This is a genomic window from Kitasatospora sp. NPDC059577, assembly GCF_042735475.1.
GTDB lineage: Bacteria > Actinomycetota > Actinomycetes > Streptomycetales > Streptomycetaceae > Kitasatospora.
Genome location: NZ_JBHWBZ010000015.1, coordinates 11,671 through 96,247 on the forward strand (window position 1 = coordinate 11,671; position 84,577 = coordinate 96,247).

Genomic DNA, 84,577 nt, shown 5'->3' on the forward strand with positions numbered 1-84,577 from the left:
TCTCGCCGCCGGTGGGGGCCCCCCCCCCCGGCCCCCCCGGGCCCGCGGGCGCCCACAACACCCCGCGCCCCCCCCCCGGCCCCGGGCGGGGGCGCTCGTTGCGCGCAGGGGTGATCAGGCCTGGGCGGCGATGATCTCGCGGGCCAGGCGGGCGGTCTCGGACGGCGTCTTGCCGACCTTGACACCGGCGGCCTCCAGGGCCTCCTTCTTCGCCTGGGCGGTGCCCGAGGAGCCGGAGACGATGGCGCCGGCGTGGCCCATGGTCTTGCCCTCGGGGGCGGTGAAGCCCGCGACGTAGCCGACGACCGGCTTGGTCACGTTCGCCTTGATGAAGTCCGCGGCACGCTCCTCGGCGTCGCCACCGATCTCACCGATCATGACGATGATCTCGGTCTCCGGGTCCTCCTGGAAGGCCTTGAGAGCGTCGATGTGGGTGGTGCCGATGACCGGGTCGCCACCGATGCCGACGGCCGAGGTGAAGCCGATGTCCCGCAGCTCGTACATGAGCTGGTAGGTCAGGGTGCCGGACTTCGAGACCAGGCCGATCTTGCCGGCGGTGGTGATGTCGGCCGGGATGATGCCGGCGTTCGACTGTCCGGGGCTGATCAGGCCGGGGCAGTTCGGGCCGATGATGCGGGTCTTGTTGCCCTTGGCACCGGCGTGCGCCCAGAAGGCGGCGGTGTCGTGCACCGGAACGCCCTCGGTGATGACGACGGCCAGGCCGATCTCGGCGTCGATGGCCTCGACGACGGCGGCCTTGGTGAAGGCCGGCGGCACGAAGAGGACCGAGACGTCGGCGCCGGTCTTCTCCATCGCCTCGGCGACGGAGCCGAAGACCGGGATCTCGGTGCCGTCGACGTCGACCGTGGTGCCGGCCTTGCGCGGGTTGACACCGCCGACGATCTGGGTGCCGGAGGCGAGCATGCGGCGGGTGTGCTTCATGCCCTCCGCGCCGGTCATGCCCTGGACGATGACCTTGCTGTCCTTGGTAAGGAAGATAGCCATGGTGTGAAAGTCCCCTTCCTTACTTGTTGGCCAGCTCGGCGGCGCGGTCAGCGGCGCCGTCCATGGTGTCCACGCGCTGGACCAGCGGGTGGTTGGCGTCGTCGAGGATCTTGCGACCCAGCTCCGCGTTGTTGCCGTCCAGGCGGACGACCAGCGGCTTGGTGACGTTCTCGCCCTTGCTCTCCAGGAGCGCGAGGGCCTGGACGATGCCGTTGGCGACCGCGTCGCACGCGGTGATGCCGCCGAAGACGTTGACGAAGACCGACTTGACGTCGGGGTCGCCCAGGATGATCTCCAGGCCGTTCGCCATCACCTCGGCGGACGCGCCGCCACCGATGTCGAGGAAGTTGGCGGGCTTGACGCCGCCGTGGTTCTCACCGGCGTAGGCGACCACGTCGAGGGTGCTCATGACGAGGCCCGCGCCGTTGCCGATGATGCCGACCTGGCCGTCGAGCTTGACGTAGTTCAGGCCCTTGGCCTTGGCGGCGGCCTCCAGCGGGTTGGCCGCGGCCTTGTCCTCCAGGGCCTCGTGCTCGGGCTGGCGGAACTCGGCGTTCTCGTCCAGGGAGACCTTGCCGTCGAGCGCGATGATCTTGCCGTCACCGGACTTGATCAGCGGGTTGACCTCGACGAGGAGGGCGTCCTCCTTGATGAAGACGGTCCACAGCTTCTGCAGGACCTCGGCGACCTGGTCGGCGACCTCGGCCGGGAACTTCGCCGCGGCGACGATCTCGGCGGCCTTCTCCGGGGTGCAGCCCTCGTTGGCGTCGACCGGGATCTTGGCGAGCGCCTCGGGGTTCTGCTCGGCGACGACCTCGATCTCCACGCCGCCCTCGACGCTGGCCATGGCCAGGAAGGTGCGGTTGGTGCGGTCCAGCAGGAACGAGACGTAGTACTCGTCCTTGATGTCCGCGGTCTGGGCCAGCATCACCTTGTGAACGGTGTGGCCCTTGATGTCCATACCGAGGATCGCCTCGGCCTTGGCGACGGCGTCGGCCGGGTCGGCGGCGAGCTTGACGCCACCGGCCTTGCCACGGCCGCCGACCTTCACCTGAGCCTTGACGACGGCGCGTCCGCCGAAGCGCTCGGCGATGGCGCGAGCGGCTTCGGGGGTCTCGATGACATCACCGTCAAGCACGGGTACGCCGTGCTTGGCGAAGAGGTCCCTCGCCTGGTACTCGAACAGGTCCACGTGTGTTCGTCCTTGTTCGTGGTCGCGGATTGTGTCTCTACGAGCGTGCCACGGCAGGATCTTCGCTGCGGGTCGTCGGGGCGGTGCGGGTACGCAGAGGTACGGCCTTGCGGCCCACACAGCCACGGGCGCACACGTCAATCAACACGCGCGTCACGTCCGTCTGGCAGGTTATCCCCGTGGGACGGGACTGTTCCGCCCGGGGCCTGTCCGTCTTGGGTGAGAACCGTCACAGACAGCCTAGAGCGTCCGGGTGACCGACCCGTCCACCGATCGGACGGATTCGCGCGTCCGGGTGAATCCGTCACACCCCCTGGTCAGGCACCGGGATCGGGCGCTTCTCGACGGCCGCCGCCATGATCCCGGGGAAGGCGTCCGGGGTGCAGGCGAAGGCCGGCACGCCGAGCGCGGCCAGGGCCGCGGCGTGCGCGTGGTCGTAGGCGGGCGCGCCCTCGTCGGAGAGCGCGAGCAGGGCGACGAACCCGACGCCGGCCGCCTTCATCGCGGCGACCCGCCTGAGCATGCCGTCCCGGACGCCGCCCTCGTACAGGTCGCTGACCAGGACGACGACGGTCTCGGAGGGGCGGGTGATCTTCGACTGGCAGTAGGCGAGCGCGCGGTTGATGTCGGTGCCGCCGCCGAGCCGGGTGGCGAACAGGACGTCCACCGGGTCGCTGAGCTGATCGGTCAGGTCGACCACCGAGGTGTCGAAGACGACCAGCCGGGTGTCCAGGGTGCGCATCGAGGCGAGCACCGCCCCGAACACCGCCGAGTGCACGACCGAGGACGCCATCGAACCGGACTGGTCGACGCAGAGGATGACGTCCTTCCTCACGGCGCGCCGGGCCCGGGCGTGGCCGACCAGCCGCTCGGGGACGACGGTGCCGTGCTCGGGCAGGTGGTTCTTCAGGTTCGCCCGGATCGTCCGGTCCCAGTCGATGTCGCGGTGCCGGGGGCGGTCGACCCTGGCGCTCCGGTCGAGGGCGCCGCCCAGGGCGGCCCGGGTGCGGTCGGCGAGCCGGCGCTCCAGGTCGGCGACCACCTTGCCGACCACGGCCCGGGCGGTCTCCCGGGTGGTCTCGGGCAGCGCCTGCCTGAGCGAGAGCAGGGTGCCGACCAGGTGGACGTCCGGTTCGACGGCCTCCAGCATCTCCGGCTCCAGCAGCAGCCGGTCCAGGCCGAGCCGGGTGATCGCGTCCTGCTGCATCAGCTGGACGACGGTGGACGGGAAATACGTGCGGATGTCGCCCAGCCAGCGGGCCACCTGCGGGGCCGAGCCGCCCAGCCCGGCACTGCGGCGGCCGCCGCCGCGGCCCGCCCGGCCGCCCTCCTCGGGCGCGCCGCGGTAGAGCGCGGTGAGGGTGCCGTCCATCGCGGCGTCCCGGCCGCGCAGCGTGCGACCGGTGCCGTCGGCCTCGCCGCCGAGCACCAGCCGCCAGCGGCGCAGCCGTTCGTCGGTCGTGGGCGCTGCCATCTCGTCCTCCTCCTTCAGCGGGGCCTGCGGGACGTGCGGGTCCTGCGGTGACGGGGGCGCCGCGGGCGCGGCGGGCGTCAGGTGTTGCGGCCGGCGGCCTGCCGGGGGATCCGCGGGCGGACGCCGAGCAGCACGGCCACCACCGGGACGGCGGCGTCGGCGCGGGACCGGTCCAGCTCACCCGCCGGGGCCCGGTCCGTCGGGGCCCCGTCGAGCGGGCCCGCCGCGACCCGGCTGCCGATGGTCGTCCGCACGCCCGCCTCCAGCGCGGCGAAGGTGCGACGCAGCAGTGGCAGGACGTCGGTGAAGACCTCTGCGCTCACCCCGGTCAGCCACTCGTCCAGCAGGGCAAGCAGCCTCGGATCGTGCAGCAGCAGGGCGCCGCCGCCGGTGAGGAAGCCCTCGACCCACCCGGCCGCGTCCGCCGCGGAGTTGGCGGCCGACAGGACCAGCCGCAGCCGGCGGCCCACGTCCTCCGAGTCGAGCCGGCCGTCGTCCGACAGCAGCCGGACGGCCCGGCCGCGGAGCAGCCCCGGGGCGCCGGTGGCCGGGCCGCCGGACGGCTCGCGGGCGGCCAGCGAGCGCAGCGCGGCGGCCCAGCGGTCGGCCAGGCCGGCCAGGCCGTCGGGGCCGCCGTGGTCCGTTCCGGAGGCGGCGCCGTTGTCGGCGGGGGCGGCGTCGGCGGCGGAGGCGGCGTCGGCGGCGGAGGCGGCGTCGGCGTCGGAGGCGGCGTCGGAGGCGGAGGCGGAGGCGGGGGCGGGGGCGAACCGCGGCCCGACCGAGGTCAGCAGGCCGATCGCGCCGTGCACCTCGTCGAGGAGGCCGCGCATAGCCGCCGCGCTCCCGGCGTCCAGCCCGACGCAGGCGGACGGCAGCCCGACGCAGACCCGCTCGGCCAGTCCGGCTGCCGCCCCGGCGAGCGCGCCGTGGTCGGTGCCGCGCACGTCGCCGTAGCGCAGCGCGCGGACCAGGGCGGGCAGCGCGCCCGCGAGGTGCGCGACATCGGTGTCCAGGGCCGCGCGGTCGGCGAGCACCCGCATCACGGCGGGCAGCGCACCGGACAGCCCGGCCAGCAGGCAGGTCTCCACCAGGCCGGTCAGTTCGGCGAGGTCGACGGCGGCACGGGCGGTGCCGACCGCCTTGGCGCCGGCCGCCTCCTCGACCGTGGTGCCCCACTGCGCGGCCTCGGCGATCCGGACCGCCAGTTCCGGCTGCCAGCACAGCCGCCAGCTCTCGCGGAACGTCCCGGTCGAGTTGACCGGGGAGCGGACCGGCACCCCCCAGTCCACGCCCAGCAGCCGCAGCCGGTGCAGCAGCCGGGAGCGGGCCGCGTCGGTCTCCTTGCGCAGGTCGAGGTCGACGTCCTTCGACGCGGCCTCGGGCTTGAGCCGCAGCGAGCGCTGCAGCCGGGAGAGGTCGCGCTGCAGCGGCACCGCCGGTGCGGCGGCCGGGACCTCGCCGAGCCGGTCACCGACCACCAGGCGGTCCCGGACCAGTTCCAGGGCGACGTCCGACCCCTCGCAGAGCACCGCGCGCGCGGCGTCCAGGGTCTCGGTCAGCCCGGCGAGCGGGCGGCCGCGCAGGACGGCCAGGGTCTCGGCGAGCCGGACCGCCTCGATGACGTGGGCGGAGGAGACCGGGTGGTCCTCGGCGCGCAGGAGTTCGGCGGCCCGGGCGAGCCAGCGCGGCACCGGGTCGCCGTCGGTGCTGAACAGGTGGTGGTACCAGCCGGGTGACTGCACGCCCGCGCCGTAGCCGGTGGACCGGGAGAGCCGACGGTGCGTCCACGGCACCCAGGTGATGTCCGTGCGCACCTTCTTGGGCAGCCCGGCGAGCAGCGCCCGGTCGTGCGCGACGGTCGGCATCGTCTCCAGCGCGGGGACGTGGAAGGCGCCGCAGACCACCGCGATCCGCCGGTGCCCGGCGCGGCGGGCGGCGCGGATCCGCCCGCGCATGTACGCCTCGCGCAGCAGGTCCCGGCGGGACTCGCCGAGCCCCTCGGCGCGCAGTGCGCCCATGGCCGCGGCGACGGCGGCGAACGGGGCGAGCGCGTCGGCGCCGGGCGCGCGGTGCTCGACCACGTCCTCCCACCAGCGCTCCGGGTCGTCGTGCCCGGCCGCCGCGGCGAGCAGCGCCACCGGGTCGGCGGGCGGTTCGCCGGCGTCGTCGGAATCGAGGGCCGTCCCGGGGGCGGGCGCGAAGCCGTACCCGGCGGGCAGGTCGATGAAGCGGACCGGCAGGCCGTGGTCCAGGGCGTGCCGGATCGCCACCCACTCCGGGGAGAACTCGGCGTACGGCCAGAAGGCGGCCTTCGCCGGGTCGTCCACCGCGTGGGCGAGCAGCGCGACCGGCGGCACCAGGTCCTTCCCGGCGGCCAGGTGGACGATGTCATCGGCCTCCGGCGGGCCCTCGATCAGCACCGCGTCCGGCTCCCACCGGGCGAGCGCGGCGGCCACCGCCCGGGCCGAGCCGGGGCCGTGGTGGCGGATGCCGAGCAGGGCGACCTCGGACGTCATGCCCCCACCCCGCGCCGCCCGTCCCGCCCACCAGGCCCGCTGTGCCCGCCCGACCCGCTGCGCCCGCTCACGCGGTCACCTCGCGGGCGGCGCGGTAGAAGTCCTTCCAGCCGTCGCGCTCGCGCACCACGCCTTCGACGTACTCGCGCCAGACCGCCCGGTCCGCCACCGGGTCGCGGACGACGGCGCCGAGGATGCCGGTGGTCAGGTCGCCGGCGCGCAGCACGCCGTCGCCGAAGTGGGCGGCCAGGGCGAGGCCGTTGGTCACCACCGAGATCGCCTCGGCGGTGGAGAGGGTGCCGCTCGGGGTCTTGACCTTCGTCCGGCCGTCCACCGTGATCCCGGCCCGCAGCTCGCGGAAGACGGTGACCACGCGTCTGATCTCCTCGGCGCCGCCGGGCAGTTCGGGCAGGTCCAGGGAGCGGCCGAGCTGGTTGACCCGGCGGGTGACGATGTCGACCTCCTCCTCCAGCGAGCCCGGCAGCGGCAGCACGACGGTGTTGAAGCGGCGGCGCAGCGCGCTGGAGAGCTCGTTGACCCCGCGGTCGCGGTCGTTGGCGGTAGCGATCACGTTGAACCCGCGCACCGCCTGCGTCTCGGTGCCCAACTCCGGTACCGGGAGCGTCTTCTCGGACAGGATGGTGATCAGACTGTCCTGGACGTCGACCGGGATGCGGGTCAGCTCCTCGACCCGGGCGATCCGGCCCCCGGCCATCGCCCGCATCAGCGGGGAGGGCACCAGGGCGTCCCGGCTGGGGCCGTGGGTCAGCAGCCGGGCGTAGTTCCAGCCGTACCTGACGGCCTCCTCGGGAGTGCCGGCCGTGCCCTGCACCAGCATCGTGGAGTCGCCGCTGATCGCGGCGGCCAAGTGCTCCGACACCCAGGTCTTCGCGGTGCCGGGCACCCCGAGGAGCAGCAGCGCACGGTCCGTCGCCAGGGTCGTCACGGCGACCTCGACGATCCGGCGCGGGCCGACGTACTTGGGGGTGATCGCGGTGCCGTCGGGCAGTTCGCCACCGAGCAGGTACGTCGCCACGGCCCAGGGAGACAGCTTCCAGCGCTCGGGGCGCGGACGGTCGTCCTGCGCGGCCAGGGCGGCCAGTTCGCCGGCGAAGGCGTCCTCGGCGTGCTGTCGCAGAACATCGGTCACGAGGGGCTCCTTCGGGTCGGCCGCCGGAGGCACGGGTGCCCCGGCGGCTGGATGATCGGGGGGAGCCAGGCCGGCGTCCCGACCTGTGGGAACCACCCTGCACCGGACCACTGACATCGTCCGCCGGGCCGGCCGGACGGCTCCGGACGGACAGTCAGCGGATGTCAGTGCCGCCGCCTACGGTCGGACGCATGGAGGAACGCTGGAGCACCCAACACGTCCTGTCCCTGGCCCCTGACGCCACGTCGCGGAAGACGGCGGGCAGGCTCTCCTCGCCCGCGGCGTGGTCCGGCACGGGCACCGACGGCGTCGCGGTCTGGGGCGAGTGCGGGGGCAGTGGCCGCACCCCGTACCGCACCGCGGTCGAACTCGCCACGCCCGCCTACCGGTGCAGCTGCCCGAGCCGGAAACTCCCGTGCAGTCACGCGCTCGGACTCCTCCTGCTGTGGAGCGGCTCCCCGGAGGCCGTCCCCGCCGCCGAGCCCGCCGACTGGGTCCGCGCATGGCTCCGGGACCGCCGGGAGCACGTCGGGAAGCGCCCCACGGCCCCGGCCGACCCGGAGGCCGCCCGCCGCCGGGCCGAGAGGCGCGGCGCCCGGGTCACGGCCGGCGCGGCCGAGCTGCGGCTGCGCCTGGCGGACCGCATCCGGCACGGACTGGCCGACCCGTCCGGCGCCGGCCCCTGGGAGGAGGTCGCCGCCCGGATGGTCGACGCGCAGGCCCCCGGCCTGGCCACCCGGGTCCGCGAACTCGACGCCCTGCCGCCGGAGCGGCTGCTGGAGGAGTACGCGATGCTCCACCTCCTCGCCACGGCCGCCACCCGGGTCGACGAGCTGCCCGCGGACCTGGCCGCGACGGTCCGCGCCCGGGTCGGGTACACCCTGGACGCCGCCGAGGTGCTGGCCGGCCCCACCGTCCGCGACCGCTGGCTGGTGCTCGGCAGCCGCACGATGCCGATGGAGGGGGGCTCCGACGACCGGCTGACCACCCGCCGGGTCTGGCTGCGCGGCGCCAAGACCGGCCGCCCCGCCCTCCTGCTGGCCTTCGGCCGCCCCGGCCAGGCCCCCGACCTCGCCCTGCCCACCGGCCACCTCCTGGAGGCCGAACTCGCCTACCACCCCGCCGCCCGCCCGCTGCGCGCCGCCCTCGGCACCCGTCACGGCGCCCCCGGGGCGGGCCCGGCCGAGCCGCCCGCCGGGCTCTCCGTGGCCGAGGCGGTGGCCGGGTACGGCACCGCCGTCGCCGACGACCCGTGGCTGGAGAGCTGGCCGACCGTCCTCACCGGCGTCGTCCCGGTCCGCACGCCCGACGGCTGGTACCTGACGGACGGCCACCACACGCTGCCCGTCCGCGCCGCGGCCGTCCCGGAGCCGGCCCTGTGGCGGCTGGCCGCGGTCTCCACCGGTCGTCCGCTGACGGTCTTCGGCGAGTACGGCCACCAGGGCTTCGTCCCGGTCACGGCCTGGCCCGCCGGGCACCGCCCGGTCGGCCTCACCCACCCCTAGGAGCAGCGAGAATGACGACCATCCAGGACCCGTGGGAGATCCTGCAGACCAGCGCCCTGCTCGGCACCGACCGCCGCCCGCTCCCGGCCACCGCCCTGCCGTTCGCCGACGCCGTCGACCCGGCCGACCCGGCCACCGCCCTGCTGGAGCTGGCCGCCCTCGCCACCGTCCGCCGCCGCGCGGGCGCGCTGCCCGTACCGGCGACCCGACCGCCCGGGCCGCCCGCACCCGAGGACCCCCGCCCGGAGCTGCCCGAGCCGGCCGCCCGCCGGCTGGCCGCCCTGCTGGCCGGCCGTACCGGCGGCACCCTGGCCAACCTGACCGAGCTGCTGCCGCAGTGGCTCGCCACCGCCCGGGCCCGCGGTCTGCGACCGCCCGCCGCGCTGATACCCGGCCTGCTCGACGCCGCCCGCGCACGCGGCGAACTGCGCTCCGACGCCGTCGCGCTGGCCGGTCCGCCGGGCCGCTGGCTGGCGGAGCGGAACCCCGACTGGCGGTTCGTGCTGCGCACCACCACCGAGGACCCGACGCACCGGCCGGCCGACCCCGCCGACCACCAGCTCTGGCACGAGGGCCTGTTCGCCGAGCGCGTCACCCACCTCACGCTGCTGCGCCGCCGGGACCCGGCCGCCGGCCTGGAGCTGCTGCGGAGCACCTGGTCCACCGAGCGCGCCGAGGACCGCCTGCTCTTCCTGGACGCCCTCCAGGACGGCCTCTCCCCCGCCGACGAGCCGTTCCTGGAAGCCGCCCTCGGCGACCGCAGCAAGAACGTCCGCGCCACCGCCGCCGAACTGCTCTCCACCCTGCCCGGCTCCGCCCTCGCGGGCCGGATGGCCGAGCGGGCGCGGGCCGCCGTCCGCCTCGCCGAAGCCCGCACGCACCTGCTGGTCACCCCGCCCGCCGAGTGCGACGCGCGGATGCAGCGCGACGGCATCACGCCCAAGTCCCCCACCGGGCGCGGCGAACGGGCCTGGTGGTTCGGCGAGGTGGTGGCCGCGGCCCCGCTCGCGGTCTGGCCGGACAGCACCGGCCTGACACCCGAACAGCTGCTCGCCCTGCGGGTCGGCGACAGCATCGACGAGACCAGCAGCAGCTGGGCCGACGACCTGCGGGAGGCCTGGGCGCGCGCCGCCGTCCGCCAGCACGACGCCGACTGGGCCCGGGCGCTGCTCGGCCCGGCCCCGGTGCCGCCCGGGCGCGGCGCCGGCCGGGCCCGCGCCCCGCGCGCCACCGGTGCCCCGGCCAAGCTGCTGGCCGTCCTGCCGCCGGAGGAGCGAGCCGCCTGGACGGCCGCGTTCATCGGGGTGCACGGGCTGGGCGAGGCCTTCCAGCTGCTCGGCGCCTGCGCCACCCCGTGGACGCCGCCGCTGTCCACCGCCGTGGTGGGCGCCCTGGCCCGGGCCGCGGCCTCCGGCGCGTACCCGTGGAGCCACAGCGGGGTGCTCGGGATGACGGAGCGCGCGCTCGCACCCGGGGCGGCCGACGCGGTGGAGGAGCTGGCCGCGTCGGCGGCCCCGGACTCCGCCTGGTCCGAGACCTTCGCCCGGCTGGCCGGCACCCTGCGCTTCCGGGCCGCGATGCTCGCGGAGCTGGCGGGCTGACGCCGGGCGAGCGGCGGGCGGCGGGCGGCGGGTCGGGCACGCCCGTCGACCGGTCGTGGATGTGCCGGACGCCCGGAGCGCCGCAGTGGCACGGCCCCGGAACGCCACAGCGGGCCGCGCCCGGAAACGCCGCAAGGGGCCGCACCCGGAAGTGCCACGGCGGCACGGCCCCGGAAACGCCGCAGCGGGCCGCGCCCGAAGGCCCGGCCCGCTCCGTCCGGCCCGAGGCCGTCCCGCCGACGGGTCAGCTCGCCCGCAGGTTGGCCTCGACCCAGGCGACCACGTCCCGGGTGGGTGTGCCCGGGGTGAAGATGTCCGCGACGCCCATCGCCTTCAGCTCGGCGACGTCCTCGTCGGGGATGATCCCCCCGCAGAAGACCTTGATGTCCGCCGCGTCGCGCTCCTTCAGCAACTCCAGCACCCGCGCGCACAGCGTCATGTGGGCGCCGGAGAGGATCGACAGCCCGATGCCGTCCGCGTCCTCCTGGATCGCGGTGTCGACGACCTGCTCGGGCGTCTGGTGCAGCCCGGTGTAGATGACCTCCATACCGGCGTCGCGCAGGGCACGCGCAATGACCTTGGCGCCACGGTCGTGACCGTCGAGCCCCGGTTTGGCGACCACCACACGGATCGGCCCCGACACACTCATCACTGCCTCCTGGACCTCGTCGTCCACCACCCCACCGGGCCTTGTGGGCCACGGGCGCGGTTAACGGTCAATAACCAACCTGAGGGGAGGTTAGCGCCACCCGGCCCGCTTGACCGAGCCCCCTCCCAAGAGGAGGGCAAAGTCACAGCTCCAGGCCTTGCTACCAGCGGGTATACCCGTCCTTTCGGCAACCTCCCCACAGACCCCCCGGGCGACCCCTTGACACCGGGAGGTTTTTCCGGCGCGCCCCTCCTCCCGCTACAGTCACGGCAGTTCGACCTCGTCCGATGACGTGCCCGAGGCCCACCGAGGAGGCAGCCCCCGATGGCTCCCGAAGCAGCCGCCCGTCCGACCCGTGCGGAGCTGCGCCTCGCCGCCCGCGAGCAGTCCCGCGCCCAGCGCCGCGGCGCCGCCAAGGCGGCCACCCGAACGGCGCTGCTGCGGGTCGCGCTGCCGTCGGTGGCGGCGCTCGGGGTCGCGGCCGCGGCGGCGATCACGGTCCACGGGGAGGCCGACCAGCAGGGCGTCCAGGCCACCGGACGGCTGCCGCAGCAGACCGCCGCGGACGGCGCCCCGGACAGCGCGCCCGGCGGCGCGGCGGCCGCGCAGGTGACCGCGGCCGGCGATCGGGCCCAGGCCTCGCGCGGCGACGCCCGTCGGCCACTGGCCGGTGCGCAGCCCGCCGACGCCCAGACCGGCCAGCCCACCGACGCCCCGACCGCCCAACCCACCCCCGCGCCGGCGCCCGAACCGGTCAGGCCCACGGTGGTCATGCCGGTCGCGCAGCACGGCCTCGGCGAGCTGTTCGGCGAGGCGGGCGCCCACTGGGCCAACCGCCACACCGGCATCGACTTCCCGGTGGACGGCGGCACCCAGGTGATGGCCGTCGCCGACGGCACGATCCGCACCCAGTGGAACCCGTTCTACGGCTACATGTCGATGCTCAAGATGTCCGACGGCACCGAGGTCTGGTACTGCCACCTGCGCGCGTACAAGATCCGCAAGGGGCCGGTGAAGCAGGGCGACGTCATCGCCTTCGTCGGCAGCAGCGGCAACAGCACCGGGCCGCACCTGCACTTCGAGGTCCGGCCGGCCGGCAGCGGACCGGTCGACCCGCTGCCGTGGTTCCTGGCCAACGGCCTGGACCCCCGGTAGGACCGGTCCGCGCAACCCCGACCACGGCGGTTCGCGGACCGGCCCGGGGACTACAGCTTCTCCACCGGCGCGTAGCGCAGCAGCAGTTGCTTGCGCCCGTCCGTGCCGAAGTCGACGGTGGCCTGCGCCCGGTCGCCCACGCCCGTCACGGCCACCACCGTGCCCAGCCCGAAGCTGTCGTGGGTGACCCGGTCTCCGACCGCCAGCGAGATGGCGTCGCGCTCCACGGCCTGGCCGCCGCGCCGCGCGGACTGCCCCCAGCCCGCCTTCGGCGAGGCGGAGGCCGAGGACGAGGACCTCGACGAGGAACGCGAACCGCCGCCCCCGGAGGAGGACTTGCCCCAGGACGAGCCCGAGGAGAAGCCGCGCTGCGCCGGCGCCTGCACGGCCCCGGTGCGCTTCCACTCCACCAGCGTCTCCGGGATCTCCTCCAGGAACCGCGAGGCCGGGTTGTACGCCGGCTGCCCCCACGCACTGCGCAGCACCGAGCGGGTCAGGTACAGCCGCTCGCGCGCCCGGGTGAGCCCGACGTACGCGAGCCGGCGCTCCTCCTCCAGCTCCTTGACCTGGTTGAGCGCCCGCATGTGCGGGAAGATCCCGTCCTCCATGCCGGTCAGGAAGACGACCGGGAACTCCAGTCCCTTGGCGGTGTGCAGGGTCATCATCGTGATGACGCCCCGCCCCTCCTCGTCCTCGTCCGGGATCTGGTCGGAGTCGGCGACCAGCGCGACCCGCTCCAGGAAGTCGGCCAGCGAGCCGACCGGCGGGGTGCCGTCCTCCCCGGCGTCCGGCCGCTCGCCCGGGTCCTGCTCGTACTCGAGGGCGACGGAGGCGAGTTCCTGCAGGTTCTCCACCCGGGTCTCGTCCTGCGGGTCGGTGGAGGACTGGAGCTCGGCCAGGTAGCCGGTCTCCTCCAGGACCGCCTCCAGGACCGCCGCCGGGCCCGCGCCCGACTCGACCACCTGGCGCAGCCCGGCCATCAGCACGTTGAACTTCTTGACGGCGTTGGCCGAGCGCGCGGCCATCCCGTACGCCTCGTCGACCCGGACCAGCGCCTGGGCGAAGGAGATCCGCTCCCGCGCGGCCAGCGCGTCGATCATCGCCTCGGCCCGCTCGCCGATGCCGCGCTTGGGCACGTTGAGGATCCGGCGCAGCGGCACGGTGTCCTCCGGGTTGGAGAGCACCCGCAGGTACGCCAGGACGTCCCGGACCTCCTTGCGCTCGTAGAAGCGCACCCCGCCGACCACCTTGTACGGCAGGCCGACCCGGATGAACACCTCCTCGAAGACGCGGGACTGGGCGTTGGTCCGGTAGAAGATCGCGACGTCGCCGGGCTTGGCCTCGCCCTTGTCGGTGAGCCGGTCGATCTCGTCGGCGATGAACTGCGCCTCGCCGTGCTCGTCGTCCGCCACGTAGCCGACGACCTTCTCGCCGTGGTCGCCGGCCGTCCACAGCTTCTTCTCGCGGCGGTTGCCGTTGCGCTCGATGACGGCGTTGGCGGCGCTCAGGATGGTCTGCGTGGAGCGGTAGTTCTGCTCCAGCAGGATCGTGGTCGCGTTCGGGTAGTCCTCCTCGAACTGGAGGATGTTGCGGATGGTCGCGCCGCGGAAGGCGTAGATCGACTGGTCCGCGTCACCGACGACGCACAGCTCGGCCGGCGGCACCTCGGCGAGGTGCGCGGCCGCCGGGTTCACGAAGTCCCCGTCGGCGGTGCGCTTGGGCGCGGCCGCGACGGAGCCCCCGCTCAGCTCCCGGACCAGCATGTACTGGGCGTGGTTGGTGTCCTGGTACTCGTCGACCAGGATGTGCCGGAACCGGCGCCGGTAGTGCTCGGCGACGTCGGGGAAGGCCTGCAGCAGGTTCACCGTCGTCATGATGATGTCGTCGAAGTCCAGCGCGTTGGCCTCGCGCAGCCGCCGCTGGTACAGCGCGTACGCCTCGGCGAGCTTCTTCTCCATCGGGTTGGCGGCCTGGTCGGCGAAGGTCTCCTCGTCGATCAGCTCGTTCTTGAGGTTGCTGACCTTCGCCGTGAAGGACTTCGGCGGGAACTGCTTCGGGTCCAGGTCGAGGTCGCGGCAGACCAGCGACATCAGCCGCTGCGAGTCGGCGGAGTCGTAGATCGAGAAGCTGGAGGTGAAGCCCAGCTGCTTGGACTCGCGGCGCAGGATCCGCACGCAGGCGCTGTGGAAGGTGGACACCCACATCGCCCGGGCCCGCGGGCCGACCAGCGCCTCGACGCGCTCGCGCATCTCGCCGGCGGCCTTGTTGGTGAAGGTGATCGCCAGGATCTCTCCCGGCTGCACCCCGCGGGCGCCCAGCAGGTGGGCGATCCGGTGGGTCAGCACCCGGGTCTTGCCCGAGCCGGCACCGGCCACGATCAGCAGCGGCGAGCCCGCGTGCAGCACGGCCTCGCGCTGCGGGTCGTTCATCCCCTCCAGCAGCTGCGCCGGGTCGATCACCGGACGGGCGGCGCCGTTGCGGTACCAGGCGTCCCGCTCCGCCTCGGCGACGCCCCCGGGCTGATCGAAGGCCGTGGTCCGGAACAGTCCGTCCGGGATCGCCTCCTCGTACGCGTCGTACGGCACGTCGTCCTCGTACGGCGGGGGCTCCTCGTCGATGGGCGCGGCGGGCTGCTTCGACCCGGCGGCGGGTGCCTCGAAGCCGGGGAGCGGGAGGTCTTCAAAGAGGCTATTCATGGCACTCCGAGTCTATGGCCACCCACCGACAAGCCCGCCCGACCGGAGAAATCCGGCCGGGCGGGCTCGACCGCGGACGCGGCTCAGACCAGGCGGCGGGCGGTGGCCCAGCGGGTCAGCTCGTGGCGGTTGCTGAGCTGGAGCTTGCGCAGCACGGCGGAGACGTGGCTCTCGACGGTCTTCACCGAGATGAAGAGCTGCTTGGCGATCTCCTTGTAGGCGTAACCGCGGGCGATCAGGCGCAGGACCTCGCGCTCGCGCTGGGTGAGGCGGTCCAGGTCCTCGTCGACCGGCGGGGTGTCGGTGGCCGCGAAGGCGTCCAGGACGAAGCCGGCCAGCCGGGGCGAGAACACCGCGTCGCCGTCGGCGATCCGGAAGATCGCGTTCACCAGGTCGGTGCCGGTGATGGTCTTGGTGACGTAGCCGCGCGCGCCGCCGCGGATGACGCCGATGACGTCCTCGGCGGCGTCCGACACGGACAGCGCCAGGAACTTCACGCCGCCCGTCCGTCGCCCGCCACCGCCCTCGTCCGAGGCGCTCCGTGCCGCCCCGCCGTCCCCCATCACGCCGACCGAGCGGCGCAGCACCTCGACGCCGCCGCCGCCGGGCAGGTGGACGTCGAGCAGGACCACGTCGGGCCTGGTCTCGGCGACCACGCGGACCGCGGAGTCCACGTCGTCGGCCTCGCCGACCACGTCGATCCCGGTCACGTCGGTGCGGCCGATCTCGGCCCGGACGCCCGTCCGGAACATCCGGTGGTCGTCCACCAGCACGACCCGCGCAGTACGCCCCCCGCCCTCGGCCGGGGAGGCCCCCATCGGCGCTGCCTCAGTCATTCGTTCTCTCCATCTCCAGCTCGACCTCGGTACCGCCGCCCGCTGCCGGCCGCACCCGAGCGGTGCCGCCGTTGCGCTTCATCCGGCCGATGATCGACTCCCGTACGCCCATCCGGTCCTCGGGCACCGTGTCCGGGTCGAAGCCGGGGCCGTGGTCGCGGACGAACACCGACACCGTCCTCCCCTCCACCTCGGCGTAGACCTGGACCGGTCCCCCGCCACCGTACTTGGCCGCGTTGACGGTCGCCTCCCTCGCGGCCTGCATCTGTGCCGCGATCCTCTCGTCCATCGGGCAGTCGCCGACGATGACGAGCTCGACCTGGACGCCGTGCCGGTCCTCGACCTCGGCGACGGCGGCGCGCAGGGTCTCCGCCATGGTGTCCGGCGCGGCCTCGGCGGCGGCCTCCGGGCGGTACAGCCACAGCCGCAGTTCGCGCTCCTGCGAGCGGGCCAGCCGCAGGACCTCCTTGGGGTCCTCGGCCCGGCGCTGGATCAGGGTCAGGGTGTGCAGCACCGAGTCGTGGATGTGGGCGGCGATCTCGGCCCGCTCCTGCGCGCGGATGCGGGCGGTCCGCTCGGCGCCGAGGTCCTGCCACAGCCGCAGGCCGTACGGGCCGAGCAGCACCAGCACCCCGGCGAGCACCGCGAGCGAGGCCTCGACGACCGAGCCGAGCGTGGAGCCGCTGCCCTGCATGGCGAGCAGCGCGATGGTGCCGGCCACCGCGAGCAGCACGCCGGCGCCGACCCGGGTGTAGGCGCCGCGCCGCTTCTCGCCCTCCTCGATGCCGAACCAGCGCTGCCAGCGCGAGTCGTCGGCCTGCCGCCAGACCAGCGCGACGCCGACGCCGATCGCCAGCAGCGGCCAGGTGTACGGCTTGGCGGTCTGCCAGCCGAGCACGTTGAGCAGGGCGATCAGGCCGATCACGACCATGACCAGGGCGGCGAGCTGGCCGAGGCCGCCCTGCCCGTTCTTGGTGGCCGGCGCCGCGGCCCCGCCCTCGGCGGGCGGCGCCACCGGCTCGCCCTGCAGCGTGTGCTGGAGCAGCTGGCGCAGCCGGCCGAGCCAGCCGCCGGTGGGGCCCTTGCTCAGCAGGCCGCCCTGCAGCCCGGGGGTGGCCGGCACGAACACGCCGTTGAGGTACATCCACTGGGCGCCGCCGCGCGCCGAGGGCTCGCCGATGCCGATCGGCACCACGAACCAGAACGCGGCGTACAGCAGGGCGCCGATCCCCTGCGCGAAGAACAGCAGGACGAAGGCGAGCCGCACCCAGCGCACCGGCAGCCCGAGGTGCACCGCCAGGCCGTGCGCGACGCCGCCGAGCATCCGGCCCTGCGGGCTGCGGTAGAGCCGGCGGTACGGCGGCTTCCCGCCGTCGGTCGGGTTGGGGTCCGCGCCGGCCGACGGCGCGGCGTCGGGGGCGGTGGTTCGGGGATCGGTACCGGGGGCTGCCACGCCACCGATGGTTCCACGCGCGCCGCCGCGGGCGCATCAGGGTGTGTCCCTAGCCCGTCTCAGGGACAAGTCAGGGTACGGGCAGGGGTACTCCCGGTTGGGCCGGACCGGCACCTGCCGGAAGGATGGTGCCCATGACCGAGGACCACCGCATCGAGGAGGCCGGGCCCGCCGCCCCGCCGGAACCGCGACCGCCACTGACCCGGGCCGAGCACCACCGCGTGGTGGCCGGCGTCTGCGGCGGCCTCGGCCGGCACCTGGACATCGACCCGGTGGTCTTCCGGGTGGTCGTCGTGGTGCTCTGCCTCTCCGGCGGCCTCGGGCTGTTCCTGTACGGCCTGGCCTGGCTGATCGTCCCGACCGACGAGGAGTCGAAGGGGCGCGGCGGGCGCACGGAGCTCCAGCGGGTGCTCACCGGCCGGGTGGACGGCCAGTCGGTCGGCGCGGTGCTGCTGACCGTGATCGGCACCGGGGTGTTCTTCTCCTCGATGGGCGACGGCGACCAGATGTTCCCGCTGCTGCTGCTCGCCGGCCTGGTCTTCCTGGCGGTGCGCTACGACCCGGAGCGCCGGCGCGGCCGGGGACCCGGGCGCCGGCGCGGCGGCCCGTACGACCGTCACTTCCCCGCGCCCGGGTCCGAGGGCTACGTCTGGCCGCGGCCGGAGCCGGACGGGGCGGCCGGCTCCGGGCACGCCGCCGACCGGGCCGCCGGGACGGTCCCCGCCGACGGTCCGGCGCCGGGCGCGAGCGGCTACCTGTGGGACCCGCGCCACCCCGAGCGCAACCCGTACGGCGGAAACGCGTCCGCGACCCCCACCCCGCCGTTCGGCACCCCGGTGCCGCCGGCCGGCGGCCCGGCCCAGCCGTGGTGGCAGCGCGCCGACCTGCCCGAGGGCGACCCGCTGCGCAAGGAGGACCCGAAGCGCCGTTCCGAGCCCGCCGTGGTGCGGCGCCCCCGGGAGCGCTCGGCGCTCGGCTTCTTCGGCTTCCTGCTGGCGATCGGCGCGGCCGCCGCGGTCTGGTCCGCGTCCACGAGCCACCACGACCCGACCGTGCTGGGCTCGACCGCGCTGGCCACCGCGCTGCTGGTGGTCGGCCTGACCCTGCTGGTCGGCGCGAAGTTCGGCCGGGCCCGCAAGCTGGCGGCGACCGGTCTGCTGCTCACCCTGGCGCTGGCCTTCGTCGGGCACTCGCCGGACTCGATGAAGAACGCCGTCGGCGAGCGCGACTGGACGGTCACCACGGCCTCCGACCTGCACGACCGCTACAACCTGGGCGCCGGGCAGGTCCGGCTGGACCTGGCGGGGCTCGACCCGGCCGGCGCCACCCTCGCCACCAAGGTCGACCTCGGCGCCGGCGACATGACCGTCACCGTGCCGGACGACGTGACCGTGAACGTGGTCGCCCGCGTGGGCCTCGGCAACATCGACACCCCGGGTGACCGCAGCGACAGCACCGGACGGCACACCTATCTGATCGGCCCGGTCGACGGCCGGGCCTCCAAGGGCACGCTCAACCTCGAACTCGGCATCGGGCTCGGCAACATCAAGGTGGTCCAGCAGTGAGGAAGCACCGGCTCGACCTGTTCTCGCTGATCGCGGGCGCGCTGTTCACCGTGCTCGCCGTGCTCTACCTGGTCGCCGCGCTCAACGACCAGTCGGTGAACGGACGGATCGTCATCCCGGTCACCTTCATCGTGCTCGGCGTCGGCGGCCTGGCGGGCGCGGTCGCGGCGGTGGCCCGGCGCGGCCGCCCGGACCGCGAGGAGTGACCCGCGCCGGGGCTCCCGGCACGGGCCGTCCCGGTCCTCAGCTCTGCTGCGGGCCCAGGGTCAGCTGGTCGCCGTCCTTGGTGACGGTGTACTTCGGCAGCGGCTTGACCGCCGGCCCGTTGACCACCGCGCCGGTGCCGGCGTCGAACCGGGAGCCGTGGCAGGGGCAGTAGAGCCGACCGTTCTTCGGGGCGTCCACCGCGCAGCCGGAGTGGGTGCACACCGAGGAGAGGCCGCAGTACTGGCCCGCCGTGGGCTGCACGATGTAGACGGCGTCCCCGGTGGCGGGGTCCTTGACCTGGGCCGAGCCGCCGACCGGCACGCTCGCGGCGGGCACGGTGGGGGCGGGGGCCGCGGCGCCGGGGACGGGGGCGGCCGACTGCTTGGCCACGGCCTGCCTGCCCCGGCCGAAGGTGCGGGTCAGCGAACCGGTGAGCAGTCCGGCGCCGCCGACCGCGACGGCCGCGATGCCGCCGTCCACCAGCGCCCGGCGCTTGACCTGGTCCTCCCCCAGCCCCCGCCCGCGGTCGCGCTCGGCCCGGCGGGCGAAGTAGCCGTCCAGGGACAGGTACGGGGTGCCGGCGAGCACCAGCGGGGTCCAGGCCATCAGGTAGGCGAGGTCGTTGCCGAGGTAGTACGGCGAGACGCTCCAGCTGACGGTCAGCCAGAGGCTGAGGTTGAGGAGCGCGCCGCCGAGTGCGGCGACCCGGCCCCAGAGGCCGAGCAGGGTGCCGAGGCCGACCGCCAGCTCGCCGAAGGCGATGGCGAGCGCGAACAGGGTCGGGTGGTCGAGGGCGGGGCCGAGCAGGAAGGAGATCGGGCTGCCGCCGGCCTTGGCGGCCTGGGTCTGCGAGACGAAGGAGGCCGGGTCGCCCGCGCCGGCCAGGAAGTGCGCGTCGGAGAGCTTGTCGAGGGCGGCGTAGACGAAGGTGATTCCGAGGAAGAGCCGGAGCGGGAGCAGCGCGTACCCGGACGCGAGCGCCCGCCACTGTGCCGCCCGGTCGGCCCGGCCGGCCGCTCCCCCGCCGGTCGGCTCCGCGTTGCTGGCCTCCGACATCCCGCACACCTTCCTTCTCGGCCTGCCACTCCCTGACAGGTCCGGTCCGCATTCTGCCCGCTCCTGCCCACTTTCGGTGGGAGGTCCCACCCGAGGAGCGGCTCCCGCACCGCGAACGGTCGCGCCGCCGCTCCCTTGCATACGGGAACGACGGCGCGACCGTTCAGGCTCCGGCCTCAGGCCCCCGTCGAGGACGGGCGCCGACGGCCGGCGGGAGTGCCTACTCCCACTCGATGGTGCCCGGCGGCTTGCTGGTGACGTCGACGACGACGCGGTTCACGTCGCGGACCTCGTTGGTGATCCGGGTGGAGATCCGGGCCAGCACGTCGTAGGGCAGGCGCGACCAGTCGGCGGTCATGGCGTCCTCGGACGAGACCGGGCGCAGCACGATCGGGTGACCGTAGGTGCGGCCGTCGCCCTGCACGCCCACGCTGCGGACGTCGGCGAGCAGCACGACCGGGCACTGCCAGATCTCGCGGTCCAGACCGGCCGCGGTCAGCTCCTCGCGGGCGATCGCGTCGGCGTCGCGGAGCAGGTCCAGGCGCTCCTGGGTGACCTCGCCGACGATCCGGATGCCCAGGCCGGGGCCCGGGAACGGCTGGCGCTGGACGATCTCCTCCGGCAGGCCCAGCTCCTGGCCGACCATCCGGACCTCGTCCTTGAACAGCTTGCGCAGCGGCTCGACCAGCTGGAACTGCAGGTCCTCGGGCAGGCCGCCCACGTTGTGGTGGGACTTGATGTTGGCGGTGCCGGTGCCGCCGCCGGACTCCACCACGTCCGGGTACAGGGTGCCCTGGACCAGGAAGTCGACCGACTCGCCCTGCGAGCCGGCCTCGGCGATGATCTCGGCCTGGGCCTGCTCGAAGACCCGGATGAACTCCCGGCCGATGATCTTGCGCTTCTCCTCGGGGTCGGTGACCCCCTTCAGCGCGTTCAGGAACCGCTCGGCGGCGTCGACGACCTTCAGCTGCACGCCGGTGGCGGCCACGAAGTCCTTCTCGACCTGCTCGGTCTCGCCCTTGCGCATCAGGCCGTGGTCGACGTAGACGCAGGTCAGCCGGTCACCGATGGCCTTGTTGACCAGGGCGGCCGCGACCGCGGAGTCCACGCCGCCGGACAGGCCGCAGATCGCGCGCTTGGTGCCGACCTGCTCGCGGATCAGGGCGATCTGCTCCTCGACCACGCTGCCGGTGGTCCAGGTCGGGGCGATGCCGGCGCCGCGGTAGAGGAAGTGCTCCAGGATCTGCTGGCCGTGGTCGGAGTGCAGCACCTCGGGGTGGTACTGGACGCCGTACAGGCGGGCCTCGTCGTTCTCGAAGGCGGCGACCGGGACCACGTCGGTGGAGGCGGTGACGGTGAAGCCCTCCGGCGCGGCGGAGCAGGCGTCGCCGTGCGACATCCACACCGAGTGCTGCGCGGGGACACCCTCGAACAGGGTGGAGCCGGCGCGGGAGACGGCCAGCGGGGTGCGGCCGTACTCGCGGGCGCCGGTGTTGTCGACGGTGCCGCCGAGCGTCACGGCCATCAGCTGGAAGCCGTAGCACATCCCGAAGACCGGGACACCGGCCTCGAAGATCGCGCGGTCGATCTGCGGCGCGCCCTCTTCGTAGACCGACGACGGGCCACCGGAGAGGATGATCGCCTTGGGGTTCTTGGCGAGCATCTCGGCCACCGGCATGCTGCTCGGCACGATCTCGCTGTAGACCCGCGCCTCACGCACCCGACGGGCGATGAGCTGGGCGTACTGGGCACCGAAGTCGACCACCAGGACGGTGTCGTTCTCCGGCACGGACTGGACGGGAATTGCAGAGGACACAGACGGCCTTCCGGCAGCGGTATCGAGGTGTCACGCGGAGCCGCCTCCCCCTGCGGGGACGCGGTGGCGACGGGTGTGGGGTGTCTGGACACCGATTCTACCGGGCTGTCCGGTTTCACTCGTCTGCACGTCCAAAGGGCCGTGACCGGGCGGGGCCGCGATTCGTTGCTTCAGACGACCGCACGGCCGCGCCGCGTCCGCCAGACGCGCCGACCGACCCCCGCGGGGGCACCGCCGTACGGCTGCAGGACCACGCGTGGAGCTTCACCCCAGTCCACCGGCGCACGTGGCGCCGCCACCCGGTCTGCCGGGAGCGCGGCTCCGTGGGACCGTGCGCGGGTGCCGCGGCCGGCCAGCAGGGGACAGCGACCCCGGCCGCGACTGGGCCGAGAGGTGGGACGGCCGGAGTCCGGGGACGCCCGGGACCGGCCGTCGCACCCCCGGCCCGAGCCGGTGCACACCCGGCGCACTTCTCCGTCAGTCCCGCGCCGCTACGCGCGTCCCGGTGCGCCGCAACCCTCAGGCCACTACGCACCGTGATCATTGGCGGCTGTCCCGGCAACACATGCACCGGATCGAACTGTGCCGAATCGGTTGCAGAGCGAGCCCCTCGTCCAGCACGATGCTCGTTGTAAGCCTTTCTCCCGGCGACCTGACGGCTAGCCGAGGAGGCCGGCCGACGACGTGCCGCAGCCGCCGCACAGCCAGGCGACAGCGGTTTTCACTTCACGCTCCGTGAGCGAGGAACCGGCGCAGACCCGCGCGCCGCGAGCCGTTCCACGCGCGTGCGCGCCCCGCACCGACGGCCACCCGCACCGGGAGCCGCGACGCGGACCGAAGCCAACCGACACGACGGCGCTCCTCCCCCGGCGCCGTCACCCCAGCACCGGCGCGGCCCTGACGCCGAGTGCTGAGCGACAAAGGGCCCCGTTCCCCCGCGGGGCCCTTTGCCCTTTCCAGGGCCCGCCGGGCTCAGGGGTGCTCGCGCCAGACGCTCGGATCGACCGGCTCCTCGCCCCGGGGGGACGGCACGTCGGCGACCGTCGGCGCACCGGCCCGGGTCCCCGCCGCGGGGGTGGGCGGCGCCTCGTGCGAGCCGAGCACCTCGCTCACCCCGCTCCCGGGCGCGGGCGGCCCGTCCTGCGGCGCGGCGGCCCGCAGCGGGACGTCGTGCGCCGGAGCGCCCCCGCCCGGCACGTCCTGCCGCGGGCCGGCCTGCGCGGGAACGCCGTGCGCGGGAACACCGTGCGGCGACGCCGGCACGGGCGGCACCTCCGACGGCACGGGCGGCAGCGGTGTGTACGGATGCGGAGCCGCGCCCCCGGGTGCACCGTCGTACGACGCACCGCCGTACGGGCCCTTGGCGTACCCGGCACCCGCGCCACCGCCGCGGACCGCCGCCAGCAGCGGCGGCACCAGCAGCGCACCGGCCAGCGCCCAGACCGCGTTGGCCGCCAGGACGGTGAGGAAGGTCAGCCCGACCGCGTTCTCCTGGGACACCTGCAGGTCGGAGGTCCGGCTCCAGCCCGCCATCGACGAGGTCCGGGTCACCATCGCCCCGGCCACCGCCATCAGCACGGTGAGCGCCGCGGCGTGCACGGCCGCCAGCCGCAGCCGGTCGGCCGCGTCCAGCTGCCGCCGGTGCGCCGTCCAGCCGAGCGTCCCCGCCGCGACGAGCGCCAGCAGGCCGGCCCAGCGCCAGTCGGCGGTCACCTGGTCGTGCAGGTCGAAGAAGGAGAGGTTCAGGTCCTCGCTGCGCTTGCCCCAGGACGTCTCCCCGCCGGTCAGGCCGCTGTGGGCCTGGAAGGTCGCCCCCGAGCCGAAGCCCAGCAGGGCCAGGCCGAGGTTGGGCAGGAAGGCCAGCGCCAGCCCGACCTGCCCACCGCTCGTGCTGTTCGCCGCGACCAGGACGAAGGCCGCCACCGCGGACAGCGCCACCGACACCGCCATCGCCTGGCCCGCGCTCAGCGCGGCGACCGCCCAGCCGCGCACCGACCGGCTGCGCCAGGCCGCCCAGCGCAGCGCGTCGGTGCCGTGGACGACGAAGGCCAGCAGTCCGGCCAGCAGCAGGGTCCAGCCGACCGCCTCCAGCCAGCCGGCGCCCGCGGTGATCACCGGCCGGGACAGGTCCTGGCCGCTGGTGCCGGTGTAGTCGGGCACGTCGAAGGTGTCCCGCGGCTGCCAGGTCGTACCGCCGACTGCCCAGAGCACCGTGGTCACCCCGGCCAGGACCAGGGCGGTGCGCAGCGCCTCCCCGGCGGCCTGGGCGCGGGTCAGCTGTCCCACCACCGCCTTGTGGCGGCGCAGCCCGGCCCGCAGGCCGCGCCAGAGCGCCAGGCACCACAGGACGGTGACGGTCATCGGCGCCACCCGGAGCACGATGTCCATCCGTTCGGCGTGGCCCCGGCTCAGCGGGCTCTGGTACCCGATCCTGAAGGGCGCGCCGAGGGCGTTCAGCGCCATCGACAGCGTCGCGCCGAAGCGGTCGCCGAAGTCCGGCGACCGGAACCGGTACTCGTACTGGTAGTCGCTCGGGACGGCCGCGATCAGTGCGGCCAGCAGCAGGACGAGGGTCGGCGCGACGGCCGCCCTGAGGGCCGGGCGCCAGTCCGCCCCGGTGAGCAGGCGGTGGACGGGTGACTGAGGGGCGTACGGCGTCCCGGTGCCCCAACTGCCCACCGCGGGCGGCACGGCCGGGCCCCCGCCGGGGCCGTACGGCGGCGTCGCCGCGAACCCCGGCGGGCTCCCGGGCGCGCCGGGCGCACCGGATGAACCGGTCGCACCGGGAGCACCGCGCGGCGGGGGTACGGCCGGGGGCACGGCGGGCGGCACCGGCGGAGGTGCGGCGAGCGGGACTGCGGGCGGGACTGCGGGCGGGACTGCGGGCGGCGGCGGGGGCGCGACCGGCCGCCCGCACGAGCCGCAGGCCGACGCCCCCTCCACCGAAGTCGCGCCGCACGATGCGCAGTTGGCCATGGACCGGTTCCCCCCGCTCGACGAGTCCCTGGGCTGCCCCAAGGAGCCCGTTTATCCCATCGGACCCGAACGGATGTCAACCGGGAACGCCGGCACCCTGATTGGCCCTTCGCAGGGGCTTCAGCCCTGCTTCTTCGGGACCTCCGGGACGGGCAGCAGCGGCAGCCGCAGCGCGCCGAACGCGCCCTCCGGCACGGCCGGCCGCAGCGGCGCCACCGGGGTGACCCGCCGGTACGCCTCGTCCTGCTCCGGGCGCCGGTCGGCCTCGCCCTTGTTCGGCCACATCGACATGGCGCGCTCGGCCTGCGCGGTGATGGTGAGCGAGGGGTTGACGCCGAGGTTGGCGGAGACGGCCGCGCCGTCCACCACGCTGATCCCGGGGTAGCCGTACAGCCGGTGGTACGGGTCGACCACGCCGGTCTCGGGAGCGTCGCCGATCGGGCAGCCGCCGAGGAAGTGCGCGGTCATCGGGATGTCGAAGATCTCGCCGACGGTGCTGCCCGCGAAGCCGTTGATCTCGGCGGCCAGCGCCTGGGCGCCGCGTTCGGCGGCCGGGATCCAGGTCGGGTTGGGGGCGCCGTGGCCCTGGCTGGAGGTGAGCCGGTCCTTGCCGAGCGGGCCCTTCTTCAGCGAGACGGTGATCGAGTTGTCCAGCGACTGCATCACCAGGCCGATGATCGTCTTCTCGGACCAGCCGCGCTGGTCCATCGAGCGGGCGAAGGTCACCGGGTGGAGGACCGAGTTGCCCAGGTAGCGCAGCCAGCGCGGGCCGCGTCCGGCGCCCTTGACCTGGGCGATCGACAGCGCGCCCATCGCGTTGGAGCCCTTGCCGTAGCGGACCGGCTCGATGTGGGTGTTGGCGTCCGGGTGGATCGAGGAGGTGATCGCGACGCCCTTGGTGAAGTCCGCCTTGGCGCCGTAGCGCCGGTCGGTGGTCTGCGCGCCCACCAGGGCCTCGGAGTTGGTGCGGGTCAGCTCGCCGAGCCGGGCGGAGATCCGGGGCAGGTGCCCGGCCGCGCGCATCCGGTGCAGCAGCGACTGGGTGCCGTAGGTGCCGGCCGCGACGACCACCCGGGCGGCGGTGACGGTCCGCGCGCCCGCCTTCACCCGGTCCGTCTTCGAGCGCGAGTCGGTGCGGCGCACGTCCACGGCGTAGCCGCGGCTCCCGTCGGCCCCGCCGATCTCCCGGATCCGGGCCACCGTGGTGAGCGGGTGGATCTCCGCACCGCCCCGCTCCGCCAGGTACAGGTAGTTCTCGGTGAGCATGTTCTTGGCGCCGTGCCGGCAGCCGGTCATGCACTCGCCGCACTCCACGCAGGCCTTGCGGGCCGGGCCGGCGCCGCCGAAGTACGGGTCGGCGACCTCCTCACCGGGCGCCGCCTTCACCGCCCCTCCGCCGGACCCCGCCCCGGAGGTGCCCCCGGCGTCCTCGCCGTCGCCGAAGAACACCCCGACCGGCGCCATGTGGAAGGTGTCGGCGACGCCCATCTGCTCGGCGGCCGCCTTGAGGTGGACGTCGGAGGGGGTGACGGTCGGGTTCAGCCGGACCCCGAGCATCCGCTGCGCCTGGTCGTAGAACGGCGCCAGCTCCTCCTGCCAGTCGGTGATGTGGCGCCACTGGCGGTCCTCGAAGAAGGCCTTCGGCGGCACGTACAGGGTGTTGGCGTAGTTCAGCGACCCGCCGCCGACCCCGGCGCCGGCCAGGATCAGCACGTTGGCCAGCAGGTGGATCCGCTGGATGCCGTACAGACCGAGCTGCGGTGCCCACAGGTAGTTCTGCAGGTCCCAGGAGTTCTTGGGCAGTTCGTCCCGGTCGAAGCGCCGCCCGGCCTCCAGGACCGCGACGCGGTAGCCCTTCTCGGTCAGCCGCAGTGCCGCGACCGATCCGCCGAAGCCGGACCCGACCACGACCACGTCGTAGTCGAACTCCGCCGCACCGCCGGACTCCACCATCTGCCACCGCTCCTTCGCCGGGATGAACATGCCTGTGGGAAACGCGGGTCGGGCCCCGCACGACGGCGGGGCCCGCGTGCCGCTCGGGCCTACCTGAAGCGCAGCGCCTTGAGCGCGCGCAGCCCGCTGGTCATCACGGCGGCGAACTGCTTGTCGTCCAGGCCGAACGAGGGCGCGATCGGCATCAGCCGCTGGGTCGCGATGGTCTGCGCCTCGGTGAAGCGCAGGATGCCCTCGGCGCCGTGCCGGCGGCCCAGCCCGGAGTCGCCCATGCCGCCCATCGGGGAGGCGACCGAGCCGTACGCGGCCGCGTAGGCCTCGTTGACGTTGACCGTTCCGGTGCGCAGCCGGGCCGCGACCGTCCGGCCGCGCCGCAGGTCCTTGGTCCAGACGCTGGAGTTCAGGCCGTAGGGCGTGGAGTTGGCGGCGGCCACCGCCTCCTCCTCGGTGTCGAAGCGGTAGACGGAGACGACCGGGCCGAAGGTCTCCTCGGAGCAGACCGCCATCTCCGGGGTGACGTCGTCGAGGATGGTCGGCTCGAAGAAGAACGGGCCGAGGTCCGGCCGGGCGTGCCCGCCCGCCACCACGGTGGCGCCCGCCTTGACCGCTTCCTCCACGTGCCGGGTGGTGGTCTCCAGCTGGCGGACGGAGACCAGCGAGCCCATGTCCGCGCCGTACGCGAGGCCGCCGCCGAGGCGCAGCGCCCGGGTGCGGGCGGCGAAGCGCTCCAGGAACTCGTCGGCCACCGAGCGGTGCACCAGCAGCCGCTCGATCGAGATGCACAGCTGCCCGGCGGAGGAGAAGCAGGCCCGGACGGCACCCGCAGCGGCGGCGTCGAGGTCGGCGTCGGAGAGCACCAGCATGGCGTTCTTGCCGCCGAGTTCGAGCGAGGCGCCGACGAGCCGGGCGGCGGCGCGCTGGGCGACGTCGCGGCCGGTACGGGTGGAGCCGGTGAACGAGACGTAGTCGGCGTGCTCCACCACGGCGGGGCCGATCACCGGCCCGTCGCCGATCACGACCTGCCACAGGTCGGCCGGCAGCCCGGCCTCGACGAGCAGCTCGCGGGCCCACAGGGCGGTCAGCGCGGTCTGGGTGTCGGGCTTGTTGACCACCGCGTTGCCGGCCGCGAAGGCGGGCAGGGCGTCGCCGACGGACAGCTCCAGCGGGTAGTTCCAGGGCGAGATGTGGCCGATCACGCCCTTGGGGCGGCGGGCCTCGACCGCGTGGGTGAGCACCGGCAGCGCGCCGCCGCGCCGCTTGTCCTTGAGGTACGCGTGGGCGGTCCGCCCGTAGTGCCGGGCGGCCATGGCGACGGCCAGCACCTCCTCGAAGGCGTGCAGCCGGGCCTTGCCGGTCTCCGCCTGGATGAGGTCGAGCACCTCGTCCTGCCGCTTGAGCAGCAGGTCGTGGAAGCGCAGCAGGACGGCGGCGCGTCGGCGCACCGGCAGCGCGGCCCAGGCCGTCTGGGCGCGGCGGGCCAGCTGGAAGGCGACCTCGACGTCGGCCGGGGTGGACTGCGGCAGGCAGGCCAGCCGCTCGCCGGTCAGCGGGGCGACGGTCTCCACCAGGTCGGGCTCGCCGGTGGCGGTGACGCCGACGGCCAGCCGGTCGACCAGGGACGGCGGGACGGCCGCCGCGACGGTCCTGGCCCCGCCGGGGGCCGCCGGGTTGCCGGCGCCGGGGTGTTCGGTGGCCACTGCATCTGCTGTGAGGTCCGACATACGGCGCAGCCTAGGCCTTCGGCGGCCGGTCCGGTACCCGTGGGTAACAAGAATCTGCCGCAGTCGGGCGAAAGCGGGCGTCCCGGCCGCCGGAGCCTCCCCGCGGCCGGCCCCGGCTCAGCGGGTCGGCGTGAAGTCGCGGAGCACCGCGTTGAAGCGCTGTTCGGCCTCGGTCCACTCGTTGCCCCGCTCCGGGCTGGAGGAGTAGATCGCGTAGCTGGTGCCGTCGTCGTCGATGAACTCGGCCTCGACGGCCCGGCGTCGGCCGCCGCCCTGGGCGGCGTAGCTGAACTCCCAGACGGCCGCCTCGTGGCCGTTGACCGCGACGCTGGTCATCTTGTGCTGCTTGTAGTCCTTCAGCGACTTGGAGACGGAGCCCTCCATCTGCCGCATGTGCTCCAACGGCTTCACCGACTGTCCGGCGGTGACGGCGAACTGCAGGTAGTGCGTCTTGCTGTCGGGGCTGTAGTAGATCTGGTTGTCGGAGGTGGTGCTGCGCTGCCAGGCCGGGGTGCCCGAGGGCAGCGGGAAGCGGAAGCCGGCCGGGTCGTCGACCCAGCGGTAGCCGTCGGGCGCCGCCGCCGAGGGGCTGGCGCCGGTGGTGGGCTCCGGCCCGGTGGACTCGACCGGCGCGGTCGGCGTCGGTTCCTCGGAACCGCCGCCCACCACGTGCCGGGTGACGAGGAAGGTGCCGGCGGCCGCCAGCAGGCCGACCGCCACCGCGACGGCGACGATCCTGGCGGTGTTGCGGCGCTTGGCCGGGCCGCGCGCGGGCGTGACGGCGTGCGCCACCGGCGCGACCGGCCCGGTGTGCGCCCGCGCGGCGTCCGCCCCACCGCCCGAGGTCTCGTGGACGGCGGGCGTGGCCGTGGCCGTGGGCGTGCCGGCGGGTGCGTGCTGCTCGGTCGGCCCTTCGGCGCCCTCGGCACCCCCGTCCGGGGCCTCCGCGGTCTCCGCAGGGTGCTCACGGCGGTCCACCACCGGTACCGACTGGGTGGGCGCCCGCAGCGGCGCGACGCTCTTGAAGCCCATGGTGTGCCCGGCCTGGACCTCGGCCAGCATCCTGGCCACCTCGTCCGCGGTCGGGCGCTCGTCCGGGTCCTTGGCCATCAGCGCGGCCAGCACCGGCCCCAGCGGCCCGGCCCGGCGCGACTCCGGCAGCGGCTCGTCGACGACCGCGGCCAGCGTGCTGATCGGCGAGTCCCGGCGGAACGGCGACTGGCCCTCGACCGCCGCGTACAGCGTCGCCCCGAGGCCCCACAGGTCGGAGGCCGGTCCGGGGCGCTCGCCCTGGGCGCGCTCCGGTGCCAGGTAGTCCGGCGAGCCCACCAGGTCGCCCGGCCGGGTCAGCTCGGTGGAGCCCTCGTACTTCGCGATGCCGAAGTCCAGCAGCACCACCCGCCCGGTGCCGCGCTCCAGCAGCACGTTGGCGGGCTTCACGTCCCGGTGCAGCACCCCCAGCTGGTGGCCGCGGTGCAGCGCGGCGAGCACCTGACTGCCGACCTCGGCCGCGGCGCGCGGCTGCAGGGTGCCGTCCTGGCTGATCACGTCGGCCAGCGAGCGGCCGTCGACCAGTTCCATCACGATCCACGGCCGGCCGTCCTGCTCCAGCACGTCGTGCACGGTGATCACGCCGGGGTGCTTGATCCGCGCGGCCGCGCTGGCCTCGCGCTTCATCCGGGTGTGCAGGATCTGCAGGTCCTCCTCGGGGAGGTGGTTGACGGTCAGCTCCTTGACCGCGACCTCGCGGTCGAGCATCCGGTCCCAGGCCCGCCAGACGGTGCCCATGCCGCCACGGCCGAGCCGCTCGCCGAGCTCGTAACGCCCGGCCAGCAACCGCTCCGCCTCGGCCGCTTCCGGCCCGTCCTGCACACCCATCTGCGACCGCTCCCCCACACATTCCGCCTGCCGTCACCGCGACGGAGGGCCTGGTGCAGACCACTGTTCGAACAAATCCCACGCACACATTAGGCGCAGCGTGCCGCCCCCGGTAATCACGCCCGCCTCCCGGAGCGACGACACCCGGTCCGTCCGGGCCGTCAGCCTGCGAACAGCACCACGGCGGCAATTCCCAGCGCCAGCAGGGCAAGGACTCCCCCCACCAGCAGCGGTCCCAGGAGGGCGGGGGGTATCCGTGGCGGTTTCCCGCCACCGCCGGGCCCGTCACCGGGGCCGTTGCCCGCCGCGGCACTCCCGGAATTCCCGGATCCTGCGCCCCGTCGGCCGCCCCGGCGCGGCCGCACCACCAACGGCGCCTGCGGCTTCAGCGTCACCGCCCGCGCCACCCGCTCCTCGTCCACCGGCTCCGGCGCGCCCGCCAGCAGCTCCGCCAGCTCCCGCCACACCGCCTCCGCGGTCGGCCGCAGCACCGGGTCGGGCTGCAACAGCCGCTCCACCAGCGGCCCGAGCGGCCCGCAGGCCGCCGAGTGCTCGCGCCGCCCGTCCCGCACGGCCGTCACCAGCTCCGGCACACCGCCCTCGGGGTACGGCGAGCGGCCGGTGACCAGCCGGTGCAGCAACACCCCGAGCGCCCAGCAGTCGCCCGCCGGGCCGCCGTCGAGCGGCCAGCGCTCCGCCACCGGGCCGACCAGGGTGGCCCGTACGTCGTACCGGCGCCGCCCGCCCGGCCCGCCGAGCTCCTCGGCCAGCCCCTCCTGCGCCACCCCGGCGAGCAACCCGCCGAGCATCGCCGCGCCGTCCTCGCAGACCAGTACCGAATCGGCGGTCAGGTTGCCGTGGGTGAGGCCGGCCTCGTGCAGCGCCCGCAGCGCGCCGGCCAGGTCCGCCGCCAACTCGGCCGCCCGGTAGGGCTGCACCGGCCCGTCGACCAGCAGGTCGGCCGCCGTCGGCCCGGCCGGGCGCTCCTCCGCCGTCCACAGCAGCTCGCCCTCGACGAAGGCCCCGACCCCGCGCAGCAGCCGCGGGTGCTTGGCCGGCGCGGCCGAGCCGACCGCCGCCACCCGCCGCACCAGCCGGTCCGCCTGCGCGGGCACCACGTCCTCCGGGTCCTGACCGGCGGTCAGCAGCGCGGGCAGTTCCAGGGCGCGCAGCAGTACCGATTCACCGGTCCGCTCGTCCACCGCGTGGGCGCGGAAGGGTTCGGGACGGTCCGTCAGCCGGTACCGTCCCGCCAGCAGTTGCCCGGGGCCACCTCGCATGCCAGTTCCTCTCGCTCACCGAGCAGCCTACTGAGCGGCTCCTTCGCACCCGGCCCGGTGGACCGGACCTGACCGGTCGACACCGCCTTCCGGGTGGCGGGGAACGACGACCGGACCGCCCCGGCGGAGGCCGTCCGCACCGTCGAGGGGCCGTCATCGACGGCGAGGAGCCGGTCGCCCGGTGCCGCCCGGCCGCGTCCGCGGGGGCGTCACCCGCCGGCTGTCCACCCTAGGACGGGCAGCCGCCGGTACCGGTTCCGGGCGCCGTCATCCCACGGCGCCCGGCGACGGATCGCAACTCATCGGCCGCGCAGCGCGGTCGGCCGCCCGGAAGCCGTCCCCGCGGTCACGGCGCGGGCTGGAAGGTGCCGAAGACGACGTCCCGGACCGGGGCCTGCGCGGCCCACTGCGCGTCCGGGACGATCCAGTAGATCGAGTAGCCGTACTTGGCCGGGGTCCCGGTCACGAAGCCGCGGTTGAGCGAGTGGGTCCTGGGCGTGCCGTTGGTCCACTCCCAGTCCGCCGCGTTGGTCCACTGCCGGTAGGTGATCGCCGACAGGTTCAGCCGCTGGTAGTTGGTGACCTGGCCGCGCACGTTGGGCTCGGACTGCTGCCAGTCGGCGACGGCGCTGTCGCCCGGCGAGGTGGTCCACTCGATCCGCAGCTGACTGCCGTCGGCCGGGTTCTTGAAGATCCGCCGGTTGGAGTCGGACCCGGCCGGCTGCAGCCAGTCCGGCAGGACGACCGAGAAGCCGCTCGGGTCCTTGTACTCGTGGTACCCGGCCGGCACCGCACCACCCGGCGCGGACGGCGCCGGGGTCTGCACGGGAGCGGGGGTCTGCACGGGAGCCGGGGTCTGCACGGGGGCCGTCGGCGTGGTGGCGGCGGGCTGCGCGGGAGCGGGAGCGGCGGGGGTGGTGGCGTCGGCGCCCGGCGTCCCGGTCTCCGCCGGTGCGGGCGCGGGCTCCGTCGCGGACGGCGCCGCGCCCTGGCTCGGCGGGGTGTCCGCGGTCGTCGCCACCGGCGAGGTGGCGCCCGCGCCGTGGGTGGACGCGCCCTTCGCGTCGCCGCCGACGGCCTGGAGCACCGCGACCACTCCCGCGATCAGCAGCAGCACCACGACCACGGTGGCGATGGCCAGCCGCCGCCGGCCGGTGCGCGGGTCGGCCCCGGCGGCCTGCGTCGCGCCCATCGTCCACTCGCTGGTCACCGGACGGATCGGGTCGGGCACCGGCTCCGTCGCCGCGGCAGCGGGCTCCGCCACGGCCGCCGCGGGCGGCTCCTCGTCCCGGGCCCGGCTGCCCACCCGGACCGTCCCCAGCAGCCCGCCCACGGTCCGCTTCCGGACGGCCTCGGGCTTCTCCGGCCCGGGCTCCGGCGTCGGCGTAGGCGTCGGTTCGGCCACGGCCTCGGGCTCGGCCGCCGGCTTGGGCTCGGACGTCGGCCGCGGCTTGGACGACGGCTCGGGCGTGGCGGCCCCCGTCTCCACCGGCATCGCGTGCTCGGTGGTCGACTCGGCCTTCACGGTGGCCTCCGCGACCACCCGCTTGAGCATCGACCGGGTCTGCGAGGCGTCCAGCCGCTCGGCCGGGTCCTTCTCCAGCAGCCCCTCGATCACCGGCTTCAGCGCCCCGGCGTTCGCCGGCATGGCGAGGTCCTCGGTCATCACCGCGGTCAGGGTGGCCAGCGCCGAGCCCCGGTCGTACGGCGGGCGGCCCTCGACCATCGCGTACAGCGTGCCGCCCAGCGACCACAGGTCGGCCGGCGGCCCCGGCTTCTGCCCGCGGGCCCGCTCCGGGGATATGTACGAGGGCGCGCCGACCAGCATGCCGGTGGAGGTGACCGAGGCGTCGCCCTCCACGCTGGCGATGCCGAAGTCGGTCAGCACGACCCGGCCGTCATCGCCGATCAGCACGTTGGACGGCTTGACGTCCCGGTGCAGGATCCCGAGCGCGTGCGCGGCGATCAGCACGCCCAGCACGTCGAGCGCGATCTCGGCGGCCCGGACGGGCGCGAGCGGTCCGTCCTCGCGGATGACGTCGGCCAGCGAGCGGGACTCGACCAGCTCCATGACGATCCACGGCCGGTCGTCCTCGTCGACCACGTCGAAGACGGTGACCGCCGAGTTGTGCCGGATCCGGGCGGTCGCCTTGGCCTCGCGCAGCGTCCGGACGATCAGCCGGTGCTTCTCCTCCTCCTCGACGCTGGCGTTCATCCGCAGTTCCTTGACCGCGACGGTCCTGCCCAGCATCTCGTCCTCGGCGCGCCAGACGGTGCCCATGCCGCCGCGTCCGAGCACGCCGTTCAGGCGGTAGCGGCCGGCCAGGAGGCGGCCGGTGGAACCCTGCGCCTGGGTCATTCGGAACGTTCCCCCATGTGCTGCTGGCGGTCGTGGTGACGGCGTGTCGGACCGGCCGGGCCCGAACGCCCAAGCCTCCATCATCCCCTGTCCCGGGGGCTCGCGACCACCCGCCCCCCGTCCCGACCCGGGACGAACCGGAACGGGAGCGGCGCTCCGTGCCCGATCTGTGATCGAAAACTCGCCAAGATCCGTCCGAATCACTGCTACCGTTCGGCAGCTCATCGTCTTTTCCGGGGGGATTCGACGCCCATGACCGCACCCGTACCGGGCACTGACGGCCCATCGGCGCGGCCGCGCACCGCCCAGCACTACTCGGTCGCACCGGCACCGGCCTCCCCCGAGGGCTACGTGGTGCCGGGCATGCCCGGCGCCCCGGTGAACGGTTACGAAACCGTCGAATCCGTCGCCCCGCTGCCCCGGCGCGCCCCCCGCCGCCGGCGCACCGCCCCGGCCCTCGTCCTCGCCGTCCTCGCGATGCTGCTCGGCGGCCTCGCCTACGGCTGCGCCCCGCTGCGCGCCGCCGACAGCCTCGGCTGGCTGGCCATCGCCCCGGCCGGCCTGGTCGCCCTCCCGCTCGGCCTGCTCGGTGGCCGGAACCGGCTCCTCCCGCCGCTCGGCGCCCTGCTCGCGGCGGGCGCGCTCCTGATCGGCCAGCTGACCGAACACCTGCGCCGGGTGCACGCCGGGGGTCCCGGCCCCCGCGGCCTCCTCCACGACACCCTGGCCGCCTGGCGCGCCGACCTCCGCCCGCTCGACGCGGCGTTCTACGCCATCGCCCTGATCGGCGGCTTCCTCCTCACCCGCCGGACCGCCGACCGCGGCTGACCCCCCGCCGACCGCACCCGGACACGCCCGGACAGCCCGAAGGCCCCCGCCGTACCCGGCGGAGGCCTTCGTCAGCGCACGGCTCAGCGGTGGTCGAGCGCCGGGTTGACCGTCACCTCGACCCGCTGGAACTCCTTGAGCTCCGTGTAGCCGGTGGTGGCCATCGCGCGGCGCAGCGCACCGAACAGGTTCATGGTGCCGTCCGGGGTGTGCGACGGACCGGTGAGGATCTCCTCGGTGGTGCCGACCGTGCCGAGGTCCACCCGCTTGCCGCGCGGCAGCTCCTCGTGGACGGCCTCCATGCCCCAGTGGAAGCCCTTGCCCGGGGCGTCGGTGGCGCGGGCCAGCGCGGCACCGATCATCACCGCGTCGGCGCCGCAGGCGACGGCCTTCGGGATGTCGCCGCTGTAGCCGACGCCGCCGTCCGCGATCACGTGCACGTAGCGGCCGCCGGACTCGTCCATGTAGTCGCGGCGGGCGGCCGCGACGTCGGCGACGGCGGTGGCCATCGGCACCTGGATGCCGAGCACGTTGCGGGTGGTGTGGGCGGCGCCGCCGCCGAAGCCGACCAGCACGCCGGCCGCGCCGGTCCGCATCAGGTGCAGGGCCGCGGTGTACGTGGCGCAGCCGCCGACGATCACCGGGACGTCCAGCTCGTAGATGAACTGCTTCAGGTTGAGCGGCTCGGCGGCGCTGGAGACGTGCTCGGCCGACACGGTGGTGCCGCGGATGACGAAGACGTCGACGCCGGCGTCCACGACGGCCTTGGAGAACTCGGCGGTGCGCTGCGGCGAGAGCGCGGCGGCGGTGACCACGCCGGAGTCGCGGACCTCCTGGATGCGCTGCTTGATCAGCTCGGCGCGGATGGGCGCGGCGTAGATCTCCTGCAGCCGGCGGGTCGCGGTGGCCTCGTCGGTGATCGCGGCGATCTCGTCGAGCAGCGGCTGCGGGTCCTCGTAGCGGGTCCAGAGGCCTTCCAGGTTCAGCACGCCCAGGCCGCCGAGGCGGCCGATGGCGATGGCCTGCTGCGGGGAGACCACGCTGTCCATCGGGGCGGCGAGGAACGGCAGCTCGAAGCGGTAGGCGTCGATCTGCCAGGCGATAGAGACCTCCTTCGGGTCCCGGGTACGGCGGCTGGGGACGACGGCGATGTCGTCGAAGGCGTACGCCCTGCGGCCGCGCTTGCCTCGCCCGATCTCGATCTCAGTCACTTCGAGCCCTTCTGCTTTGTTGCTGTGCCCGCCGGGTCACCCCGGCCGCACCCCAGTATCCCGTACTACCGGCGGCACCGCCCCGACGGCCCGCTCCCCGGACCCGCGACAGGGGCGGACGCGCGGCGGGGCCGGACAGGCGGAGGGGGCGAACACGGCGAGGGGCCCGCCGCCGCGGGTGCGGCGACGGGCCCCTCGGTCGTCCGAGCCGGGCGGACCGGTCAGCGGGCGGAGTAGTTCGGCGCCTCGACGGTCATCTGGATGTCGTGCGGGTGGCTCTCCTTGAGGCCCGCCGAGGTGATCCGGACGAAGCGGCCCTTGCTCTCCATCTCGGCGATGGTGGCGGCGCCGACGTAGCCCATGGTCTGGCGCAGGCCGCCGATGAGCTGGTGCAGCACGGCGGACAGCGGGCCGCGGTACTGCACCTGGCCCTCGATGCCCTCGGGGACGAGCTTGTCGTCCGAGGCCACCTCGGCCTGGAAGTAGCGGTCCTTGGAGTACGAGCGGCCCTGGCCGCGGGACTGCATGGCGCCCAGCGAGCCCATGCCGCGGTAGGACTTGAACTGCTTGCCGTTGATGAACAGCAGCTCGCCCGGGGACTCCTCGCAGCCGGCCAGCAGCGAGCCGAGCATCACGGTGTCGGCACCGGCGGCCAGCGCCTTGCCGATGTCGCCCGAGTACTGCAGGCCGCCGTCGCCGATGACCGGCACGCCGGCCGCCTGGCAGGCCTGGGCGGCCTCGTAGATGGCGGTGATCTGCGGGACGCCGATGCCGGCGACCACGCGGGTGGTGCAGATCGAGCCGGGGCCGACGCCGACCTTGACGCCGTCCACGCCGGCGTCGATCAGCGCCTGGGCGCCGTCACGGGTGGCGACGTTGCCGCCGACCACGTCGACCCCGACGGCCGACTTGATCTTCGCGATCCAGGCCAGCGCGTTGTGGCTGTGGCCGTGCGAGGTGTCGACCACCAGGAAGTCCGCACCGGCCTCGACCAGGGCCTGGGCCCGGTCGAACGCCTCGGCGCTGGCACCGACGGCGGCGCCGACCAGCAGACGGCCCTCGGCGTCCTTGGCGGCGTTCGGGTACTGCTCGGCCTTGACGAAGTCCTTGACGGTGATCAGGCCCTTGATCCGGCCCTCGTCGTCGACCAGCGGCAGCTTCTCGATCTTGTGGCGGCGCAGCAGCGCCATCGCGTCCACCCCGGAGATGCCGACCTTGCCGGTGATCAGCGGCATCGGGGTCATGATCTCGCGGACCTGGCGGCTGCGGTCCGACTCGAAGGCCATGTCGCGGTTGGTGACGATGCCGAGCAGCTTGCCGGCCTCGTCGGCGATCGGGACGCCGGAGATGCGGAACTTGGCGCACAGCGCGTCGGCCTCGGCCAGCGTGGTCTCGGGGCCGACCGTGATCGGGTCGGTGACCATGCCGGACTCGGAGCGCTTCACCAGGTCGACCTGGTTGGCCTGGTCCTCGACCGAGAGGTTGCGGTGCAGCACGCCGACGCCGCCCTGGCGCGCCATCGCGATGGCCATCCGCGCCTCGGTGACCTTGTCCATGGCCGCGGAGAGCAGCGGGATGTTGACGCGGACGTTCCGGGAGACCCGCGAGGAGGTGTCCACCGAGTTCGGCAGCACCTCGGAGGCCCCGGGCAGCAGCAGGACGTCATCGAACGTGAGCCCGAGCATGGCGAACTTCTCGGGTACGCCTGCGGCGTTGTAAGACATTTGGGGGGTACCTTCCGTGGCCGGCCTTATCCGCTCACGCCCTGAGGGTGGGGGCGCATTCATCGCTCACTCGCGCAGACCGCCGAAGCCGGGTGCAATGGGAGGATCCTCCAAGGGGACCCAGCGCGCACCCGTGAAACTTTGGCAACCCGCCCAGGCGCCGATACCCCATGGTACTGGCACCGCGAATGTGTCCTCGTGTGCCCTTGACAACAACCCCGCCGGGGCGCCACATTCCGCCGCGCCGCGGAACCCGGCCGACGGCGGGGCCGACCGGAGCGGCCGGGGTCAGGAGGACTCCTCCGCGAGCGCCCGCAGCCGACTGAGCGCCCGGTGCTGGGCCACCCGAACCGCGCCGGGCGACATCCCGAGCACCTCGCCGGTCTCCTCCGCCGACAGCCCGGCGGCCACCCGCAGCAGCACCAGCTCGCGCTGACGGGCCGGCAGGTTGGAGAGCAGTTCCTTGGCCCAGGCCGCGTCGCTGCTCAGCAGCGCCTGCTCCTCCGGGCCGAGCGCCTCGTCCGGCACCTCCGGCAGGTCGTCCTGCGGGACGACGGTCGAGCCGGGCCCGCGCATCGCGGCCCGCTGCAGGTCGGCGATCTTGTGCGCGGCGATGCCGTACACGAAGGCCTCGAACGGCCGCCCCTGGTCCTTGTACCGCGGCAGCGCGCACAGCACCGCGACGCAGACCTCCTGGGCGACGTCGTCCACGTGGTGCCGGGCCCCGCCGGGCAGCCGGACCAGCTTGGCGCGGCAGTACCGCAGGGCCAGCGGGTGGACGTAGGCGAGCAGGGCGTCGATCGCCGGGCCCTCGCCGCGCACTGCGGCCGCGACGAGTTCACCCATCAGCGGGGAGCCGCCCGTGCCGAGCACCGGCGGGCGGCCCGGTCCGGCCCCGACACCGGAACCGCCGGGAGCGACGGAATCGGCGTACGACGGATCGTGGCCCGGACCGGAGGGCTCGGCCTCCACCGGGTCCGCCTGGCCGGCCGCACCGGCGACGTCGTCGCGCATCGGTCCATGGTGCCTGGTCGAGCGGGAAAACGCGGCACCGCGTCCGGAGTTGTGCACCGGAACGTTATGCGCTGCCGCACCGTGGGGCGTTCCGCGCACCACCGGCCCCTCCTGCACCGTGCCGCCTCCCGCCCCGCCGTCGGTGGTTCCGTCCGTCGCGCCGTCCGCCGAGTGTCCTGCGGCTGCGTCGTTCGCCGCAGTGCCTGTCCGCTGGTCCCCGAGGTGCTCCACTCCTCCATGGTGCAACCTCGGGACCGTAACGTCACACGCTTGTGCGACACCCGCTCCGGGGATCGCCGGCGGCGCGCCGCACCCGGCGGCGCGGCCGGTGGTCAGCGGACCAGGCCCCAGCGGAAGCCCAGCGCCACCGCGTGCGCGCGGTCCGAGGCCCCGAGCTTCTTGAACAGCCGTCGGGCGTGGGTCTTGACCGTGTCCTCGGACAGGAACAGCTCGCGCCCGATCTCGGCGTTGCTGCGGCCGTGGCTCATGCCCTCCAGCACCTGGATCTCACGCGCCGTCAACGTCGGCGCGGCCCCCATGTCGGGGCTGCGCAGCCGGCGCGGGGCGAGCCGCCAGGTCGGGTCGGCGAGGGCCTGGGTGACGGTGGCCCGCAGTTCGGCGCGGGAGGCGTCCTTGTGCAGGTACCCGCGGGCACCCGCGGCCACCGCGAGCGCGACGCCGTCGAGGTCCTCGGCGACGGTGAGCATGATGATCCGCGCGCCCGGGTCGGCGGACAGCAGCCGCCGGACCGTCTCGACCCCGCCGAGGCCGGGCATCCGGACGTCCATCAGAACGAGATCGGAGCGGTCGGCCACCCAGCGGCGGAGGACCTCCTCCCCGTTCGTCGCGGTGGTGACCCGGTCCACACCGGGTACGGTCGCGACCGCGCGGCGAAGCGCCTCGCGGGCGAGCGGGGAATCGTCGCAAACGAGAACGGAAGTCATGACCGTCGTCCTCCGCAGCTGATCCGCGTCACGTTGAGCCTCCTGGCTGGTACGAACCTCTCCGACACGGCCGATCGGCGACAGACTCCGTGCTGATCGCCCCAACTTGCCCGCGATCGTTCCCGACGTCCGGCGCCCGCTAACCGCCTCCGCACTTCCAACGACCGTCACTCGAATGAGTTACGGCCTTCAGAGCCATCTCCACCACTGTACGTGGCCAACCCATTACCGATCAGCCGCATCGCGGTGCACACGCCGCACTTTTCCGCAGCTCGCGCGCGGTGGGCGTGCGACCCGCACACCGATTCGGTGCGTCGCGCGCCCGTCGGCCACCCGATTGCCACGCCCGCGCCCGCCGAGGACCCTTGCCCACTTTGCCCGTTTTTATAGCTTTCGTATGGTCATTGACTGTTGTGCCAGTGTGTGGGTGACTTGTCCATGGAGTTGCCTTAAGTCATATTTCCAGGTGTCCACACCAGTGCATCGAAGCCCCGCCGTGCCGCTCGGCAGCAGCCCGCCGAACGCCCGGCCGACGGCCGACAGCCTCTGAAGGGAATGAGCCATGGCAGATTTCTCCCGCCTCCCCGGTCCCAACGCGGACCTCTGGGACTGGCAGCTCTCCGCAGCCTGCCGTGGCGTGGACAGCTCGCTCTTCTTCCACCCCGAGGGCGAGCGAGGGGCCGCGCGCAGTTCGCGCGAGGCCAGCGCCAAGGAGGTCTGCATGCGCTGCCCGGTGATCGCCGAGTGCGCGGCGCACGCACTGGCGGTCCGCGAGCCGTACGGGGTCTGGGGCGGGATGACCGAGGACGAGCGCGAGGAGATGCTGGGGCGCTCGCGGCACCGGCTGGTGGAGGTCCCACTGACCCCGCCGGCGGTCGCGCGGCACTAGACCCGCCTCCACGACGCGCCGTGAAGAAACGTTTCTGCGCGGCGCCACAGCCCCGTCGCGGCCGATCAGGGCCCCTGCCGCCGAGCCCCGTCACCCACCGTCAGCGGGCGGCCGCCGTCCCCGCCAGCCGCTCCAGCATCAGGGCCACGGCCGGCACCTCGGCCAGGTCCGCCAGGGTCAGCGCGACCACCTGGCGCACCGCCGGCGCCCCCGAGGCCGTCCGTACCGGCACCGTCGACACGCCGTCAGGACGCACCGACTGCAGCGCCAGCCGGGGCAGCACCGCCACCCCCAGCCCGGCCGCCACCAGGCCGACCACCGCCGGGTAGTCGTCGGTCGCGAAGTCGATCCGGGGCTCGAAGCCCGCCCCCGCGCAGAGCTCCACCAGGTGGCCCCGGCACTGCGGGCAGCCCGCGATCCACTGCTCCCCCGCCAGCTCGCCCAGTCCCACCGGCCCGCCCCGCCCGGCCAGCGGGTGGGCGGCCGGCAGCAGGCCCACCAGCGGGTCGTCCAGCAGCGGCGTGACCACCAGATCGGACCAGTCCGTTCCGGCGGTCAGCTGCTGGGCCTCCAGGTTCGCCTCGGCCCGCGCCTCCCGCGGCGTGCCGTGCGCGGGCGCCGGCAGCAGAGCGGCGCCGTCGGACTGCGGGTAGCGGAAGGCCAGCGCGATCTCGCACTCACCGCCGCGCAGCATCGCCAGCGACTCCGGCGGCTCCGCCTCGACCAGCGACACGCGCACCCCCGGATGGCTGTCCCGCAGGCGGGCGACGGCGGGCGGCACCAGGGTGGAACTCGCGGTCGGGAAGGACACCAGCCGCACCCGGCCGGCCCGCAGCCCGGCGATCGCGGCCACCTCCTCCTCGGCGGCGGAGAGCCCGGCCAGGATCCCGGTGGCATGCTTGAGCAGGACCCGTCCGGCCTCGCTGAGCTGCATCCCGCGGCCCGAGCGGACCACCAGCGGGGTGTCCACGGACTTCTCCAGCGCCTTCATCTGCTGGCTGATGGCGGGCTGGGTGCACCCCAGCTCGCGGGCGGCGGCGGAGAAGGAGCCGGTGCGGGCGACGGCACGCAGGACGCGCAGGTGGCGGGCCTCGATCATGCCTTAGTTATAAGGCAATCTTTGCGTTCTGCAAAATTCTGCTGATAGTTGAAGGGTCGACGGCTACAGCGACCGCGACGGCCGGAGGCCCGGCCCGCCACCCCTCGCGGGGTGCGGACCGGGCCTCCGGTCAGTGGCTCGGGCCTCAGTGCGAGTGGCCGTGACCGCCGTGGGAGTGACCGTTGTCGGCCTCCTCCTCCTTCTTCTCCACCACGAGGGTCTCGGTGGTGAGCAGCAGGGAGGCGATCGAGGCCGCGTTCTCCAGGGCGGAGCGGGTGACCTTGACCGGGTCGATGACGCCGGCCTTCAGCAGGTCGCCGTACTCGCCGGTGGCCGCGTTGTAGCCGTGACCGGTCTCCAGCTCGGCGACCTTGTGGGTGATGACGTAGCCCTCGAGGCCGGCGTTCTGGGCGATCCAGCGCAGCGGCTCGTGCAGCGCCTTGCGGACGACCGCGACACCGGTCGCCTCGTCGCCCGACAGGCCCAGGCCGTCCTCCAGCACCTTGGCGGCGTGGACCAGGGAGGCGCCGCCGCCGGCGACGATGCCCTCCTCGACCGCGGCGCGGGTCGCCGAGATGGCGTCCTCCAGGCGGTGCTTGCGCTCCTTCAGCTCCACCTCGGTGGCGGCGCCGACCTTGATGACGCAGACGCCGCCGGCCAGCTTGGCCAGGCGCTCCTGCAGCTTCTCGCGGTCCCAGTCGGAGTCGGTGGCGGCGATCTCACCCTTGATCTGGGCGACGCGGCCGGCCACGGCCTCGGCGTCACCGGCACCGTCGACGACGGTGGTCTCGTCCTTGGTGATGGTCACGCGGCGGGCGGTGCCCAGCACGTCCAGGCCGACCTGGTCGAGCTTGAGGCCGACCTCCTCGGAGATGACCGTGCCGCCGGTCAGGGTGGCCAGGTCGCCGAGGATCGCCTTGCGGCGGTCGCCGAAGCCCGGGGCCTTGACGGCGACGGCGTTGAAGGTGCCACGGATCTTGTTCACGACCAGGGTCGACAGCGCCTCGCCGTCGACGTCCTCGGCGATGATCAGCAGCGGCTTGGAGGCACCGCCCTGCAGGATCTTCTCCAGCAGCGGCAGCAGCTCCTGGATGGAGGAGATCTTGCCCTGGTTGATCAGGATGTAGGGGTCCTCCAGGACCGCTTCCTGACGCTCCGCGTCGGTGACGAAGTACGGCGACAGGTAGCCCTTGTCGAACTGCATGCCCTCGGTGAAGTCCAGCTCCACGCCGAAGGTGTTCGACTCCTCGACGGTGATGACACCGTCCTTGCCGACCTTGTCGATCGCCTCGGCGATCAGCTCGCCGACCTGGGTGTCCTGCGCGGAGAGGGACGCGACGGCGGCGACGTCGTCCTTGCCCTCGATCTCGCGGGCGACGGACAGCAGGTGCTCGGAGACGGCGGCGACGGCCTTGTCGATGCCCTTCTTCAGGGCGGCCGGGCCGGCACCGGCGGCGACGTTGCGCAGACCCTCGTTGACCAGGGCCTGGGCCAGCACGGTGGCGGTGGTGGTGCCGTCACCCGCGACGTCGTTGGTCTTGGTGGCGACCTCCTTGACGAGCTGCGCGCCAAGGTTCTCGTACGGGTCGTCCAGCTCGACCTCACGGGCGATGGTGACACCGTCGTTGGTGATGGTCGGGGCGCCGAACTTCTTGTCGATGACGACGTTGCGGCCCTTGGGGCCGATGGTCACCTTGACGGTGTCGGCCAGCTTGTTGACACCGCGCTCCAGCGAGCGGCGGGCGTCCTCGTCGAACTGCAGGATCTTCGCCATGTTCCCTATTCCCTCGGGGCTGCGGCCGGCCCACCGGCCGCCGAACTACGTGAACCAACAACCACGCCCCGGGCCCCTGTCACTTGGGACACGGATCCGGGGCGGGTCGGAACGACTTACTTCTCGATGCTGCGTTTACTTCTCGATGATGGCGAGAACGTCACGAGCCGAGAGGACGAGGTACTCCTCGCCCTGGTACTTCACCTCGGTGCCGCCGTACTTCGAGTACAGGACGATGTCACCGACGGCGACGTCGAGCGGCAGACGCTGGCCGTCCTCGAAGCGGCCCGGGCCGACGGCCAGGACGACGCCCTCCTGGGGCTTCTCCTTGGCGGTGTCCGGGATAACCAGGCCGGAGGCCGTGGTGGTCTCGGCGTCGAGCGGCTGGACCACGATGCGGTCCTCGAGCGGCTTGATGGCAACCTTGCTGCTGGTGGTCACGTCCGAGCTCCCCTTCGGAGATTACGGGGTTTTCTAACGGGTAGGGCGAGCCTGCGAGCCTGCCGTCGCGGGGGTCAGGCACGCGTCTTCGCGTTAGCACTCCCCCGGTGGGGAGTGCCAAGGACGACCATAGGCCCGTGTTAGCACTCAGTCAACCAGAGTGCCAACGACGCGCCCCGGAAGATCCTGACGACGGATGAGTACCCGTACTCATGTGCGCCCGTGACCGGGGTCGACACACTCGTGCCATGCCCGACACCCCGGTTCGCATCGGCCCGACCCGCACCGCCGACGTCCTGTGGTCCGCAGTCCTCCTGCCGGTCCTCGGGGCGATCCCGGCGCTCGCGTACCTCGTGACCGTCGCGATCCTCTTCGCCTGCGCGGACGGCGGGAAGGGCGTGGAGGTGGTCGCCCTGCTGGGCGTGCTCGTCGGCGTGGCGGTCAGCCTCGGGGTGCCGCTGTCCGTCGCGTTCCGCACCCGGCGCGCCGGTTACCGGGTCCTGCCGGTCGTCGCCGCCGTCTCCCCGTTCCTGGTGCCGGGCTGGGCCGTGGCGGGCTTCCCCGGCGCCTGACCCGCGAGAATGGCACCGTGGACACCGAGAACCTCCAGCCCCTGCTGACGCCCGAGGGCCAGGCCCTGCTCGCCGAGCTGCGCGAGTTCACCCCCGAGGAGGAGCTGGCGCTGGCCACCCGCTTGCGGCGGGGGCACCCGGCGGAGCTGGTGTCGGCGGCCTTCGGGCAGGCGCGGCTGCGGCAGCGGGCGCGGGCGAAGTTCGGGGCGGACGCCGACCTGATGTACTTCACGCCCAACGGGGTCGAGCAGTCCACCCGGCGCAGCGTGGCCGAGTGGCGGGCCCGGCGGTTCGCCGACCTGGGCGTCCGGCGACTGGCGGACCTGTGCTGCGGCATCGGCGGGGACGTGCTGGCGCTGGCCCGCGCGGGCATCGAGGTGCTGGCCGTCGACAGGGACCCGGCGGCCTGCGCCGCCACCGCCGCGAACGCCGCCGCGCTCGGCCTGTCCGAACTGGTCGAGGTGCGCTGCGCGGACGTCGCCGAGGTGGACGTGACCGGGTACGACGCGGTGTTCACCGACCCGGCCCGACGGACCGCGCGCGGCCGGGTGTTCGACCCGGAGGCGTACGCCCCGCCGCTCTCCTGGGCGATCGAGGCCGGCCGGCGGACCCCGATCGGCGCGCTGAAGGTCGCGCCCGGCATCCCGCACGAGGCCGTCCCGGCGGACGCCGAGGCCGAGTGGGTCTCCGACCACGGCGACGTCAAGGAGGCGGTGCTCTGGTTCGGCACCGGGGCCACCCGCCCGCACCGCGCCACCCTGCTCCCGCAGGGCGCCAGCCTGACCGGCGGCGACCTGCCCGACCCGCCGGCCGGCCCGGTCGGGCGCTACCTGTACGAGCCGGACGGTGCGGTGATCCGGGCCCACCTGGTGGCCGAGGTGGCCGAGCAGGTCGGCGGCCGGCTGATCGACCCGAAGATCGCCTACGTGACCTCGGACGAACTGGTCGCCACCCCGTACGCGCACGCCTTCGAGCTCACCGACGTGCTGCCCTTCCACATCAAGAAGCTGAAGGCGCTGCTGCGCGAGCGCGCGGTCGGCACGGTGGTGATCAAGAAACGCGGGATGGCGATCACCCCGGAGGAGCTGCGCCGCCAGCTCAAGCCCTCCGGGCCGAACACCGTCACGGTGATCCTCAGCCGCACCGACCACGGACCGCTGATGATGCTGGGGCAGCCGGTCCGGGCCCAGGGCTAGGGGCAGGGGCTAGGGGCCGTCAGGAGGCGGGGGCCTGGATGTAGTCCTCCAGCCGGGCCACCGAGAAGCCCTGCTCCTGGATCCGGGCCAGCAGGTCGCCGAACATCTGGGTCATCGTGGCGCCCTTGAGCTCCTTGGGGCCGCGGAAGTGCGCCAGGATGATGTCGCCGGGCTTCAGCTTCTTGTCCGCCGCCTGGTACTGCATGTCGTGGATCTGCATCGACTCCCGCCACAGCACGATCGCGCGCGGACCGCACTGCTGCACCGAGGTGTTGAGCGTCGGGGTGTTGGCGCCGTCGCCGAAGGGCGGGCGGAACAGCAGCGGGGCGGTGCCGTACTGCTGGGTGAGCGCCGACTGGTCGTCGCAGACCTCGGACTTCTGCTTGTCCGGGGACAGCTTGCTCATCACCGGGTGGTCCACGGTGTGGTTCTGGATGTGGTTGCCCAGCGCCTGGAGCGGCTTGAAGTAGCCGTAGTCGTTCTTGACGATGTCCTTGGTCAGGAACATCGAGATCGGCACCTTGAGGTCGGTCAGCATCTCGACGAACTTCGGGTCCTTCTCGGCGCCGTCGTCGATGGTGATGAAGACCACCTTGTCGGTCGTCTTCACGTCGCTGAAGACCGGTACCGGGCCGGTCCGTTCGAGCTTGACGGGCTTGTCCGCGGGCGGTGCCGGGGCGGGCGGGAGCGGGGTGAGGTTCCACTTCGCCCAGGCCGCCGCGCCGGCGCCGGCCGGGGTGGCACCCGGGGTGGTCGGGGCGGCCCCGGCCCCGGTCGTCTGGGGCGCGGCCGACGCCGCCGTGCCGGTGGCGGGGGCGGCGCCGCCCCCGCCGTTGTCGCCGCACGCGGTGGCGAAGGCCAGCAGGGCCAGGGCCCCCGCCGCGTACGTCCTGGTCCTGCTCCGACCGTCCCTGCTCACCGCACCGCACTCCCGGTTCCCGTTCAGCTTTCTATCAGCTGATTCACGGTAGCGGCCGGGGTTGTGGTTCCCGTTCAGGCCTGTTCGACGTGTTCGCTGGTGAAGGACCAGCGGTGCACCGGGCGGCCGAGCAGTTCGGCCGGCGGGTCGGCGACCGGCTGCGGTTCGCCGCTCCACCAGGCGATCAGCAGCACCCGCCCGCCCGGGGCGGAGAACAGTTCGAGGCGTTCCAGCCCGGCCGCGCCGCGGAGCGCGGGCAGCGCCGTTCCCCGTGCCCAGGCGGCGAGTTCGGCCCCGCGGCCGTCCGCCGCCCGGGCCTCCCACATCGCGGCGACGGTCATCCGGCGCCGCCGCCGAGGGCGTCGTAGGCCTGGCCGTGGACGTCCCCGTGCGCGATGCCCGCGGCCGGGACGTGGACCTCGGTCACCGGCAGCGAGGAGTCGGCGGACAGGTCGAAGGCGGACGGCGCGCGGTCACGCCAGACCATCTCGGCGCCCAGCGCCGCGACCATCGCACCGTTGTCGGTGCACAGGCCCGGCCGGGGCACCCGCAGCCGGATGCCGGCCCGGTCGCAGCGCTGCTGGGCCATCTCGCGCAGCCGGGAGTTGGCCGCGACGCCGCCGCCGATCATCAGGTGGTCGACGCCGTTGGCCCTGCACGCCTTGACGGCCTTGCGGGTGAGCACGTCGGTGACGGCCTCCTGGAAGGACGCCGCCACGTCGGCGATCGGCACCTCCTCGCCGGCCCGGCGCTTGGCCTCCACCCAGCGGGCGACGGCGGTCTTCAGCCCGGAGAAGGAGAAGTCGTACTCGGGGTCGTTCCGGCCGCTCAGGCCGCGCGGGAAGGCGATCGCCTTGGGGTCGCCCTCGCGGGCCGTCCGGTCGACCACCGGGCCGCCGGGGAAGCCCAGGCCGAGCACCCGGGCGACCTTGTCGAAGGCCTCGCCGGCCGCGTCGTCGATGGTCGCGCCGAGCGGGCGGACGTCGGTGGTGATGTCCTCGCTGAGCAGCAGCGAGGAGTGCCCGCCGGACACCAGCAGGGCCATCGTCGGCGAGGGCAGCCGGCCGTGCTCCAGCTGGTCGACGCAGATGTGCGAGGCGAGGTGGTTGACCCCGTACAGCGGCTTGTCCAGCGCCCAGGCGTACGCCTTCGCGGCGCTGACGCCGACCAGCAACGCGCCGGCCAGGCCGGGGCCGGCGGTGACCGCGATGCCGTCCAGGTCGCTCGCCTTGATCCCGGCGGTGTCCAGGGCGCGCTGGATGGTCGGGACCATCGCCTCCAGATGGGCGCGGCTGGCGATCTCCGGGACGACGCCGCCGAAGCGGGCGTGGTCGTTGACGCTGGAGGCGACCGCGTCGGCCAGCAGCGTGGTGCCGCGCACGATGCCGACGCCGGTCTCGTCGCAGGAGGTCTCGATGCCGAGGACGAGCGGTTCGTCAGCCATGGGGGGTGTCCTCAATGTCCTTCGGGTCGGTGCTGTCGGTGCTGGGGTGGTCGAGGCGCATCACCAGCGCGTCGACGTTGGCGGGCTGGTAGTAGCCGCGCCGGATGCCCACCGGTTCGAAGCCGTGGCGCTCGTACAGCCGCTGGGCGCGCGGGTTGTCCACCCGCACCTCCAGCAGCAGTTCGGCGCAGCCGCGCCGAGCGGACTCCCGGATCAGGTCGGTGAGCAGGGCCGTGCCGAGGCCGGCGCCCTGGTGGCGGTCGTCGACGGCGATGGTCTGGACGTCGCCCTCGCCGGCGATCGCCATCAGCCCGGCGTAGCCGACGACCGTGCCGTCGGCGGCGGTGGCGACGGTGTAGTGGCGGGTGCCGCCGGCGTGGGCCTCGGCCAGTTCGGACCAGAACATCCCGGTGGACCAGGCGTCCTCGGGGAAGAGCCGCTGCTCCAGCTCCATCACCGGCGCAATGTCCCACCAGCGCATCGGGCGCAGGGTGGTGCCGTGGTTCACGCCGGGAGCACCGCCTTGTAGCCGGCGGGCACCTGGGCGTCCGGGCGGCGCAGGTACAGCGGGACGTTCGGCAGCAGTTCGCGCCCGGCGGCCAGCTCGGCGGCGGCGAAGCCGGCCAGGGCGCCGGCCGACACGTGCTCGGGGCCGTGCGCGCCCGGGAAGGCGTCGGGGTAGAGCAGCGCGCCGGCGCCGACGGAGTGCGGCTGCGGGGTCAGCTCGGCCGGGCGGTCCACGGCGGGGCCCTCGGTACGGCGGCCCTCGGCGTCGTAGGAGGCCCAGTAGACCTCCTTGCGGCGCGCGTCGGTGGCCACCGTGAACGGCTCGCCGGTCAGGCCCTCGGCGCGGGCCTGGAAGGCGATCGCGTCCAGGGTGCAGACGCCGTGCACCGGCACCCCGAGGGCGTGGCCGAGCGCGGCGGCGGTCACCAGGCCGACCCGCAGGCCGGTGTACGGGCCCGGGCCGACGCCGACGGCGATGCCGGTCAGCCGGTGCTTGTCCGCCCCGGCCGCCCGCAGGACCCGGTCGATCGCGGGCAGCAGCAGTTCGCCGTGGCGCCGGGCGTCGACCTGGTGGGTCTCGGCCAGGACGGCGGTGCCGTCGTGGACGGCGGCGGTGACGGCGGGGGTAGCGGTGTCGAACGCGAGCAGCAGCACGGGTCAAGGTTAGACCGACGCTGGGCCGACCGACTGATCGGCAAGGCGTTCCAACCGGGAACACACATCCGACGCGCTGCGCCCCGGACGGAGGGACCTGGCACGATAAGGCCGTACGTAAAGGACGGCAGCGGGAGCGGCACGTGGCGAAGATGGGTCCTGGAGTGGTGGTCACGGGGCTGACCCTGGGGGCCCTGGCGGTGGTGAGCCTGCTGGCCTTCCAGGCCAACGGCGCCCAGGACCGGGCCGGCGGTGCCAAGCCCACCCCCACCACCACGGCGGTCGGCACCGCCACCGCGACGGCGCCGAGCGCCTCGCCCACCCCGACCGTCCCGCCGCTGCCGGCCACCTCGGGCACCGGCACGCGGGTGGTCTACTCGGTGAGCAGCCACTTCGTCTGGCTGGTCGAGCCGAAGAAGAACCCGCAGGTCACGGCGGCCTTCCCGGTCGCCCCGGGCACGGTCGAGCCGGCCCCCGGCAGCTACGCCGTGTACAGCCGCACCGCGACCGCCACCGGCACGGACGGGCGGCAGATCGAGCACGTGGTGCGCTTCGCGCAGCAGAGCGGCGTGGTGTTCGGTTTCAGCGCGGCGGTGGACGGCTCGACCTCGACGCCGACCGCGACCGCGGACCCGAAGGCCAAGACCGGCGGCATCCGCAGCGGCCGGGCCGACGGGCAGCTGCTCTGGGACTTCGCGCCGAAGGACACCAAGGTGGTCGTGGTCGCCTGAGGCGGCCTCACGCGGCCCGGGGCGTCCTCGTCCCGGGCTCCTCGGCCTGCCTCGGTTCCGGCCCGGGCGGGGTGGACACCGCCTCGGCGGCCGCGCAGGCGGCCAGCAGCGCCCTCATCGGCTCGCCCGGAGCGCGACGGGCGGGCTCTCCGGCCCCGGCGGCGCGGGCGGCGCGCTCCGGGGCGGGGGTGGTGCTCGACATGGCGCCTCCCTAGTTAGGCAGACCTAACCGCAGCACCCATCCCACCACGCCCGGTACCCCGCCCGCAACATCTTGCCGACAGCCTGTCGGCAAGTCGTCGCGACCCGCCGCTACTCCTGTCCCGCCAGCGTCACGAGCGCCACGTCCGCCCAGCGCGGGCCGACACCGGTCAGCAGCACCCGGCGCGGGTCCTGGTCGTCCCCGTCGGCGGTGTCGCCCAGGGCGCGCTCGATCCGGACCTCCAGCCGGTCCTCGGACAGCCGCTCGACCTTGCCCTCGCCCCACTCGACCACGACCACCGACTCCGGCAGCGAGACGTCCAGGTCGAGGTCCTCCATCTCGTCCAGGTCCCCGCCGAGCCGGTACGCGTCCACGTGCACCAGGGCCGGGCCGCCGACCAGCGAGGGGTGCACCCGGGCGATCACGAAGGTCGGCGAGGTCACCGCCCCGCGGACCCGCAGCCCCTCCCCCAAGCCCCGGGTCAGCGTGGTCTTCCCCGCCCCCAGCTCACCGGAGAGCAGCACCAGGTCCCCGGGCCGCAGCAGCGCGGCCAGCTCCCGGCCGAGGCGGCCCATCCGCTCCGGGGTGGGGACGGTGAGAGTGGCGTGCGAGCCCATGCGCGTGTCTTGCCCTTCGGTCCGTACCGGCGCGCCGACCACCGGCCGCCACCGCTACCGTGCCACATCGCCGCCCCCCGGTGCGGCACACGGGTGCCGGGGCAGGAGTCAGGCGGGGTCGACGGCCGGTTCGCCGGCGCTCTCGGCGGGCGTCCCGGCGGCCGGCTCCCGGGTCAGGTCGAGGACGGCCGCGGGCAGCGGCGCGGCCCCGGCGAAGTCGGCGGCCCGGCGCAGCAGCAGCGCCAGCTCGCGGTCGACCGGTTCGGGGCGCTCCAGCATCACCAGGTGCCCGGCGCCCTCGGCCAGGACCAGCGCGGCGCCCGGCAGCCGCTCGGCCATCGCCTCGCTGTGCGCCGAGGGCGTCAGCAGGTCCTTCGTCCCGGCCAGCACCAGCGCCGGCAGGCCGCGCAGCGCGGCCAGCGCCCCGTACTTCTCGTGCGCGCCGAACACCGGGTAGAACTCGGCGACCACGTCGATCGGGGTGGCGTCGAGCAGCTGCTCGGCGAAGCGCACCACGCCGGGGTCGACGTCCCGGCTCCCGAAGGAGAACTTCCGGTAGAAGACGCCGGCCACGTCGGAGCCCAGCCGCCTGGTCGCCTCCACCAGGTCGACCTGGCGGCCCAGCAGCTTCACCATGCCGGGCGCGACCTTCTTGAACAGCTTCGCCCCGGCCTTCGGCAGGCCGAGGTTCACCTCGTTCCAGTCGCCGGCGAGGGTGCCGATCAGGGCGACCCCGGCGACGCGCTCCCGGAACAGCTCCGGGTGCTGGTCGGCCAGCGCCATCACCGTCATGCCGCCCATCGAGTGGCCCACCAGCACCAGCGGACCGGTCGGCGCGACGGCGTCGATCACCGCCTTGAGGTCCCCGCCCAGCTGGTCGATGCCGGCCGGCTCGCCCGCCAGGTACGAGCGGGAGCGCTCGGAGCGGCCGTGGCTGCGCTGGTCCCAGAAGACCATCCGCACGCCCTCGCGCAGCGCGGCCCGCTGGAAGTGCCAGCTGTCCTGGTTGAGGCAGTAGCCGTGGCAGAACACCACGGTCAGCGGCTCCCGGCCGGACCCGTCGCCGTCGGACTCGGACTCGGACTCGGGCCGGGGGCCGTCCAGCTCCACGTACAGCTCGGTGCCATCGGGCGCGGCCACCCTGCGGGGGCGTCCGCGCAGCGATCCGAACGGGGCGCTCGCGTCCAGCTCGGCCCGGGCCCGGCGGCGCATCGCCCGCCCGACCGTCAGCCGCTCGATCGCCACCCCGGCGGCCGCGCCGGCCGCCAGGACGCCGACCGAGATCCCGATCACGCCCGCCCGGCTCACCCCGGAGGCCGCGCCGGCCGCCTTGGCGACCGCCGCGACCGCTCCGTCCCCGGTCGGCGCGTCGGTCATGCCGACGGGCCCTCGGGGCGGCTGCCGTCCAGGTAGCGGCGGGGCACCCGGGCGCCGATCCGGGTGACGATCTCGTACGAGATGGTGCCGCAGGCGCGGGCCCAGTCCTCGGCGGTCGGCTCGCCGCGCTCGCCGTTGCCGAACAGCAGGGCTTCCTCGCCGACCCCGGGGGCGTCCCCGCCCAGGTCCACGACGAACTGGTCCATCGCCACCCGGCCGGCCACCGTGCGCCACTTGCCGCCGACCAGCACCGGGCCGGTGCCGCTGGCGTGCCGGGGGACGCCGTCGCCGTAGCCGAGCGGGACCAGGCCCAGCGTGGTCGGGCCTGGCGTCGTGTAGTGGTGGCCGTAGCTGACCCCGTGCCCGCCGGGGACCTCCTTGACCAGCGCCAGCCGCGCGGTCAGCGACATCACCGGGCGCAGCCCGAAGTCGGCCGGCGAGCCCACCTCGGGCACCGGCGACAGCCCGTACGCGGCCAGGCCGGTGCGGACCAGGTCGAAGTGCGACTCGGGCAACAGCAGGGCGGCCGGCGAGTTCGCCAGGTGCCGCACCAGGGGGCGCAGGCCGGCCCCCTCGGCCACGGCCAGCGCAGTGCGGTAGGAGTCCAGCTGGGCCTGGATCGACGGGTGTCCGGGCTCGTCGGCGGCCGCGAAGTGCGACCAGACGCCGACCACGGTGAGCAGCCCCTCGGCCTCGGCACGCCGGGCGGCAGCCACCAGCCGGGGCCAGTCCTGCGGCTGGCAGCCGTTGCGGCCGAGGCCGGTGTCGGCCTTGAGGTGCACGCGCGCCGGGATGCCGGTCTCGCGGACGGCCGGCAGCAGTTCGTCCAGCGCCCACTGGCCGCTGACCGAGATGTCCAGGTCGGCGCGGAGCGCCTCGCGCCACGGCCCGCCGGGCGTCCACAGCCAGCACAGGACGCGGGCGTGTTCCGGGCGGATGCCCGCGGCCCGCAGCGCCAGCGCCTCGTCGGGCGTCGCGCAGCCGAGCCAGCCGACCCCGTTGGCGACCGCCTCGCGGGCACACTCGACCGCGCCGTGGCCGTAGGCGTTCGCCTTGACCGCGAGCATCACCGCCGCGCTGCCGACGCGCTCGCGCAGCGCCGCGAGGTTGCCCCGCAGCGCGCCGAGATCGATGGTCGCCTCGGCCCGCAGCCCGTCGGTCAGGGTGGCTGAGCCGGTCGTGTTCGCAGTTGTCATCAGGGTCAGTCTCCCAGACGTCCCGGAGTCCTCGCCGAACGGCCCGTCGACGCGGCGGCCGGGGGCGGGACCCGCCCGCCGTGCCGGTCCGCGGCGGACCGTTCGTCACGCCCTTCTCGGACGCCGCCGGCGGAGCGTTCGGTTCCGCTCCCTCAGCCCTCCCGGACCGCCCGCCACACCGCGGGCAGCGCCTCCGCGACCGCGAGCGCCGTCACCGGCGCGCCCGGGCCGCCCGCCGCCTCGCGCCCGGCCAGGCCGTGCAGGTAGGCGGCCACCGAGGCGGCGTCGAGCGGCGACAGGCCCGCCGCCAGCAGCGAGCCGGCCAGGCCGGCCAGGACGTCGCCGCTGCCCGCCGTGGCCAGCCAGGAGGTGCCGGTGGGGTTCACCCGGACGGCGCCGCCCGGGTCGGCGACCACCGTGGTGGAGCCCTTCAGCAGCACCGTCGCACGGTAGGCGGCCGCCAGTCGGCGGGCGGTGGCGAGCCGGGCGGCAGCCAGCTCGTCGGCGGCCGGCGGCGGGGTGCCCTCGGCCCCCGCCAGCAGGCGGGCGGCCTCGCCGGTGTGCGGGGTGAGCAGGGTGGGCGCGGTGCGTCCGGCCAGCGCGTCCGGTCCGAGCCGGGCCAGTTCGGTCAGCCCGTCCGCGTCCACCAGGACCGGGACGTCGCTCGCCAGCGCCTCGGCCAGCGCCTGCCGCGCCCCCTCGCCGCCGCCCGGCCCGACCACCCAGGCCTGCACCCGGCCGGCCCCGGCCGGACCGCCCTCGGTGACCAGCGTCTCCGGGAAGCGCCGCACCACCTCCTCGGCCGCCGTGCCCACGTAGCGGACGGCGCCCGCGCCGCCCCGCTGCGCCCCGGCGACCGCCAGCACCGCCGCCCCCGGGTACGTCACCGAGCCGGCCGCCACCCCGACCACGCCCCGCCGGTACTTGTCGCTCTCCGCGCCGGGCAGCGGCAGCAGCGCCGCCACGTCCGCGTGCTGCGGGGCCGTCACGTCCGCCTCCGGCAGGTCCAGCCCGATCCCGACCAGCTGCACGGCGCCCGCGTACGAGGCCCCCGGGTCGACCAGCAGTCCGGGCTTGTACGTGCCGAAGCAGACCGTGACGTCCGCGCGCAGCGCAGCGCCCGGCACCTCGCCGGTGTCGGCGTCCACCCCGCTGGGCAGGTCCACCGCGACCACCACGCCGCGCCGCGCGGCCTGCGCGTACGGCTGCGCCCCGGGCCTCAGCCCGCCGCGGCCGCCGATGCCGACGATCCCGTCCAGCACCAGGTCCGCGCGCGAGAACTCGGCCAGGCCGACGTCCCGCTCCGCCGTGACCCGTCCGCCGGCCGCCCGCAGCGCGGCCAGCCCACCGGCGTGCACCCGCTCCGGCGCCGACAGCACGGCCGTCACCCGCGCCCCGCGCCGGGCCAGCGCGGCCCCGGCGTACATGGCGTCACCCCCGTTGTCCCCGCTGCCCGCGAGCACCACGACCCGGCTCCCGTACACCCGGCCACGACGCCGCGTCAGCAGCCGCGCGCAGGTCGCCGCCAGCCCCGCGGCCGCCCGCTGCATCAGCGTCCCCTCCGGGAGCCGCGCCATCAGCTCCGCCTCGGCGGCCCGGACGGCTTCCACACGGTGGGCATGACGCATGACGGCACTCCTCCAGCGGTCGACTACCGCCGACGCTATCCCGCGGGAAGCACGACGGCGCCCCTGCGGCAGGACGCAGCCGCCGCAGGGACGCCGTGCCGAACGGCCGGGCGGTTACTCGACGGTGACCGACTTCGCCAGGTTGCGCGGCTGGTCGACCTCGTGACCCTTGGCCGTGGCCAGCTCGCAGGCGAAGACCTGGAGCGGGACCGTGGAGACCAGCGGCTGGAGCAGGGTCGGGGTGACCGGGATGCGGATCAGGTGGTCCGCGTACGGGACGACGGCCTCGTCGCCCTCCTCCGCGATCACGATCGTGCGGGCGCCACGGGCCCGGATCTCCTGGATGTTGGAGACGATCTTGTCGTGCAGGATCGACCGCCCGCGCGGCGAGGGCACGACCACGACGACCGGCAGACCCTCCTCGATCAGCGCGATCGGGCCGTGCTTGAGCTCGCCCGCCGCGAAGCCCTCGGCGTGCATGTACGCCAGCTCCTTGAGCTTGAGCGCGCCCTCCAGGGCCACCGGGAAGCCGACGTGGCGGCCGAGGAACAGCACCGAGCGGGCGTCGGCCAGCGAGCGGGCCAGCTCGCGCACCGGCTCCATGGTCTCCAGGACCTGCTCGACCTGCTTCGGCGCGTTGCCGAGCTCCTTGATGACGGCGAAGATCTCGTCGCCCCACTTGGTGCCGCGCACCTGGCCCAGGTACAGGGCGACCAGGTAGCAGGCGACCAGCTGGGTCAGGAACGCCTTGGTGGACGCGACCGCGACCTCCGGGCCGGCGTGCGTGTACAGCACGGCGTCCGACTCGCGCGGGATGGTGGAGCCGTTGGTGTTGCAGATCGCCAGCACCTTGGCGCCCTGCTCGCGGGCGTGCCGCAGGGCCATCAGGGTGTCCATGGTCTCGCCGGACTGCGAGATGGCGATGACCAGGGTGCCCGGACCCATGATCGGGTCGCGGTAGCGGAACTCGGAGGCGACCTCGACCTCGCAGGGGATGCGGGTCCAGTGCTCGATCGCGTACTTGGCGATCATGCCGGCGTGGAAGGCCGTGCCGCAGGCGACGATGACGACCTTGTCGACCGACCGCAGGTCCGCGTCGGAGATCCGCAGCTCGTCGAGGGTGAGCCGGCCGTCGGTGCCGATGCGGCCGAGGAGGGTGTCCGCGACGGCCTTCGGCTGCTCGGCGATCTCCTTGAGCATGAAGTAGTCGTAGCCGCCCTTCTCGGCGGCGGAGGCGTCCCAGTCGACGTGGTACTCGCGCACGTCGGCCGGGGTGCCGTCGAAGTTGGTGACGGTCACGCCCTCGCGGCGCAGCTCGACGACCTGGTCCTGGCCCAGCTCGATCGCCTCGCGGGTGTGCGCGATGAAGGCGGCGACGTCCGAGGCGAGGAAGTTCTCGCCCTCACCGCGGCCGACGACCAGCGGCGAGTTGCGACGGGCGCCCACCACGACGTCCGGCGCGTCGGCGTGCACCGACACGAGGGTGAAGGCGCCCTCCAGCCGGCGGCAGACGATCCGCATGGCCTCGGCGAGGTCGCCCTGGTAGGCCTCGCCCAGCAGGTGGGCGACGACCTCGGTGTCGGTCTCGGACCGGAGGGTGTGGCCGCGCTCGGCGATCTCGGCGCGCAGCTGGGCGAAGTTCTCGATGATGCCGTTGTGCACCACGGCGACCCGCAGGTCGTCGTCCAGGTGCGGGTGGGCGTTGGCGTCCGTCGGGCCGCCGTGGGTGGCCCAGCGGGTGTGGCCGATGCCGGTGGTGCCGCCGGGCAGAGGGGACTCGGCGAGCGACTTCTCCAGGTTGGCGAGCTTCCCGGCCCGCTTGTCGGTGGACAGGCTCCACTGCCCGTCGGAGTCCTGGACCTGCACCGCGACACCGGCCGAGTCGTAACCCCGGTACTCAAGGCGCTGCAGGCCTGCGATTACTACGTCGAGGGCGGACTGCGCGCCCACGTATCCAACAATTCCGCACATGCGTGCCAGCATAAGGGCGGTTCTGTGGCCGTTTTCCCGCCTCGCGCCAACGCTGCGTGACCGACACCACAACCACCGTGAACGCCGCTACGGCTCACAATGGAGCATGTGCTGACCGAACTCTGTACGCGGGGCGCTGCCACGGCCGGCCCGTCCCCGTCCCCCTACGTGGACCTCAGCCGGGCCGAGTGGAGCGCGCTGCGCGAGCGTACGCCGCTGCCGCTGACCGCCGAGGAGGTGGAGCAGCTGCGCGGCCTCGGCACCGCCCTCGACCTCGACGAGGTGCGTGACGTCTACCTGCCGCTGTCGCGGCTGCTGAACCTGTACATCCACGCCACGCACGAACTGCGCGGCACCCTGGGCACCTTCCTGGACACCCCGGACACCGAGCGCACCCGGACGCCGTTCATCATCGGCGTGGCCGGCTCGGTCGCCGTCGGGAAGTCGACCACCGCGCGCCTGCTCCAGGCGCTGCTGGCGCGCTGGCCCGAGCACCCCCGGGTCGAGCTGGTCACCACCGACGGCTTCCTGCTCCCCAACGCCGAGCTGCGCCGCCGCGGTCTGATGGCCCGCAAGGGCTTCCCCGAGTCGTACGACCGCCGGGCGCTGACGCGCTTCGTGGCGGACGTGAAGGCGGGCAAGGAGAGCGTCAGCGCTCCGGTCTACTCGCACCTGGTGTACGACATCGTGCCGGACGAGCGGCTGACCGTGGAGCGCCCGGACATCCTGATCGTCGAGGGCCTGAACGTGCTCCAGCCGGCCCTGCCCGGCACGGACGGCCGCACCCGCCTCGCGGTGGCCGACTACTTCGACTTCTCGATCTACGTCGACGCCCGGACCGACGACATCGAGCACTGGTACCTGGACCGCTTCCGCAAGCTGCGGCAGACGGCCTTCCAGGACCCGAACTCCTACTTCCGCCGCTTCACCGAGGTGCCGGAGGAGGAGGCGATGGAGTACGGCCGCCAGGTCTGGCGCACCATCAACAAGCCCAACCTGCTGGAGAACGTGCTGCCGACCCGCGGCCGGGCCACCCTGATCCTGCAGAAGGGCCAGGACCACAAGGTCCGCCGGGCGCTGCTGCGCAAGCTCTGAGCCCCGCGGACGGCCCGCGGACGGCCCGCGCCGGCCCAACCGGCCCCGACGAACACCCCGGCACACGCCGGAAGGCCCCCACCGGAAACCCGGTGGGGGCCTTCTGCGCGGCGGAACGGACGGGCTCAGCCCAGGTGGGTGCGCACGGCCTCGGCGAGCCGCTGCGCGACCGCCTCGGCCTGCGCCGGGTCGGCGGCCTCGACCATCACCCGGACCAGCGGCTCGGTGCCCGACGGGCGCAGCAGCACCCGGCCGGTGGAGCCCAGCTCGGTCTCGGCGGCGGAGAGCGCGGCGGCCAGCTCGGGGCTGCTGTGCACCCGGGACTTGTCGACGCCCTTGACGTTGATCAGGACCTGCGGCAGCCGGGTCATCACCGCGGCCAGGTCGGCCAGCGGCTGCTTGGTGGCGGCCAGTCGGGCGCCCAGCATCAGGCCGGTCAGGGTGCCGTCGCCGGTGGTGGCGTGGTCCAGCAGGATGACGTGGCCGGACTGCTCGCCGCCCAGCGCGAAGCCGTGCTCCTTCATGGCCTCCAGCACGTAGCGGTCGCCGACGGCGGTCTCCACCAGCTCGACGCCCTCGCGCTCCATCGCCAGCTTGAAGCCGAGGTTGGACATGACGGTGGCCACCGCGGTGTTGCCGCGCAGGGTGCCGGCCTCCTTCATGGCGACCGCGAGGATGGCGATGATCTGGTCGCCGTCGACCTCGTCGCCCTCGGCGTCGGCGGCCAGGCAGCGGTCGGCGTCGCCGTCCAGCGCGATGCCGAGGTCGGCCTTGTACTCCTTCATCGCGGTGCGCAGCCGGTCCAGGTGGGTGGAGCCGACGCCGTCGTTGATGTTGAGGCCGGTGGGCTCGGCCCCCAGGGTGTGGACGACCTCGGCGCCGGCCCGGGCGAAGGCCTCGGGGGCGACGTAGGCGGCCGCGCCGTGGGCGCCGTCGATGACGACCTTGACGCCGTCCAGGCGGTTGGGCAGCACGCCGATCAGGTGGGCGACGTACTTGTCGAAGCCCTCGGTGTACTCGCGGACCCGGCCGACGGCCGCACCGGTCGGACGGTTCCAGTCCTCCTCGCCGAGCGTGTGCTTGCGGTAGTGGGACTCGATCGCGTCCTCGATCCGGTCGTCCAGCTTGTGGCCGCCGCGGGCGAGGAACTTGATGCCGTTGTCCGGCATGGCGTTGTGGCTGGCGGACAGCATCACGCCGAAGTCGGCGCCGAGCGCGCCGGTGAGGTACGCCACGGCCGGGGTGGGCAGGACGCCGACCCGCAGGACGTCGACCCCGGCGCTCGCCAGGCCGGCGATGACGGCGGCCTCCAGGAACTCCCCGGAGGCGCGCGGGTCACGGCCGACCACCGCGACCGGCCGGTGGCCGTCGAAGGCACCGGCCTCGCCGAGCACGTGCGCCGCGGCGACGGACAGCCCGAGCGCGAGCTCCGCCGTCAGTCCCTCGTTGGCCACCCCGCGTACGCCGTCCGTACCGAAGAGTCGTCCCACTGTCCGTCCTCCATCACCACTGCTCGGAACCAACCGATGATCCCGGCCGCCGCACAGTAGCCGGGGAACACGTCGCCCCGGAGTACGCGTGGTACTCCGGGGCGACGGTTTCGCGCATCCAGGGGGTGCGCCGCGAGGACGGACCGCACCCCCTGGGACGCGATTAGCGCTTGCTGTACTGCGGCGCCTTGCGGGCCTTCTTGAGACCGGCCTTCTTGCGCTCGACGGCGCGGGCGTCACGGGTCAGGAAGCCGGCCTTCTTCAGCGCGCCGCGGTTGTTGTCCACGTCGGCCTCGTTCAGGGCACGGGCCACGCCGAGGCGCAGCGCGTAGGCCTGGCCGGACACGCCGCCACCGCTGATGCGGGCGACGACGTCGTAACGGCCGTCCAGCTCCAGGAGCTTGAAGGGCTCGTTCACGGTCTGCTGGTGCACCTTGTTGGGGAAGTAGCCCTCAAGGGTGCGACCGTTGATCTTCCACTGGCCCGTGCCGGGGACGATGCGCACGCGGGCGATCGCCTCCTTGCGACGGCCCAGGCCGGCGCCGGGGACGGCCTCGCCGAAGCGACCGGCCAGCGACTCGGAGGTGTAGCTCTCCTCGGAGGTGTACTCGCCCTCGACGACGGTCTCGTCGAAGTCGACCTCAAGGGTTTCAGTGGTCTCGGCCACGGTGTTCCTCAGCTCTTTTCAGTGTTGGGGGGCTTGGTGGCCGAATTACTGCGCGACCTGGGTGATCTCGAACGGCACCGGCTGCTGGGCAGCGTGCGGGTGCTGGTCGCCCGAGTAGACCTTCAGCTTCGAGAGCATCTGGCGGCCCAGGCTGTTCTTGGGGATCATGCCCTTGATGGCCTTCTCGACGGCCTTCTCCGGGTTGTTCGCCAGCAGGTCGTCGTAGCGCACCGAGCGCAGACCGCCCGGGAAGCCCGAGTGGCGGTAGGCCAGCTTCTGGGTCTTCTTGTTACCGGACAGGTGCACCTTGTCGGCGTTGATGATGATGACGAAGTCACCAGTGTCAACGTGCGGCGCGTAGATCGCCTTGTGCTTGCCCCGGAGGAGGTTGGCGGCCTGGGAAGCCAGGCGGCCGAGCACGACGTCGGTCGCGTCGATGACGTGCCACTGACGCTGGACGTCGCCGGGCTTGGGGCTGTACGTACGCACGGTCGTAGCCTTCGCTTTTCAGTGAGTGAGTCCTGACAGGAGCACCCGGACGGAAGAGCAGCCTGACCACCCTTGGACGCAATTCAAGGGTGACCGCTGGTCGTCGACCTGATGTCTCCGGCGTACCGACCTCTCACGTGAGATAGAGCGAGCCAATACGCACATCAAGCGTCCAGGTTACCGGCAGGGGCGGGGCGGGTCAAAAATGCCCGGGAGCACCCCCGTGCGCACTCAGCGCTCGCGCTCCACCCGGGTCACGTCCCAGACCGGTTCCGGCGACTCGAACACCCGGCCGTCGGCCCCGAAGACCAGGAAGCGGTCGAAGGTCCTGGCGAACCAGCGGTCGTGGGTGACGCACAGCACGGTGCCGTCGAAGGCCTCCAGCCCGGCCTGCAGCGCCTCGGCGCTCTCCAGGTCCAGGTTGTCGGTCGGCTCGTCGAGCAACAGGGCCGTCACACCGGAGAGTTCGAGCTTGAGGATCATCAGCCGGGCCTGCTGCCCGCCGGACAGCGACTCGAACTTCTGCTCCTCCTGGCGGTCCAGCTCGTACCGGCGCAGCGCGCCCATCGCGGCGCCGCGGCTGAGCGCGTGCTCCTCCTCGATGATCGAGCGGACGGTGCGGCCGAACAGCTCCGGGTGGGCGTGGGTCTGCCGGAAGTGGCCGGGGACGACCCGGGCGCCCAGCTTCCAGGCGCCGGTGTGCGCGACCGTCTCGTCGCCCGCCAGCAGCCGCAGCAGGTGGGACTTCCCGGCGCCGTTGGCGCCCAGCACCCCGATCCGCTCGCCGTAGAAGACCTCCAGGTCGAAGGGCTGCATGAGGTCGGTGAGTTCCAGCTGCTCCATGGTGAAGGCGCGCACGCCGGTGCGCCCGCCCTTGAGCCGCATGCTGATGGACTGCTCGCGCGGGGGCTCCTCCGGCCGGCCGGCCTCCTCGAACTTCTTCAGGCGGGTCTGCGCGGCGGCGTAGCGGGTGGCCAGGGCGTGGCTGACCGACGCGGCCTGGCGCAGGGTGACCACCAGCTTCTTGAGCTTGGCGTGTTCTTCGTCCCACCGCCGGCCCAGCTCCTCGAAGCGCGCGAAGCGGTCCTTGCGGGCCTCGTGGAAGGAGTCGAAGCCGCCGCCGTGCACCCAGACGCTGCTTCCGGCGGCGCCGGACTCGACGCTGATGATCTTCTCGGCGGTGCGGGAGAGCAGCTCTCGGTCGTGCGAGATGTACAGCACGGTCTTCGAGGTGGCCTTGATGGCCTCCTCCAGCCAGCGCTTGCCGGGGACGTCCAGGTAGTTGTCCGGCTCGTCGAGCAGCAGCACCTCCTCGGGCCCGCGCAGCAGCGTCTCCAGGACGAGCCGCTTCTGCTCGCCGCCGGAGAGCGTGTTCAGGCCGCGCCACTGGGCCTTGTCGAAGGGCACGCCGAGAGCCGCCGTGGTGCAGACGTCCCAGTCGGTCTCGTAGTCGTAGCCGCCGACGTCGGCCCAGTCGGAGAGCGCCTGGGCGTAGGCCATCTGCGTCTTCTCGTCGTCCTGGGCGATCATCGCCAGTTCGGCGGCGTCCACCGCGCGGGCCGCCGTGGCGATCCGCTCGGGGGCGACCGACACCAGCAGGTCGCGGACCGAGGCGTCCGCCGGCAGCGCGCCCGGGGTGGACCGCTGGTCCTCGCGGCCGGTGGTGCCGACGAACTGGCGCATCACGCCGAGCCCGCCGCTGATCGTCACCGAGCCGCCGTGCGGCTGGAGGTCCCCCGCGATCATCCGCAGCAACGTGGTCTTGCCGGCGCCGTTCGCGCCGACCAGGGCGACCGCGGCGCCCTCGCCGACCCGGAAGGACGCGTCGTCGAACAGCACCCGCCCGTCCGGCAGGTAGTACTCCAGGTGCGAAATCTCGACGTGTCCCATGGAGAGGATTGTCCCAAGCCGACGCCCCCGGCCCAAACCGATTTAGGGGGCGGCTCCGGGCTCCGGCTGTGGTAGGGCGGGCCGTCCCGGGAGGGTCCGCATCCGCCGTGCCGCCCGGTTCCGCTCGGCCAGCCGGTCGTCCGGCGGGTAGCCGACCTCCTCCAGCGTCAGCCCGTACGGCCGGATCACGTTGACGGCGGAGTTGCGCACCCCGCCGGCCAGCACCTCGCCGGGGAACTCCACCGGCCGGTGCCCGTCGCCGACCAGCAGCATCGCGCCGACCAGCGCCCGGACCATGTTGTGGCAGAAGGCGTCGGCCCGGACGGTGGCGACCGCGAGCGAGCCCTCCTGGGCCGCGTACGGGTCCACCGGGACGCGGTCCCAGTGCAGCTCCAGCAGGGTGCGGATGGTGGTGGCGCCCTCGCGCTTCTTGCAGTACGCGGCGAAGTCGTGCTCGCCGAGCAGCAGCTTCGCGGCCTCGTTCATCCGGTCCACGTCCAGCGGCCGGTCGTGCCAGAGCACATGACCGCGCAGCAGCGGGTCCACCCCGCCCTGGTGGTCGGCGACCCGGTACGCGTACCGGCGCCAGATCGCCGAGAAGCGGGCGTCGAACCCGGCCGGCGCCTCGCCGACCCGGTAGATCCGGACGTCCCCGGGCAGCCGCCCGGCCAGCCGCCGCAGCAGCTTCTCCCGGTGCGCCTCCCACAGCTCGGCGGGCAGGTCGACGTGCGCGACCTGGCCGCGCGCGTGCACCCCGGCGTCGGTGCGGCCGGCCACCGTCAGGGGGAACAGCTCCGGGCTGCGGGTGACGATCTGCAGCGCGGTCTCGATCTCCTCCTGGACCGTCCGGCGGCCGCCCTTCTGGCGGGCCCAGCCGGAGAACTCGGCGCCCTGGTAGGCGAGATCGAGCCGGACCCGGACGTACCCGTCCGCCGGGCCGTCCTTCACCGGCGGCTGCTCGGCGCAATCGTTGACCACTGCTTCTCTTCTCCCGCGTTCGGTCCCGCGACAAGGGAACGGGCCCGCTCCCCCAGCGATGGGGAAGCGGGCCCGGTTCACACCCGGAGGTGTCAGGCCTGCTCGGCGGCCTCGGCCTCGTCGGCCTTGGTCTCGACCGCGGCGGCCTCGTCGGCCTCCTTGACGGCGCGCTTGGTGGCGGCCTCGGCCTCGCCGACGGCGTTCTGCGCGACGGTCAGCGCCTCGACCAGCTCGATCACGGCCATCGGGGCGTTGTCGCCACGACGGGGACCGATCTTGGTGATGCGGGTGTAGCCACCCGGGCGGTTCTCGTAGCGCGGCGCGATCTCGGTGAAGAGAGTGTGCAGCACGGCGATGTCGGTGATCGTCTTGCGAACCAGGCGACGGTTGTGGATGTCGCCCTTCTTCGCCTTGGTGATCAGCTTCTCCGCCAGCGGGCGCATCCGACGGGCCTTGGCCTCGGTCGTGGTGATGCGGCCGTACTGGAACAGCTCCCGGCACAGACCGGCGAGCAGCAGCGGCTCGTGGTGCGGGCCGCCGCCGAGGCGGGCACCCTTGGTGGGACGCGGCATGGAATTACTCCTCGAATCTCCGACTGCGGCCGTACCAGGTACCGCAGCGGGCGTACGGGCACTGTGCCCGCACGACTTTCACGACGACGGGGGCGGTTCCGGGGAACCGCCCCCGCGGTCAAGTCTTTCAGTACTGCTCGGTCTCCGCGTAACCCGCGTCGTCCAGGTCGTCGGCGCCGAAGGCGTCGGCGGCGGCGGTCGGGTCGAACCCGGGCGGGCTGTCCTTGAGGGCCAGGCCCATGCCGGCCAGCTTCGCCTTGACCTCGTCGATCGACTTCGCACCGAAGTTGCGGATGTCGAGCAGGTCGGCCTCGGAGCGGGCGACGAGCTCACCCACGGTGTGGATGCCCTCGCGCTTGAGGCAGTTGTAGGAGCGGACCGTGAGCTCCAGCTCCTCGATCGGCAGCGCCAGGTCGGCGGCCAGGGCGGCGTCCGTCGGGGACGGGCCCATGTCGATGCCCTCGGCGTCGATGTTCAGCTCGCGGGCGAGGCCGAACAGCTCCACCAGGGTCTTGCCGGCCGAGGCCATGGCGTCGCGCGGACGCATGGCGGGCTTGGTCTCGACGTCGACGATCAGCTTGTCGAAGTCGGTCCGCTGCTCGACACGGGTGGCCTCGACCTTGTAGGTGACCTTCAGCACGGGGCTGTAGATCGAGTCGACCGGGATGCGGCCGATCTCCTGGCCGGAGGCCTTGTTCTGGACGGCGGAGACGTAGCCGCGACCGCGCTCGACGGTCAGCTCCATCTCCAGCTTGCCCTTGCCGTTGAGCGTGGCGAGGATCAGCTCGGGGTTGTGCACCTCGACACCCGCCGGCGGGGCGATGTCGGCGGCGGTGACGACACCCGGGCCCTGCTTGCGCAGGTACATCACGACCGGCTCGTCGTGCTCCGAGGAGACGACCAGCTGCTTGATGTTGAGGATGAGGTCGGTCACGTCCTCCTTGACGCCCGGCACGGTGGTGAACTCGTGCAGGACGCCGTCGATGCGGATGCTGGTGACAGCGGCACCCGGGATCGACGACAGGAGCGTGCGGCGCAGGGAGTTGCCGAGGGTGTAGCCGAAGCCCGGCTCCAGCGGCTCGATCACGAACCGCGAGCGGAACTCGTCGACGACCTCTTCGGTCAGCGAGGGACGCTGAGCGATAAGCATGGGGGATGTTCCTCCAGTTGTCTTCGGCACCCACTATTTGATGCCGACAGGACCAAGCGTACGGGCTCCCGCAGGAAGCGACGAATCACTGTGTGTGGGAGCCCGTACGAGGTTTCAAGCAGTACTACCGAGTGCCCGAAGGCGCTGCGTCAGACGCGGCGGCGCTTCGGCGGACGGCAGCCGTTGTGCGGGGTGGGGGTGACGTCCTGGATCGAGCCGACCTCCAGGCCGGTGGCCTGGAGCGAACGGATCGCGGTCTCGCGGCCGGAGCCCGGACCCTTCACGAAGACGTCGACCTTGCGCATGCCGTGCTCCTGCGCGCGACGGGCAGCGGCCTCGGCGGCCATCTGCGCGGCGAACGGGGTGGACTTGCGCGAGCCCTTGAAGCCGACGTGGCCGGCGGAGGCCCAGGAGATCACGTTGCCCGCGGGGTCGGTGATCGAAACGATGGTGTTGTTGAACGTGCTCTTGATGTGCGCGTGGCCGTGAGCGACGTTCTTCTTTTCCTTGCGGCGGATCTTCTTCGCGCCGGCAGCCTGACGACCCTTGGGGGGCATAAGTCTGTTCTCCTACTGAGGTGGTCGGTCCGCTGACCCGCGGGCCGGAGGGATGTCCGGTTACGGGACGGACTACTTCTTGCCCGGCTTCTTCTTGCCGGCGATCGCGCGACGCGGGCCCTTGCGGGTACGCGCGTTGGTGTGGGTGCGCTGGCCGCGGACCGGCAGGCCCCGACGGTGACGCAGACCCTCGTAGCAGCCGATCTCGACCTTGCGGCGGATGTCGGCGGCCACCTCACGGCGGAGGTCACCCTCGACCGTGTAGTTGGCGTCGATGTACTGGCTCAGCTTGACCAGGTCTTCCTCGGTGATGTCGCGAACGCGGACATCCGGGTTGACGCCGGTCTCGGCGAGGGTCTGCTGGGCGCGGGTACGGCCGATGCCGTACACGTAGGTGAGGGCGATCTCGATCCGCTTCTCACGGGGGAGATCAACGCCGGCGAGGCGTGCCATTCAAGGCTCCTGTGCTTTTTCAGAGGTCTTGCGTGCTACCTACTCCTGCACCTCTCGGTGAGGGAGCCCCGGCCTCTGACCGGGGGTGGCAGTCCGTCCCGGGGGACGGATCGGGCAGCCCGCTTATGACGTTTTCGCGTCGCGCGAAGTACTACGAGAAATGCTGGGGAGAGATCAGCCCTGGCGCTGCTTGTGGCGCAGGTTGTCGCAGATCACCATGACCCGGCCGTGACGGCGGATCACCTTGCACTTGTCGCAGATCTTCTTGACGCTCGGCTTGACCTTCATGCTTCAGGTTCTCCGGGTCTAGATCTGACGTTTTACTTGTAGCGGTAGACGATCCGGCCGCGCGTGAGGTCGTAGGGGCTGAGCTCCACGACGACCCGGTCGTCCGGCAGGATGCGGATGTAGTGCATGCGCATCTTGCCACTGATGTGCGCGAGGACCTTGTGACCGTTCTGCAGCTCGACCTTGAACATCGCGTTCGGAAGAGACTCGATCACGGTGCCCTCGATCTCAATGGCGCCTTGCTTCTTAGCCATGAACTGCGAGATCCACCTTCCGGGACCGGCTACCGTATGCGGAACGCTCGTGCGAACCTGGGTTCACCCCGTCCCCGAGGGGAAGAGGGCGTGCTGAAGCACGCTACGAGTGAGCCGACGGTCCATCCTACGCCAGCGCATCCGGTGGACCAAAACGGGGGTCCCGGAAGGCGGCACCCGTCACACCCGCCGTGTCAGGCCCCGAACGTGACCGTCAGCGGCTCGACCTGCGCGGTGCAGGCCGAGCAGCGACGGGCGGCCTCGGGGATCTCGGTGAGGCACTCGGGGCAGGGGCGCTTCGGGGTCTTCGGCTTCTTCGGCAGGTAGCGCGCGGTCGCCTTGGTGATCGGCAGGACCACGCAGAAGTAGAGCACCGCGGCGGTCATGACGAAGGCGATCAGGACGTTGAGGAACTGGCCGTACGGGAAGGTGACCCCGGCCACCGTCGCCTTGTACGAGCTGAAGTCGCCGGCCGCGCCGACCACCACGCCGACCAGCGGGGTGAGGAAGGCGGACACGAAGCCGGTCACCACCGCGGTGAACGCGGCACCGATGACCACACCGACCGCCATGTCGACGACGTTGCCGCGCATCATGAAGTCGCGGAATCCCTTGAGCACGTGCTGTCTCCTGCTCGCTCGTACGGCCAGTGCCGACCACTGCCAGCCGATAAAAATAGGACAAAAGCCCTGGAGGTCCAAACCTCCAGGACTCGGGCCCCTTCACCGGCGGCGGCGGGCCGCCGCCGGGACTACGCGAGCGGGTCCGGAGCGGCGGTGATGCCCAGCTTCGCCAGTTCGGCCGTGCCGCCGTCGAACGCGGTCAGGACCAGCGGGCCCTGCTCGGTCACGGCCACCGAGTGCTCCCAGTGCGAGGCCCAGGTGCCGTCGTTGGTGACGACCGTCCACTCGTCGTCCAGGACAGTGGTGTGCGGGGTGCCCAGCGAGACCATCGGCTCGATCGCCAGGACCGTGCCGGGGACCAGCTTCGGGCCCTTGCCGCGGCCGCGCTCGACGTAGTTCAGCACGTGCGGCTCCATGTGCATCGCGGTGCCGATGCCGTGGCCGCCGTAGCCCTCGGTGATGCCCCACTTGCCCTTCGGCGGCAGCGGCTGGCGGCGGATGAAGCCCTCGATCGCCTTGGAGACGTCGACCAGGCGGTTGTTCTTCTTCATCTGGGCGATGCCGGCCCACATCGAGCCCTCGGTGACCCGGCTCAGCATCTCGACCTCGGGCCGGACCTCGCCGACCGCCACGCTGATCGCCGCGTCGCCGTGCCAGCCGTCCAGGATGGCCCCGCAGTCGATCGAGATGAGGTCGCCCTCCTGCAGCACCCGCTCGCCCGGGATGCCGTGCACGACCTCGTTGTTCACCGAGGCGCAGATCACGCCCGGGAACCACAGGCCGCCGTGGTGCGCGCGGAAGTTCGAGGTGGCGCCGTGGTCGGTGATGACCTTGTCCGCGATGTCGTTGAGCTCCTGGGTGGTCACCCCCGGAGCGACCGCCTCGCGGCAGGCCTTGAGGGCCTCGGCGACGACCAGCCCGGCCGCTCGCATCTTCGCGATCTGCTCGGGGGTCTTGATCTCCACCATCTGGTCACGCCTTCCAAGTCCGGATTACCACTGCCTACCACCGTACGACGCCGAAACGGCCGGGCCACCCGCTGGGCGGGCGATCCGGCCGTACCGTCGTACGTTCGCCGAGAGACTCAGCTGTCCTGCTTCAGCGCCTCGATCGCGCGGGCGGTGACCTCGTCCACCTTGCCGAGGGCCGGGATGGTCACCAGGAGACCCTGCTCCTTGTAGTACCCGATGATCGGCTCGGTCTCCGTGTGGTAGACCTCCAGGCGCGTGCGCACCTTGTCCTCGGTGTCGTCCGAGCGCTGGTACAGCTCGCCGCCGCACTCGTCGCAGACGCCCTCGGCCTTCGGCGGGTTGTAGTCCACGTGGAAGACGTGGCCGCCGTTGTTGCGGCACAGTCGGCGACCGGCGATCCGGCGGACGACCTCGTCCTCGGGCACCTCCAGGTCGAGCACGCCGTCCAACGCGATGCCCTGCTCGGCGAGGAACTCGTCCAGCGCCTTGGCCTGGCCCAGGTTGCGGGGGAAGCCGTCGAGCAGGAAGCCGTTGACGGCGTCCTCCTGGAGCATGCGGTCCTTGGCCATCCCGATGGTGACCTCGTCCGGTACCAGACGGCCCGCGTCCATGTAGCTCTTGGCCTCGAGCCCCAGCGGGGTGCCCTGGCCGATGTTGGCGCGGAAGAGGTCGCCGGTGGAGATGTGGGGAATGGACAGGGTCTTGGCGAGCAGGTGCGCCTGAGTACCCTTCCCGGCCCCGGGAGGACCAACGAGGACGATACGCATCAGCGGAGGAACCCTTCGTAATTGCGCTGCTGGAGCTGGCTCTCGATCTGCTTCACAGTTTCGAGTCCGACGCCGACGACGATGAGAACGCTGGTGCCGCCGAACGGGAAGTTGGTCTGCTGTCCGAAGGCGACCAGGGCGATCATCGGGATCAACGCGATCAGGCCCAGGTAGAGCGAACCCGGCCACGTGATACGGGTCAGCACGTAGTTCAGGTACTCGGCCGTCGGACGGCCGGCCCGGATGCCCGGGATGAACCCACCATACTTCTTCATATTGTCGGCAACTTCTTCGGGGTTGAAGGAGATGGCGACGTAGAAGAACGCGAAGAAGACGATCAGCAGGAAGTAGGTGGCCATGTAGATCGGGTGGTCACCCTTGACGAAGTTCGTCCGGATCCACGTGGCCCAGCCCGCCTGACTGTTGGTCAGCTGGACCACCAGGGCGGGGATGTAGAGCAGCGACGAGGCGAAGATGACCGGGATGACACCGGCCTGGTTCACCTTGAGCGGGATGTAGGTCGAGGTGCCGCCGAACGCCCGGCGGCCGATCATCCGCTTCGCGTACTGGACCGGGATCCGGCGCTGGGCCTGCTCGACGAAGATGACGAGCATCACGACGATGATGCCGACCGCGACCACGGAGAGGAACTCGACCCAGCCGCCGCCGATGGTGCCGGACTGCTTGATCGCCCACATCGAGGACGGGAACTGCGCCGCGATCGAGGTGAAGATCAGCAGCGACATGCCGTTGCCGATGCCGCGGTCGGTGATCAGCTCGCCCAGCCACATGATGACCGTGGTGCCGGCCGTCATCGTGAGGACCATGACGGCGATGCGGAACACGCCGGTGTCCGGGACGATCTGGTTGGCCAGCGGGCAGCCGGAGAACAGCGCGCCGCTGGAGGCCGTCGCCACGATGCCGGTGCCCTGGAGCACGGCGAGCGCGATGGTCAGGTAGCGGGTGTACTGGGTGATCTTGGTCTGTCCGGCCTGGCCCTCCTTCTTCAGCGCCTCGAGTCGCGGGATCACGACGGTGAGGAGCTGGAGGATGATGCTTGCCGTGATGTACGGCATGATGCCGAGGGCGAAGATCGTCAACTGGAGGAGCGCGCCACCGCTGAACAGGTTGACGAGCCCGAAGAGGCCGCTGTTCTTGGTCTCCTTCACGCACTCGTTCACGGCCGTGAAACTCACGCCCGGAATCGGAATGTGCGAGCCCAGCCGGAACAGCACCATGATGCCCAGCGTGAACAGCAGCTTCTTGCGCAGGTCGGGCGTCTGGAACGCCCGCGCGAACGCACTGAGCACGGTGCCTCCTGCGCCTCCCGCGCGTCGTCGGCGGGAGGGTCGGTCCTGAATGGGGAGTTTGCGGTTCGGGCTCCCGTACAGACGGCACAGGCGAGCCTACGCGCAGCCTACAAGGGAACTCCACGGACTCTAACAGTGCGCGGCCACTCCGAAGAAGCGCGTACGGCCCGTCCCCCACTCACGGGGTACGGGATGCCCGGGTTTGCCACACAAAAGAACGAGGGCCCTTCCGGGGCCCGGAGCGCCGACCGATCCGATTTCCCGACCGCGGCCGAAATCGGGCCACCGGGTCCGGAACGGGCCGGAAAAGGCACGAGCCCCGCACCTCCCGAAGGAGGTGCGGGGCTCGAAAGCGGTATTCAGCGGGCTCAGACGAGCTCGGTGACCGTACCGCCGGCGGCCGTGATCTTCTCGGCGGCGGAGCCGGAGACGGCGTCGACCGTCACCTGCAGCGCAACCGAGACCTCGCCGGTGCCGAGCACCTTGACGAGGGAGTTCTTGCGAACCGCGCCCTTGGCGACCAGGTCCTCGACGGTGACCTCTCCACCCTGCGGGTAGAGCTCGGCCAGCTTGTCGAGGTTGACGACCTGGAACGTGATCTTGAACGGGTTCTTGAAGCCCTTCAGCTTCGGCAGGCGCATGTGGAGCGGCATCTGGCCACCCTCGAAGCGCTGCGGAACCTGGTAGCGGGCCTTGGTGCCCTTGGTACCACGACCGGCAGTCTTACCCTTGGAGGCCTCACCACGACCCACGCGGATCTTGTCGGTCTTGGCACCCGGGGCGGGACGCAGGTTGTGGATCTTGATCGGGTTCTCGCCCATGATCAGTCCACCTCCTCAACCGTCACCAGGTGACGGACCGTGTGGGCCATCCCGCGGATCTCGGGACGGTCCTCCTTCACCACGACGTCGTGCATGCGCTTGAGACCAAGCGAACGCAGGGTGTCACGGTGGTTCTGCTTGCTGCCGATGTACGACTTGGTCTGCGTGATCTTCAGGCGAGCCATCAGGCGCTCACCCCAGCAGCACGCGCCCGCAGCAGAGCGGCGGGGGCCACGTCCTCCAGCGGCAGGCCACGACGGGCGGCGATCTCCTCGGGGCGCACGAGGCCCTTCAGAGCAGCCACGGTGGCGTGCACGATGTTGATCGCGTTGTCGGAGCCGAGCGACTTCGACAGGATGTCGTGGATGCCGGCGCACTCCAGGACGGCGCGCACCGGACCACCGGCGATAACACCGGTACCGGGGGCGGCGGGCTTCAGGAGCACGACGCCGGCGGCCTTCTCACCCTGGATCGGGTGCGGGATGGTGCCCTGGATACGGGGGACCTTGAAGAAGTTCTTCTTGGCCTCCTCAACACCCTTGGCGATGGCGGCCGGAACCTCCTTCGCCTTCCCGTAACCGACACCCACGGTGCCGTCACCGTCGCCCACCACGACCAGCGCGGTGAAGCTGAAACGACGACCACCCTTGACAACCTTGGCGACACGGTTGATCGCGACGACGCGCTCGACGTAAGCGGTCTTCTCGACGGCGGGGGCGTTGCCCCGGTCGTCACGCTTACGGTCGCGCCGCTCGCCACCGCCGGTGCCGCCGCCGGCGCCGCTACCGCGGCGCTGGGGTCCAGCCATTGGAATTACCTCTCTCGATTACGTCCGCCGACAGAGTCGACGAGCGGCTTAGAAGTCGAGCCCGGCCTCGCGGGCCGCGTCCGCCAGGGCGGCGATGCGGCCGGCGTACCGGTTGCCCGCGCGGTCGAAGACGACCGACTCGATGCCGGCGGCCTTGGCGCGCTCGGCGACCAGGCTCCCGACCTTCTTGGCCAGCTCGGTCTTGTCGCCCTCGGCGCCCTTGATGGACACGTCGAGGGTGGACGCCGACGCCAGGGTGTGACCCTTGGCGTCGTCGATGACCTGGGCGACCATGTGACGGTTCGAGCGCGTCACGACGAGGCGCGGACGCACCTCGGTGCCGACGACGCGCTTGCGAACGCGGATCGCGCGGCGCTTGCGAGCGGCGCTCTTGTAGGCGTTGCCCTTGCCGATCTTGACAGAGACACTCATCGCTTACTTACCACTCTTTCCGACCTTGCGGCGGATGACCTCGCCCGCGTACTTGACACCCTTGGCCTTGTACGGGTCCGGCTTGCGCAGCTTGCGGATCTTCGCGGCGACCTCGCCGACCTTCTGCTTGTCGATGCCGTCCACGTGGAACTTGGTGGCGGACTCGACGACGAAGGAGATGCCCTCGGGGGCCTCGACGAGGATCGGGTGGCTGTAGCCCAGCTGGAACTCCATGTCGGAGCCCTTCGCCAGAACTCGGTAGCCGACACCGCTGATCTCCAGCGACTTGCGGTAGCCCGCGGTCACGCCGGTGATCATGTTCGCCACCAGCGTGCGGGTCAGGCCGTGCAGGGCCTTCGACAGACGCTCGTCGTTGGGGCGGGTGACAGCCAGAGTGCCGTCCTCGCCCTTGCCGATCTCGATCGGCGCGGCGACGACGTGGGTGAGGGAGCCCTTCGGGCCCTTCACCGAGACCGTCTGGCCATCGATGGTGACGTCCACGCCAGCGGGGACCTGGATGGGCAGCCGTCCAATGCGCGACATTGCTGTACCTCCGTTTCCCGAATTACCAGACGTAGGCGAGAACTTCTCCGCCTACGCCCTTCTTGGCGGCCTGCTTGTCGGTCAGGAGGCCGGAGGACGTGGAGATGATCGCCACGCCCAGGCCGCCGAGAACCTTCGGCAGGTTGGTGGACTTTGCGTAAACGCGCAGACCCGGCTTGCTGATGCGCTTGATGCCGGCGATGGAGCGCTCACGGTTGGGGCCGAACTTGAGCTCGATGGTCAGCTTCTTGCCGACCTCGCCCTCAGTGGGCTCCTCAACCTTGTAGGAGGAGATGTACCCCTCCTGCTGCAGGATCTCGGCGACGTGCGCCTTGATCTTGCTGGCCGGCATCGCCACGGTGTCGTGGTACGCCGAGTTCGCGTTACGCAGACGCGTGAGCATGTCTGCGATGGGGTCGGTCATGGTCATGATGGCCTCAGGCCTCTCTCGCCGCGGTTTCTCCGCGCCAGGTCCCCCTGCCGCACTCTTCCGAGTTCGTCAGGGGCACAAGCGCAGGGGACCTGCGACGTCGTAAGACTGGGTGCGAGCCCTCCGTAGAGGACCACGGACATCCATGGGGAAGCCGTGGCAGGGGGCCCGACCCCACTACCTTACGGGACTCCGTACGGCAGGCCCAAAACGGGCGGGTGTGGGATCGGGCACCTCTGCTTCGCTGTGTGCCTAAAGCGCCTGGATTACCAGGAGCTCTTGGTCACGCCCGGCAGCTCGCCGCGGTGCGCCATCTCACGGAGGCAGACACGGCAGAGGCCGAACTTGCGGTACACCGAGTGCGGACGGCCGCAGCGCTGGCACCGGGTGTAGGCCCGGACGCCGAACTTCGGCTTCCGCTCGGCCTTCGCGATGAGGGACTTCTTCGCCATTGGCTCACGCCTCCTTGAACGGGAAGCCCAGAGCGCGCAGGAGCGCCCGGCCCTCGTCGTCGGTCTGAGCGGTGGTCACGACGGTGATGTCCATACCGCGCTGACGGTCGACCTTGTCCTGGTCGATCTCGTGGAACATAACCTGCTCGGTCAGACCGAAGGTGTAGTTGCCACGGCCGTCGAACTGCTTCGGGGAAAGACCACGGAAGTCACGGATTCGCGGCAGGGCCAGCGAAACCAGACGGTCCAGGAACTCCCACATGCGGTCACCGCGGAGGGTGACGTGCGTGCCGATCGGCTGGCCCTCGCGCAGCTTGAACTGCGCGATGGACTTGCGAGCCTTGGTCACGGCCGGCTTCTGACCGGTGATCGCGGTCAGGTCGCGGATCGCACCCTCGATCAGCTTGCTGTCACGGGCAGCCTCGCCGACACCCATGTTGACGACGACCTTGACCAGGCCGGGCGTCAGCATGACGTTCTCGTACGAGAACTGCTCCTGCAGCTGACCCTTGATCTCGGAGTTGTAACGCTCCTTGAGACGGGGGGTCACCTTCTCAACAGTCGTCTCAGACATCAGATGTCCTCACCGGTTCGCTTGGCAACGCGGATCTTGTTGCCCTCGTCATCGAAGCGGTAGCCAACGCGGGTGACGACCTTCTTGCCGTCCTTCTCCACGACCAGCTGGACGTTGGAGACGTGCACCGGGGCCTCGACGGTGACGATGCCACCCTGAGTGCCCGGGCCCGGCTTGGTGTGCTTCTTGACCCGGTTCACACCCTCGACCAGGACCTTGTTCTCGGCGGGCATGGCCTGGATGACCTTGCCCTGCTTGCCGCGGTCCTTGCCGGTGATGACCTGAACCAGGTCACCCTTCTTGATCTTCATGCTGTTCGCCATGGGTTAGAGCACCTCCGGCGCAAGCGAGATGATCTTCATGAACTTCTTGTCGCGCAGCTCGCGGCCCACCGGGCCGAAGATGCGGGTACCACGGGGGTCGCCGTCCGTGTTCTTGAGGACGACGGCGGCGTTCTCGTCGAACCGGATGTACGAACCGTCGGGACGACGGCGCGACTTCACGGTACGGACGACGACGCACTTGACGACGTCACCCTTCTTCACCGAACCGCCGGGGATCGCGTCCTTGACGGTGGCGACGATGACGTCCCCGATACCGGCGTAGCGGCGACCGGAACCACCGAGAACGCGGATGCAAAGGATTTCCTTCGCGCCCGTGTTGTCGGCGACACGCAGTCGCGACTCCTGCTGGATCACAGCTTTCTCCTGATCGTCAACGAGAGCTGACGGGCCGGCCGCTGCTCACACCAGCGCCCGCAAGGGGCCTGGTGCACATACGGCCGTACCGCATCAACTTCGTTACTTGGCCTTCTCGAGGATCTCGACGACGCGCCAGCGCTTCGTCGCGGACAGCGGGCGGGTCTCCGCGAGGAGGACCCGGTCGCCGATGCCGCAGGCGTTCGCCTCGTCGTGCGCCTTCAGCTTGTTCGTACGGCGGATGACCTTGCCGTACAGCGCGTGCTTGACGCGGTCCTCGACGGCGACGACGACGGTCTTGTCCATCTTGTCGCTGACGACGAGACCCTCACGGGTCTTGCGGAAACCGCGCGTCTCGTTGGTGTTCTCAGTCATCAGGCGCTCTCCACCGTCTCGATGCCCAGCTCGCGCTCGCGCATCAGGGTGTAGATCCGCGCGATGTCCTTACGGACGAGCTTGAGCCGTCCGTGGTTGTCGAGCTGCCCGGTCGCCGCCTGGAAGCGGAGGTTGAACAGCTCCTCCTTGGCCTCACGGAGCTTGGCAACGAGACCCTCGTTGTCCAGCTCGCGGAGGTCAGCAGCCTTGGTGCCGGCCGACATCAGCTCTCACCTGCCTCGCGCCGGATGATCCGGCACTTCATCGGGAGCTTGTGAGCTGCGCGGGTCAGCGCCTCACGAGCCACCTTCTCGTTGGGGTACGACAGCTCGAACATGACCCGACCCGGGTGCACGTTCGCGATCCACCACTCGGGCGAACCCTTACCGGAACCCATGCGGGTCTCGGCCGGCTTCTTGGTGAGCGGACGGTCCGGGTAGATGTTGATCCAGACCTTGCCGCCACGCTTGATGTGACGGGTGACGGCGATACGAGCGGACTCGATCTGCCGGTTCGTCACGTAGGCCGGGGTGACGGCCTGGATGCCGTACTCGCCGAACGCGAGCTCGGTGCCACCCTTGGCAGCGCCGCGACGCTTGGGGTGGTGCTGCTTGCGGTGCTTGACCCGACGGGGGATCAGCATGGGAGTCAGGCCTCCGTTCCGGTGTTCTCGGCAGCCGGAGCCTCGGCGACCGGGGCCGCGGGGGCCTCGGAAGCGGCGGGGCGACGGCCACGGCCACCGCGCTCGCCACCGCGGCGCTCGCCACCGCGGGCGGGACGACCACCCTCGGGACGGGCCGGGCGGTTGCCCGAGCGGGCAGCGGCGTTCTCAGCGCGGACCTCGGCGATGTTCTTGACGTCGCCCTTGTAGATCCAGACCTTCACGCCGATGCGGCCGAAGGTGGTCTTGGCCTCGAAGAAGCCGTAGTCGACGTTCGCGCGGAGGGTGTGCAGCGGCACGCGACCCTCGCGGTAGAACTCCGAACGGCTCATCTCGGCGCCGCCGAGACGACCGGAGCACTGGACCTTGATGCCCTTGGCGCCGGACTTCATCGTGCCCTGCATCGACTTGCGCATGGCACGACGGAAGGAGACGCGGGAGGACAGCTGCTCCGCGACGCCCTGAGCCACGAGCTGGGCGTCCAGCTCGGGGTTCTTGACCTCGAGGATGTTCAGCTGGACCTGCTTGCCGGTCAGCTTCTCCAGGTTGCCCCGGATCTTGTCGGCCTCCGCGCCGCGGCGGCCGATCACGATGCCCGGACGGGCGGTGTGGATGTCCACGCGGACGCGGTCACGGGTGCGCTCGATCTCAACCTTCGAGATGCCGGCGCGCTCCATGCCCTTCGTCATGAGACGACGGATCGCGACGTCTTCCTTGACGTAGTCCTTGTACAGCTTGTCGGCGTACCAGCGGGACTTGAAGTCCGTGCTGATGCCGAGGCGGAACCCGTGCGGGTTAACCTTCTGGCCCATTACCGGGTCCCTTCCTTGCTGCTGACGACCACGGTGATGTGGCTGGTCCGCTTGCGGATCCGGTAGGCACGGCCCTGGGCACGCGGACGGAACCGCTTCAGGGTCGGACCCTCGTCAACGTACGCCTCGGAGATGTAGAGGTCGTCCACGTTGGAGTGGTTGTAGTTGTGCGCGGCGTTGGCAATGGCGCTGTCGAGCACCTTGCCGACCGGCACGGTGGCGGCCTGCGGAGCGAAACGCAGGACGGCCTGGGCCTCCGTGGCCGGCAGGCCACGGATGAGGTCCACCACGCGGCGGGCCTTCATGGGCGTGACGCGGATGTACCGCGCCTGGGCCCTGGCTTCCATGGTTGTCCCCTTAATGGAGTAAGTCATTGAGTCGTTCTGGCGGTGAAGCTCAGGCGACTAGCGACGCTTCGACTTGCGGTCGTCCTTGACGTGGCCGCGGAAGGTGCGGGTCGGAGCGAACTCGCCCAGCTTGTGGCCGACCATCGACTCGGTGACGAACACCGGGACGTGCTTGCGACCATCGTGAACCGCGATCGTGTGGCCGAGCATGGCCGGGAAGATCACGGAGCGACGGGACCAGGTCTTGATGACGTTCTGGGTACCCGCTTCGTTCTGCGCGTCCACCTTCTTGAGAAGGTGGCCGTCGATGAAGGGGCCCTTCTTGAGACTGCGCGGCATCTGACCTGCTCCTAGCGCTTCTTGTTGGTCTTGCGGCGGCGCACGATGAGAGCGTCCGACGCCTTCTTCGGGCGACGGGTGCGACCCTCCTTCTGGCCCCACGGCGAGACCGGGTGGCGACCACCGGAGGTCTTACCCTCACCACCACCGTGCGGGTGGTCGATCGGGTTCATGGCGACACCACGCACGGTCGGGCGAACGCCCTTCCAGCGCATGCGGCCGGCCTTGCCCCAGTTGATGTTCGACTGCTCGGCGTTGCCGACCTCGCCGACGGTCGCGCGGCAGCGCGCGTCCACCAGGCGGATCTCACCGGAGGGCATGCGCAGGTGCGCCATCTTGCCCTCACGCGCCAGCAGCTGGATGCCGGAGCCGGCGGAGCGGGCCAGCTTGGCACCGCCACCGGGACGCAGCTCCACCGCGTGGATGGTGGTACCGACCGGGATGTTGCGCAGCGGCAGGTTGTTGCCCGGCTTGATGTCGGCGCCAGCGCCGTTCTCGATCCGGTCGCCCTGCGTGATGCCACGCGGCGCGATGATGTAGCGCTTCTCGCCGTCCGCGTAGTGCAGGAGCGCGATGCGCGCGGTGCGGTTCGGGTCGTACTCGATGTGCGCGACCTTGGCCGGCACGCCGTCCTTGTCGTGACGACGGAAGTCGATCACGCGGTAGGCGCGCTTGTGACCGCCACCCTGGTGGCGAACGGTGATCCGACCGGCGTTGTTACGGCCGCCCTTGCTGTGCAGGGGGCGAACCAGCGACTTCTCCGGCGTGGACCGCGTGATCTCTACGAAGTCGGCCACGCTGGAGCCACGACGGCCCGGCGTAGTCGGCTTGTACTTGCGGATGCCCATTTGGCTCTCTCGTCCTCGTCCTTATCGACGATCACGATCTCCGTTAGGAGACCGGACCACCGAAGATGTCGATGCGGTTGCCCTCGGCCAGCGTCACGATGGCGCGCTTGGTGTCCTTGCGCTTGCCAAAGCCCGTCTTGGAGCGCTTGCGCTTGCCCTGACGGTTGATCGTGTTGACAGCCTCGACCTTGACCGAGAAGACCGCCTCGACGGCCTGCTTGATCTGGGTCTTGTTGGCGCCCGGCGACACGATGAACGTGTACTTGTTCTCGTCGAGAAGGCTGTAGCTCTTCTCGGAGATGACCGGCTTCACCAGGACGTCACGGGGGTCCGTGAACGTCTTGCTCGTAACGTCGCTCATCAGGCGGCGCTCCCTTCGAGCTCGCCCTCAGCGGCAACGGCCTTGGCGGACGCGGCGGGACCCGCCACGAAACGCTCGAAGGCGGCCTGGGTGAAGACCACATCGTCGGAGACGAGCACGTCGTAGGTGTTCAGCTGACCGGCGTCCAGGATGTGCACGTGCGGCAGGTTCCGGGCGCTCTTCAGACCCAGCTCGTCGGCACGCTCGACGACGAGGAGGATGTTCTTGCGCTCGGTGATCTTGCCGAACAGGCCCTTGGCGGCCTTGGTCGACGGCACCTCGGCCGCGACCACGTCGGTGACGACGTGGATGCGGTTGTGGCGGGCCCGGTCGGTGAGCGCACCGCGCAGGGCGGCGGCGATCATCTTCTTCGGGGTCCGCTGCGAGTAGTCACGCGGCACGGGACCGTGCACGACGCCACCGCCGGCGAACTGCGGCGCACGGGTCGAGCCCTGACGGGCGCGGCCGGTGCCCTTCTGGCGGTACGGCTTCTTGCCGCCACCGCGGACCTCGCCACGAGTCTTGGTCTTGTGGGTGCCCTGACGGGCCGCAGCGAGCTGCGCCACGACGACCTGGTGCATCAGCGGAACGCTGACCTTCGCGTCGAAGATCTCGGCCGGCAGCTCCAGGCTGCCGGTCTTGTCACCCGAGGGCGACAGGATGTCAATGGTGCTCATATCCTTCACAGCCCCTTCGCCGCGGTGCGGACGAGGACGAGGCCGCCGTTCGGGCCCGGGATCGCACCCTTGATCAGGAGCAGACCCTTCTCCGCGTCAACCGCGTGCACGGTCAGGTTCTGGGTGGTCACACGCTCGTGACCCATCCGGCCGGCCATCTTCAGGCCCTTGAACACGCGGCCCGGGGTGGCGCAGCCACCGATGGAACCGGGCGAACGGTGCTTGCGCTGCACGCCGTGACCGGCGCCGAGGCCCTTGAAGTTGTGACGCTTCATGACACCGGCGAAGCCCTTGCCCTTGGAGGTGCCGGTCACGTCGACCTTGACACCCGCCTCGAACAGCTCAGCGGTGATCTCCTGGCCGAGGGTGTACTCGGACGCGTCCGAGGTACGGAGCTCGACCAGGTGGCGGCGCGGGGTGACACCGGCCTTGGCGAAGTGGCCCGCGAGGGGCTTGTTCACCTTGCGGGGGTCGATCTCGCCGAAGCCGATCTGGACGGCGTCGTAGCCGGCCGGGCTGTCGGCGGTGTGGACCTGGGTCACGACATTGGGCCCAGCCTTGACGACGGTCACCGGAACGACCCGGTTGTTCTCGTCCCAGACCTGGGTCATGCCGAGCTTCTCGCCCAGGATGCCCTTAATCTGCTTAGCCATCTTCGGTGCGCCTCTCAGAGCTTGATCTCGATGTCGACGCCAGCCGGCAGGTCGAGACGCATGAGCGAGTCAACCGTCTTCGGCGTGGGGTCGAGGATGTCGATCAGACGCTTGTGAGTACGCATCTCGAAGTGCTCGCGCGAGTCCTTGTACTTGTGCGGCGAGCGGATGACGCAGTACACGTTCTTCTCAGTGGGCAGCGGCACCGGGCCCGCGACCTGCGCACCAGTACGGATCACCGTCTCGACGATCTTCTTCGCCGAAGAGTCGATGACCTCGTGGTCGTAGGCCTTGAGCCGGATGCGGATCTTCTGTCCCGCCATGGCTACTCAGTAGTCCTTTGTCCTTAGTCACTGCACGACCACCCTCCGACCCCCGCGCTCGGGCGTGTCGCCTGCGCGCTTGCAAAAAACCAACGAATCACTTCGTCGGTTTCGAACTTTCGGGGTTGGGGGCGCCGGGCCGAGGCCCCGCTCACGCTTCCCGGAAGATTCCCGTACTTTCGCCCCGCAGCTGCCGTGGCGTAGAACTCACGCTTGACGGCCATCACGGGAACGACGAGTAGATGGGACTCGCTTCCGGTCCTCCCGGCGGGAGGCGCGCAGCATCGGCACTCAACCGAGCAACTTGGACATACTGCCACATGGAGCAGTCGAGATGCCAATCGGGGCCGGTGAGGTGCTCCTCACCGGCCCCGACGGGGTGATCGACCGCGAAGGTCAGTTCGCGGGCGGGCGCCCGCAGGTCACGTCCACGTCCCTCGACGTGGTGTTGGCGCACCAGAGCTTCATCGGGTCCGGGCCGAAGGTGTACTCGGTCAGGTCCATGTTGATCGGGTTGCAGGCCTGCTTGCCCTTGTACGGCGAGTACTTGGGGCACTGGCCGTTGTCGAGCTGCTGCAGGTGGGCGCGCAGCGCGTCCAGGCCCATGTCCTCGACGCCCGGGTTGGTGGAGGGCATGAAGCGGTTGGCCGACCAGGAGCCGCCCATGGTCGCGAACAGGGCGAGCGCGCACACCAGGCCCGCGGCCAGCTGCGCCATCACCCGCGGCGAGATCCGGGCGGCCCGGGACGGGGCCACCTCGGCCAGCGTGCTCCGGACCCAGCCGAAGCCGCGCTGGTAGGTCAGCATGACGCCCATGACGGCCAGGATGATCAGGCAGTAGAAAATTATCCAGGTCGTGCGCGGGTAGAGCTGGACGGCCTGGTTGTGCTCCATGTGCGAGGCGAACCAGAAGCGCATCAGCCAGGCGCCGGCGAGGACCATGCCGGCGGTGCGGATCACCATGTTGCGCAGGCCCAGGCCCACGCCGATGCCCACGCCGAGCAGCAGGAGCACGCCGAAGCCGGTCTGCCCGGCGATGTCGCCCTGGCCCGGCCAGTTGTGGTACGTCAGGTCGCCGGAGCGGTCCGAGGCCCAGCCCATGACGTAGGCCGGGTCGATGTAGGTGTTGATGTAGGCGTAGCGGTCGAGCGTGGAGGCCCCGAGGCGGACCAGCTGGTAGAGCAGCGGAGCACCGATGACGCCGGCGGTGACCAGCATGGCGCCGAGGAAGACCAGCGCGCGCTTGAGGGCGCTCCGGCCGCGGCGCCACGGGAAGATCATCAGGACCAGGACGAACGAGCCCGGCGCCGCCCACAGGTACCAGCCCGAGTACCAGAGGAACATCACCCCGAACGCGGCGCCGAAGCCGAGGCCGCGCAGCAGCGCCGAGCGGGTCGAGAGTTCGTCGACCCGGCGGATCTCCCGGAAGCAGGCCGCCAGCAGCGGCAGCAGCACCAGCATCGAGCCGTGGCTGTACGGGCGGATCGGGTCGAGGAAGACGATCGACGCCGGCACCGCGATCGCCATCGCCCAGAACGGGCGCAGCAGCAGGCGCCAGGACAGGTAGGCCATCGGGCCGACGAGCGCGCTGAGGATCAGCTGCAGGTCCTTGAGCGCGTGGCCCACACCGGCGATGCCGTTGTGGAAGAACTTGGCCCAGACCGCGAGCAGGGCGGGGAACAGCGGGGGGTACACCCCGGGCAGGCCCTTCCCGCGCAGCATGTCGTTGGCCATGCCCATCAGGTTGCCCGGGTCGCCCTCCTGGCCGCCGAGGCCCCAGGGGGTGCCGTGCAGGGCGACCACGATGCCGCCGGCCACCACGCCGGTGCCCAGGCCCGCGACGGCGGCGCACGCCAGCCGCTGCGCGACCCGGTAGTAGCGCAGCGTCCCGCGGTAGGCGAGCAGCAGCAGCACCGCGAGGACCGGGATGCCCAGGAGCGCCGCGTACTGCTGGATCTTGGCGAGCCCACTGACCTGGCCGATCCGGGTGGTGGGGTTGACGCTGATGTGCGTGCACAGCAGCATGAAGCCGAGCGCGACGCCGACGCTGACGAGGCCTTCCGCCAGCGGGAGGAACCAGCGCTTCTCCGTCCACCGCGAGAAGCGGTCGCCCCGACGGCCGCTCGGCGATCCGTCGGAGGACGCCGTGGTCGCCTCGTCGTCGGGCACGCCGGCGCGGCCGCCGACGACGTCCGGGGCCAAATCCGTCATGTCTCTTCGCTTCCGTGAAGCGGCGCACTGCCGCGGGTCGGACCGGCTCGCCGGATGCGGGCGAGCTCTGCGGGCGGCGGCCGAGCGCCCGATCGGCACAGGTCGGCCGAAACTCCTGACGTGCTGCGGGCCTCCGGCGGATGGATCATCGCCGCCGGCGATGCCGGGCCCTGGCCGGGACTCATGGTAATCGCACCCCCAAGAGCGTGTCATGGCGTGCCCCCGGCCCATCAGGGGCCCCTGCCGCCCCGGTGGGGGCCCGGCCCCGGCGGATAGGGTGAGGCGCGCAGTCCACGTCCCTCCACGACCACCGGCCCGGAGTCCCCCGCCCATGTCGCACACCGCACGCAAGAGGTCGGTCCTGACGGCCAGTCCGCCGCTGTCGGAGGCCCTCGGACGGAAGAACGGCTTCGGCCTCCTCCGGCTCGTCCTCGCCCTGGCCGTGATCTTCGCCCACGCGATGCCCCTGGGGCTGGGCAAGGCCGACCTCGGGCTGCTGGAGAGCCGCGGCCAGACCAACGTCGGCGCGATCGCGGTGAGCGGCTTCTTCGTGCTCTCCGGGCTGCTGATCACCCGCAGCGGCATGCGGCTGAGCCCGGCCCGGTTCCTCTGGAACCGGGCCATCCGCATCCTCCCCGGGCTCTGGGCCTGCCTGCTGCTGACGGCGCTCGTGGTCGCCCCGGTCGTCGCGTACCACCAGGGCCGGCTGGCCGGTTTCTGGTCGCACCCGGAGGGGCCGCTGGCGTACCTGGAGGCCAACTGGTCCATCGGAGTGTCCCAGTGGGGCATCTCCGGGCTGCTCGACCACGTGCCGCACCCCACCGCCTTCAACGGCTCGGTGTGGTCGCTGGCGTACGAGGTGCTCTGCTACCTGCTGGTGGTCGCCCTGGCCGCGGTCGGCGTGCTGCGCCGGGCGCGCTGGGCCGTCGCGGTGATGGTCCTCGGGCTCTACGCGTACATGGTCCACCTGGCCTCGGACTTCCATCTGCTGCGCGCCCCCGAGTACGCGCCGGCCGGCCTCACCGGCTGGCAGCTGCCGTTCCTGGGCTCGATCAGCCTGGACATGTTCATACCGCTGACCTTCATGTTCGGCCTCGGCGCGGTCGCGGAGCTGTACAAGAACCGGCTGCCGATCAACGACCCGGCCGGTGTCCTGGCCGCCCTGGTCTTCCTCGGCACCGCCCGGTACGGCGGCTTCACCCTGTTCGGCCTGCCGGCCTTCGCCTACCTGCTGATCTGGCTGGCCTGCCGGATGCCCGGCCCGCTGACGAAGGTCGGCACCAAGGTCGACCTCTCGTACGGGGTGTACATCTACGCATTCCCGATCCAGCAGTGCCTCGCGCTCTGGGGCGTCAACAAGCACGGGTACTGGACCTACACCGCGGCCTCGGTGGCGCTCTCGGTCGTCGCCGCGTTCTGCTCCTGGCACGCCGTGGAGAAGCCGGCGCTGAAGCTGAAGGACCTGGGCCTGCGCAAGCCGCCCCGGCAGCAGCAGCCGCCGGCGGCGCCGGCTCGGCCGCTGTCGCAGGCCTCGGCCTGACCCCCGCCCCCGAACGGAACCGGGCCCGGTACGCACACCGCGTAGAAGCGGGCGCTACTTCCCCACCCCCAGCCCACGAGACCAGCTGCTATCGCGTCTTCCCCGGGCTGCCGGCCGGCGGGGGGGCGGGGGGCGGC

Annotated in this window: 84 protein-coding genes and 1 pseudogene; 12 read left to right on the forward strand and 73 right to left on the reverse strand. The window is 72.5% G+C overall.

The window, feature by feature from the left end; translation table 11 throughout:
• Nucleotides 1-114: 114 nt before the first annotated feature.
• The 5 genes from sucD to ACFV0O_RS14880 form a co-directional block, all read right to left on the reverse strand.
• Nucleotides 115-1,005, reverse strand: a complete 891-nt coding sequence (sucD, locus tag ACFV0O_RS14860) for a succinate--CoA ligase subunit alpha (RefSeq protein ID WP_380341222.1) — start codon at nt 1,003-1,005, stop codon at nt 115-117.
• A gap of 19 nt (nt 1,006-1,024) precedes the next feature.
• Entirely contained in the window at nt 1,025-2,197 is a 1,173-nt protein-coding gene (gene sucC / locus ACFV0O_RS14865; RefSeq protein ID WP_189916115.1) for an ADP-forming succinate--CoA ligase subunit beta, read from the reverse strand.
• A gap of 304 nt (nt 2,198-2,501) precedes the next feature.
• A complete protein-coding gene (locus tag ACFV0O_RS14870; RefSeq protein ID WP_380341224.1) occupies nt 2,502-3,671 on the reverse strand; it encodes a VWA domain-containing protein in 1,170 nt (389 codons plus the stop codon).
• A gap of 77 nt (nt 3,672-3,748) precedes the next feature.
• Complete coding sequence (locus ACFV0O_RS14875; protein ID WP_380341227.1) at nt 3,749-6,187, reverse strand: DUF5682 family protein; 2,439 nt, start codon at nt 6,185-6,187, stop codon at nt 3,749-3,751.
• Between the two features lie 67 nt (nt 6,188-6,254).
• Complete coding sequence (locus ACFV0O_RS14880) at nt 6,255-7,454, reverse strand: AAA family ATPase (RefSeq protein ID WP_380341230.1); 1,200 nt, start codon at nt 7,452-7,454, stop codon at nt 6,255-6,257.
• Nucleotides 7,455-7,528: 74 nt separating this feature from the next.
• On the opposite strand from ACFV0O_RS14880, the gene ACFV0O_RS14885 reads away from it, so the two are divergent.
• Entirely contained in the window at nt 7,529-8,842 is a 1,314-nt protein-coding gene (locus ACFV0O_RS14885; RefSeq protein WP_380341232.1) for an SWIM zinc finger family protein, read from the forward strand.
• Nucleotides 8,843-8,853: 11 nt separating this feature from the next.
• Complete coding sequence (locus ACFV0O_RS14890) at nt 8,854-10,443, forward strand: DUF5691 domain-containing protein (RefSeq protein WP_380341235.1); 1,590 nt, start codon at nt 8,854-8,856, stop codon at nt 10,441-10,443.
• Nucleotides 10,444-10,687: 244 nt separating this feature from the next.
• On the opposite strand, the gene ACFV0O_RS14895 is transcribed toward ACFV0O_RS14890, so the two are convergent.
• Entirely contained in the window at nt 10,688-11,092 is a 405-nt protein-coding gene (locus ACFV0O_RS14895; protein WP_360254743.1) for a cobalamin B12-binding domain-containing protein, read from the reverse strand.
• A gap of 324 nt (nt 11,093-11,416) precedes the next feature.
• Between ACFV0O_RS14895 and ACFV0O_RS14900 the strand changes: the two genes are divergently transcribed.
• Nucleotides 11,417-12,247: a M23 family metallopeptidase gene (locus ACFV0O_RS14900; RefSeq protein WP_380341237.1), complete on the forward strand. Its 831-nt coding sequence runs from the start codon at nt 11,417-11,419 to the stop codon at nt 12,245-12,247.
• Between the two features lie 50 nt (nt 12,248-12,297).
• Here the strand turns inward: ACFV0O_RS14900 and pcrA are convergent, their stop codons facing one another.
• From pcrA to ACFV0O_RS14915, 3 genes are all read right to left on the reverse strand, one after another.
• A complete protein-coding gene (pcrA, locus tag ACFV0O_RS14905; RefSeq protein ID WP_380341240.1) occupies nt 12,298-14,943 on the reverse strand; it encodes a DNA helicase PcrA in 2,646 nt (881 codons plus the stop codon).
• 83 nt (nt 14,944-15,026) lie between these two features.
• Entirely contained in the window at nt 15,027-15,779 is a 753-nt protein-coding gene (locus ACFV0O_RS14910) for a response regulator transcription factor (protein ID WP_360254737.1), read from the reverse strand.
• Nucleotides 15,772-17,232 carry a PspC domain-containing protein gene (locus tag ACFV0O_RS14915; RefSeq protein ID WP_380341243.1) on the reverse strand — a complete coding sequence of 487 codons (1,461 nt, stop codon included), beginning with the start codon at nt 17,230-17,232 and terminating at the stop codon, nt 15,772-15,774. Before ACFV0O_RS14915 ends, ACFV0O_RS14910 begins: the two co-directional genes overlap by 8 nt.
• 134 nt (nt 17,233-17,366) lie before the next feature.
• Here ACFV0O_RS14915 and ACFV0O_RS14920 point away from each other — a divergent pair, with 134 nt between their 5' ends.
• Entirely contained in the window at nt 17,367-18,797 is a 1,431-nt protein-coding gene (locus ACFV0O_RS14920) for a PspC domain-containing protein (RefSeq protein WP_380341246.1), read from the forward strand.
• A complete protein-coding gene (locus tag ACFV0O_RS14925; RefSeq protein WP_359911252.1) occupies nt 18,794-19,003 on the forward strand; it encodes a hypothetical protein in 210 nt (69 codons plus the stop codon). Before ACFV0O_RS14920 ends, ACFV0O_RS14925 begins: the two co-directional genes overlap by 4 nt.
• 37 nt (nt 19,004-19,040) lie before the next feature.
• Here the strand turns inward: ACFV0O_RS14925 and ACFV0O_RS14930 are convergent, their stop codons facing one another.
• The 9 genes and pseudogenes from ACFV0O_RS14930 to ACFV0O_RS14970 all read right to left on the reverse strand — a co-directional run bounded on the left by ACFV0O_RS14930 (nt 19,041) and on the right by ACFV0O_RS14970 (nt 34,043).
• Nucleotides 19,041-19,484 carry a ubiquinol-cytochrome c reductase iron-sulfur subunit gene (locus ACFV0O_RS14930; protein WP_380341392.1) on the reverse strand — a complete coding sequence of 148 codons (444 nt, stop codon included), beginning with the start codon at nt 19,482-19,484 and terminating at the stop codon, nt 19,041-19,043.
• Nucleotides 19,485-19,523: 39 nt separating this feature from the next.
• Nucleotides 19,524-20,060: pseudogene (locus tag ACFV0O_RS14935) on the reverse strand (DoxX family membrane protein); the annotation flags it as partial.
• Between the two features lie 220 nt (nt 20,061-20,280).
• The gene (guaA, locus tag ACFV0O_RS14940) at nt 20,281-21,849 is read right to left on the reverse strand and encodes a glutamine-hydrolyzing GMP synthase (RefSeq protein ID WP_380341249.1); all 1,569 of its coding nucleotides are present in this window, start codon (nt 21,847-21,849) and stop codon (nt 20,281-20,283) included.
• Between the two features lie 999 nt (nt 21,850-22,848).
• Nucleotides 22,849-24,567: a proline-rich domain-containing protein gene (locus ACFV0O_RS14945; RefSeq protein ID WP_380341251.1), complete on the reverse strand. Its 1,719-nt coding sequence runs from the start codon at nt 24,565-24,567 to the stop codon at nt 22,849-22,851.
• Between the two features lie 405 nt (nt 24,568-24,972).
• Nucleotides 24,973-26,835 carry a GMC oxidoreductase gene (locus tag ACFV0O_RS14950; protein WP_380341254.1) on the reverse strand — a complete coding sequence of 621 codons (1,863 nt, stop codon included), beginning with the start codon at nt 26,833-26,835 and terminating at the stop codon, nt 24,973-24,975.
• 59 nt (nt 26,836-26,894) lie between these two features.
• Entirely contained in the window at nt 26,895-28,526 is a 1,632-nt protein-coding gene (locus ACFV0O_RS14955) for a succinic semialdehyde dehydrogenase (protein WP_380341256.1), read from the reverse strand.
• 117 nt (nt 28,527-28,643) lie between these two features.
• Nucleotides 28,644-30,404, reverse strand: a complete 1,761-nt coding sequence (locus ACFV0O_RS14960) for a protein kinase (protein ID WP_380341259.1) — start codon at nt 30,402-30,404, stop codon at nt 28,644-28,646.
• A 161-nt stretch (nt 30,405-30,565) separates the two neighbouring features.
• Nucleotides 30,566-31,684, reverse strand: a complete 1,119-nt coding sequence (locus tag ACFV0O_RS14965; RefSeq protein WP_380341262.1) for a protein kinase — start codon at nt 31,682-31,684, stop codon at nt 30,566-30,568.
• Between the two features lie 346 nt (nt 31,685-32,030).
• On the reverse strand, nt 32,031-34,043 hold the full coding sequence (locus ACFV0O_RS14970) for a protein kinase (RefSeq protein WP_380341265.1): 2,013 nt from the start codon (nt 34,041-34,043) through the stop codon (nt 32,031-32,033).
• A 252-nt stretch (nt 34,044-34,295) separates the two neighbouring features.
• Between ACFV0O_RS14970 and ACFV0O_RS14975 the strand changes: the two genes are divergently transcribed.
• On the forward strand, nt 34,296-34,871 hold the full coding sequence (locus ACFV0O_RS14975) for a hypothetical protein (protein ID WP_380341267.1): 576 nt from the start codon (nt 34,296-34,298) through the stop codon (nt 34,869-34,871).
• 83 nt (nt 34,872-34,954) lie between these two features.
• On the opposite strand, the gene ACFV0O_RS14980 is transcribed toward ACFV0O_RS14975, so the two are convergent.
• From ACFV0O_RS14980 to ACFV0O_RS14995, 4 genes are all read right to left on the reverse strand, one after another.
• Nucleotides 34,955-36,082 carry a GuaB3 family IMP dehydrogenase-related protein gene (locus ACFV0O_RS14980; RefSeq protein ID WP_360254715.1) on the reverse strand — a complete coding sequence of 376 codons (1,128 nt, stop codon included), beginning with the start codon at nt 36,080-36,082 and terminating at the stop codon, nt 34,955-34,957.
• Between the two features lie 221 nt (nt 36,083-36,303).
• Entirely contained in the window at nt 36,304-37,806 is a 1,503-nt protein-coding gene (gene guaB, locus ACFV0O_RS14985; protein WP_360254713.1) for an IMP dehydrogenase, read from the reverse strand.
• Between the two features lie 288 nt (nt 37,807-38,094).
• Nucleotides 38,095-38,652 (reverse strand): RNA polymerase sigma factor ShbA, encoded by a 558-nt coding sequence (gene shbA, locus ACFV0O_RS14990; RefSeq protein WP_196948785.1) that lies wholly within the window; start codon nt 38,650-38,652, stop codon nt 38,095-38,097.
• Between the two features lie 500 nt (nt 38,653-39,152).
• Nucleotides 39,153-39,764, reverse strand: a complete 612-nt coding sequence (locus tag ACFV0O_RS14995) for a response regulator transcription factor (RefSeq protein WP_014136228.1) — start codon at nt 39,762-39,764, stop codon at nt 39,153-39,155.
• A 562-nt stretch (nt 39,765-40,326) separates the two neighbouring features.
• Between ACFV0O_RS14995 and ACFV0O_RS15000 the strand changes: the two genes are divergently transcribed.
• A complete protein-coding gene (locus ACFV0O_RS15000; RefSeq protein ID WP_380341270.1) occupies nt 40,327-40,653 on the forward strand; it encodes a WhiB family transcriptional regulator in 327 nt (108 codons plus the stop codon).
• Nucleotides 40,654-40,753: 100 nt separating this feature from the next.
• On the opposite strand, the gene ACFV0O_RS15005 is transcribed toward ACFV0O_RS15000, so the two are convergent.
• From ACFV0O_RS15005 to groES, 3 genes are all read right to left on the reverse strand, one after another.
• Nucleotides 40,754-41,752: a LysR family transcriptional regulator gene (locus tag ACFV0O_RS15005; RefSeq protein ID WP_360254710.1), complete on the reverse strand. Its 999-nt coding sequence runs from the start codon at nt 41,750-41,752 to the stop codon at nt 40,754-40,756.
• A 145-nt stretch (nt 41,753-41,897) separates the two neighbouring features.
• Entirely contained in the window at nt 41,898-43,526 is a 1,629-nt protein-coding gene (groL, locus tag ACFV0O_RS15010; RefSeq protein ID WP_360209031.1) for a chaperonin GroEL, read from the reverse strand.
• Nucleotides 43,527-43,661: 135 nt separating this feature from the next.
• Complete coding sequence (gene groES / locus ACFV0O_RS15015; protein ID WP_014136232.1) at nt 43,662-43,967, reverse strand: co-chaperone GroES; 306 nt, start codon at nt 43,965-43,967, stop codon at nt 43,662-43,664.
• Between the two features lie 248 nt (nt 43,968-44,215).
• Between groES and ACFV0O_RS15020 the strand changes: the two genes are divergently transcribed.
• Both ACFV0O_RS15020 and ACFV0O_RS15025 read left to right on the forward strand, forming a co-directional pair.
• A complete protein-coding gene (locus ACFV0O_RS15020) occupies nt 44,216-44,539 on the forward strand; it encodes a hypothetical protein (protein ID WP_380341274.1) in 324 nt (107 codons plus the stop codon).
• A gap of 17 nt (nt 44,540-44,556) precedes the next feature.
• The gene (locus ACFV0O_RS15025) at nt 44,557-45,735 is read left to right on the forward strand and encodes a methyltransferase domain-containing protein (protein WP_380341276.1); all 1,179 of its coding nucleotides are present in this window, start codon (nt 44,557-44,559) and stop codon (nt 45,733-45,735) included.
• Between the two features lie 19 nt (nt 45,736-45,754).
• Here ACFV0O_RS15025 and ACFV0O_RS15030 read toward each other — a convergent pair whose 3' ends face one another.
• The 5 genes from ACFV0O_RS15030 to tsaB all read right to left on the reverse strand — a co-directional run bounded on the left by ACFV0O_RS15030 (nt 45,755) and on the right by tsaB (nt 49,259).
• Nucleotides 45,755-46,654: a polysaccharide deacetylase family protein gene (locus ACFV0O_RS15030; protein ID WP_380341279.1), complete on the reverse strand. Its 900-nt coding sequence runs from the start codon at nt 46,652-46,654 to the stop codon at nt 45,755-45,757.
• A gap of 74 nt (nt 46,655-46,728) precedes the next feature.
• Entirely contained in the window at nt 46,729-46,995 is a 267-nt protein-coding gene (locus tag ACFV0O_RS15035) for a hypothetical protein (RefSeq protein ID WP_360254702.1), read from the reverse strand.
• Entirely contained in the window at nt 46,992-48,098 is a 1,107-nt protein-coding gene (gene tsaD / locus ACFV0O_RS15040; protein ID WP_360254700.1) for a tRNA (adenosine(37)-N6)-threonylcarbamoyltransferase complex transferase subunit TsaD, read from the reverse strand. The genes ACFV0O_RS15035 and tsaD overlap by 4 nt, the downstream gene beginning before the upstream one ends.
• Nucleotides 48,091-48,579: a ribosomal protein S18-alanine N-acetyltransferase gene (gene rimI / locus ACFV0O_RS15045; RefSeq protein ID WP_360254837.1), complete on the reverse strand. Its 489-nt coding sequence runs from the start codon at nt 48,577-48,579 to the stop codon at nt 48,091-48,093. Before rimI ends, tsaD begins: the two co-directional genes overlap by 8 nt.
• A 23-nt stretch (nt 48,580-48,602) precedes the next feature.
• A complete protein-coding gene (gene tsaB / locus ACFV0O_RS15050; RefSeq protein WP_380341282.1) occupies nt 48,603-49,259 on the reverse strand; it encodes a tRNA (adenosine(37)-N6)-threonylcarbamoyltransferase complex dimerization subunit type 1 TsaB in 657 nt (218 codons plus the stop codon).
• 152 nt (nt 49,260-49,411) lie between these two features.
• Here tsaB and ACFV0O_RS15055 point away from each other — a divergent pair, with 152 nt between their 5' ends.
• Nucleotides 49,412-49,990, forward strand: a complete 579-nt coding sequence (locus ACFV0O_RS15055) for a hypothetical protein (protein ID WP_360254835.1) — start codon at nt 49,412-49,414, stop codon at nt 49,988-49,990.
• A 7-nt stretch (nt 49,991-49,997) separates the two neighbouring features.
• Here the strand turns inward: ACFV0O_RS15055 and ACFV0O_RS15060 are convergent, their stop codons facing one another.
• From ACFV0O_RS15060 to glmS, 6 genes are all read right to left on the reverse strand, one after another.
• Nucleotides 49,998-50,192, reverse strand: coding sequence for a hypothetical protein (locus ACFV0O_RS15060; protein WP_360254696.1), 195 nt, complete (start codon nt 50,190-50,192; stop codon nt 49,998-50,000).
• Between the two features lie 110 nt (nt 50,193-50,302).
• Nucleotides 50,303-50,809 (reverse strand): tRNA (adenosine(37)-N6)-threonylcarbamoyltransferase complex ATPase subunit type 1 TsaE, encoded by a 507-nt coding sequence (tsaE, locus tag ACFV0O_RS15065; protein WP_360254694.1) that lies wholly within the window; start codon nt 50,807-50,809, stop codon nt 50,303-50,305.
• Nucleotides 50,810-50,917: 108 nt separating this feature from the next.
• The gene (locus ACFV0O_RS15070; protein ID WP_380341285.1) at nt 50,918-52,186 is read right to left on the reverse strand and encodes an alpha/beta fold hydrolase; all 1,269 of its coding nucleotides are present in this window, start codon (nt 52,184-52,186) and stop codon (nt 50,918-50,920) included.
• Nucleotides 52,183-53,382 (reverse strand): alanine racemase, encoded by a 1,200-nt coding sequence (alr, locus tag ACFV0O_RS15075; protein ID WP_380341288.1) that lies wholly within the window; start codon nt 53,380-53,382, stop codon nt 52,183-52,185. The genes ACFV0O_RS15070 and alr overlap by 4 nt, the downstream gene beginning before the upstream one ends.
• A 152-nt stretch (nt 53,383-53,534) precedes the next feature.
• Nucleotides 53,535-55,010, reverse strand: a complete 1,476-nt coding sequence (locus tag ACFV0O_RS15080; RefSeq protein ID WP_380341291.1) for an NAD(P)H-hydrate dehydratase — start codon at nt 55,008-55,010, stop codon at nt 53,535-53,537.
• Between the two features lie 114 nt (nt 55,011-55,124).
• Nucleotides 55,125-56,981: a glutamine--fructose-6-phosphate transaminase (isomerizing) gene (gene glmS, locus ACFV0O_RS15085; RefSeq protein ID WP_380341294.1), complete on the reverse strand. Its 1,857-nt coding sequence runs from the start codon at nt 56,979-56,981 to the stop codon at nt 55,125-55,127.
• Nucleotides 56,982-57,080: 99 nt separating this feature from the next.
• Here glmS and coaA point away from each other — a divergent pair, with 99 nt between their 5' ends.
• Nucleotides 57,081-58,076, forward strand: coding sequence for a type I pantothenate kinase (gene coaA, locus ACFV0O_RS15090; protein WP_360254684.1), 996 nt, complete (start codon nt 57,081-57,083; stop codon nt 58,074-58,076).
• A 125-nt stretch (nt 58,077-58,201) separates the two neighbouring features.
• Here coaA and glmM read toward each other — a convergent pair whose 3' ends face one another.
• The 37 genes from glmM to ACFV0O_RS15275 form a co-directional block, all read right to left on the reverse strand.
• Nucleotides 58,202-59,566: a phosphoglucosamine mutase gene (gene glmM, locus ACFV0O_RS15095; RefSeq protein ID WP_360254682.1), complete on the reverse strand. Its 1,365-nt coding sequence runs from the start codon at nt 59,564-59,566 to the stop codon at nt 58,202-58,204.
• Between the two features lie 163 nt (nt 59,567-59,729).
• Nucleotides 59,730-60,233 carry a 30S ribosomal protein S9 gene (rpsI, locus tag ACFV0O_RS15100; RefSeq protein WP_224273932.1) on the reverse strand — a complete coding sequence of 168 codons (504 nt, stop codon included), beginning with the start codon at nt 60,231-60,233 and terminating at the stop codon, nt 59,730-59,732.
• Between the two features lie 45 nt (nt 60,234-60,278).
• Nucleotides 60,279-60,722: a 50S ribosomal protein L13 gene (gene rplM / locus ACFV0O_RS15105; RefSeq protein WP_030055846.1), complete on the reverse strand. Its 444-nt coding sequence runs from the start codon at nt 60,720-60,722 to the stop codon at nt 60,279-60,281.
• Between the two features lie 231 nt (nt 60,723-60,953).
• Nucleotides 60,954-62,612 (reverse strand): ABC-F family ATP-binding cassette domain-containing protein, encoded by a 1,659-nt coding sequence (locus tag ACFV0O_RS15110; RefSeq protein WP_380341298.1) that lies wholly within the window; start codon nt 62,610-62,612, stop codon nt 60,954-60,956.
• 42 nt (nt 62,613-62,654) lie between these two features.
• Nucleotides 62,655-63,590 (reverse strand): tRNA pseudouridine(38-40) synthase TruA, encoded by a 936-nt coding sequence (gene truA / locus ACFV0O_RS15115; protein WP_360254678.1) that lies wholly within the window; start codon nt 63,588-63,590, stop codon nt 62,655-62,657.
• 92 nt (nt 63,591-63,682) lie between these two features.
• Complete coding sequence (gene rplQ / locus ACFV0O_RS15120) at nt 63,683-64,162, reverse strand: 50S ribosomal protein L17 (protein WP_380341301.1); 480 nt, start codon at nt 64,160-64,162, stop codon at nt 63,683-63,685.
• 127 nt (nt 64,163-64,289) lie between these two features.
• Nucleotides 64,290-65,312 (reverse strand): DNA-directed RNA polymerase subunit alpha, encoded by a 1,023-nt coding sequence (locus ACFV0O_RS15125; protein WP_380341304.1) that lies wholly within the window; start codon nt 65,310-65,312, stop codon nt 64,290-64,292.
• 149 nt (nt 65,313-65,461) lie between these two features.
• Nucleotides 65,462-65,869, reverse strand: a complete 408-nt coding sequence (gene rpsK, locus ACFV0O_RS15130) for a 30S ribosomal protein S11 (RefSeq protein ID WP_030232513.1) — start codon at nt 65,867-65,869, stop codon at nt 65,462-65,464.
• A 72-nt stretch (nt 65,870-65,941) separates the two neighbouring features.
• A complete protein-coding gene (gene rpsM, locus ACFV0O_RS15135; protein ID WP_030259703.1) occupies nt 65,942-66,322 on the reverse strand; it encodes a 30S ribosomal protein S13 in 381 nt (126 codons plus the stop codon).
• A gap of 174 nt (nt 66,323-66,496) precedes the next feature.
• The gene (gene rpmJ / locus ACFV0O_RS15140; protein WP_003956441.1) at nt 66,497-66,610 is read right to left on the reverse strand and encodes a 50S ribosomal protein L36; all 114 of its coding nucleotides are present in this window, start codon (nt 66,608-66,610) and stop codon (nt 66,497-66,499) included.
• A 32-nt stretch (nt 66,611-66,642) separates the two neighbouring features.
• Nucleotides 66,643-66,864, reverse strand: coding sequence for a translation initiation factor IF-1 (gene infA / locus ACFV0O_RS15145; RefSeq protein WP_003956442.1), 222 nt, complete (start codon nt 66,862-66,864; stop codon nt 66,643-66,645).
• 194 nt (nt 66,865-67,058) lie between these two features.
• Entirely contained in the window at nt 67,059-67,484 is a 426-nt protein-coding gene (mscL, locus tag ACFV0O_RS15150; protein WP_380341307.1) for a large conductance mechanosensitive channel protein MscL, read from the reverse strand.
• A gap of 131 nt (nt 67,485-67,615) precedes the next feature.
• Nucleotides 67,616-68,455, reverse strand: a complete 840-nt coding sequence (gene map, locus ACFV0O_RS15155; RefSeq protein ID WP_380341310.1) for a type I methionyl aminopeptidase — start codon at nt 68,453-68,455, stop codon at nt 67,616-67,618.
• Between the two features lie 116 nt (nt 68,456-68,571).
• A complete protein-coding gene (locus tag ACFV0O_RS15160; protein ID WP_380341311.1) occupies nt 68,572-69,225 on the reverse strand; it encodes an adenylate kinase in 654 nt (217 codons plus the stop codon).
• A complete protein-coding gene (gene secY, locus ACFV0O_RS15165) occupies nt 69,225-70,535 on the reverse strand; it encodes a preprotein translocase subunit SecY (RefSeq protein ID WP_360254668.1) in 1,311 nt (436 codons plus the stop codon). Before secY ends, ACFV0O_RS15160 begins: the two co-directional genes overlap by 1 nt.
• Before the next feature lie 368 nt (nt 70,536-70,903).
• Nucleotides 70,904-71,356, reverse strand: coding sequence for a 50S ribosomal protein L15 (gene rplO, locus ACFV0O_RS15170; protein ID WP_360254666.1), 453 nt, complete (start codon nt 71,354-71,356; stop codon nt 70,904-70,906).
• A 2-nt stretch (nt 71,357-71,358) separates the two neighbouring features.
• On the reverse strand, nt 71,359-71,541 hold the full coding sequence (gene rpmD, locus ACFV0O_RS15175) for a 50S ribosomal protein L30 (RefSeq protein ID WP_030055835.1): 183 nt from the start codon (nt 71,539-71,541) through the stop codon (nt 71,359-71,361).
• Entirely contained in the window at nt 71,541-72,164 is a 624-nt protein-coding gene (gene rpsE, locus ACFV0O_RS15180) for a 30S ribosomal protein S5 (protein WP_030055834.1), read from the reverse strand. The genes rpmD and rpsE overlap by 1 nt, the downstream gene beginning before the upstream one ends.
• A gap of 48 nt (nt 72,165-72,212) precedes the next feature.
• The gene (rplR, locus tag ACFV0O_RS15185; RefSeq protein ID WP_030280785.1) at nt 72,213-72,596 is read right to left on the reverse strand and encodes a 50S ribosomal protein L18; all 384 of its coding nucleotides are present in this window, start codon (nt 72,594-72,596) and stop codon (nt 72,213-72,215) included.
• A gap of 3 nt (nt 72,597-72,599) precedes the next feature.
• Nucleotides 72,600-73,139 (reverse strand): 50S ribosomal protein L6, encoded by a 540-nt coding sequence (gene rplF / locus ACFV0O_RS15190; RefSeq protein ID WP_360254664.1) that lies wholly within the window; start codon nt 73,137-73,139, stop codon nt 72,600-72,602.
• Nucleotides 73,140-73,161: 22 nt separating this feature from the next.
• Nucleotides 73,162-73,569, reverse strand: a complete 408-nt coding sequence (rpsH, locus tag ACFV0O_RS15195) for a 30S ribosomal protein S8 (protein ID WP_354641027.1) — start codon at nt 73,567-73,569, stop codon at nt 73,162-73,164.
• A 266-nt stretch (nt 73,570-73,835) separates the two neighbouring features.
• Complete coding sequence (locus ACFV0O_RS15200; protein ID WP_030393303.1) at nt 73,836-74,021, reverse strand: type Z 30S ribosomal protein S14; 186 nt, start codon at nt 74,019-74,021, stop codon at nt 73,836-73,838.
• Between the two features lie 4 nt (nt 74,022-74,025).
• Entirely contained in the window at nt 74,026-74,595 is a 570-nt protein-coding gene (gene rplE, locus ACFV0O_RS15205; RefSeq protein WP_030393302.1) for a 50S ribosomal protein L5, read from the reverse strand.
• A complete protein-coding gene (gene rplX / locus ACFV0O_RS15210; protein ID WP_030055828.1) occupies nt 74,595-74,906 on the reverse strand; it encodes a 50S ribosomal protein L24 in 312 nt (103 codons plus the stop codon). The genes rplE and rplX overlap by 1 nt, the downstream gene beginning before the upstream one ends.
• Nucleotides 74,907-74,921: 15 nt before the next feature.
• Entirely contained in the window at nt 74,922-75,293 is a 372-nt protein-coding gene (gene rplN, locus ACFV0O_RS15215; RefSeq protein WP_030393301.1) for a 50S ribosomal protein L14, read from the reverse strand.
• Between the two features lie 102 nt (nt 75,294-75,395).
• The gene (gene rpsQ / locus ACFV0O_RS15220) at nt 75,396-75,668 is read right to left on the reverse strand and encodes a 30S ribosomal protein S17 (protein WP_030055826.1); all 273 of its coding nucleotides are present in this window, start codon (nt 75,666-75,668) and stop codon (nt 75,396-75,398) included.
• The gene (gene rpmC / locus ACFV0O_RS15225) at nt 75,668-75,892 is read right to left on the reverse strand and encodes a 50S ribosomal protein L29 (protein ID WP_049649042.1); all 225 of its coding nucleotides are present in this window, start codon (nt 75,890-75,892) and stop codon (nt 75,668-75,670) included. Before rpmC ends, rpsQ begins: the two co-directional genes overlap by 1 nt.
• On the reverse strand, nt 75,892-76,311 hold the full coding sequence (rplP, locus tag ACFV0O_RS15230; RefSeq protein ID WP_030055824.1) for a 50S ribosomal protein L16: 420 nt from the start codon (nt 76,309-76,311) through the stop codon (nt 75,892-75,894). Before rplP ends, rpmC begins: the two co-directional genes overlap by 1 nt.
• A gap of 5 nt (nt 76,312-76,316) precedes the next feature.
• Complete coding sequence (gene rpsC, locus ACFV0O_RS15235; RefSeq protein WP_360254661.1) at nt 76,317-77,141, reverse strand: 30S ribosomal protein S3; 825 nt, start codon at nt 77,139-77,141, stop codon at nt 76,317-76,319.
• Nucleotides 77,141-77,488: a 50S ribosomal protein L22 gene (gene rplV, locus ACFV0O_RS15240; protein ID WP_095874452.1), complete on the reverse strand. Its 348-nt coding sequence runs from the start codon at nt 77,486-77,488 to the stop codon at nt 77,141-77,143. Before rplV ends, rpsC begins: the two co-directional genes overlap by 1 nt.
• Before the next feature lie 57 nt (nt 77,489-77,545).
• Nucleotides 77,546-77,827 (reverse strand): 30S ribosomal protein S19, encoded by a 282-nt coding sequence (gene rpsS / locus ACFV0O_RS15245; protein ID WP_030055821.1) that lies wholly within the window; start codon nt 77,825-77,827, stop codon nt 77,546-77,548.
• A gap of 11 nt (nt 77,828-77,838) precedes the next feature.
• Entirely contained in the window at nt 77,839-78,675 is an 837-nt protein-coding gene (rplB, locus tag ACFV0O_RS15250) for a 50S ribosomal protein L2 (protein ID WP_030393297.1), read from the reverse strand.
• Nucleotides 78,676-78,718: 43 nt separating this feature from the next.
• On the reverse strand, nt 78,719-79,036 hold the full coding sequence (gene rplW, locus ACFV0O_RS15255) for a 50S ribosomal protein L23 (protein ID WP_030280768.1): 318 nt from the start codon (nt 79,034-79,036) through the stop codon (nt 78,719-78,721).
• On the reverse strand, nt 79,036-79,713 hold the full coding sequence (gene rplD, locus ACFV0O_RS15260; RefSeq protein ID WP_093861718.1) for a 50S ribosomal protein L4: 678 nt from the start codon (nt 79,711-79,713) through the stop codon (nt 79,036-79,038). Before rplD ends, rplW begins: the two co-directional genes overlap by 1 nt.
• 5 nt (nt 79,714-79,718) lie before the next feature.
• Nucleotides 79,719-80,366: a 50S ribosomal protein L3 gene (gene rplC, locus ACFV0O_RS15265; RefSeq protein WP_360254659.1), complete on the reverse strand. Its 648-nt coding sequence runs from the start codon at nt 80,364-80,366 to the stop codon at nt 79,719-79,721.
• Between the two features lie 14 nt (nt 80,367-80,380).
• Nucleotides 80,381-80,689: a 30S ribosomal protein S10 gene (gene rpsJ, locus ACFV0O_RS15270; protein WP_012785157.1), complete on the reverse strand. Its 309-nt coding sequence runs from the start codon at nt 80,687-80,689 to the stop codon at nt 80,381-80,383.
• 396 nt (nt 80,690-81,085) lie between these two features.
• Nucleotides 81,086-82,900, reverse strand: coding sequence for a hypothetical protein (locus tag ACFV0O_RS15275; RefSeq protein ID WP_380341320.1), 1,815 nt, complete (start codon nt 82,898-82,900; stop codon nt 81,086-81,088).
• A gap of 331 nt (nt 82,901-83,231) precedes the next feature.
• Between ACFV0O_RS15275 and ACFV0O_RS15280 the strand changes: the two genes are divergently transcribed.
• Nucleotides 83,232-84,440 (forward strand): acyltransferase family protein, encoded by a 1,209-nt coding sequence (locus tag ACFV0O_RS15280; RefSeq protein WP_380341323.1) that lies wholly within the window; start codon nt 83,232-83,234, stop codon nt 84,438-84,440.
• The last annotated feature ends 137 nt before the right edge of the window (nt 84,441-84,577 follow it).

Coding starts and splice junctions, on each gene's coding strand:
- ACFV0O_RS14995 (WP_014136228.1), bottom strand. CDS start 39,764: ATGACTTCCGTTCTCGTTTGCGACGATTCCCCGCTCGCCCGCGAGGCG.
- ACFV0O_RS15275 (WP_380341320.1), bottom strand. CDS start 82,900: ATGACGGATTTGGCCCCGGACGTCGTCGGCGGCCGCGCCGGCGTGCCC.
- rpsE (WP_030055834.1), bottom strand. CDS start 72,164: ATGGCTGGACCCCAGCGCCGCGGTAGCGGCGCCGGCGGCGGCACCGGC.
- map (WP_380341310.1), bottom strand. CDS start 68,455: ATGGTGGAGATCAAGACCCCCGAGCAGATCGCGAAGATGCGAGCGGCC.
- tsaE (WP_360254694.1), bottom strand. CDS start 50,809: ATGGGCTCGCACGCCACTCTCACCGTCCCCACCCCGGAGCGGATGGGC.
- ACFV0O_RS15110 (WP_380341298.1), bottom strand. CDS start 62,612: ATGGGACACGTCGAGATTTCGCACCTGGAGTACTACCTGCCGGACGGG.
- tsaD (WP_360254700.1), bottom strand. CDS start 48,098: ATGGCTGACGAACCGCTCGTCCTCGGCATCGAGACCTCCTGCGACGAG.
- rplP (WP_030055824.1), bottom strand. CDS start 76,311: ATGCTGATCCCCCGTCGGGTCAAGCACCGCAAGCAGCACCACCCCAAG.
- rpsQ (WP_030055826.1), bottom strand. CDS start 75,668: ATGACTGAGAACACCAACGAGACGCGCGGTTTCCGCAAGACCCGTGAG.
- ACFV0O_RS14890 (WP_380341235.1), top strand. CDS start 8,854: ATGACGACCATCCAGGACCCGTGGGAGATCCTGCAGACCAGCGCCCTG.
- sucD (WP_380341222.1), bottom strand. CDS start 1,005: ATGGCTATCTTCCTTACCAAGGACAGCAAGGTCATCGTCCAGGGCATG.
- alr (WP_380341288.1), bottom strand. CDS start 53,382: ATGACAACTGCGAACACGACCGGCTCAGCCACCCTGACCGACGGGCTG.
- ACFV0O_RS15000 (WP_380341270.1), top strand. CDS start 40,327: ATGGCAGATTTCTCCCGCCTCCCCGGTCCCAACGCGGACCTCTGGGAC.
- ACFV0O_RS15125 (WP_380341304.1), bottom strand. CDS start 65,312: ATGCTTATCGCTCAGCGTCCCTCGCTGACCGAAGAGGTCGTCGACGAG.
- ACFV0O_RS14885 (WP_380341232.1), top strand. CDS start 7,529: ATGGAGGAACGCTGGAGCACCCAACACGTCCTGTCCCTGGCCCCTGAC.
- rplR (WP_030280785.1), bottom strand. CDS start 72,596: ATGAGTGTCTCTGTCAAGATCGGCAAGGGCAACGCCTACAAGAGCGCC.
- rpsM (WP_030259703.1), bottom strand. CDS start 66,322: ATGGCACGCCTCGCCGGCGTTGATCTCCCCCGTGAGAAGCGGATCGAG.
- rpmJ (WP_003956441.1), bottom strand. CDS start 66,610: ATGAAGGTCAAGCCGAGCGTCAAGAAGATCTGCGACAAGTGCAAGGTG.
- rplB (WP_030393297.1), bottom strand. CDS start 78,675: ATGGGCATCCGCAAGTACAAGCCGACTACGCCGGGCCGTCGTGGCTCC.
- ACFV0O_RS14965 (WP_380341262.1), bottom strand. CDS start 31,684: ATGCGAGGTGGCCCCGGGCAACTGCTGGCGGGACGGTACCGGCTGACG.
- ACFV0O_RS14970 (WP_380341265.1), bottom strand. CDS start 34,043: ATGACCCAGGCGCAGGGTTCCACCGGCCGCCTCCTGGCCGGCCGCTAC.
- ACFV0O_RS14975 (WP_380341267.1), top strand. CDS start 34,296: ATGACCGCACCCGTACCGGGCACTGACGGCCCATCGGCGCGGCCGCGC.
- ACFV0O_RS14910 (WP_360254737.1), bottom strand. CDS start 15,779: ATGACTGAGGCAGCGCCGATGGGGGCCTCCCCGGCCGAGGGCGGGGGG.
- ACFV0O_RS14920 (WP_380341246.1), top strand. CDS start 17,367: ATGACCGAGGACCACCGCATCGAGGAGGCCGGGCCCGCCGCCCCGCCG.
- pcrA (WP_380341240.1), bottom strand. CDS start 14,943: ATGAATAGCCTCTTTGAAGACCTCCCGCTCCCCGGCTTCGAGGCACCC.
- ACFV0O_RS14950 (WP_380341254.1), bottom strand. CDS start 26,835: ATGTTCATCCCGGCGAAGGAGCGGTGGCAGATGGTGGAGTCCGGCGGT.
- ACFV0O_RS15055 (WP_360254835.1), top strand. CDS start 49,412: ATGGGTCCTGGAGTGGTGGTCACGGGGCTGACCCTGGGGGCCCTGGCG.
- ACFV0O_RS14895 (WP_360254743.1), bottom strand. CDS start 11,092: ATGAGTGTGTCGGGGCCGATCCGTGTGGTGGTCGCCAAACCGGGGCTC.
- rpsS (WP_030055821.1), bottom strand. CDS start 77,827: ATGCCGCGCAGTCTCAAGAAGGGCCCCTTCATCGACGGCCACCTTCTC.
- ACFV0O_RS14955 (WP_380341256.1), bottom strand. CDS start 28,526: ATGTCGGACCTCACAGCAGATGCAGTGGCCACCGAACACCCCGGCGCC.
- groL (WP_360209031.1), bottom strand. CDS start 43,526: ATGGCGAAGATCCTGCAGTTCGACGAGGACGCCCGCCGCTCGCTGGAG.
- rplE (WP_030393302.1), bottom strand. CDS start 74,595: ATGTCTGAGACGACTGTTGAGAAGGTGACCCCCCGTCTCAAGGAGCGT.
- ACFV0O_RS14870 (WP_380341224.1), bottom strand. CDS start 3,671: ATGGCAGCGCCCACGACCGACGAACGGCTGCGCCGCTGGCGGCTGGTG.
- rplF (WP_360254664.1), bottom strand. CDS start 73,139: ATGTCGCGCATTGGACGGCTGCCCATCCAGGTCCCCGCTGGCGTGGAC.
- shbA (WP_196948785.1), bottom strand. CDS start 38,652: ATGGGTGAACTCGTCGCGGCCGCAGTGCGCGGCGAGGGCCCGGCGATC.
- rplD (WP_093861718.1), bottom strand. CDS start 79,713: ATGAGCACCATTGACATCCTGTCGCCCTCGGGTGACAAGACCGGCAGC.
- rpmD (WP_030055835.1), bottom strand. CDS start 71,541: ATGGCTCGCCTGAAGATCACGCAGACCAAGTCGTACATCGGCAGCAAG.
- ACFV0O_RS15070 (WP_380341285.1), bottom strand. CDS start 52,186: ATGACCGACGCGCCGACCGGGGACGGAGCGGTCGCGGCGGTCGCCAAG.
- ACFV0O_RS15005 (WP_360254710.1), bottom strand. CDS start 41,752: ATGATCGAGGCCCGCCACCTGCGCGTCCTGCGTGCCGTCGCCCGCACC.
- guaB (WP_360254713.1), bottom strand. CDS start 37,806: ATGTCTTACAACGCCGCAGGCGTACCCGAGAAGTTCGCCATGCTCGGG.
- rimI (WP_360254837.1), bottom strand. CDS start 48,579: ATGCGCTGGTGGGACATTGCGCCGGTGATGGAGCTGGAGCAGCGGCTC.
- rplQ (WP_380341301.1), bottom strand. CDS start 64,162: ATGCCGCGTCCCACCAAGGGTGCCCGCCTCGGCGGCGGCCCGCACCAC.
- glmS (WP_380341294.1), bottom strand. CDS start 56,981: ATGTGCGGAATTGTTGGATACGTGGGCGCGCAGTCCGCCCTCGACGTA.
- rplV (WP_095874452.1), bottom strand. CDS start 77,488: ATGGAAGCCAGGGCCCAGGCGCGGTACATCCGCGTCACGCCCATGAAG.
- rpsC (WP_360254661.1), bottom strand. CDS start 77,141: ATGGGCCAGAAGGTTAACCCGCACGGGTTCCGCCTCGGCATCAGCACG.
- ACFV0O_RS15020 (WP_380341274.1), top strand. CDS start 44,216: ATGCCCGACACCCCGGTTCGCATCGGCCCGACCCGCACCGCCGACGTC.
- infA (WP_003956442.1), bottom strand. CDS start 66,864: ATGGCTAAGAAGCAAGGCGCCATTGAGATCGAGGGCACCGTGATCGAG.
- rpsJ (WP_012785157.1), bottom strand. CDS start 80,689: ATGGCGGGACAGAAGATCCGCATCCGGCTCAAGGCCTACGACCACGAG.
- ACFV0O_RS15200 (WP_030393303.1), bottom strand. CDS start 74,021: ATGGCGAAGAAGTCCCTCATCGCGAAGGCCGAGCGGAAGCCGAAGTTC.
- rplX (WP_030055828.1), bottom strand. CDS start 74,906: ATGAAGATCAAGAAGGGTGACCTGGTTCAGGTCATCACCGGCAAGGAC.
- ACFV0O_RS15035 (WP_360254702.1), bottom strand. CDS start 46,995: ATGACCGTCGCCGCGATGTGGGAGGCCCGGGCGGCGGACGGCCGCGGG.
- rplW (WP_030280768.1), bottom strand. CDS start 79,036: ATGAGCGACGTTACGAGCAAGACGTTCACGGACCCCCGTGACGTCCTG.
- ACFV0O_RS14960 (WP_380341259.1), bottom strand. CDS start 30,404: ATGGGTGTGCAGGACGGGCCGGAAGCGGCCGAGGCGGAGCGGTTGCTG.
- rpsH (WP_354641027.1), bottom strand. CDS start 73,569: ATGACCATGACCGACCCCATCGCAGACATGCTCACGCGTCTGCGTAAC.
- ACFV0O_RS15280 (WP_380341323.1), top strand. CDS start 83,232: ATGTCGCACACCGCACGCAAGAGGTCGGTCCTGACGGCCAGTCCGCCG.
- rpsK (WP_030232513.1), bottom strand. CDS start 65,869: ATGCCCCCCAAGGGTCGTCAGGCTGCCGGCGCGAAGAAGATCCGCCGC.
- ACFV0O_RS15080 (WP_380341291.1), bottom strand. CDS start 55,010: ATGCGTCATGCCCACCGTGTGGAAGCCGTCCGGGCCGCCGAGGCGGAG.
- rpmC (WP_049649042.1), bottom strand. CDS start 75,892: ATGTCGGCCGGCACCAAGGCTGCTGACCTCCGCGAGCTGGACAACGAG.
- ACFV0O_RS14900 (WP_380341237.1), top strand. CDS start 11,417: ATGGCTCCCGAAGCAGCCGCCCGTCCGACCCGTGCGGAGCTGCGCCTC.
- coaA (WP_360254684.1), top strand. CDS start 57,081: ATGGAGCATGTGCTGACCGAACTCTGTACGCGGGGCGCTGCCACGGCC.
- ACFV0O_RS15060 (WP_360254696.1), bottom strand. CDS start 50,192: ATGTCGAGCACCACCCCCGCCCCGGAGCGCGCCGCCCGCGCCGCCGGG.
- ACFV0O_RS14875 (WP_380341227.1), bottom strand. CDS start 6,187: ATGACGTCCGAGGTCGCCCTGCTCGGCATCCGCCACCACGGCCCCGGC.
- ACFV0O_RS15160 (WP_380341311.1), bottom strand. CDS start 69,225: ATGCGTATCGTCCTCGTTGGTCCTCCCGGGGCCGGGAAGGGTACTCAG.
- rplO (WP_360254666.1), bottom strand. CDS start 71,356: ATGGGCGAGAACCCGATCAAGATCCACAACCTGCGTCCCGCCCCGGGT.
- ACFV0O_RS14880 (WP_380341230.1), bottom strand. CDS start 7,454: ATGTCAGTGGTCCGGTGCAGGGTGGTTCCCACAGGTCGGGACGCCGGC.
- rplC (WP_360254659.1), bottom strand. CDS start 80,366: ATGGCTAAGCAGATTAAGGGCATCCTGGGCGAGAAGCTCGGCATGACC.